Source organism: Salinispora sp. CH2A1_6 (assembly GCF_056820975.1).
The window spans coordinates 1-114,060 of record NZ_JBXEDG010000012.1; the positions used below are offsets into that span (position 1 = coordinate 1).

General features: G+C 69.7%; 102 protein-coding genes, 1 tRNA gene and 8 pseudogenes. 52 read left to right on the top strand and 59 right to left on the bottom strand.

Translation table 11 applies throughout. The features are described 5' to 3' along the window. The first annotated feature begins 402 nt into the window (after positions 1-402). Entirely contained in the window at positions 403-1,215 is an 813-nt protein-coding gene (locus AC1UKG_RS15590; RefSeq protein WP_018743750.1) for a nucleoside-diphosphate kinase, read from the top strand. 87 nt (positions 1,216-1,302) lie between these two features. Continuing rightward, positions 1,303-2,022: pseudogene (locus tag AC1UKG_RS15595) on the top strand (amidohydrolase family protein); the annotation flags it as partial. An 80-nt stretch (positions 2,023-2,102) separates the two neighbouring features. Here the strand turns inward: AC1UKG_RS15595 and AC1UKG_RS15600 are convergent. Continuing rightward, complete coding sequence (locus AC1UKG_RS15600; RefSeq protein ID WP_475890067.1) at positions 2,103-2,660, bottom strand: NUDIX domain-containing protein; 558 nt, start codon at positions 2,658-2,660, stop codon at positions 2,103-2,105. Positions 2,661-2,663: 3 nt separating this feature from the next. Further along, entirely contained in the window at positions 2,664-5,582 is a 2,919-nt protein-coding gene (locus AC1UKG_RS15605; RefSeq protein WP_482643154.1) for an ATP-binding protein, read from the bottom strand. 185 nt (positions 5,583-5,767) lie between these two features. Here AC1UKG_RS15605 and AC1UKG_RS15610 point away from each other — a divergent pair, with 185 nt between their 5' ends. From AC1UKG_RS15610 to AC1UKG_RS15620, 3 genes are all read left to right on the top strand, one after another. Next, a complete protein-coding gene (locus AC1UKG_RS15610; RefSeq protein WP_026271702.1) occupies positions 5,768-6,472 on the top strand; it encodes a DUF4386 domain-containing protein in 705 nt (234 codons plus the stop codon). A 91-nt stretch (positions 6,473-6,563) separates the two neighbouring features. Continuing rightward, positions 6,564-6,890 (top strand): MTH1187 family thiamine-binding protein, encoded by a 327-nt coding sequence (locus tag AC1UKG_RS15615; protein WP_018743746.1) that lies wholly within the window; start codon positions 6,564-6,566, stop codon positions 6,888-6,890. A gap of 528 nt (positions 6,891-7,418) precedes the next feature. After that, a complete protein-coding gene (locus AC1UKG_RS15620; protein WP_018815241.1) occupies positions 7,419-8,027 on the top strand; it encodes a mycothiol-dependent nitroreductase Rv2466c family protein in 609 nt (202 codons plus the stop codon). Between the two features lie 34 nt (positions 8,028-8,061). On the opposite strand, the gene AC1UKG_RS15625 is transcribed toward AC1UKG_RS15620, so the two are convergent. From AC1UKG_RS15625 to AC1UKG_RS15645, 5 genes are all read right to left on the bottom strand, one after another. Beyond that, a complete protein-coding gene (locus tag AC1UKG_RS15625; protein ID WP_018815242.1) occupies positions 8,062-8,916 on the bottom strand; it encodes an ABC transporter permease in 855 nt (284 codons plus the stop codon). Further along, on the bottom strand, positions 8,913-9,098 hold the full coding sequence (locus AC1UKG_RS15630) for a hypothetical protein (protein ID WP_029124334.1): 186 nt from the start codon (positions 9,096-9,098) through the stop codon (positions 8,913-8,915). Before AC1UKG_RS15630 ends, AC1UKG_RS15625 begins: the two co-directional genes overlap by 4 nt. Positions 9,099-9,536: 438 nt before the next feature. Beyond that, complete coding sequence (locus tag AC1UKG_RS15635; RefSeq protein ID WP_018743742.1) at positions 9,537-10,784, bottom strand: MFS transporter; 1,248 nt, start codon at positions 10,782-10,784, stop codon at positions 9,537-9,539. Between the two features lie 136 nt (positions 10,785-10,920). Next, positions 10,921-12,231 (bottom strand): aspartate--tRNA(Asn) ligase, encoded by a 1,311-nt coding sequence (gene aspS, locus AC1UKG_RS15640; RefSeq protein ID WP_482643155.1) that lies wholly within the window; start codon positions 12,229-12,231, stop codon positions 10,921-10,923. Between the two features lie 206 nt (positions 12,232-12,437). Then, the gene (locus AC1UKG_RS15645) at positions 12,438-13,955 is read right to left on the bottom strand and encodes an MFS transporter (protein ID WP_018815245.1); all 1,518 of its coding nucleotides are present in this window, start codon (positions 13,953-13,955) and stop codon (positions 12,438-12,440) included. A gap of 143 nt (positions 13,956-14,098) precedes the next feature. On the opposite strand from AC1UKG_RS15645, the gene AC1UKG_RS15650 reads away from it, so the two are divergent. Continuing rightward, positions 14,099-14,626, top strand: coding sequence for a SigE family RNA polymerase sigma factor (locus AC1UKG_RS15650; protein WP_018815246.1), 528 nt, complete (start codon positions 14,099-14,101; stop codon positions 14,624-14,626). Further along, positions 14,623-15,753, top strand: coding sequence for a hypothetical protein (locus AC1UKG_RS15655; RefSeq protein ID WP_482643156.1), 1,131 nt, complete (start codon positions 14,623-14,625; stop codon positions 15,751-15,753). Before AC1UKG_RS15650 ends, AC1UKG_RS15655 begins: the two co-directional genes overlap by 4 nt. A gap of 601 nt (positions 15,754-16,354) precedes the next feature. Here the strand turns inward: AC1UKG_RS15655 and AC1UKG_RS15660 are convergent. Further along, the gene (locus tag AC1UKG_RS15660; RefSeq protein WP_018743737.1) at positions 16,355-17,275 is read right to left on the bottom strand and encodes a phosphotransferase; all 921 of its coding nucleotides are present in this window, start codon (positions 17,273-17,275) and stop codon (positions 16,355-16,357) included. Positions 17,276-17,498: 223 nt separating this feature from the next. Between AC1UKG_RS15660 and AC1UKG_RS15665 the strand changes: the two genes are divergently transcribed. Further along, on the top strand, positions 17,499-17,699 hold the full coding sequence (locus tag AC1UKG_RS15665; RefSeq protein WP_482643171.1) for a response regulator transcription factor: 201 nt from the start codon (positions 17,499-17,501) through the stop codon (positions 17,697-17,699). Between the two features lie 77 nt (positions 17,700-17,776). Here the strand turns inward: AC1UKG_RS15665 and AC1UKG_RS15670 are convergent, their stop codons facing one another. Continuing rightward, positions 17,777-18,598 (bottom strand): aldo/keto reductase, encoded by an 822-nt coding sequence (locus tag AC1UKG_RS15670; RefSeq protein WP_050565289.1) that lies wholly within the window; start codon positions 18,596-18,598, stop codon positions 17,777-17,779. Positions 18,599-18,645: 47 nt separating this feature from the next. Then, entirely contained in the window at positions 18,646-19,296 is a 651-nt protein-coding gene (locus AC1UKG_RS15675; protein WP_018743734.1) for a TetR/AcrR family transcriptional regulator, read from the bottom strand. Positions 19,297-19,369: 73 nt separating this feature from the next. Here AC1UKG_RS15675 and AC1UKG_RS15680 point away from each other — a divergent pair, with 73 nt between their 5' ends. Then, entirely contained in the window at positions 19,370-19,978 is a 609-nt protein-coding gene (locus AC1UKG_RS15680) for an NADPH-dependent FMN reductase (RefSeq protein ID WP_018743733.1), read from the top strand. A gap of 404 nt (positions 19,979-20,382) precedes the next feature. Here AC1UKG_RS15680 and AC1UKG_RS15685 read toward each other — a convergent pair whose 3' ends face one another. Further along, a complete protein-coding gene (locus AC1UKG_RS15685) occupies positions 20,383-21,669 on the bottom strand; it encodes an IS256 family transposase (RefSeq protein WP_482641803.1) in 1,287 nt (428 codons plus the stop codon). 145 nt (positions 21,670-21,814) lie between these two features. On the opposite strand from AC1UKG_RS15685, the gene AC1UKG_RS15690 reads away from it, so the two are divergent. Continuing rightward, positions 21,815-22,474 carry a class I SAM-dependent methyltransferase gene (locus AC1UKG_RS15690; protein WP_482642476.1) on the top strand — a complete coding sequence of 220 codons (660 nt, stop codon included), beginning with the start codon at positions 21,815-21,817 and terminating at the stop codon, positions 22,472-22,474. A 79-nt stretch (positions 22,475-22,553) separates the two neighbouring features. Here AC1UKG_RS15690 and AC1UKG_RS15695 read toward each other — a convergent pair. From AC1UKG_RS15695 to AC1UKG_RS15715, 5 genes and pseudogenes are all read right to left on the bottom strand, one after another. Then, positions 22,554-23,563 (bottom strand): annotated as a pseudogene (locus tag AC1UKG_RS15695) (proprotein convertase P-domain-containing protein). Between the two features lie 101 nt (positions 23,564-23,664). After that, positions 23,665-24,663: an alpha/beta hydrolase-fold protein gene (locus AC1UKG_RS15700; protein ID WP_029124325.1), complete on the bottom strand. Its 999-nt coding sequence runs from the start codon at positions 24,661-24,663 to the stop codon at positions 23,665-23,667. A 61-nt stretch (positions 24,664-24,724) separates the two neighbouring features. Continuing rightward, positions 24,725-25,750 carry a hypothetical protein gene (locus AC1UKG_RS15705; protein WP_026325277.1) on the bottom strand — a complete coding sequence of 342 codons (1,026 nt, stop codon included), beginning with the start codon at positions 25,748-25,750 and terminating at the stop codon, positions 24,725-24,727. Positions 25,751-25,911: 161 nt separating this feature from the next. Beyond that, the gene (locus tag AC1UKG_RS15710; protein ID WP_482642475.1) at positions 25,912-27,000 is read right to left on the bottom strand and encodes an alpha/beta hydrolase; all 1,089 of its coding nucleotides are present in this window, start codon (positions 26,998-27,000) and stop codon (positions 25,912-25,914) included. A gap of 244 nt (positions 27,001-27,244) precedes the next feature. Then, positions 27,245-28,360 carry a DUF4185 domain-containing protein gene (locus AC1UKG_RS15715; RefSeq protein WP_018743727.1) on the bottom strand — a complete coding sequence of 372 codons (1,116 nt, stop codon included), beginning with the start codon at positions 28,358-28,360 and terminating at the stop codon, positions 27,245-27,247. Positions 28,361-28,543: 183 nt separating this feature from the next. On the opposite strand from AC1UKG_RS15715, the gene AC1UKG_RS15720 reads away from it, so the two are divergent. From AC1UKG_RS15720 to AC1UKG_RS15745, 6 genes and pseudogenes are all read left to right on the top strand, one after another. Further along, positions 28,544-30,067 carry a M23 family metallopeptidase gene (locus tag AC1UKG_RS15720; protein WP_026325276.1) on the top strand — a complete coding sequence of 508 codons (1,524 nt, stop codon included), beginning with the start codon at positions 28,544-28,546 and terminating at the stop codon, positions 30,065-30,067. A gap of 162 nt (positions 30,068-30,229) precedes the next feature. Continuing rightward, positions 30,230-31,114 (top strand): fructosamine kinase family protein, encoded by an 885-nt coding sequence (locus tag AC1UKG_RS15725; protein WP_018743725.1) that lies wholly within the window; start codon positions 30,230-30,232, stop codon positions 31,112-31,114. 131 nt (positions 31,115-31,245) lie between these two features. After that, complete coding sequence (locus AC1UKG_RS15730) at positions 31,246-31,785, top strand: hypothetical protein (protein ID WP_018743724.1); 540 nt, start codon at positions 31,246-31,248, stop codon at positions 31,783-31,785. Positions 31,786-31,872: 87 nt separating this feature from the next. Further along, positions 31,873-32,324 (top strand): annotated as a pseudogene (locus AC1UKG_RS15735) (alpha/beta hydrolase); the annotation flags it as partial. 134 nt (positions 32,325-32,458) lie between these two features. After that, a complete protein-coding gene (locus AC1UKG_RS15740; protein ID WP_029124320.1) occupies positions 32,459-33,238 on the top strand; it encodes a VOC family protein in 780 nt (259 codons plus the stop codon). 137 nt (positions 33,239-33,375) lie between these two features. After that, positions 33,376-33,759, top strand: a complete 384-nt coding sequence (locus AC1UKG_RS15745; protein WP_482642474.1) for a VOC family protein — start codon at positions 33,376-33,378, stop codon at positions 33,757-33,759. A gap of 120 nt (positions 33,760-33,879) precedes the next feature. Here the strand turns inward: AC1UKG_RS15745 and AC1UKG_RS15750 are convergent, their stop codons facing one another. From AC1UKG_RS15750 to AC1UKG_RS15765, 4 genes and pseudogenes are all read right to left on the bottom strand, one after another. Next, entirely contained in the window at positions 33,880-34,350 is a 471-nt protein-coding gene (locus AC1UKG_RS15750) for a hypothetical protein (RefSeq protein ID WP_026325273.1), read from the bottom strand. 481 nt (positions 34,351-34,831) lie between these two features. Continuing rightward, positions 34,832-35,824, bottom strand: coding sequence for a ribosome small subunit-dependent GTPase A (gene rsgA / locus AC1UKG_RS15755; RefSeq protein ID WP_018743720.1), 993 nt, complete (start codon positions 35,822-35,824; stop codon positions 34,832-34,834). 324 nt (positions 35,825-36,148) lie between these two features. Then, complete coding sequence (locus AC1UKG_RS15760) at positions 36,149-37,429, bottom strand: GTP-binding protein (protein ID WP_475890088.1); 1,281 nt, start codon at positions 37,427-37,429, stop codon at positions 36,149-36,151. 200 nt (positions 37,430-37,629) lie between these two features. Further along, positions 37,630-37,760 (bottom strand): annotated as a pseudogene (locus AC1UKG_RS15765) (GNAT family N-acetyltransferase); the annotation flags it as partial. Between the two features lie 138 nt (positions 37,761-37,898). Between AC1UKG_RS15765 and AC1UKG_RS15770 the strand changes: the two are divergent. The 5 genes from AC1UKG_RS15770 to AC1UKG_RS15790 all read left to right on the top strand — a co-directional run bounded on the left by AC1UKG_RS15770 (position 37,899) and on the right by AC1UKG_RS15790 (position 42,146). Continuing rightward, on the top strand, positions 37,899-38,738 hold the full coding sequence (locus AC1UKG_RS15770; protein ID WP_475890090.1) for an SAM-dependent methyltransferase: 840 nt from the start codon (positions 37,899-37,901) through the stop codon (positions 38,736-38,738). Between the two features lie 209 nt (positions 38,739-38,947). Next, the gene (locus AC1UKG_RS15775; RefSeq protein WP_026271706.1) at positions 38,948-39,442 is read left to right on the top strand and encodes a hypothetical protein; all 495 of its coding nucleotides are present in this window, start codon (positions 38,948-38,950) and stop codon (positions 39,440-39,442) included. A gap of 215 nt (positions 39,443-39,657) precedes the next feature. Beyond that, complete coding sequence (locus tag AC1UKG_RS15780) at positions 39,658-40,023, top strand: hypothetical protein (RefSeq protein WP_026271707.1); 366 nt, start codon at positions 39,658-39,660, stop codon at positions 40,021-40,023. Between the two features lie 6 nt (positions 40,024-40,029). Next, positions 40,030-41,268 (top strand): MAB_1171c family putative transporter, encoded by a 1,239-nt coding sequence (locus AC1UKG_RS15785; protein ID WP_018743715.1) that lies wholly within the window; start codon positions 40,030-40,032, stop codon positions 41,266-41,268. Continuing rightward, positions 41,265-42,146 carry an oxygenase MpaB family protein gene (locus tag AC1UKG_RS15790; protein ID WP_482642473.1) on the top strand — a complete coding sequence of 294 codons (882 nt, stop codon included), beginning with the start codon at positions 41,265-41,267 and terminating at the stop codon, positions 42,144-42,146. Before AC1UKG_RS15785 ends, AC1UKG_RS15790 begins: the two co-directional genes overlap by 4 nt. Positions 42,147-42,172: 26 nt before the next feature. Here the strand turns inward: AC1UKG_RS15790 and AC1UKG_RS15795 are convergent, their stop codons facing one another. Further along, a complete protein-coding gene (locus AC1UKG_RS15795) occupies positions 42,173-43,576 on the bottom strand; it encodes a DEAD/DEAH box helicase (RefSeq protein ID WP_018743713.1) in 1,404 nt (467 codons plus the stop codon). Between the two features lie 247 nt (positions 43,577-43,823). Between AC1UKG_RS15795 and AC1UKG_RS15800 the strand changes: the two genes are divergently transcribed. From AC1UKG_RS15800 to AC1UKG_RS15810, 3 genes are all read left to right on the top strand, one after another. Further along, positions 43,824-44,669 (top strand): hypothetical protein, encoded by an 846-nt coding sequence (locus tag AC1UKG_RS15800; RefSeq protein WP_482642472.1) that lies wholly within the window; start codon positions 43,824-43,826, stop codon positions 44,667-44,669. A 387-nt stretch (positions 44,670-45,056) separates the two neighbouring features. Continuing rightward, positions 45,057-45,887, top strand: coding sequence for a DUF4397 domain-containing protein (locus AC1UKG_RS15805; RefSeq protein ID WP_018815264.1), 831 nt, complete (start codon positions 45,057-45,059; stop codon positions 45,885-45,887). Further along, positions 45,884-46,558, top strand: a complete 675-nt coding sequence (locus AC1UKG_RS15810; protein ID WP_026325271.1) for a class F sortase — start codon at positions 45,884-45,886, stop codon at positions 46,556-46,558. Before AC1UKG_RS15805 ends, AC1UKG_RS15810 begins: the two co-directional genes overlap by 4 nt. Before the next feature lie 31 nt (positions 46,559-46,589). On the opposite strand, the gene AC1UKG_RS15815 is transcribed toward AC1UKG_RS15810, so the two are convergent. The 5 genes from AC1UKG_RS15815 to AC1UKG_RS15835 form a co-directional block, all read right to left on the bottom strand. After that, on the bottom strand, positions 46,590-46,994 hold the full coding sequence (locus AC1UKG_RS15815) for a M23 family metallopeptidase (protein ID WP_482643205.1): 405 nt from the start codon (positions 46,992-46,994) through the stop codon (positions 46,590-46,592). A gap of 521 nt (positions 46,995-47,515) precedes the next feature. Continuing rightward, entirely contained in the window at positions 47,516-48,052 is a 537-nt protein-coding gene (locus AC1UKG_RS15820; protein WP_029124182.1) for a NifU family protein, read from the bottom strand. A 5-nt stretch (positions 48,053-48,057) separates the two neighbouring features. Beyond that, a complete protein-coding gene (feoB, locus tag AC1UKG_RS15825; RefSeq protein WP_482642470.1) occupies positions 48,058-50,001 on the bottom strand; it encodes a ferrous iron transporter B in 1,944 nt (647 codons plus the stop codon). Then, a complete protein-coding gene (locus AC1UKG_RS15830; protein WP_026271709.1) occupies positions 49,998-50,300 on the bottom strand; it encodes a FeoA family protein in 303 nt (100 codons plus the stop codon). The genes feoB and AC1UKG_RS15830 overlap by 4 nt, the downstream gene beginning before the upstream one ends. Positions 50,301-50,485: 185 nt before the next feature. Beyond that, positions 50,486-51,085: a biotin transporter BioY gene (locus tag AC1UKG_RS15835; RefSeq protein WP_018743705.1), complete on the bottom strand. Its 600-nt coding sequence runs from the start codon at positions 51,083-51,085 to the stop codon at positions 50,486-50,488. A gap of 373 nt (positions 51,086-51,458) precedes the next feature. Between AC1UKG_RS15835 and AC1UKG_RS15840 the strand changes: the two genes are divergently transcribed. After that, positions 51,459-51,998, top strand: a complete 540-nt coding sequence (locus AC1UKG_RS15840; protein WP_018815268.1) for a GNAT family N-acetyltransferase — start codon at positions 51,459-51,461, stop codon at positions 51,996-51,998. A gap of 35 nt (positions 51,999-52,033) precedes the next feature. Here AC1UKG_RS15840 and AC1UKG_RS15845 read toward each other — a convergent pair whose 3' ends face one another. After that, positions 52,034-52,291 (bottom strand): DUF5999 family protein, encoded by a 258-nt coding sequence (locus tag AC1UKG_RS15845; RefSeq protein ID WP_018743702.1) that lies wholly within the window; start codon positions 52,289-52,291, stop codon positions 52,034-52,036. Between the two features lie 219 nt (positions 52,292-52,510). Next, positions 52,511-53,518 carry an ADP-ribosylglycohydrolase family protein gene (locus tag AC1UKG_RS15850; protein ID WP_026325268.1) on the bottom strand — a complete coding sequence of 336 codons (1,008 nt, stop codon included), beginning with the start codon at positions 53,516-53,518 and terminating at the stop codon, positions 52,511-52,513. 85 nt (positions 53,519-53,603) lie between these two features. Here AC1UKG_RS15850 and AC1UKG_RS15855 point away from each other — a divergent pair, with 85 nt between their 5' ends. From AC1UKG_RS15855 to AC1UKG_RS15870, 4 genes are all read left to right on the top strand, one after another. Further along, a complete protein-coding gene (locus tag AC1UKG_RS15855) occupies positions 53,604-54,011 on the top strand; it encodes a nitroreductase family deazaflavin-dependent oxidoreductase (RefSeq protein WP_018743700.1) in 408 nt (135 codons plus the stop codon). A gap of 53 nt (positions 54,012-54,064) precedes the next feature. Next, on the top strand, positions 54,065-54,721 hold the full coding sequence (locus AC1UKG_RS15860) for an MOSC domain-containing protein (protein ID WP_018815271.1): 657 nt from the start codon (positions 54,065-54,067) through the stop codon (positions 54,719-54,721). Between the two features lie 126 nt (positions 54,722-54,847). Further along, on the top strand, positions 54,848-56,164 hold the full coding sequence (locus AC1UKG_RS15865) for an MFS transporter (protein WP_029124175.1): 1,317 nt from the start codon (positions 54,848-54,850) through the stop codon (positions 56,162-56,164). Between the two features lie 517 nt (positions 56,165-56,681). Continuing rightward, entirely contained in the window at positions 56,682-57,128 is a 447-nt protein-coding gene (locus AC1UKG_RS15870; RefSeq protein WP_482642480.1) for a GNAT family N-acetyltransferase, read from the top strand. An 80-nt stretch (positions 57,129-57,208) separates the two neighbouring features. On the opposite strand, the gene AC1UKG_RS15875 is transcribed toward AC1UKG_RS15870, so the two are convergent. After that, positions 57,209-57,772: a GNAT family N-acetyltransferase gene (locus AC1UKG_RS15875; RefSeq protein ID WP_018815273.1), complete on the bottom strand. Its 564-nt coding sequence runs from the start codon at positions 57,770-57,772 to the stop codon at positions 57,209-57,211. A 38-nt stretch (positions 57,773-57,810) separates the two neighbouring features. Further along, positions 57,811-58,080: pseudogene (locus tag AC1UKG_RS15880) on the bottom strand (HAD family hydrolase); the annotation flags it as partial. Between the two features lie 205 nt (positions 58,081-58,285). Here AC1UKG_RS15880 and AC1UKG_RS15885 point away from each other — a divergent pair. Then, on the top strand, positions 58,286-59,278 hold the full coding sequence (locus tag AC1UKG_RS15885; RefSeq protein WP_018743695.1) for a calcium/sodium antiporter: 993 nt from the start codon (positions 58,286-58,288) through the stop codon (positions 59,276-59,278). A 59-nt stretch (positions 59,279-59,337) separates the two neighbouring features. On the opposite strand, the pseudogene AC1UKG_RS15890 reads toward AC1UKG_RS15885, so the two are convergent. Then, positions 59,338-59,877: pseudogene (locus AC1UKG_RS15890) on the bottom strand (DUF6596 domain-containing protein); the annotation flags it as partial. A 393-nt stretch (positions 59,878-60,270) separates the two neighbouring features. Here AC1UKG_RS15890 and AC1UKG_RS15895 point away from each other — a divergent pair. Next, the gene (locus AC1UKG_RS15895) at positions 60,271-61,740 is read left to right on the top strand and encodes an RCC1 domain-containing protein (protein WP_482642479.1); all 1,470 of its coding nucleotides are present in this window, start codon (positions 60,271-60,273) and stop codon (positions 61,738-61,740) included. A gap of 255 nt (positions 61,741-61,995) precedes the next feature. Here the strand turns inward: AC1UKG_RS15895 and AC1UKG_RS15900 are convergent. Then, positions 61,996-62,072: transfer RNA gene (locus AC1UKG_RS15900), tRNA-Thr, on the bottom strand. Positions 62,073-62,379: 307 nt separating this feature from the next. Here AC1UKG_RS15900 and AC1UKG_RS15905 point away from each other — a divergent pair. Then, positions 62,380-63,477 (top strand): sn-glycerol-3-phosphate ABC transporter ATP-binding protein UgpC, encoded by a 1,098-nt coding sequence (locus AC1UKG_RS15905; protein ID WP_018743870.1) that lies wholly within the window; start codon positions 62,380-62,382, stop codon positions 63,475-63,477. A gap of 63 nt (positions 63,478-63,540) precedes the next feature. Here AC1UKG_RS15905 and rlmB read toward each other — a convergent pair whose 3' ends face one another. Together rlmB and cysS are read right to left on the bottom strand one after the other, a co-directional pair. After that, positions 63,541-64,689 (bottom strand): 23S rRNA (guanosine(2251)-2'-O)-methyltransferase RlmB, encoded by a 1,149-nt coding sequence (gene rlmB / locus AC1UKG_RS15910; RefSeq protein ID WP_482642469.1) that lies wholly within the window; start codon positions 64,687-64,689, stop codon positions 63,541-63,543. Continuing rightward, the gene (gene cysS, locus AC1UKG_RS15915; protein ID WP_018743872.1) at positions 64,689-66,104 is read right to left on the bottom strand and encodes a cysteine--tRNA ligase; all 1,416 of its coding nucleotides are present in this window, start codon (positions 66,102-66,104) and stop codon (positions 64,689-64,691) included. The genes rlmB and cysS overlap by 1 nt, the downstream gene beginning before the upstream one ends. Positions 66,105-66,166: 62 nt before the next feature. Between cysS and AC1UKG_RS15920 the strand changes: the two genes are divergently transcribed. After that, entirely contained in the window at positions 66,167-66,838 is a 672-nt protein-coding gene (locus AC1UKG_RS15920; RefSeq protein WP_018743873.1) for a helix-turn-helix domain-containing protein, read from the top strand. Between the two features lie 169 nt (positions 66,839-67,007). Here the strand turns inward: AC1UKG_RS15920 and AC1UKG_RS15925 are convergent, their stop codons facing one another. The 3 genes from AC1UKG_RS15925 to AC1UKG_RS15935 are packed head-to-tail and all read right to left on the bottom strand — an operon-like array spanning position 67,008 to position 70,478. Then, positions 67,008-68,723 (bottom strand): S8 family serine peptidase, encoded by a 1,716-nt coding sequence (locus tag AC1UKG_RS15925; protein ID WP_018743874.1) that lies wholly within the window; start codon positions 68,721-68,723, stop codon positions 67,008-67,010. 53 nt (positions 68,724-68,776) lie between these two features. After that, on the bottom strand, positions 68,777-69,496 hold the full coding sequence (locus tag AC1UKG_RS15930; RefSeq protein WP_018743875.1) for an HAD family hydrolase: 720 nt from the start codon (positions 69,494-69,496) through the stop codon (positions 68,777-68,779). Positions 69,497-69,515: 19 nt separating this feature from the next. Continuing rightward, the gene (locus AC1UKG_RS15935; protein ID WP_018813854.1) at positions 69,516-70,478 is read right to left on the bottom strand and encodes a DMT family transporter; all 963 of its coding nucleotides are present in this window, start codon (positions 70,476-70,478) and stop codon (positions 69,516-69,518) included. 84 nt (positions 70,479-70,562) lie between these two features. On the opposite strand from AC1UKG_RS15935, the gene AC1UKG_RS15940 reads away from it, so the two are divergent. The 9 genes from AC1UKG_RS15940 (at position 70,563) to AC1UKG_RS15980 (ending at position 80,339) form a co-directional block, all read left to right on the top strand. Beyond that, positions 70,563-71,108 carry a CGNR zinc finger domain-containing protein gene (locus tag AC1UKG_RS15940; protein ID WP_026271284.1) on the top strand — a complete coding sequence of 182 codons (546 nt, stop codon included), beginning with the start codon at positions 70,563-70,565 and terminating at the stop codon, positions 71,106-71,108. A gap of 123 nt (positions 71,109-71,231) precedes the next feature. Next, positions 71,232-72,680: a dihydrolipoyl dehydrogenase family protein gene (locus tag AC1UKG_RS15945; RefSeq protein WP_482642468.1), complete on the top strand. Its 1,449-nt coding sequence runs from the start codon at positions 71,232-71,234 to the stop codon at positions 72,678-72,680. Next, positions 72,677-73,396 (top strand): TVP38/TMEM64 family protein, encoded by a 720-nt coding sequence (locus tag AC1UKG_RS15950; protein WP_018743879.1) that lies wholly within the window; start codon positions 72,677-72,679, stop codon positions 73,394-73,396. Before AC1UKG_RS15945 ends, AC1UKG_RS15950 begins: the two co-directional genes overlap by 4 nt. Beyond that, a complete protein-coding gene (locus AC1UKG_RS15955) occupies positions 73,396-74,019 on the top strand; it encodes a CDP-alcohol phosphatidyltransferase family protein (protein WP_475891219.1) in 624 nt (207 codons plus the stop codon). Before AC1UKG_RS15950 ends, AC1UKG_RS15955 begins: the two co-directional genes overlap by 1 nt. Before the next feature lie 17 nt (positions 74,020-74,036). Further along, positions 74,037-75,248 carry an ABC transporter substrate-binding protein gene (locus AC1UKG_RS15960; protein ID WP_018813858.1) on the top strand — a complete coding sequence of 404 codons (1,212 nt, stop codon included), beginning with the start codon at positions 74,037-74,039 and terminating at the stop codon, positions 75,246-75,248. Further along, positions 75,245-76,102: an ABC transporter permease subunit gene (locus AC1UKG_RS15965; RefSeq protein WP_018743882.1), complete on the top strand. Its 858-nt coding sequence runs from the start codon at positions 75,245-75,247 to the stop codon at positions 76,100-76,102. The genes AC1UKG_RS15960 and AC1UKG_RS15965 overlap by 4 nt, the downstream gene beginning before the upstream one ends. Continuing rightward, on the top strand, positions 76,099-76,935 hold the full coding sequence (locus AC1UKG_RS15970; protein ID WP_018743883.1) for an ABC transporter permease subunit: 837 nt from the start codon (positions 76,099-76,101) through the stop codon (positions 76,933-76,935). The genes AC1UKG_RS15965 and AC1UKG_RS15970 overlap by 4 nt, the downstream gene beginning before the upstream one ends. Next, positions 76,932-77,969 carry an ATP-binding cassette domain-containing protein gene (locus AC1UKG_RS15975; protein WP_475891223.1) on the top strand — a complete coding sequence of 346 codons (1,038 nt, stop codon included), beginning with the start codon at positions 76,932-76,934 and terminating at the stop codon, positions 77,967-77,969. The genes AC1UKG_RS15970 and AC1UKG_RS15975 overlap by 4 nt, the downstream gene beginning before the upstream one ends. A gap of 291 nt (positions 77,970-78,260) precedes the next feature. Beyond that, on the top strand, positions 78,261-80,339 hold the full coding sequence (locus AC1UKG_RS15980) for a trypsin-like serine protease (RefSeq protein WP_482642467.1): 2,079 nt from the start codon (positions 78,261-78,263) through the stop codon (positions 80,337-80,339). Between the two features lie 479 nt (positions 80,340-80,818). Here AC1UKG_RS15980 and AC1UKG_RS15985 read toward each other — a convergent pair whose 3' ends face one another. Continuing rightward, complete coding sequence (locus AC1UKG_RS15985) at positions 80,819-81,001, bottom strand: DUF397 domain-containing protein (protein WP_482642466.1); 183 nt, start codon at positions 80,999-81,001, stop codon at positions 80,819-80,821. After that, a pseudogene (locus tag AC1UKG_RS15990) lies at positions 80,992-81,776 on the bottom strand (helix-turn-helix domain-containing protein). The gene AC1UKG_RS15985 and the pseudogene AC1UKG_RS15990 overlap by 10 nt, the downstream one beginning before the upstream one ends. 263 nt (positions 81,777-82,039) lie before the next feature. On the opposite strand from AC1UKG_RS15990, the gene AC1UKG_RS15995 reads away from it, so the two are divergent. The 4 genes and pseudogenes from AC1UKG_RS15995 (at position 82,040) to AC1UKG_RS16010 (ending at position 84,380) form a co-directional block, all read left to right on the top strand. Continuing rightward, the gene (locus AC1UKG_RS15995; RefSeq protein ID WP_155244540.1) at positions 82,040-82,180 is read left to right on the top strand and encodes a hypothetical protein; all 141 of its coding nucleotides are present in this window, start codon (positions 82,040-82,042) and stop codon (positions 82,178-82,180) included. After that, positions 82,174-82,477: pseudogene (locus tag AC1UKG_RS16000) on the top strand (hypothetical protein). Before AC1UKG_RS15995 ends, AC1UKG_RS16000 begins: the two are co-directional and overlap by 7 nt. Before the next feature lie 859 nt (positions 82,478-83,336). Continuing rightward, on the top strand, positions 83,337-83,879 hold the full coding sequence (locus AC1UKG_RS16005) for a dihydrofolate reductase family protein (protein ID WP_482642465.1): 543 nt from the start codon (positions 83,337-83,339) through the stop codon (positions 83,877-83,879). Between the two features lie 210 nt (positions 83,880-84,089). Beyond that, complete coding sequence (locus AC1UKG_RS16010) at positions 84,090-84,380, top strand: putative quinol monooxygenase (protein WP_018743888.1); 291 nt, start codon at positions 84,090-84,092, stop codon at positions 84,378-84,380. A gap of 45 nt (positions 84,381-84,425) precedes the next feature. Here AC1UKG_RS16010 and AC1UKG_RS16015 read toward each other — a convergent pair whose 3' ends face one another. Beyond that, entirely contained in the window at positions 84,426-84,836 is a 411-nt protein-coding gene (locus AC1UKG_RS16015) for a RidA family protein (protein ID WP_018743889.1), read from the bottom strand. 74 nt (positions 84,837-84,910) lie between these two features. Between AC1UKG_RS16015 and AC1UKG_RS16020 the strand changes: the two genes are divergently transcribed. Beyond that, positions 84,911-85,531, top strand: a complete 621-nt coding sequence (locus tag AC1UKG_RS16020; RefSeq protein WP_026325536.1) for a TetR/AcrR family transcriptional regulator — start codon at positions 84,911-84,913, stop codon at positions 85,529-85,531. Positions 85,532-86,006: 475 nt separating this feature from the next. Here AC1UKG_RS16020 and AC1UKG_RS16025 read toward each other — a convergent pair whose 3' ends face one another. From AC1UKG_RS16025 to AC1UKG_RS16050, 6 genes are all read right to left on the bottom strand, one after another. Then, positions 86,007-87,443 carry a CAP domain-containing protein gene (locus tag AC1UKG_RS16025; RefSeq protein ID WP_482642464.1) on the bottom strand — a complete coding sequence of 479 codons (1,437 nt, stop codon included), beginning with the start codon at positions 87,441-87,443 and terminating at the stop codon, positions 86,007-86,009. 562 nt (positions 87,444-88,005) lie between these two features. Beyond that, a complete protein-coding gene (locus tag AC1UKG_RS16030) occupies positions 88,006-89,406 on the bottom strand; it encodes a class II fumarate hydratase (RefSeq protein WP_482642463.1) in 1,401 nt (466 codons plus the stop codon). Positions 89,407-89,459: 53 nt separating this feature from the next. Beyond that, positions 89,460-92,432: an AfsR/SARP family transcriptional regulator gene (locus tag AC1UKG_RS16035; protein ID WP_482642462.1), complete on the bottom strand. Its 2,973-nt coding sequence runs from the start codon at positions 92,430-92,432 to the stop codon at positions 89,460-89,462. 190 nt (positions 92,433-92,622) lie between these two features. After that, positions 92,623-94,290: a fumarate hydratase gene (locus tag AC1UKG_RS16040; RefSeq protein WP_018746046.1), complete on the bottom strand. Its 1,668-nt coding sequence runs from the start codon at positions 94,288-94,290 to the stop codon at positions 92,623-92,625. A gap of 67 nt (positions 94,291-94,357) precedes the next feature. Then, the gene (locus AC1UKG_RS16045) at positions 94,358-95,677 is read right to left on the bottom strand and encodes an outer membrane protein assembly factor BamB family protein (protein ID WP_026271763.1); all 1,320 of its coding nucleotides are present in this window, start codon (positions 95,675-95,677) and stop codon (positions 94,358-94,360) included. Beyond that, complete coding sequence (locus AC1UKG_RS16050; protein ID WP_018746048.1) at positions 95,655-96,929, bottom strand: MFS transporter; 1,275 nt, start codon at positions 96,927-96,929, stop codon at positions 95,655-95,657. Before AC1UKG_RS16050 ends, AC1UKG_RS16045 begins: the two co-directional genes overlap by 23 nt. 65 nt (positions 96,930-96,994) lie before the next feature. Between AC1UKG_RS16050 and AC1UKG_RS16055 the strand changes: the two genes are divergently transcribed. Further along, entirely contained in the window at positions 96,995-97,984 is a 990-nt protein-coding gene (locus AC1UKG_RS16055; RefSeq protein ID WP_482642461.1) for an ArsR/SmtB family transcription factor, read from the top strand. Here AC1UKG_RS16055 and AC1UKG_RS16060 read toward each other — a convergent pair. Continuing rightward, positions 97,939-98,505 carry an Lrp/AsnC family transcriptional regulator gene (locus AC1UKG_RS16060; protein ID WP_018815473.1) on the bottom strand — a complete coding sequence of 189 codons (567 nt, stop codon included), beginning with the start codon at positions 98,503-98,505 and terminating at the stop codon, positions 97,939-97,941. The genes AC1UKG_RS16055 and AC1UKG_RS16060 overlap by 46 nt on opposite strands. A gap of 153 nt (positions 98,506-98,658) precedes the next feature. On the opposite strand from AC1UKG_RS16060, the gene hppD reads away from it, so the two are divergent. The 3 genes from hppD (at position 98,659) to hisC (ending at position 102,050) form a co-directional block, all read left to right on the top strand. After that, complete coding sequence (hppD, locus tag AC1UKG_RS16065; protein WP_018746051.1) at positions 98,659-99,864, top strand: 4-hydroxyphenylpyruvate dioxygenase; 1,206 nt, start codon at positions 98,659-98,661, stop codon at positions 99,862-99,864. Positions 99,865-99,963: 99 nt separating this feature from the next. Then, positions 99,964-100,950 (top strand): RDD family protein, encoded by a 987-nt coding sequence (locus AC1UKG_RS16070; protein WP_482642460.1) that lies wholly within the window; start codon positions 99,964-99,966, stop codon positions 100,948-100,950. After that, positions 100,947-102,050: a histidinol-phosphate transaminase gene (hisC, locus tag AC1UKG_RS16075; RefSeq protein ID WP_482642459.1), complete on the top strand. Its 1,104-nt coding sequence runs from the start codon at positions 100,947-100,949 to the stop codon at positions 102,048-102,050. Before AC1UKG_RS16070 ends, hisC begins: the two co-directional genes overlap by 4 nt. Before the next feature lie 38 nt (positions 102,051-102,088). Here hisC and AC1UKG_RS16080 read toward each other — a convergent pair whose 3' ends face one another. The 5 genes from AC1UKG_RS16080 to AC1UKG_RS16100 all read right to left on the bottom strand — a co-directional run bounded on the left by AC1UKG_RS16080 (position 102,089) and on the right by AC1UKG_RS16100 (position 106,519). Next, entirely contained in the window at positions 102,089-103,339 is a 1,251-nt protein-coding gene (locus tag AC1UKG_RS16080; RefSeq protein WP_018815475.1) for an outer membrane protein assembly factor BamB family protein, read from the bottom strand. Between the two features lie 152 nt (positions 103,340-103,491). Then, positions 103,492-103,962 (bottom strand): SRPBCC family protein, encoded by a 471-nt coding sequence (locus AC1UKG_RS16085; protein ID WP_018815476.1) that lies wholly within the window; start codon positions 103,960-103,962, stop codon positions 103,492-103,494. A gap of 98 nt (positions 103,963-104,060) precedes the next feature. Next, positions 104,061-104,270, bottom strand: coding sequence for a DUF397 domain-containing protein (locus tag AC1UKG_RS16090; protein ID WP_018746056.1), 210 nt, complete (start codon positions 104,268-104,270; stop codon positions 104,061-104,063). Positions 104,271-104,462: 192 nt separating this feature from the next. Further along, a complete protein-coding gene (gene fahA / locus AC1UKG_RS16095; RefSeq protein WP_018746057.1) occupies positions 104,463-105,659 on the bottom strand; it encodes a fumarylacetoacetase in 1,197 nt (398 codons plus the stop codon). Next, positions 105,656-106,519: a hypothetical protein gene (locus AC1UKG_RS16100; RefSeq protein ID WP_018746058.1), complete on the bottom strand. Its 864-nt coding sequence runs from the start codon at positions 106,517-106,519 to the stop codon at positions 105,656-105,658. Before AC1UKG_RS16100 ends, fahA begins: the two co-directional genes overlap by 4 nt. A gap of 86 nt (positions 106,520-106,605) precedes the next feature. On the opposite strand from AC1UKG_RS16100, the gene AC1UKG_RS16105 reads away from it, so the two are divergent. After that, positions 106,606-107,772 carry a cupin domain-containing protein gene (locus AC1UKG_RS16105; RefSeq protein WP_018746059.1) on the top strand — a complete coding sequence of 389 codons (1,167 nt, stop codon included), beginning with the start codon at positions 106,606-106,608 and terminating at the stop codon, positions 107,770-107,772. 3 nt (positions 107,773-107,775) lie between these two features. On the opposite strand, the gene AC1UKG_RS16110 is transcribed toward AC1UKG_RS16105, so the two are convergent. The 7 genes from AC1UKG_RS16110 to AC1UKG_RS16140 all read right to left on the bottom strand — a co-directional run bounded on the left by AC1UKG_RS16110 (position 107,776) and on the right by AC1UKG_RS16140 (position 114,021). After that, on the bottom strand, positions 107,776-108,801 hold the full coding sequence (locus tag AC1UKG_RS16110; protein ID WP_018746060.1) for a tetratricopeptide repeat protein: 1,026 nt from the start codon (positions 108,799-108,801) through the stop codon (positions 107,776-107,778). Positions 108,802-108,811: 10 nt separating this feature from the next. Further along, entirely contained in the window at positions 108,812-109,297 is a 486-nt protein-coding gene (gene ispF / locus AC1UKG_RS16115) for a 2-C-methyl-D-erythritol 2,4-cyclodiphosphate synthase (RefSeq protein WP_018746061.1), read from the bottom strand. A 13-nt stretch (positions 109,298-109,310) separates the two neighbouring features. After that, positions 109,311-110,006, bottom strand: a complete 696-nt coding sequence (gene ispD / locus AC1UKG_RS16120; RefSeq protein ID WP_018746062.1) for a 2-C-methyl-D-erythritol 4-phosphate cytidylyltransferase — start codon at positions 110,004-110,006, stop codon at positions 109,311-109,313. Positions 110,007-110,062: 56 nt separating this feature from the next. After that, the gene (locus AC1UKG_RS16125; RefSeq protein WP_012015454.1) at positions 110,063-110,548 is read right to left on the bottom strand and encodes a CarD family transcriptional regulator; all 486 of its coding nucleotides are present in this window, start codon (positions 110,546-110,548) and stop codon (positions 110,063-110,065) included. Between the two features lie 434 nt (positions 110,549-110,982). Further along, positions 110,983-112,056, bottom strand: a complete 1,074-nt coding sequence (locus tag AC1UKG_RS16130) for a 3-oxoacyl-[acyl-carrier-protein] synthase III C-terminal domain-containing protein (protein ID WP_018746063.1) — start codon at positions 112,054-112,056, stop codon at positions 110,983-110,985. 34 nt (positions 112,057-112,090) lie between these two features. After that, the gene (locus tag AC1UKG_RS16135; protein WP_482642458.1) at positions 112,091-113,254 is read right to left on the bottom strand and encodes an acyl-CoA dehydrogenase family protein; all 1,164 of its coding nucleotides are present in this window, start codon (positions 113,252-113,254) and stop codon (positions 112,091-112,093) included. Beyond that, positions 113,251-114,021 carry a methyltransferase domain-containing protein gene (locus AC1UKG_RS16140; protein ID WP_018746065.1) on the bottom strand — a complete coding sequence of 257 codons (771 nt, stop codon included), beginning with the start codon at positions 114,019-114,021 and terminating at the stop codon, positions 113,251-113,253. Before AC1UKG_RS16140 ends, AC1UKG_RS16135 begins: the two co-directional genes overlap by 4 nt. Between the last annotated feature and the right edge of the window lie 39 nt (positions 114,022-114,060).

A 114,060-nucleotide genomic window follows, 5' to 3' on the forward strand; every position in this document is an offset into this window, starting at 1 on the left:
CCTCACCGCGGGCGAGGAGGATCTCTTCGAATCCCAGCCCGATCCCGGACTCGTCGGGTTCGCCGCGTTCCGCGACACTCACGCCGACATGGCCGCAGTCAGCCGGTACCGCCCGGAGTGGACCTGGTTTGCCCCTGCGCGATAACACCGTGGTGGCCCGTGCCGCCTGGTGGGCCGGCACCCACGCCTCAACGGCCCGTCTTCGGAAATGCACCACCCAATGAGGATCGATCACCATTCCGTGCGAATCAGATTTGCCACTTAGCACGTATTACTTTGCGAAACACAATCCCTTGCCCTAATGTCTCACTCCTTGGAGGAGCATGCAGCGGCACAACCCCCCGTTTCCTGCACGACGGTGCGGGCCACGATTGAGAGTGGACAAGGTTCAGGAGTAGGTGCGTGGACGGCGACCGGCTAGCACTGGTCATGCTGAAGCCTGACGCGGTCCGGCAGCAGCTGACCGGCCCGATACTGCGCTGGCTGACCGACAGGGGGTTCGAGCTGGTCGGATTCCGACAATTCCTGCTCTCCGCGGAGCGCCGGGCCAACCTCTACCGCACAACCCGCAGGGGTGGTCGGCTCGACTGGCAGCTCAACGCCGTCCTGTACACCCTGGGGCCGGTGCAGAGCCTCCTCCTGCACGGTCCGGTCGGAGACCTGCCGGCGGCGAGCGTCGTGTCCGGGCGCCTCAAGGGCGACTTCCGTCCGTCCCGGGCGCAGCCCGGCACGATGCGGGCAGATCTCGGTGCGTTGAACCCCATCTTCAATCTGGTGCACTCCGCGGACGACCCGGCGAGCGTCCGGAGGGAGTCCCGCGTCCTCTTCGACGACGGTCCTGTCTTCGATGAGGCTGGGCTGTCGGCTACTGCCGCTCGGCCACCCACTCCCTTCCCCCTGTGGAGCATCGTCGCCGGTGTTCTCCATCGGTGGGCGGCGGAAGCAGGCGTGGCTGAGGCGACGCTGGCCGGGGTGGACTGGCCGGCGGACTCGGATGGCCCGCGACACGATGCGCTGCGGGTGGCGACCCGGGCGATCGAGGAGGTCGCGGCTGTGGCGTCGCCGGGCACGGCCCGGTTCCTGGCTGGGATCCGCACGGGCGAGACGACGTGGGACGGATGGCGAGACCGGACCAGAATCGACGACGACCCCTGGCCCTCCTACCTCACATACACCACCCTGCGCTACCTCGATCTTTGTCTGGAGACCCCGTGATGCATGCCCGTCCTGGTGGACAGCCCACAATCCCGGTCCCGGAACGGGATCCGTTCGCCGGCATCCGAGCCGATCGGACTGACCGATGGGCTTGACGACGACGCCACGGATCAACTGGTCGCGGCTGCTCACGCCCGCGCCGGCCACGGCACCGATCTCCTCAAGATCATGGCGACGGGTGGGATGAGTACCAGCGGCTCGCACGCCGCCGCGGCGCAGTACACCCTCGACGAACTACGCGCGGTCACTCGGTCCGGCCACGACCGGGGCCTGCCGGTAAGCGCCCATGCCCACGCGACCAGGGGATCACCGACGCCGTCGCGGTCGGGGTTGACGGCATCGAGCACTGCACGTTCAAGACCGCCGACGGGGTGAGACTCGATCCGGTGACGGTCGACGCGATCGCCGCGGCCGGGATCTTCGTCGGGTGCACGGTCGTGCGGCCCAGAGACGGGATGCCCGAGGAGGTGCTCCGGACCGTCGCGCCCGACTGGGAGAATCAGGCGTACCTGCGTCGCCGTGGCGTTCGCGTCGTCTGCTGCACCGACGCGGGGAATCAACCCGCACAAGCCCCACGACATCCTTCCGAGCGACGTCGGATACTTCGCCAGCCAGGTCGGCACCAACGCCGAGGCCTTGGCTTCAGTGACCTCGCTGGCCGCACAGGCATGCCGCCTCGGCCACCGCAAAGGGCGGGTGGCGGTCGGCTACGATGCCGATCTGCTGGCCGTGGCCGGAAATCCGGTCACGGCCATAACGGCGATGGTCCAGGCTCGCGCGGTCTTCCGGGCGGGACAGTGCTTACGTGACTGTCTTTCAGGCATAAAGTGGTGGATGGATCGATCCGGCCCCGGACACCGCACCCGCCAGTTTCGCCGCTGGCGGCCTTACTGGTCGAAGAGTTCCGCCACCCGAGCGAGCAAGTCGCGCAGGTTCGGCTCGGTGGTCTTGGCATGTGCCTCGGGCAGGCTCAGCCAACGCAGCGTGGCGGTCGGGCTCTCCGGCCGGGCCCGCTCAGGTGTCTCGGTAGCCAGCACGAAACGCAGGTCGGCGTGCTCGTGAGCGGTTTCGTTCGGGCTGGCTGGCACCGGCAGGACCGCGACCTGGCGTACCACGGCATCCGGCCAGCACACCAGGTCGTCGAGGTGGGTCTCCTCCCGTCCCTCGCGCAGCACGACTGCGATCGGGTCGTACTCACCGGGGTCGCCGTGCCCGCCGATCTGCAGCCACGACTGCATGCGGGCATGCCAGCGCAGCAGGACCCGCCGCGTCGGCGGGTGGACCACCAGCGCTGAGGCGGTGACATGCAGCGGGAGGTCGCGCGACCACGGGTCACCAGAGGTCAGGAGCTCGGTAAGCCGCACCACATCGGAGGCCTCCGTGGCGTTCCGGGGCCGATACCCGGCGAGGAGCGCCGCGATCGGCGCGGTCGTGGAGTGGCGCACCTATTACTCCCCCGATGAAATTAGTGTGTCGGAGGGCCGACTGGGCCCCGGAAAGTGGTCCACCTGTTGTGGAGCCCTCAGCACCTGGCGAGGCTGGTCTGTGCGACAAAGTAGGTCGTCAAGGGTGTTGCCGATCGTGGCGAGGGCTTGCCGGTAATCGGCGATCGCGGTCGTGTTCGGGATGGGGGCGACGGTGGCGAGTTTGTCCCGGGCGTCGGCGACCATGGCCGCCCAGGCGGCGTTGTCGAGCGCGCCGGTGGTGTCGAGGAAGGCCAGGATGCGGGCCCCGTCGGCGAAGCGTGCCACTGCCGTCATCATCGTGACGAAGCCGACCATGACCACGCAGGCGGCGTGCATGTTGTCGGCCTCGAGCAGTTCTTCGACGTGGGCACGGAGTAGCTGATAGGCGGCTCTGTGGTCCCCGCGCCGGAACAGCGCCTGGGTGCGCACCGGCTGGTTCGGCGAGTGGGTGCGTGCCGGCAGCGGCACGTCGAGCGCCTGGTCGAACAACGTGTCCGCGGCCGTCCGTCGGCCTTGGAAGGCGGCGGAGAAGCCGAGCAGCATCAGCGTCCAGTGCAGCAGGGTCGGCGGGCCGTGGCTACGGAACCGGTCCACGAGCGGGGTGAGCTGGGCCTCTCCGCGTGCGTACTGTCCCTGAAAGACCAGGGCTACGCCGAGGTCGACCTCGACCTGCGCGGCGAGATCGTCGGCCCCGAGCCGGCGCAGCTCGGCCAACGCCGGCGGCGCTGTGTGTATCTGCGCGGCGTAGTCGTCGTGGACGTTGGCCCGCAGGTGCCGGGCTACCGGGTCGTCCGGTTCGCAGTGCTGCCTGACCAGGGTGTCGAACCCGGCCGGGTCCTGACGGACGTGATAGCGGGACGCGGCGGCGATCAGGCCGGCCACGATCCGCGGCCGGTCCTCGACCCGCGGCCGGTCCTCGGGCGGTGCCTGTTCGAGGAGGCGTTGGGCCCACTGCCCGATCTCGTGCCGGTGCCGCCGGGCGGCCTCGGTGCAGATCGGGCGGAACAGGTCATGGGCGAGGCGGTAGTCGCCGCAGGCAAAAGCCCGATCAACCGCCACGCGCAGGTTGGGCCACAGCTCGTCCAGCCGGGCGACCCCCTGGACTTCGGCGGCTCCGGTGAGCTGGCCGTGCAGCGAGGTCACCCGTTCCCGCACGTATCGGGTGTGCGCGGCCCGGGCGGGTGCGGCCGCCGGTCCTGCGGCGAGGTGTTCGGCGGCGAACTGGCGGACTGGTTCCAGCAACCTGAACCGCTGGCCGAACGGGCCGGGTTCGGCGGCCACCATCGAGCGCTGCACGAGGCGGTGCAGCACGTCGTTGACATCCAGGCCGCTGCCGGCGGCGACGGCCGCAGCTCCGGCCCGGTCGACGGGGCCGATGCACACCGACAGCCGTTGCAGCAGGTCCCGTTCGGCCGCAGTGAGCAGCCGGTAGGACCATTGGATCGTGGCGCGCATGGTGCGGTGCCGGTCCGCCCCGGTCCGCCGCCCGCCGACCAGCAGACCGAGCTGATCGTCGAGACGCTCGCGGATCTCCTGCGGGGTGTGACTGACGGTGTGGGCGGCGGCCAGCTCGATGGCGAGGGGAAGCCCGTCGAGGCAGCCGCAGATCTCCTCAATCACCTCCCGCGCGGCATCCATCGTGCCCGCGGCGGTCAGCGCGTTCGCACGGTCGGTGAACAGGTCGGCGCCGGCCCCGGCCGCGGGCAACGGTGGCACGGCGACCAGCCGTTCGTGACCATGGCGGAGACCGAGCGGCTCCCGCGCCGTGGCCAGCACCCGCACCTGCGGGCAGCCGTCAGCGACGGCCTGGGCCAGACGGGCCGCACCGTCCACGACGTGTTCGCAGTTGTCGAGCACCAGCAGCGCCCGGAGTGACCTCAAGGCCAGCACAATGGACTCAACCAGCGACCGGCCCGGGCCCTCCTCGACGGGTACCGCCGCGGCGACGGCTTGGGGGACATCCTGGTCGGCCGTGATCTCGGTCAGGTCGACCAGCCAGGCGCCGTGCTCCAGCCGGACGCGTTGGGCGGCCGCGACGGCGAGCGCGGTCTTGCCGATGCCGCCCGGCCCGACCAGGGTGACCACCGGGCTCTCGGCCAACGCCTGGCCGATGAGGTCGAGGTCACCGTCGCGGCCAAGCAGTCGCACGGCGCGCCGGGGCAACCGGTCGATCGACTCGGGCCGCCGCTCGCCGCCGATGCGGTGGTCCTGGCCAAGAATCGCCACCTCCAGGCGGCGCAAGCGCGGCCCGGGCTCCACACCCAGGTGCTCAACCAGCCGTTGACGGGCAGTGCGGTACGCGGCCAGCGCGTCGCCCTGCCGGCCCACCCGGTACAGCGCCGTCATCAGCAGCGCCCAGATGCCCTCCCGGAACGGATACCGCGCGCTCAGCTCAGTCAACGGCCCCACGGTCGCTGCCGCGTCCGCGTCCACCCGGGCGGCGAGATCGGCCTCGACCGCGCCGAGCCACCGCTCGACCAGGCCGTCCACGGCCGCAGCCAGGCCGGGCACCGGCACCCCGGCCAGTGGCTCGCCGGTCCACTCGGCGAGCGCCCCGGCGAGGTCGCCGGCCTCGACCCGCCGGCCGAACCGGATCACATCGACTGCATCGGCGGGCACATCGAGACGGTACGCGGCACCCGAGCGCACAATCCTCGTCGCGCCCAGACCTCCCCGCAGCCGAGCGATGTACGACTGCAGGGTTCGGACGGCGGTCCGGGGTGGTTGCTCGCCCCACAGCAGATCGATCAGCCGCCAGTCCGGAACCGCCACGCCGGGCTGCAACGCCAGGGCCGCCAGCAGCGCACGGCACTTCCCCGCCCCGATGTCGACGGCGGCGCCGTTCCCGTCCACCACCTCGACCCCGCCGAGCAACCGTATGCGTACCGCCGGCCCTGCCATAGCCACTCCCGCGTCCGATACCCGCCCCGACCCGCAGCTCAACATTTTCGCCACGCCCGCACAACGCCGGCCCAACGTCTGCCCGGCACGATCGGTCCACCTCGATCGCGGGACGCAGGTCGCCGCCCGCCGCTCGAACCTGCCGCAGCCCGACCCGGGGTTGCCACGATACTGCTGGAGGAATGATGTCCGAACGGTCCGCCGCCCGCCTCGCCGGTGCCCTTTTCCTACTGGTTATCGCGGTCGTCCTGGCCAGTTCGGCTGCCGGCAGCGGCGCCGGCGGCATCGCGGAACGGCTCGACGACATCGCCACAAACCCGTCCGGGCTACGGCTCAGCATCGTGCTGCTGGCCGTCGCCGGCGTCGCCACGCTGGGTCTGGCCGCCATGCTGCACGCCATCACCCGGCGACAGGACCCGTCCCTGGCCGCTTTCGCCCTGGCCTGTCGGGCGGTGGAGTCGGGACTCTACGCGGTGCAGATCCTCGGTGCCATGCTGCTCCTGTCGCTCAGCCGGCAACAAACAGACACTGCCCGGGAGCTGGGCGCGGCGACGGTCGACATCGCCGCGTGGAGCACGAACGTCGGCGCCTGCTTCTTCGCCGTCGGCAGTGCCGTGTTCGCCTACCTACTGCTGCGGTCCCGCGCGATCCCCCGACCGCTGGCCAGCCTCGGCCTGCTCGCATCGCTGCTGCTCGCCGTCAGCGTCCCCGTGCAAAGCGCCGCCGGCGCCGTCACCGCCGACGGCGCCGGAATACTGCTGTGGCTGCCGATGCTCGCCTTCGAAATCACCGCTGGCGGCTGGCTCCTCATCAAGGGCCTGCAGTCCACGGACCCCGTCGTCTCACCTCTCGCTGGCGCGCAGGAGAACGACGAGGTGAGAACAGCATGACGAAGCATTCAGTCTGCGCTTCAGCTTCCCCACCGGCTCCCTGCAGATAGGCTGAGCAGGCCAGCTTCGCCAGGTCTTGGAGGGTGCAGCTATGCCCGTTCTGGTCGCGTTCTCGGTCACTCCACTCGGCGTCGGCGAAGACATCGGTGAGCTTGTGGCTGAAGCCGTACGAGTGGTCCGTGAGTCGGGTCTACCGAACCACACCGATGCGATGTTTACCCTGATCGAGGGCGAAACCTGGGATCAGGTGTTCGAGGTGATCAAAAACGCAGTCGATGCGGTAGCAGTGCGATCGCCGCGGGTCAGCACAGTCATTAAAATGGACTACCACCAATATAAATCGAGCGCCATAACGGCCAGGATGGACGCCGTCGAGCGATATCTTGCATCTGGTCACGAGGAGAAGTCATCAGCGTGATGTGGAGTTTCCGACTCGGCTGCGCACCCGTCCCTTCTCGCCGGGCAGCCGGTGCAGACCTGCACACCGCCATCCAGCCCACCCGCCTGCCCAGACACACACCGACCGAAACGGGTGGGCGGGCCCGCTCCCACACCCCAATCGATCGCGGGGGCAGTCGGTAGCACCGACCGGGCACCTACCCGGGCCGGGGAGTTGAGCAGCCGACGCAATGCCGGCAGGCCCCGTCTCGCGTTGAACGTGCCCGGGCCACCGGCTCAACCGGGCAGGGTTTCGATCGGCTGGTCGGTGCGCGTGGCGATGAGGTCGAGGTCCTTGTCGACGGCCAGAGCAGTCAATCCGGCCTCTTCGGCGGTTGCGCCGATCAGCAGCTCAGGGATTGACAGGGCCCGGTGTTGGCCGCGACCGGTCAGCTACGAGACAACGAACCGGTGATCGAACCTCCGTGCTCGAGCCCTGGTCCATACCGCGTCGCGCGTACGGTGGCTGAGGGTGCGGTACAGCGACGCGAAGGAGGGGTGCCTGGCGATGGATCGGTCGGTGGACTTCTGGTTCGACCCGAGCTGCCCGTACACCTGGATCACGTCGCGATGGATCGTCGAGGCGGCGACGGTACGGCCGCTGGAGATCCGCTGGCACGTGATGAGCCTCTCCGTACTCAACGAACACCGAGAGGTCGACCCGGAGGGTGATCCCGAGGGCTACCTGTGGGGCCCGGTGCGCGTCTGCGTGGCCGTCGAGCAGCGGCACGGCCCGGACGGACTGGCCCGCTTCTTCACCGCATACGGAAAGCGGGTCCACGTGGGCGGCGAGTGGGCCGAGTTCGGCGACGTCCTGGCCGACGCCGGCCTCCCGGCGGACCTGGCCGCAGCGGCCGGGACGAGCGAGTTCGACGAGGCGGTCCGGGCGTCGCACGCGGCGGGCATCGCCCTGGCCGGCGACCATATCGGAACCCCGATCATCGCCGCCGACGATACGGACGGGAACCGGGTCACCTTCTTCGGACCCGTAATCTCGCGGATCCCGCGGGGCGAGGAGGCGGGCCGGCTCTTCGACGGCGCGGTGCTGGTCGCCGGAGTGGCGGGCTTCCACGAGCTGAAGGGGCGACCGCACGCGGAGCCGCAGTTCGGCGGGTAGTGCCGCCACCGCGGCCCGCTAGCGTCACCGGTGCTCAGCCGACGCGTTTCATGGCTTCCAGCTTGCGGTCCTGCATCTTCGAACCTGACTCACGGCGTGCGGCGCGGCTTAACACGATCGGCGCCAGCAAGAGGCCGATGAAGGCCCAGGCAGTCAGCACCCCCGCCGTTTCCCACTGTCGCCAACTGCCCGTGATCTCCACCGCGGCGGCCGAGTCGGGCAGGAAGACCGACCGGGTGCCGAGCCCGAGCCAATAGACCGGAAACACCTGAGCGATGTGCTGCACCCAGACCGGCAGGCTCTGGATCGGATAGAGGATGCCGGAGATGCCGGCCAGGGCCATCGTGGGGAAGGTGACCCAGGTGTTCGCCGCCCGGGGCCCCTTCACCAGCGACCCGACGATGATGCCCAGCGGCATGGTGGCCAGCAGCCCGAGCACGAACACCCAGAGCAGGGTGAGCCAGCTGCTGACGTGCAGAGATGCCAGCCCATCCACCAGCAGCAGGCTGGGCACCAGGATGAGGACGAGCAGGGGCAGCGTGCCCACCGACAGGCCGAGCACCCGTCCGCTCAGGTAGCCGAGGACACCCTGCGGGATGGTCTTGGCCCGGAGCAGCGTGCCGTCCTCCCGGTCGGCCGCCAAGGAGTACGCGGCACCGCCCACCGCCTGGAAGGCGAGCAGGCCGCCGAGCAGGCTCGGCATCACGACGGTGGCCAACGACAGATCAGTCCCCTCGACCGTCGAGTCGCGTTGGAAGAACAGGACCGTCAGGAATACGGCCGCCAGTAGCAACCAATAGACAACGTCACCCACGTTCGTCAGGCTCTGCCGGAACTCGATCCCACCTCGGCGTAGCCCGAGGCGTACGGCGTAGGTCGTCGGATTCACGCCCGAGCCTCCTCGCAGGACGCTGCCGCCCCGGTCAGCACCTCGGAGCGCCCGACGACAACCCCGGCGAGGGCATCATCCTGCCCGTACCACGTACACAGGTCGTGGGCTTCGACCGGGACCGTCCCATCGGGTTGACCGACGGTCGGCGCTGCCTCCTCCAGTTTCTGCACGCTCGCCATAAGCTACGCCCTCCGCGAGGTTTCCTTGTACGGTTGATAGTACATCTACTATATCCCGTGGTCACCCTAGTATTGGGACAGCACGACGAGTTACTACTCTTCGACAGCACCGGCCCTGCCCAACTCGCCAACGGACCCTGTCCCTGCGGTGACGGCACCCTCCACGGCAACCCGTCCGCATGTGAGTCAGGCGGCGACCCCGATCACCGCAGTGGCTCCCGGGACAGTGATACGAACGGCCATCTGAATGCCGTCTTGACCGCCATGCCTCCGGAAGCTCCACGCCAGCGCCACCTCGACGGCGGCCTCTCCCTCGGCCAGCCGGGGGTTGCGCCCGTCAGGTCTCCCAGAAAGACCGGGGCGTGCGATCGGCAATGGCCACCTTCTCGATGTAGTGCCTTCGTGACCTGCTCGGTGCGGGGTCCGCGTCAGCACCCATCACGGATGGTCGGGACTGTGGAGTGAAGTCGATGCGGCAGCGGCCACGACCGGGCCGGCGCCGGGGATCGGAGCGGACCGGGGCCGGAGGCGACGGCGCCCGAGAACCGCCGCGACTGCCCCGATGACGCCACCGACCACCGCGAGCAGGAACGCGGCGGTGCTGTCGATCACGTCCACCGCCTGGCCGCCGACGGCAGCTCCGGCGGCCAGGCCGACCGCCACCGCGCTGGACAGCCAGGCGAACCCCTCGGTCACCGTGGCGCGCGGCACCAGTGACGCGGCCAGCGAACTTCCGGAGATAAGGATCGGTGACACGGCGACACCCGCGAGCGCGACGCCGACGGCCAATACCGGCACGGTGTCCGCGAACACCATCGGCACGGCGACCACGCACAGCGCGGCGGCCGACCCCACGAGGCGTTGCCGGGAGGTGATCCGGTCGATCGGCACCGACCCGTACACCAGCCCGGCGACGAGGCTGCCGACCGCGAACAGCGCGAGCAGTACGCCCGCGGCACCGGTGGCGCCACGCTCGGAACTGAACGACACCACAGCGATGTCGACCGCACCGAGAAACACCCCGAGGCCGACGTAGATGGTGAGCAGGACCCCCATGCCCCGGGCCCGGACCGCACTCGCCCGCCGTTGCTGGGGCGCCCGCGGCGGTTCGGTGCGCCGCTGGACGGCGAGCGCGAGCGAGCCGACCACGGTGAGCGCCAGGGCGCACAGCAGCCCGGCCGTCGGGAACCAGCCCACCGCCAGGGCGGTGACCAGCACCGGACCGGCCACGTAGATGACCTCGTCGAGGATGGATTCGACGGCGTACGCCGTCGGCACCCGGGCCGAATCGACGAGCACCGTCCACCGGGCCCGGACCAGCGAGCCGATTGGCAGGGCCGACGCCCCCACGAGCGCGGCGGAACAGATCAACGTCCATGCCGGGGCGGATCGGCTGGCCAGGGCCACGAGCGCCACCAGCCCGAAGGCGTGTACGAGCACCGAGACGGCGATGACGATCCGCTGCCCGAACTGGTCGGCGGCCCGCCCCAACACCGGGGCGGCAACCGCCTGCGCCAGCGTGAGCGCCGCGGTGACCACGCCGGCGAGGCCGTACGAGTCGGTGTGAATGGAGATCATGAGCAGGCAGCCGAGGCTGCGCATCGATATCGGCAGCCGACCGACGAAGCCGGCGGACACGAAGAGGACAGCACCAGGCGTGCCGAGCAGCTCGCGGTACGCGCGCAAAGCCAATTACCCTCTCCTCAGTATCGTCGGCGACCCCGTCGAGTTTCGTCGTCGCTCGCAAGCTCGGGCAGGCCTGGGTGACGAGCCGTGGCGCCGGCAAGCCGGCTCAGCCGGTCGTCCCGGCACCCGCGCAGATTCAGGGCGTGAGCCGATTCGGTCCCCGGAACAGGAACATAGCGTCACGGATGCTTTCCAGCCCAAGCAGCACCATCAGGATCCGGTTGATCCCGGCGCCGAAACCGCCGTGTGGCGGAGTGCCGAACCGGAAGCAGTCGGTGTACGACGTGAGCGCTTCGAGTCCCAGCCCTTTCTCCTCGGCCTGCGTGAGCAGCACATCGTGCCGGTGCTCGCGCTGGGCACCCGTGGTGATCTCCAGCCCCTTCCAGAGCAGGTCGAAGCTGGCCGTCACGTCGGGGTTGTCCGCGGGGCGCAGGTGGTAGAACGGACGTACCTCCACCGGGAACTCGGTGACGAAAACGAACTCGCTACCGTGCTCCTCGGCCGCGATCGCCGAGATCATCCGCTCGCCCTCGGGGTCCAGGTCCGCCTTGATGCCCTCTGGATCCCACCCCTGGGACCGCAGCAGGCTGATCGCCTCCGCCATGGTGTACCGGGGAAACGGGTTTGCCGGCACGGTGACCTCGACGCCAAAGACATCCCGGATCGCCACGCCGTGCCGCTCCCTGATGCGGCGCAGCATGTGGGTGAGCATCCTCTCCTCGAAGCTCATCACGTCATCGACGTCATCGATCCAGGCGATCTCGACGTCCAGCCCGGTGAACTCGGTGGCGTGCCGAGAGGTGAAGGACGGCTCAGCGCGAAATACCGGACCGATCTCGAACACCTTGTCGATGCCGCCGGCGATCGCCATCTGCTTATAGAACTGCGGGGACTGCGCAAGGTATGCGGTGTGCTCGAAGTACTTCACCGCGAACACCTCGGAGCCGGACTCGGACGCCGTGCCCATCAGCTTCGGGGTGTGCAGCTCGGTGCAGCCCTCGGCGTACGCGAACTCCCGCAGCGCCTCCTCCAGCGTCGTCTGCGCTGCGAAGGTGAGCTGGCGCTCCGGCTGGCGCACGTCCAGGAACCGCCAGTCGAGCCGCTGGTCGATGCCGGTTTGCCGGTCAATCGGGAGCGCCTCGGAGCGGGACACCACCTCGATCGCGGTGGGCAGGATCTCCAGGCCGCCCAGCGTGACGTTGGGCGCCGAAATCACCATGCCGGTGACTTTGATGGCGGACTCCGGGGGCATCCCGTGCTCAATCAGCTGCTCCAGCTCACCCGGCTCCTCGGTGCGCTTGTTCGTGATCTGCACCAGCCCGGTGTGGTCGCGCAGGATCACAAACTGGATCTTGCGCTGTAGCCGCAGGGCGTTCACCCAGCCGTAGACGGTCACCTCCCGACCGGCGGCTGCGGCGAGTTCACGGATCAGCGTCCTGGAAACCACAGGTCCCTCACCTCTCAGCAGGTACTCGAAGGTGGCCGCCCAGGAGTCTAGGTATCCAATGTCTACCGTCGAACGTATTTTCGCCGCCGAGGGAGGAGCCACATCCGCCCTTGGCAGGGACGGAGGCCTGTTCCTGGTGCGGCGATTACGGCAGGTGGGTTCGGCGCTCGATGCCGGCCCGCACCCCGCCGGCATCGGTGGCACTTTCACACCGGCTGTGACTCACGCCCGGACCGCCGGCGGCGGAGCAGGCGGGTCCAGGTCCAGATCGAGTCGACCAGAAAGATGATCAGCCAGATCCTACTGGCGCCCAGCTGCCACGGCGCGTCGCCAAGGTCGCCGTTGAGTGCCTCCAGCAGGGTGTACCGGCCGCTCGCGACCGCGGCGAGCCAGGATTGGCCGAGTGCCGCGAAGGCCACCTGCCCGGCGATGAACACGGCCGCCCGGACGGTCCAGCGACGCCGCAGCTCGACCGGCGAGTGGCGGCGCTGCGGTGGTGGCGCCGGTGGCACCGTCTCCGCCGCCGGCGTCGCCACCGGGTCCGCAGCACCCGGCGGCTGGGGCGGCGGCCGGTCCGGTACACCAACGCGACGCAGTGCGGCGGGGACGAGCGCCGCTCCCGCCACAAGTACGGCGGCCGCGCCGACGCAGGCCCCGCGCCAGCCGCCGCTCTGGTAGAGCGCGCCGGCACTCAGCGGACCGAGGACCGCGCCGAGCAGGGTTGCGCTCTGGTAGATGCCCATGCCACGCCCGAGGCTGCCGTCGGAGGCCTCCGCCGCGACGGTCTGCTCCACCGGGATCGCCGCAGCCAGGCAGGCAGCGGAGACCGCCCACAGCGCCCCGATGACCACCGGGTTGGCCGCGAAGGCCAGCCCGACGGCGACGATGGCGCTCGCCACCAGCGAGGAGGTCAGGGTTGCCGCACGTCCAATGCGCCGTACGACTGCGTACAGGCGCAGCGGCAGCACGGTGAGGATGACGAAACCGGGCAGAAACACCAGTGCTATCTGACCGACGGTGAGTCCAAAGCCCCGCTGTAGGTGCAGCAAGAGCAGCAAGGAGACTCCGAACTCGACGGTGGCGGTGACCGCCACCACGACGAGCAGTGGGCGCAGCCGGCGGGTGACCTGCCGCAGGTCGGCCTGGGCGCGCGACCGCCCGCCAGTCTGCGTCGGGCTGGACAGGAGCAGCACCGCGGCCAGTAGGCAGGCGACCCCGGCGGTGGCGAAGACCAGTTGGTACCGGTCGTTGTCGAGGAGTGTCAGTGCGACGAGGAAGCCGATCCAGATGCCGGTTCCCTCGGCGGACAACAGCCGGCTGAAAATCGCCGCGTCGTCGCGCAGGTGCTCACCGACGCTCGCTCGCAGCGCCACCCAGAACAGCGCCCCACCGATTCCGCCGCAGACAGCAGCGACGAACGCCACGCCAAGGTTGTTGGCAAGCGCGTACGCGAAGAGTGAAAGCCCGAAGAGGATCGCACCGACCGCGGCCACCCGCGCCCGGTCGAAGCGATCGGCCAGGATCCCGGCAGCCGGCCGACCCAGCAGGGACAGCAGCGCCTCGGTCGCGGCCAACGCGCCGACCTGGCCGGCGGTCGCGCCAATCGCCGCGCCGGCCCACAGCGGCAGCAGGAAGTCCAGCACCTCGGCCGGGCCTCGGGCCAATCCCGCCGCAGCCAGCACCCGCGGACTGCGACGGTGGCCTGCGGTCTGGGCCGGGGACATGAACGCTTCTTATCATGATGCGACGACGGCCGGGGGCCCAGGACACGTGCCCACGCCGAATTCCATTCGTGAAGTCGAACGACTCAACCCTCCCCCCGCCGACCGGCGTTAGACAGGTAGCGGATGCGGGTCAGGGGGCAGAGATGTCGGGTCAGGACCAGTACGCGGGATTTCGGGAGTTCGTTCTGTCGCGGGGACAGGCTCTCTCCCGGGCCGCCTACCTACTGACCGGTGACCACCAGGCAGCCGAGGACCTCCTGCAGGAGGCCCTGGCCAGGACCGCGCGGCACTGGCGCCGAATCGAGCGGGACGGCCACCCCGAGGCCTACGTCCGGACGGCGATGGTGAACCAGCTCCGTTCGTGGTATCGACGGCGACGCCCGATCGAGCTACCAAGCGCCAGCGTGCCGGAACGGTCGGGCGGGGCCGACGTCGCCGACCACGTGACCCAACAGGCCACGCTCGCTCGCCTGCTGGCGTGGCTTCCGCCCCGTCAACGGGCAGTGCTGTACCTGCGGTACTACGAAGACCTGTCGGAGGTCGACACCGCGCAGCTACTGCGGTGTTCGGTGGGCACGGTCAAGCGACACGCGCACGACGCACTCGTACGCCTCCGGAAACAGCCGGCGCACCTGTTGGATTCGCACCCCTCATCGGAGGCGAGGAGATGACCGAGGACTTCCGTAACGCCTACCGTGAGCTCGCCGAGGAGGCCGGTAGCTACGCCGACCCGGAACGGGCGATCGCCGTCGCGCGTCGCCGTCGGCGAAACAGCATCCTGGTGCTGCCGGCAGTGCTGACGGTCGCGATCACCATCGGCACCGTCCTCGCGGTACGCCCAGATTCGGGCCCAGCGCCCACGCAGCCCCTCGGACCCGGTGTCACCGCGTCAGCCCAAGCCCCGGCGTCCGCAACGCCCCTACCCTCGACCCCGGTCGGTGCGGCCACATTGGTGTACGCGCCGTGTCGGGACTGCGCGACCCAGATCGTGCTTGCCACCGGCGCCCACCACCTCGTGCCCTCGGAGGAGGTCGGCAGAACCGCGATCGGCACATCGCTCTCCCCAGACGGCCGGTGGCTCAGCTACCCGGTGGGCCGAGACATGAAGATCCGCGACCTGACGGGCGACCACGTCTGGACGGTCGCTTCGTCCGGGCCGCAGCGTCGGGTTGGTGTCCGGGCCTGGTCGGTGGACTCGTCCCGGCTACTGCTCGGCGACTACCACGACGGGCAGGACAACACGTACACGGTGCTGCGACTCGACACCGGCGCCCGCACCACGGCAGACGTCGCCGCGGAGGACCTCATCGTCGGGTTGCGGCCGACCGGTGAGGTGCTCACAACGCCGGACCTGCTCGGCCCAGACCGGCAACGCAGCACTCGAATCACCCTCACTGCCGGCGCCGGAACGGCAGCACGCACGATTGACGTCGACGCGACCCGATGGCTCGACACGACCGAGACGTTGGTGTGGAGCAACGCCGTGCACCCCGCCGTTGACGGCGGATACTCGCTGGTCGTCGCCACCTATCCCGGCGACGGGCCTATCCCCACGGCAGTGCTGCGGGTCAACGCCGCCGGAAAGATCACCGACCGCCAGGACATCCCGTCCCGGGACGAGGGGTTCCAATACTGGTACGTGGTTGGATCGAATGGGTCCGATGTCCTATTCGGCAAGGTGGAGACCCTGATAGGTCAGCAGGCAACCACGCTCATAGCCGTCCAGCCGGACGGACACCTCCGGGAGATCACCACGCTACCCCAAGAGGCGGTCATCAGGTCACCCGGCGCCACCTAAGGCTGCCCATTCCCACACCTGACTGACGGCAGTACGGGTGCCTTCTACCGGTCATTGTCCGACGCTAATCTCAGCGTATTATTGTCGGGTGGCTGCACTTTCGCCAACTGAAGAGCTGGCATTACTTGCCTTGTGCGAAGGCAGCACATTTCGAAGAACTGCGAGCCTCTGTGCGCTGGTTAGCGCCCTGGGCTGGAGCTCGGTCCTGGTGCCTGATCTACCCGCTCAAGACGTGGACCGCCAGTTCACCGCGATGCGCCGTTCATGCTGGTCAGCTAGTACATTGTCGGAACTGATCAGCGAAAGTCGGGCCGGGCCATGGGGCACGACCGTTGCCAAGATTGTCACGAACCTCAATGACTAGCCCACCAGAAGCGGTAAAATACGGTCCACCGCTGGCCTGCCCGGTCCATCAACCGCGTAAGGCAGCCAGGAGCGGCCAAGGTCCACCGCCAGCCTCACAAGGTCCGGTACCCGATCAACGGTCGCGTGATGGCAGGCAGCCACTCGTACACCGACCAGAGGCGCGGGAAGCGCGAACCGGGCTCTCCGCGGCCGAGCGGCCGGGGAATGTCGACCGGTAGGTGCCCATCGGCCCGACTCAGGCCGAGGCGGCCGCAAGGTTGCGGGTGAGATACTTCAGCGCGGCGGCGGCGTCCGCACCGTCGCCGTGCGGACGGCGAAGGTCGTCGAGGAAGGCGGCCACGTCGGCGAGGGGCCACCAGAGCCGGTAGAGGGCGATCCCGACCGGCGACACGGAGCGACCGCTGATTCGGCGGTACCGGGAGCGCACCTGCGCGTCCACGCCCGTGGGCTCCTCCCGGAGCATTCCGGTGAACGCGTCGGTGAGCATCCAGACGTCCCGCTCCGGGGGTGCCAGTTGCACGGTGGCCCAGTCGATCAACCAGGCACCCGTGGGTGAACGCAGGACATTGCCGGGATGCGGCTCGCCGTGGGTGACCACCCAGTCGGACCCGTCACCGCGTACCTCGGTCACGAGCTGGTCGAACCTCTCCAGCCACTGCCGTACCCGCCTTTCGTGTAGGAGCAACAGATCCCGGGCAGCCTCGGAGTACGGGCCACCGCTCCAGGGTCGCCCCAGGTCGGCGAGGGCGGCGTTCAGCCCGCCCCTGCCGGGCAGCAGCAGGTCGGCACGGGGCGCCAGGTGCGCGACCGCGGGGGTGGCCCGGTGCACCTCGGCGACGAGTTCGGTCACCTCGGCGAGTTCCTCGCGCCGGTGGGGGCCGAACTGCCCGGCGGCGCCGGCGATCATCGGAAACACCGACAGGGCGTACCGGGGCGATAGTCGCCACACCGGCGCTCCGTTCTCGGCCGGAACGGGCGCGAGCACGAATCCGAGCCCCGCGTCGCGGTGCAGGGTCAGTGCGGTCTCCTGGGAGCGGCTGAGCCGGCCGAACTCCTCCTCCCGCCCGTCCACCCCGAAGCCGAGGTCGTCAACCTTGACGAACCACTTCGAGCCGCGCTGATCGGTTGCTGACCAGTGGTGACTGCCGAAGCCCACGGGAAGGTGGGTCAGTGCGTCGGCGCGGATGCACCATCCTGCGCGTAGCGCCGCACGCAGTTCATTCTCAGCGAGGCTTTCTGGCCTGTCCCGCATACGTGTCATCCTTCGCGGAGCGGGCTGCCCGGTCGACGTGCGCCCGGTTCTTGGCCCTCTTGGGTTTCGGTGCCTAACGAAGCTTAGTCCTGTGTAGAGCTACGCCATCGCAACGTGGATACTGCCCCTGAGCCGCCACTATGAGGCGCTGGCGCATATCAGTGCCGGGCTGTCCAACCGAGAAATTGCCTGCGTGCTCGGCATGGCCAGCACGACTACCAAGACCCACGTGAGCCGGGTCCAGACCAAGCTGAACCTGCGCAGCCCGGTGGAGGCCGCCGTACTGGCCCGTGAGCTGCGTCTCCGCACCGACCAGCCGGAACCGTGAAAGGGCGGCGCAGGTGTGTGGCACGGTTGCGGCGCCCTCCCCGTCCTGGGCAGGTCGACGGCCGGACCTGCCCAGAGCTACGGGATCGGTACGGCGTCGAGCTGGTGCAGCACCGCTTCCGGTAGCTGCAGGTCGGCTGCGGCGAGGTTCGTCCGGGCGTGGCTGACCCGCGTGGTGCCGGGCAGCGGAAGGACGTTGAGGCCGTGGACGCGTTCGCGGTGGTGGACCCACGCCAGCGCAACCTGTCCGGGGGAGGCGCCGAGTTGTTGGGCGAGACGTGTCAGGACCGCGCCGGGGTGGTGCGGCGGCGTGTCGTCGCCAACCGGCCGCTGGTGGAGCAGGCCGTGGGACGTCGGCGAGTGCGCCACGATGGTGACGCGGTGGTCGGTGGCAGCGGCCAGCAGGCTGTCCTCGATGCCGCGCTCGGTCAGGGACCAGCGCTCCTGCAGTGCGGTGATCGGGTGCACGGTCTGGGCCCGGTGCAGGTCCTCGGCGGTGACGTTGGAGAGTCCGATCGCCCGCACCAACCCGCGGGCGATCAGGTCTGCCAGAGCACCGACGGTCTCCTCAATGGGCACGGTGTCGCTGCGGTGATGCAGGTAGTACAGGTCGATGACGTCGGTGCCCAGTCGTCGGAGGCTGCTCTCGCAGGCGTTCCGCACGTATGCGGGATCGGCGCAAACCTCGAAGCCGCGTGGGAGGTCGGGGCGGAGCCGGAGGCCGCACTTGCTGGCCAGAGTGACCTGCCCACGCCGGGAGCGGATGGCGCGGCCGACGAGTTCCTCGTTGCCGTATGCATCGGCGGTGTCAATCATGCGCACCCCGTGGTCGAGGGCGCGGTGAATGACAGCGACGGGATCGCGGTCCGGGTCGGCGGCTGCGCTGTCCCGGAGGCGCATGGCACCGAAGCCCTGCCGCCCGAACGCTTCCGCCGTCAATGGTGGCGTCATGCGTGGTAACCGTGCAGGAAGGCCCGCACACCCGCGGTTATCCAGTCTTTCCGTCCGCGCTCGGTGGTGAGGGTACGTGGCGGGTCGGGTGTCGCCGAGACCAAGCGCGCGAAGTGCACGGCGGCCCGCTCGGCATCGTCTACGCGCAGCAGGTCAGCCTCGGCCCAACGATGCAGGCGGGCGGCGAGTTCGGCGCGAACGCATGCGGGACCCGCCTGCCACCAGGCGGCGACCGCCTCGGCGCTGAGGTGGTCGGCCTCGGTGTCGACCTGCCGGACCAGCGCTCGGTGCGCGTCCGGCTGCCCGGTGTCGGAGAGCCATGCGTGGGCGAAGGCCGCGAGCGCCGGTTCGACCTGGTCGCGGGAGGCGACGGCGTCGAGGTGGAGTGCGATCAGCGCGATCTCCTGCGCGGCGACGGTGGCCGCGGACTCGGTGATCACCGTGGCGAAGAGCGACGTCTTGTCCGTGAAGTGCTTGTAGATGGTCCGGGTGGACACGCCGGCCTCGTTCGCGATCGTGTCGATGCTGGCGCGGGTGAATCCCTCGCGGGCGAACGCCTGTAACGCGCCACTGAGGATCGCGACTCGCTTGTCCCCGCGCAGCCGTTGCCCAGTCGCGGCGGCTGATGCGCTCGTCGTCGTAGTCATGGCGTCCTCTCGTCGCTTGCGCCACCCACGCTACCATGTAAAGTAGCTGGTGTACTTTACATGTGGAGGCATCATGACCCGCATCGCCGTCATCGTCGGCAGCACCCGCCGGTACCGCCGTGGCAAGGCTGTCGCCGACTGGACGCTGCAGACCGCACGGTCTCGCGGCCCGGCAGAGACGGTGTTCGAGCTGGTCGACCTGGCCAAGTTCCACCTTCCCGTGCTCGACGAGTCGGCTCCGGCGCTTTACCACACCTACGAGCACGAGCACACCAAGCGCTGGGCCGCAGCGATCGACGCCTTCGACGGCTACGTCATCGTCACGCCGGAGTACAACCACGGCGTCCCGGGCAGTGTGAAGAACGCGATCGACTACCTGTTCTACGAATGGAACGACAAGGCCGTGGGCTTCGTCAGCTACGGCGTCCACGGCGGGGTGCGGGCGGTGGAACAACTCCGCCAGGTCGCCGCCGAGCTCAAGCTCGCCGACGTCCGCACCCAGGTGGCCTTCAGCACCTTCACCGACTTCGACTACACCGGACTCGATCCGGCCGACCCCGCCACCACCGGCGTGTTCACACCGGCCGAACGCCACGCCGACGACCTTGCCGGGCTGCTCGACGAGACAGTCGCCTGGAGCCGCGCACTCGCCGCACTGCGCACCGTCGCCGCGGGCAGCTGAAACGGCGGCTCGAGGCAGTGTCACCACCGACCGCGCTTACGACACCGTCGGTACCCACCTCCCGCGGGCATGCTCAACACCGTGCGCGGCGCCGCCAACGCGGGGATCCTCGCCCTTTCGGCGGCGTCCTCATCACCCTCGTCACCGGCAGACTGGATCGGCGGACCTCGCGGGACGCGTCGTCGCCGGCAACATCGGCGCCACCCCCAACGCCGGCCGGCTCGCGGCCCCCTGACCGACCGCCTGGCGGATCACCCTGCTCGGCGTCGCTGTCCTGGGTGCGGCCCTGGCCCTCATCGCTGGTCTGCTCGTCCGTTCGGCCATCACGCACGGTACCGAGCACTAACCGCCAACCGGCGCGATGGTGGGGGCTGTCTCGCTAGCGGTGTTTCCGGCGATCTTGGTTAGTAGGTTTCAGCGGCTGGGAAGCGGTCGCTGAAGGTGATGGCGAAGGCGTTCAACGCGGGTTTCCAGCGCATCGTCCATCGGGTTCTGCCTGCTCCGGTGGGGTCCAGGGAGCGAGTCACCAGGTACAGACACTTCAACGCGGCCTGCTCGTTGGGGAAGTGGCCGCGGGCCTTGACCGCCCGCCGGTAGCGGGCGTTGAGCGACTCGATCGCGTTGGTCGAGCAGATGACCTTGCGGATCTCCAGGTCGTAGTCGAGGAACGGGATGAACTCCGCCCAGGCGTTGTCCCACAAGCGGATCACCGCCGGATACCGGCCGCGCCACTTGTCGGCCAGGTCGTCGAACGCCGCTCGGGCGGCGTCGGCGTTGACGGCGGTGTAGATCGGCTTGATGTCGCGTTTGATCTCGTCCCAGTACTTGCGGGAGGTGAGCCGGAAGGTGTTGCGGATCAGATGGATCACGCAGGTCTGCACCACCGTGCGGGGCCACACGTTCGTCACGACCTCGGGCAGGCCCTTCAACCCGTCGCAGACGAGGAAGAACACGTCCTTGACGCCGCGGTTGCGTAGGTCGGTGAGCACGCTCATCCAGAACTTCGCGCCCTCACCACCTGCGCCGGCCCACAGACCGAGGATGTCCTTGTCGCCGTCGAGGGTGACGCCGATCGCGGCATAGAACGGCCGGTTGGCGACCTGCCCGTCACGGACCTTGACCACGATGGCGTCGATGAACACCGCGGCGTACATCTCGTCCAGGGGCCGGTGCGACCAATCCGCCATCTCCTCGAGCACCTTGTCGGTGATCCGGGAGATCGTCTCCTTCGACACCGAAGCCCCGTAAATCTCGGCGAAGTGCGCGCTGATCTCCCCGGTCGTGAGGCCTTTGGCATACAGCGACAACACGACCTCGTCGACCCCCGACAAGCGCCGCTGCCGCTTACGGACGATCTGCGGCTCGAACGTGCCCGCCCGGTCCCGCGGCACATCGATCTGCACCGGGCCGTTGCCGTCGGTCAACACCGTCTTCGACCGAGTGCCGTTACGGATGTTGCCCGACCCGACACCGGCCTGGTCGTGCTTTTCGTAGCCGAGGTGCTCGGTCATCTCCTCGTTCAGTGCGGTCTCCAGGACCGTCTTGGTCAGCTGCTTGAGCAGCCCGTCCGGGCCCGTCAACGACAGCCCTTGTTCCTTGGCGGCTCGGACCAACTCGACGGCGGCTTTCGCCTCCGCGGTCGACTCGGGCCGCTTCTTACGTCCGGTCTGATCGTTCAGTGTCGCGGTCATCACGGCACCCTCCTCACCAGGCACAACGCCTGGCAGGTCAGGCCGGAAACACCGTTAGATCCACACTCCCCGATGGTGGCGTTGCGGGGCGTGGGTCTGGAGTAGGTTCGTGCCTCAACGGCCGACGACGGGGAGGGTCAGCGGGATGGACACCAGCACTCAGGAGCTACGGGACGCACACGATGTGTTGTCGGAGTGGTATGCGAAGAACCTGGTCGGGGTACTGGAGAGCATGCCGGTCGAGCGGGCGATGCTCGACCTGTTCGCCGAGCTGACCTTGTCCCTAGGTACGGAGGTCGTGGACGTCGGTTGTGGTACCGGACGACTTCTGCCGTACCTCGCGGGTCGGGGCCTGTCGCCGTCTGGGGTGGACCTGTCGCCGGGAATGGTGGAGGTGGCGCGGCGGGAGCATCCGGGCTTCGGGCACGAGGTCGCCGATCTGCGGGAACTACCGTTCGCCGACGCGTCGCTGGCCGGGGTGGTGTGCTGGTACTCATTGATCTTCCTGGCACCGGACTCCCGGGCGAAGGCGTTCACCGAACTCGCCCGGGTCGTACGGCCGGGCGGATACCTGGTGGCGGCGTTCCAGTGCGGGGACGGGACCGGGCATCGTAATGCTCCTGGTAGCCGCGTCGCACGCCTCGGAGTCGACTTCGACCGGTACTGGCTCTCGACCCAGGAAATGGCAGAGCGCTTCAGCACCGCCGGATTCACCCTGGTGTTCCAGGGCAGCTCTCCGGCCGAAGAGGCGGAGCCCGCTTACGGATACATGTTGGTCCGCAAGGCCAGTTCCGCGAACACGTAGGGCGCGGAGCGCAGACCTCCGGACACCTCCGCCCGCGAGGCCCCCTCCGGGTGGTGCGGAAGGGGCCTCGGCTGTGGGCTCAGAGGTTCAGCGTCCAGGTGTTGATGTAGCCGATGTCGTTGATCCAGATGTCGCCTACCCGCAGTAGCCAGGTGCCGTCCGCGGCCTCGCCGGAGAGGTCGACCGTATAGGTCTCGTTGATGTGGTCAACCCGGTCGAAGAAGTCCCAGTTCTTCAGCCGGTAGGCGGAGCCGTCCGGAGCGACCAGGTCGATCTCCACGTCGCCGCGGAAGGTGTGCCGGATGTTCACCGCGACGGTCGAGGTGGCCGAGGCGGCCCGGCCGCAGTCCGAGAGGGTGCCACCGCCGGCTTGACCGCGTTCGCGGTGACCCAGTCGACGCCGGCGATCATCGCTGCCGTGGTGCCCGCGCCGTCGCAGCCGAGCACCTTGACCGCGACCAGTTTGGTCGCTTTGGCCACGCCGTGCACGGTACCGCCGACGGTGCCGGCGACATGCGTGCCGTGACCGTTGCAGTCGGTGTCGGTGTTGTCCACCGTGTTGGTGCCCCAGGTTGCCCGCCCACCGAAGTCGGTGTGCGTCGTACGGACACCAGTGTCGAGGATGTACGCCGTCACACCACCAGCCGTGTTCGGGTACGTATACGAGCCGTCCCGCGGCCGGTACCGCTGGTCGATGCGGTCCAGACCCCAGGACGGTGGGTCCGGTTGGATGCCCGCGATCGACACGGTGTGGTTCTGTTCGACGTACGCCACCGCCGGGTCGGCGGCGACCCGGGCCGCCCCCGCGGAGCTGAGCCGCAGCTCACCACCGCGCAGGGCCGTGGTGTACGTACGCGCCACCGTGCCACCGTGCCGGCTGCGTAGTCGGGTCAGCGACGACCCGACGGCTGACCGGCTGACCTCGCTGTCCTTGAAGACCACGAGGTAGCTTCCCGGTATGGCCGTGGCCCCGCCGGTGTTGCGGACCGGAGCGGCCGGCTCGGCGCCCTGGGCCTGGGCCGGGGCCGCCGTGGCGACCATGGCCAGGGCTACGACGCCGACCAGGACGGATCTGCGTTGCCTACCCATCTCCTACCTCCCCGTGGACGGCAGCCGGCCGTCCACCCCCGTTCGTAGCGGTTAGCTCGTTCGATGAGTTCGACGTGGTGGACGCGGGGTTCTCGTCCGGGTCAGCCGGCTCGGCGGAGACGGCCCAACATGCCGTCAAGATCACGCCTGAAAATCTCGTGCCGGAAGATGTGCCCGCCTGGCTCTTCGAGTCCCTCGTGGGGAATACCGGCCTGACTGAGAGCGGCGCGGAACTCGCGTTGTCCGGCGAGCACCTGGGTCTCGTTGATGACGTCCCACCAGTTGACCGGCTCTGGTGAGGTGCCGGCGACCAGGAATACCCGTTTGTGGTGGTAGCTCGGAATGCGTTCCATAGGGTTGTCCGCGGTAACCCGAGCCTGGTCGAAGGCCGGCGCGCCGTAGATGGTGCCGCCACCCAGTTCCACCGCGGCGGAACTGAGGTTGGCCCAGTGCGCGACGAGGTGACCGTCGCGACGCAGGCTGGCGGGCCCGGAGTGGGAACTCACCGAGCAAAAATGTCCGAAATACTTGGCGGCGTACTTCAGCGCACCGAAGCCGCCCATCGAGAAGCCGGCCACCGCGCGTCCGTCGTACTCGGCGAAGGTGCGAAAGTTCGCCTCGATCCACGGCAACAGTTGGCCCATGTGGAAGGTTTCCCAGTTACGCGGTCCCACGAAGCTGCTGACCGGGTTGCAGTACCAACCAGCGGCGCCGCCGTCGGGCATGACCACGATGATGTCCCGGCCGGCGGTCAGATTAATGATGTTCTCGCGCATGTGGAAGTGACGGAAGTCCTGCTGGCCACCGTGCAGCAGGTACAGCACGGGGTAGCGTTTGCCGCTGGTGTGGTAACCGTCGGGCAGCAGGACATTGACGGCGGGGTCCCACTCGATCTCGTTGGTGGAGAAGCGGTAGTACTGCAGCCGGTCGGTGTGAATGGTGGGCGGACTGACGACGCGGAGGCCGAACCCGTCACCGACGGCGTGGGCCGGACCCGGTATGAGGGCGGGGCCGCCGAACGCTCCGACGGTGGCTGCGGCTGCCGCGCCGGTGAGGAGGCGGCGGCGACTCAGCGGGGTCGGCTGCGTATGCGGGGTCATGGTTGCTCCCTGAGGTAGGTGGCTTGCAATGAGAGTGGGGAATGGGAACTGGCTACGACGCTCAGGTAGGGGTGATCCAGGTGCCCTGGTCCGGGTGCCAGTGAATGGTGGCCTGTTGGAAGCGTTGGTACTTGCCGTCACCGTCGTCGAGCTCATCGGTGCGGGGGTAGCCCAACACGGCTTCGCTGCCGGCCTCGTGGAAGGCGTCGTAGATAGCGCCGTGAACGGTGTGGGTACCGGTTTCTGGTGACCAGAGAAACAGACCGTGTTCAAAGAACTGGAAACGCCCGCGAGTGCCGTCGGGTGCTTCGGCGGCCTCCGCCTCATCCATCGTGGGGAAGCCCCAGCGTCGCTCGGCGTCGGTGGCCCAGAAGGTGGTGAGAATGTCGCCGTAGATCGCATGGGCGATGTCAGGCCGCCACAGGATGATTCCGTTGTGGAACTGCTGGAACCGCCCACCCAGCGAGGCGTCCTCTTCGGCACGGATCGGCCAACCGAGCGGACTGCCCGGCCCACCCATGCTGTGGTATTTCGCCCCGATCGTGCCGTACGGCTGGAACGCCTCCTCCCGCAGCGCTCGGGCGATGTCCTCCGCCTCGTCGTACCGCGACGGGAACGCGGAACGCTGCACGGCCTGAGCGAGTTGACCGGCGGTACTGCCCTCCATCCCAGGCTCCATCTGCTGGGCCACCTCGAAGAACTTGTTCGCCGCGTAGTCGACGTCGAGACACTGGGCGGGCTGGCACCAGCCCTGGGAGGGGCGCTGCTGGAACACCCCGAGCGAGTCCCGGTCCCCACAGTTCAGGTTGTTCATCCGGGACTCGACCCAGCCCGCCTCGAAGCCCGCCAGCATGACCTTGTCCGACACACCTCGACGTTGGCCCACCTCATAGACCTTGCGGGTGACGACGATGTCCCGCTCTGGGGGAATGAAACAGAATGTCGAGACCAGGTCCGGCTCCGAGTTCCCAGATCTCTGGGCCTGGGCATGGGCCGGGCTGCTCAGGGCGATGACGGCGGTCAGGGTCGTCACCACCAGCAACACCATCGTTGCCGGTCTCGTCGGAGATGAGCCGGTGCCGCGCATGGGAACTCCTCTGCTCGGGCTCGTCGGGAACGGATCGCATCACTGCGGGTGAGGCTGGTTGCCACGACACCAACAGCTGGCGTTCCGGCCCCAATGGCTGACCTTCCGGCCTCAGTGGCCGACGTTCTGGCTTCAGTGGCCGACGTTCCAGCTGGCCAGCGTCAGCTGGCCGAGTCGAACGACGCCTCGAGCCGCGGGAGGTAGTCGGCGATCGCCGGGGCCCAGCAGCCATAGTTGTGACCGCCGTCGCACGTGGGGGACAAGGTGGAGCCGTCTTCGTAGTTGACGGTGTGGTGGGGGATACCGAGGTCGTCGAGGCGGTCCCCAACCGTCGCGGTGGCGATGGCGGTGAAAAAGTCCACGACGTCCTGGTCGCCGGTGTAGAGCGCGATGGTGGTGTCAGCCAACTTGGCGAGGTTGGCCGGTGCGGCCGGGTCGACCTCATTCCAGATCCGGTCGGCGTTGAAGATGGGATACGGGGAGCCGAAGATAGCGTCACTGTCGACGTACGGGCCTACGTCGGCGCAGGTGCCCTCCGGCACGGAGCTACACAACAGGCCGGGGAGGTTGATTTCCGAGGCCACGACGACCGCGCGGATCTCCGCCATACCGAAGTCGATCCCGCCGGACAACGAGGCGACGTGACCGAACAGGTCGGGGCGGGCCTGCGCGTAGTGCAGCGATCCGAAGCCCCCCATCGACAGACCGATGAGGGCCCGGTGATTCCGGTCGGTGCGGGTACGCAGGTTGGCATCGATGAAGGGGACGACCTGTTCGGTGTGGAAGGTCTCCCAGTTGGCCGCGCCGAGGGCGGTGTCCTGCATGACCCAGTCGGCGTACCAACCCTTGAGCCCGCCGTTCGGAGCCACCGTGATCATCGAGTTCGAGCGCAGGGCCGGGACGGCCGCCACGTCGTGCGGGCCGCCGGCCCCACCGTGCAGGAAGTACGCGACCGGCCAGCGCTTGTCGGGTTCGGTGGCGTAGTCGGCGGGAAGAAGCACACGGATCTTGTGTTGGCCGGACAACTGCGCGGTGGTCACGGTGAGAGTCAGGTCGGTGCTGGAGTGGGCCTCGCTGTCGACGAGGGTCAGACCGTGGCCATCGGTAAAGCTCGGGATCTCGACGGGTTGGGCCTGTGCCGCCGATCCGGCGACAGCGACCGCCGCCACCGCCGCCACGGTGGCGGCCGCGGTAGCGGCAGCGGGGAGCCGCAGGAACGACCGGGTTCGGTCGGAGAACCGGGTTCTCATCGGGTGTAGTCCCTTTCTCGGGACGGTCACCGACCTCGGTTGCTGGCAGTCGGCTACCAGCCACGCCGAGCGATCGGTGGACGCGTCGATTCCTCGTTCGGACACCGCTGATGGTGGTATTCGGGCAGGTGCGGAGGACAGGCCACCACACCGGCCATCCGTGACCGGCCAGCGGTGACCGGCCAGCGGTGACCGGCTGGAACCGCGACAACACCCGCCCTCGCGACGACGGAGCCGGTGCGGTTCAGACGGTGCCGACGAACTGGCTGACGTGGTAGGCGGTGGTCCTGCGGTCGGGTGTCTTGGTCCAGGTCGAGACCAGGAGGTGCAGGTCGTTGAGGCGCCGGCTGGACCACGGGTGGATGAACCCGCCGTAGAGCCCGGGCTCCTGCCACGGGAAGATCTGCACCTTCTCCGCCGTCCAGGCCCGGTCCGGCCCGGCAGCCGTACGGGTGACGATGCAGCCGGTGACGCAGTTGAGGTACGACATGACCCAGGTGCCGTCGGCGAGCCGCCGGACCGATGGCTCCCCGAACGAGCCGGTCAGGATCGGCGTACAGGGCCGTCCCCAGCCCCAGTCGCTGCCGTTCCAACCCCAGCCCTCGTACGACTCGGGGTAGAAGAGCTGGTCCCAGAAGACCCGACGAAGCATCATCGGGCCGTCCTGGCGCCCCGGGCGCACGGAGAAGACGTACACCCAGTCGCCGTCACGCTGCATCGTCCACATCTGGTACGGGTCGGTGTTGGTGCCGTCGTTCCACCACTTCAGCGGAGTGCGGACGAACTCGTTGCCGTTGTCGCTGAAGGCCAGTCCGGCGTAGCGCGATCGCCAGTGGGGTCCGGGTTGCCCGGGTTCCGTCCAGTACTCGATGCTCATGTACGAGATCACCTGCCGGCCGGTCTCCGGGAAGCTGATGCCGTCGTTGGGGATGACGGTCACCTCCCAGAGGCCGTCGATGCCGATTCCCCGGTGGCCGTTGTGCATCAGCTCCGGGGCCCGTCCGTCGCCGGCGACTCCCGCCGCGCTGTCGAAGATCACACCATCGGGAGCACCCGGGTGGGCGTGGGAGCGCAGCATCACCGGCGAGCGCCAGTCGTTCGACAGCGGCGGGCCCTCCGGCCACGGGGTGTTGAAGGTGTCTCCGAAGAGATATCCGATGGAACCGTTCTCCAACACGTAGGGGATGCCGAGGTCAGTCCCGGCGACCTGCCACCGGTGGTTGGTGTCCAGGTCGGCGCCGGTGAGGCGTTTCTTCCAGGAGGCGGCCCGGGCTGAGTCGGGGGCAAGCAGCCCACCGGCCGCGACAGCGGTGCCGACCAGGGCGACCCGACCAAGCAGGGTGCGACGATTGATAGTCATCCTGGTATGGAAAACGGCAGCCACGACAGTGGTCAAGCGGGCATCGGGTGACGCGGAATCCTCCCGGTTACACAACAGCGAAATACTCACATCACTATTGACAGGCGTCATGACAGGTCGTCAAAATCACGACGTCGAAGCGCAACACCAGCATCACCGGCAGCCCGGCAGGAGCGTCGCGTCATGACCAGAGCTGCACCTCGGGCAGGACTCGCCGCGATTCTCGCGGTGTGCCTGGTGGCCGCGGGCCTTTCCCTGAACGCGTCGCCCGCACAGGCCGCCCCCGCTTTCAAGGCCCCTTTTCCCTGTGGTCAGCAGTGGACCTACAGCCACCACAGCAGTGAGGTCCGCCAGGCACTCGATTTCATCCGTGCCGACGGCGGCGCCACTGACGGCGCCCCCGTGCTCGCCTCCGCCGCCGGCACCGCCTACCGGCACTCACAGTCGGGTGGCGCCGGCAACTACATTGTCATCGATCACGGTGGCGGGTGGCAGACCTACTACTTTCATCTCTCCGCGTTCTCGGTGGCAGATGGCACGGGCGTCATTCAGGGGCAGCAGATCGGGCTGACCGGAAACACCGGCAACTCCTTCGGCGCGCACATCCACTACGAGCAGCTCTACAACGGGGTGGGGCAGACCATCGTCATCAACGGTGGGTCGCTGGCGCCATATCCGGGCTCATACCACCAGCGCTACCTCACCAGCGACAACTGCGGTCGTCCCACCGCACCGGTCGCGGGGCGGGCGTTCGCGTTCGGCGGCGGTCAGCACTATGTGGCCGTCGGATCAGCGGGGACTCTGCAGCACCTGTCGTGGTCGCCGGAGTCGGGGGTAATGCAGGCGGACTGGGGCGGCGGATCGTTGACCGGTAAGGCGGTGGGGTACGCGCACGCCAACCAGCAGCACGTGTTCGCCCGGGGAAGCGACAACACGTTGCGACACTGGTGGTTTGCCCCGGACATGGACGCCCCGGGGGTGGACAACTGGGACACAGAGGGACGGGTCTATTCGAATCCCACCGGTTTTGCGTACGGCAATCAGCAGCATGTCTTCTACCGAAACCCCGACGGGCAGTTGGAGCATCGGTTCTACGACCTCGACACGGGTCAGGTCACGGGTGGGGTGTGGCCCGGTGGATCGTTCGTCGGGAACCCCTACGCGTTCGTGCACCGCGACCAGCAGCACATCTTCGGCCGCACCGCCTCCGGCGGGCTGATCCACTGGTACTGGTGGCCGGGGATCAGCCCCGGTACCGACGACTGGGGTGTCACCTCGGGTGTGGCCTCAGACCCGACGGGATTCTCCTACGGCGGAAACCAGCACCATGTGTTCTTCCGCAACAGTGACGGCGACCTCGCCCACCGGTTCTTCGACGACCCGTCGGGCACCTTTGGGGGCGATGTCTGGCCGGGCGGAGCCTTCGTCGGCAACCCGCACGCCTTCGTGCACCGCGACCAGCAGCACATCTTCGGCCGCACCGCGTCGGGAGACCTGGTGCACTGGTACTGGTGGCCCGGAATCGACCCCGGCGTGGACAACTGGGGTGCGCGTGGAGTCGTGACCGGCGACCCGGCTGGCCTGTCCGCTCCTGGACAGCACCACGTGTTCTATCGGCTCGGCAACGGCACCCTCGAACATCGCTTCGTCAGCGACGCCACCGGCCAGCTCGTCACCGACAACTGGGGCGGATCACTCGCACCGTGACGAGCCGGAAGAGGGACTCCACCTGGTAGTCGCAAAAGCCGCTGATGCCGTTGCTCACCGCGGTGGCGAGCAGGGCGACTCCGTTCGCTCGCCCCACCACCGACCGACAGCGAGCAGGCTGGATACTGCATCCTGCAGGTAGGTGCGCGAGAGGAGTTGGTCGTGAGTTCGGACGAGGTGAGCGCGGCCGACCCGCGTACCGGGACGATAGCGTCGATACTGGATGGTGCTATCGGCTGGGAACCCCTCTCCGGCGGGCTCGCCCACCACGTGCAGCGGGTCCGGCTCGCCGATGGCCGGCCAGCCGTGGTCAAGCAGACCCCGACGTCCTCGCAGAACCCGCCCGGCATGTTCGCCCTGGAAGCCGCGGGGTTGTGCGCCCTGCGCGATCGCGGTGGCGTCCAGACCCCCGAGGTCTACGAGGTGACCGAGCGCCATCTCGTCCTCGCCGCTCTGGCTCCCCGCCCCGACACCGACCGGTACTGGGAAGAAGCCGGCCGTACGATCGCCCGGCTGCACTCCGTCCAGGGCAACACCTTCGGCTGGCCCGAGGACGGCTGGCTCGGCCTACTCCCCCAGCACAACAAGCAGTCCAGCGACGGCCACGAGTTCTTCGCCACCCGCCGGCTACTGCGTTACGCGACCGAGCCGAAGGTCCAACAGGTCCTGGAGCCGACCGACCTGACCCGGCTGGAACGCATCTGCGAACGGCTACCCGAACTGCTCCCCACCGCACCCGCCGTGCTCACCCACGGCGACCTCTGGCGCAACAACCTCATCGCCACCGACCAGGGCACTCCCGTACTCATCGACCCCGCGGTGCACTGGAACTGGGCCGAGGCCGACCTCAGCATGATCTACAGCGTCGACCGCCCGCCCGAGCCCTTCTTCGCCGCCTACGAGGAAGCCGCCGCTCCCCAACCGGGCTGGCGGGACCGCATGGACCTGCTCAACCTCCGCGAACAGCTCAGCGTCCTCGCCCACTTCGGCTCCGACCTCCCGGACTGGATCCGCGACACCAAAGCCGTGCTACGCAAATACAGCTGAACAGCGGACTTCGGCCGGCACCGGGCGCCGCGGTGGAAGCCAGAAGAAGCTAGCTGGCACCTTGTCCGAGCCCGGAGGCTGGAGGAGTGCCCCGAACTGCCGTAGCTTGTCCTCAGCGGGCAGGAGGCGCCATGTTTGCCGAGCACGTGCGGGACTTTGCGGCAACTGCCGTGATCTTCGGTTTCTTCGCTTCGAGCTGGTTCGGCTGGGCGCAGGAGGCGCCTCCGGGCAAGTGGCGCGGGCTCCTCGCCGCCGGCTCGGTGACCGGCCTCCTCACCGCGATCGCCGGTGCTCTGCTGACCTGGCGACTCTGGCACAACGACACCGCCTTCGACGAGGCCACCAGCCGCGCGTTCGGAGTCGTGGTCGCCATCGAGTTCGGGGCTGCCGCCCTCGGGGCGGTCCTGCTCGCGCTCCGCGGCCGACGGGACCTGATCTCGATGTGGGTCGCCTTCGTCGTCGGTGTTCACCTCTTCCCGGTCGCCACGCTGATCGGCTATCCGATGATCTACCTGGTCGCCGCTCTCATCACGGTCGTCTCGGTCGCCGCGATCCCGGTCGCCCGGGCTCGAAAGCTGTCGGTGAGCGCAGTCGTCGGTGCGCCAACCGGGCTGGTCCTGCTCACCGCCGCCCTCTTCTCCGTGGTCTCCGCAGCCATCCTCGGCTTCTGAATCCCCGCTCCGCTGGACGGGCCTAATCTCGCTTGCCGCGGTCATGCGGTTGTCCTCTACGTTGCCCAGGTGACTGTCGAGATCCCCTACCACGGCGAAATTCCGGTCACCATTGGCCTGTTCGTGGATCCGGGAACAATCGATGGGGCCGCGCAGCCGAAAAACCGTAACCTCGAATACGACGCCTTCAATGACCGGTACGCCAACTTCCTCCTGGACGAGATCATCCCTCAGGTCACCGACCGCTACTCCATCACCAGCTTTACGAAGATGCCGGGGGTAATCCATACCCCGAACTGACTCCCCGCGTTCCCCGCAAGCCGCTACGCGTCTTCTTGCAGGCGGGCCACCGAGATCTACGCTGGAACGAGCCCGAGCAAAACTGGCTGGCCGACAACCTCCGGGTCACGGCCGCTCTGGCCGAAGCCGGCTATGACTTCCGTCTTGTGCTGGGCGACGGTGGCCACAGTCCGAATCATGGCGGCACCCTTATCCCCGACGCTCTGCGGTGGCTGTGGCGACCGGCCGACAGCCCATGAGCGAAGTTTTTCCTCTCACCGGACAGCCACGGGTTGTCTCGCTGGCTGCACCGCGAGTGTTGCTACTCTCCGCGCAAGCGCGCTGGTCGTACGGTGTCCGATGGAGAACTGGACCCAGAGAACGGGAAGATCCCATGAGTGACGTTGACGGCGCGTACGCCTCCGGCACGCCGTGCTGGTTCGACATGACGGTGCCCAGCCGGGACACCGCAATGGACTTCTACGGACCGGTGCTGGGCTGGACCTTCGAGGGCGACTTCTACACGATGTGCCAGGTTCGCGGAAGACCGGTAGCGGCGATCGCCGAACCACATCAGGGCGAACCGCCGCCTGCCCAGTCGAACTGGACGATCTACCTCGCGACGGCGGACTGCGCGGCGGCGCTGCGACGGGTCACCGATGCCGGTGGCAAGGTGGTGAAGCCGCGGCAGGACGCCATGGTCGGCTGGCTGGCGATCGCTCAGGACACCACCGGTGGCGTCTTCGCCCTGTGGCAGGGCCGCGAGTTGAGCGGGTCGCAAGTGGTTGACGAGGGCGGAGCGCCGTGTTGGAGCGAGGTGACCAGCGCCGACCTGCCCGCCACTGTCGAGTTCTACCGGCGGGTCTTCGGCTACGACACCGCACCGCGCGAGGACGCGCCCCACGTGACGCTCCACTCCGGTGGTCGCCCGGTGGCGGGAGTCTTCGCCGGCGCGGAGCAGCGCCCACATGAAGGGCACGCGGCGTGGCTGGCGTACTTCCAGGTCCCCGACGCGGAGAAGGCCGCGGAGCAGGCGGTGTCGCACGGTGGTCGGGTGGTGACGGCTCTGCAGGAATCGCCGCATGGGCGCACCGTCGTCCTGGCCGACCCGTTCGGAGCCACCTTCGTGGCCACCGAACGCGGCGGCCCGTTCCGCCTCCGGCACACGAGATAAGCCATGGCGCCGTTCCGCCCGCACCTCGCGGCCCCAGTCCTGTCCTTCGATGCTTCCCTACCGATAGGATGCGATTAAGGAATGCGTCGATCTTTAACCAGCACGCTCGGGATTGAACGCGAAGGGACCGACACCAGATGAGTCACACCAAGGTAGGCACAATCGCGGGCTTCGACCTGACCGTCCAGAACGCAGACGGCATACGCGACTTCTACGCAGACGTGGCCGGCTGGAAGCCGGAGCCGCTAAGCATGGGCGACTACGACGACTATATGATGCTCGCACAGGACGGTAACCCGGTCGCGGGCATCTGCCATGCCAGGAATGGCAACGCCGATCTGCCACCGCAGTGGATCACCTACATCGCGGTCGGCAACCTTTCCGCGAGCCTGGCGCGGGTGACCGACAAGGGCGGTGCGGTGGTGCGGCAGCCCAGCGGCACCGGTCCGGGCGATTTCGCGCTGATCAAGGACCCCGCGGGCGCGGTCGTCGCGCTGATGCAGGACCCCCACCCAAGCTGAGCCGCACACGGCCTCAGCTATCGGGAACCCGACCGAGCCCGATGGAGCGCTTCCCACGTTCCGCGCAAGCGCCGATCGAGTCGTTATACCTCCCACAGCGCCCCTGGCCAGGGAGCACCTTCAGCTCGGGCTGATCGCTGCACGAATCCCGACAGCGACAGCAAACAAGAGGAGGTACGAGACGGCGCTGACGCCAACCATGGCCATTGCCTTGGCAGCCGATCCGGCCTGGATCCGGGCGACATGCAGGTTCGCCCACAAGCCCAACGCTCCGACAAGTCCACCGAGGGCACCCCCGATCGTTACGAGCAGGAGCGGCAGCGGAGCCAACACCCGCAGCATGACTGGTATCGAAGGACCGGTCCGGTGCCGCACGCCGCTGATCTCCACCGTCGGGTAGGGATCGGCAAACGCGATGCGTACGGTGGCGTCGACCGCACTACCGTCTGTGGCCGGCAACGTGTACTGGCGCCTGCCCGACCGGGGGGCGGATACTCCGCCCACGGTGACTTTCGGGTTCCCCAGAAGGGCGTTGGTCGTGACAACAATCGGGCCGGCCACGCCGTCGATGCTGATGGGTTCCGTGTTCACCGACGTGATCTTAGAGAAGCCCATTCAGCTTCGTCCAATCCGTTCAGTCTCACTTCCCCTTAATACCGGACGAGAGTGGCGAAACGATCGACACAAAGCGAAACAGCCGCGGTCGACCACGAGGCCATTAACAGCTGACACTACGCTCCGCATCGCTGACGCAACAGACAAACCCGCGCCACACCACCAGAGACTACGACTAGCCCATGGCCCCCTATTCAGGTGAGCTGGTCCGCGTCAAGGTTGGCTCACCCGCTGCGCAACGGGTCCGCCGGACGGGTTCACCGGTTCGCCCGGCGGACCCGTCCGGCGCACCCCAGCACCCTGGGCCTACGCCTCGGCGTCGTGACGATTCACGGACCCCCACGGTCAACCCGAGAGCTGCAGGGCCTGGGGCGCGGGATCACCACGGCCTTCTTCAGTCGCCGCAATCTCGCCGTCCGCGCCCGAGGTAGGGCCCGCGGGCGCGGCTCCGATCGGGTCAACGCCGCTTTACCCGCTGGGCATCCTTGATGACCCGGGCGAGTCTCCGACCCGCGCGGCGCTGGGCCGCAGGATCCGCGCGGAGTTCTGCCCACGCGGCCTCCCGGCACAGCTGGTTCCAGGCCCGCATTCGTTGCTCGCTCAGCCTCCCGTCGGCGACGGCCGCGAGCACCTCGCAGCCAGGCTCGTTGGCGTGACTGCAGTCGCCGAAGCGACAGCCGAGCGCCAACTCCGCGATGTCGTCGAACCCCGCGTCAACGGTGGCAACGTCGGCATGGACGCCGACCTCGCGCATGCCGGGGGTGTCAATCAGGCAGCAGCCGCCCTCCAGCGCGAAGAGCTGCCGGGCAGTGGTGGTGTGCCGGCCCTTCGCATCCGAGCTGCGGACCTTTCCGGTGGCACCCAACTCCCGACCGGCAAGGGCGTTGAGGAGCGTCGACTTTCCTGCCCCGGACTCGCCGACGAGCACCAGCGTGCGCTCCGCGCACCGGCCGAGGAGGTCGGATACCCCGGTGGCGGTCACCGCCGCCACAGAGGTGATGTCGACGCCGGGATGCTGCTGGAGCAGACCGTCTTCGATGGCGGCGGTGGAGCTCACGAGGTCGGCCTTGGCGAGGATCACCAGGGGTACCGCTCCAGCGTCCCAGGCCAGCGAGGTGAACCGTTGCAGCCGGCCGTGGACGACCGGCCGGTCCACGCCGCAGACAATGCCCACCACGTCGACGTTCGCGGCGATGAGCTGACTCCCTCCGGTGGAGGGGTCACGACGGCGCAGTAGCGAGGCCCGTGGCAGCAGGTCGAGGACGCGATCGTCATCGACGACGACCCAGTCACCGACCGCAAGCGCGGGCGCCGAGGACCGTACGGGGAAGTGGCGGGTGCCACCTTCGGTGCTGATCAGGACGGCTGAGCCGTCGTGGCGGACAACCCGCCCCGGACGGCCAGCACCGTGTGCGGCAAGCGCCGCCTGCCATCGGTTCGACCAGCCCAAGGCGGTAAGAGACAAGGATGATTCTGGGGTCACCGATGGACCCCGATGGGGAAAAGACAACTGAGGAACCCTCTGTGTGAAGGAGTGAGATCCGATCGGGTGAACCGATCGTCACCTGATGTCGCTCAGGCGCACGAAGCGTGGCGGTTCTCAGCAGTCACATGCATGAAAACGCCACCTCCTCCTTCAGGTCCCGCAGCCTCGAGGCGAGGCCCCCGACCACACTACGCCATCCGTTCGCCCGCGTCACGGCCGAAGGACTTCCGCTCGACCGGGATCGACGGCCGGTGGTCAACGGGTTGCAACGGAGCGCGGCGGCCTGACTCAGGTGGCGCTTCCTTCGGTGGGGGGAACGTCGACGGCCGGGAAGCACCCGGCCAGTGGGTCGTCGTAGTGCCGCCAGGCGTCGCTGCCGTCGGCGAGTTCGTCATCGGTGAGCAGACAACCGGTGAGGGTGTGGCACAGCGAGACGGGGTCGAGGCCCAGGCCGATGAAGACCAGGTGCTGGTGGCGATCGCCGTAGTAGGGGTCCCAGTCGAGTGCGGCGGCGAGCCGGCGGTGGTCGGACACGTCGTCCCAGCAGGAGTCGGGAAGGGCGACCAGCCAGTGGCCGAGGGAGCCGAGGCGGAGTCCACCCCCAGCGAAGTTCCAGGCAATCACGGTGTCGGGCTGGCTGGCGAGCCAGAGGTGCCCGCGAGAGCGTAGGACCTGGTCGTTGAGATCCTCAAACACGTCGTGGATGCGCCGCGGGTGGAACGGCCGACGGGCCCGGAAGACGACCGAGACGATGCCGCAGTCCGGGTCCGGCTCGTGCACCCCGAGGACGTACCCCTCAAGGCCACGGGTCAGGATGCCGGGGGTCTCGGGCCGGTGCCGGAGGGTGCCGCGCAGTTGGCGGGTCAGCGCGGCGGCGTCGAGCTGATCATCGTTGACGGTCACCTGCATCGCCCACGGCGCCATCCGCTCGAGCAGCACCGACAGGCGACTGATGCCGTAGGCGCCGGCTCGGGACCGGCCCCAGAGAACGAGAGTGTCGGCGTACTCGATCTGTCGGACGATGACGTCGGCCAGCGCCCGGTCGTCGTAGTCCGCCGCCGCGATGCCGAGGTGTTTCAGGTCGTCGGTGCTGACGAGCCCGTCGAGCAGATGTTCGGCATCGACGACCGTGACATAGGAATCGATCCGGATCAGATCGGTGATCGGAGCGCCGGCAACGGGGCGGTGCGCGCAGACGGCGGCGACCGCCTCGGGCTCGACCACCTCGGGCAGCATCAGCAGCAGATCGCGGTTGGGCTGCGTGCGGGCCAGCCGGGCGAGGGTGGGCAGCACATCTTCCCGCAGCGTGCAGGGGACGCATCCGTGTGCGAGCGTGATCCGCTCGTCCTCGAGTACGCCCGCGCTGTCGCGCACGACCCGTCGTACGGTGCCGACGCTCAGGTCGGCGAGGTCGTGCTGGACCAACAGCAGGGTCGGATCCGCCACCAGCAGCGTACGGGCGACGGCGTACGTCGCGGACGGCCAGGAGCCGCTGAGCACGGTCAGGGACGGCCGGGTGCCGGCTAGGGCAGCACCGGGATCGGTGGGCGCGAGTGGAGACGTTGCCATCACAGTCCTCTCAACTCTTAATGAAAACGATTGTCAGTCTAAGCCCATCGGGCGCGCTGGGTGGACAGGGCGTCGACATCCAGTCCACGAAACCCGTTACACCGGTCGCACTCACACCGGCGCACCTGACGCCGATCGGTCCCGACCGACCCGGACCGTCTGGCGCCACCCGAGAGCGACCCGGTCGCGCGCCCAGTCCCTCAGGAGAGGCTGCGGACACCTACTGGCTGTCCGCCGCTCTCCTCACCGGTCGGCCGAAAGCCCAACCTGAGGTCGAAGTCCGCTGCTCCCCCACCCCCGGCTCCCAGGTGACGTAATCATGGTCGGGCCCCCACGGAGTGCGGTTTTGCCTGCGCGCGAGAGGCGCACCCCAATCTGGGCACCCACAGCAGACAGACGACAGCCGGTTTCGTTACCCCTGCTACGGTGTGGGAGAAGTCACCCATCGCGAGTCGAGATGAGATTCCCAGTGACAAACACCCCTTCGGAAACCAAGCCACCGGCCGCCAAACCGAACGGGTCACTCTCCTCGAAGATCGACACTACGATCGCGCACCCGGCGCGGATCTGGAACTACTGGCTGGGCGGCAAGGACAACTTCGAGGTGGATCGCGAGGTCGGCGACCACACGATCGCTGCCTACCCACACATCCTCGAACTGGCCCGCAACCAGCGATCCTTCCTGGTACGCGCGGTCACTCACCTGGCCAGAGAGACCGGCATTCGCCAGTTTCTGGACATCGGCACCGGCCTGCCGACAGCGAACAACACCCACGAGGTCGCCCAGTCGATTGCACCCGAGTCGCGCATCGTCTACGCCGACAACGACCCGCTGGTCCTGGTGCACGCGCGGGCGCTACTGACCAGCCACCCCGAGGGTGCCACCGACTACATCGACGCCGACCTGCGGGACCCGGACAAGATCCTCGCTGCGGCGGCCAAGACACTCGATTTCACCAAGCCGATCGCCATCACCATGCTCGGCATTGTGATCTTCCTGGCTGACGACAATGAGGCCTACCGAGTAGTCGACCGCCTGGTTGAGGCGCTTCCGTCGGGGAGTTACCTGGCGATGACACACACCACCAACGCCATCCACGGAGCCGCGACCGACGAGGCGGTCCGGATCTGGAACGAGGGCGGTTCAGACCCGATGGTGGTGCGTAGTCTCGACGGCATCGGCCGATTCTTCCGCGGCCTTGAGCTGGTCGAGCCGGGCATCGTCTCACTGACCCGATGGCGACCCGACGCCGACACCGCCGCCGGGCCCGAGGTCGACGAGTTCTGCGGAGTGGGCCGCAAGCCGTAACCGGCAGGCAGGACACCGCAGACGAGCTACTTCCGGTTTCCGGCGGGCTACTTTCCGGCTTCCGGCGGCGCGGCCTGCGGCACCAGCGGAGTGACTCGCGGCAAGAGGGTCGTAGGCGTCATAGATAACGGTCATGTGTCGACACCTGTCGCACCGGGCATCGGCGGTGTAACACTGCTGCGGATCGGTCGCGGGGAGGGTGAGGACCATTGGTTGCGGAACACCAAGGCCGGCAGGGATTGCCGCCCCTCGACACACTCGCCGACCGCTTGGAGTACCTGTTCGAGACCATCCGCCCCACGCCGGAAGAGCTTGGCGGGTCCGAGGAGTCCGGCCGGAGGTACACGAACAAGGAAATCGCTGACAAAATCAACGGTCAGCAGGCGGAGACGGGGGTATCCATCAGCGCCGCCTACGTCGGAGAGCTACGCCGAGGCGTGGCGAGTGATCCGCGTACCTCGCACGTGCGCGCGCTGGCCCGCGCCTTCGGTGTCCACTCGGGATATTTCGTGGATGACGCTGCCGCGCATCGAGTTCAGGACCAGATCCGGCTCCTCAGCGAGCTGCGACGAATGGGAGTCAAGCAGGTAGCACTGCGGCAGGTTCTTGCGGACACCGGGTTGTCCTCAGCCGATTCTCGGCTGGTGGAACAGATGGTCGCCCGCCTGAAAGCCCTCGGTGACAGCCACCGGAACGGCCCTTGACAGCCCTGCTTGTCCTGCGGTGGAGGCATGCGGATTACCGGGGGGAAGCTGACATGACACCGCGCCAACTACGTAAGCGCTGCGAACGGTTGGTCGCCGGGCTCGCCATGCCCGATTCATTTGATATGCCAGATCTATGCCGTTTCCTAGGGGGGCGCCGGGGACGACCTATCCACCTGGTGCCGATCAGCCTGCCAGTGCACACCGTCTGCGGTATGTGGGTGCCGACGGGCACCTTCGACGCGGTCTTCTATGAGCAGGACACCTCGCCGATACACCAGCTGCTGATCATCGGGCACGAGCTGGGTCACCTGCTCGCCGGACATCGGCCCGCTGCCGTCCTGGACCCTGATGCCGCCAAGCTGCTCCTGCCGGACCTCGACCCCCAGACCGTGCAACGCTTCCTCGGCCGCAGCACCTACGCCGCCGAGGAGGAGCGGGAGGCGGAGATGATCGGCTCTCTCCTGCTACGCCGGATCCGCGACAGTTCGCACCCTGCTGAGCCGGAGACCCCTCGCGACGATCCCGAGGCCGACCTGTGCGACCGGCTACGGCAGTCGCTGGAACACCCCGGCCGGTAGCAGCCGATGGACACCGTGCTCTACGGCCTCTGCGCCGGCGCTGGCTGGACGACCTTCGCCTACGCCCTAACGCTGCTGCGACGACACCCCACCCCGGCGCGCCGCGCGCTCTGCATCTCGTTCGGCGCCTTCGCCGTCGGCGTCACCCTGGCCATCCCACCGCTCGCCATCGGCATCGAGACCGGCTTGGGGCTACCAAATCTGGCCAAGGTACTCGCCCACGGCTGCGCCATGACCATCGCCGCCTCCGCCGAGCACATGCTGCTCTACCTCGCGCTGCCCGCCGCGCAGGCGGCCACCCGCACCCGACGGTGGGTCTGGATCACGGCCGGCGCGTACCTCGTCATGGTCGCCCTGTATGCCCACACCCTCGGCTACGACCAGCCGATTCAGTTGACCGTTGAGTACGCCACCGACCCGGCGGTCTCGGCATATCTCCTGATTCTCATGGTGGCGGGCTTCTTCGCCTACTGCATCGACATCGCCCGGCTGTGCGGGAGGTTCGCCCGCGTCTGCGACCGACCCTGGCTCCGGCGTGGCCTACGTATCACCGCCGCCGGCGCCGCGGTCGCCGTGCTCTACAGCACGAACAAGGTCATCTACTTGGTCGCCTACTGGGGTGGGCTACAGCCACCCGGCGAACGCGAGATCGCCGCGGTCCTGGTCACCATCAGCGCACTACTCATGATGATCGGCCTGACGATGCCCGCCTGGGGTCCACTGATACCCCTTCCCCGGTGCTGGGACGACCTGCGCGCCTACCGCCGCCTCGGACCGCTGTGGCACGACCTCACCGCGGCGCTGCCCGAGCTCGAGCTGGACCCACAACTCCGCCGGCCGTTCGTCGCCCTACGTGATCTCGACTACGCGCTGACCCGTCGCGTAGCCGAGATCCGCGACGGACGACTGGCGCTGCGCCCCTTCCTGGACGCCCGAGTCACCCAGGCCGCAGACGCCCTCGCCGAGCAGGCGGGCCTCGATGGCGACGACCGGCTCGCCGCCATCGAGGCCGCCCAGTTGGCCTTCGGCCGGCGAGCGCACCGAGCCGGCGTCACCGCCACCCAGCCGCATCCAGCCGAGGCACCACCCCGACCGGCCGACGGCTACACCGGCGAGATCACCTGGCTCACCCGAGTCGCGACCGCCTACCACCAGTCCCCGGTGGTGGCCGCCACCCTCGACGCCACCGCGCACCTCACCGCCACCGGCCCTCGGCCGCAGTCTGTTGGAGGCCCACACCCGTGAGAGCCCGCCTCGTTCACCTGCACCGGATCCGCTCGCTCGACCCCGACGACGACCACCTGACGATCTACCAGACCATGCTGCGGTACGAGTTCCCGTGGGACATGAAGCTCGGACTCAACCTCGCCTTCAACCGCTCGTTCTCGATCCCGGAGATCGCCGCGGTGCACACCGCCACCGGCGAACTCACCGAACGCACCCAGCAGCGAATCGACGACACCGGCCTGCTCATGTACGAGCTCGTGCTCAACGGCTTCGCGCAGCCCCGCGGACGCGACGCCCTCCGCCGGATCAACCAGATCCACCGCTCTCACCGCATCAGCAACGACCACTACCGCTACGTCCTCGCCTGCCTGATCGTGATCCCCACCCGCTGGCTGGAACGCTACGGCTGGCGCCGCCCCTGCTGCCACGAGCGGCGCGCGACCTGGCGGTTCTACCTGGAGTTGGGCCGCCGGATGGGTATCACCGACATCCCCGACTCCTACCAGGCGGTCGAGGCCTGGTTCGACGAGTACGACCGGGCCCAGCTGCGCCCCAACGACGACGCGGCCGCGATCGAGCGCGCCACCCGGATGCTGATGCTGAAACGGCTACCCGCTGCCCTCGCCCCGGTGGGCAACGCACTGGTCAGCGCCATCTACGACCCGCCCCTACGCGCCGCGACCCAGGTGGCGAACCCACCCTGGCCGGCGCGCGTCGGACTGCACCTGGCCCTCCGCGCCCGCGCGCACACGAAACGCTGGCTCGGGCGACCGCCGGCGGTCCCCCTGTTCGCCGACGGCATCAAGACCAAGACCTACCCCCACGGGTACGACATCAGCCAGCTCGGGCCCGACCCACCCACCGCGGCCGGCGACACCCCGGACCAACGTCGATGACGTTGATGCGGACTGAGCCACAGCGGTTAGCGTCCGCTGCGGCGAGTACCCGGACGGGACCGGCTGGAGAAGGCCGCCGCCCCGGACCGGGTCGATGCGGACCGCGTCGAGGTCGACGCCGATTTGCCGCCCCGCTGCCTCCGGCCACTGTGAGCGGGCCGCGCCTCCGGCCGTGGGCCATCAGCGGACGGCACGGGCTGGGGGACTAACCGCCGTTCGCCCGGGGCGATTTCGCGGAGCAACGCGTCCCCCGGGCGTAGTCGGCTCGTGGTCGCGGTGATGCCGGCCTTGCGCGTCAAGGCCCGCACCTCGGTCACCTGCGCGTCGGTCATCAGGGTCACGACGGTCCCGTCCGCACCAGCCCGAGCGGTACGACCCGAGCGGTGCAGGTACGCCTTGTGCTCCACCGGCGGGTCGGCGTGTACGACCAGCGCCACGTCGTCGATGTGGATGCCCCGGGCGGCGATGTCGGTGGCGACCAGCGTGTGCGCCTCCCCGGTGGCGAATGCCCGCAGATTCCGGGTGCGGGCGCCCTGGGCCAGGTTGCCATGCAGCTCGACCGCGCTGACCCCAGCTGCGGCCAGCCGCCGAGCCAGGGTCTTCGCACCCCGTTTGGTACGGGTGAACACCACGGTGCGGTGTGACGTGGCAGTCAAGTCGACCAGTACGGCGAACCGGTCCTCGGCCTGAACGTGCAGCACGTGGTGGGTCATCGCGGCGACCGGCGACAGCGTGGAGTCGACGCTGTGCACGACCGGTGTGGTGAGGAACCGCCGCACCAGGACGTCGACGCCGGAGTCCAGGGTCGCGGAGAACAACAGCCGCTGCCCGCCGCGCGGGGTGCGCTCCATCAGCCGCCGTACGCCGGGCAGGAAGCCGAGGTCGGCCATGTGATCGGCCTCGTCGAGGACGGTGATCTCGACGGCGTCCAGGTGCGCGTGTCCGGCTTCGACGTGGTCGGTCAGCCGCCCCGGGCAGGCCACCAGGACGTCGACCCCGGCTTTGAGACCGGCGATCTGGGGCCGGGCGGCGACGCCGCCGAAAATGGCCATCGTGCGAAGCGACAGCGCCTGGGCCAGGGGCGCCATCACGCGGTCAATCTGCGTGGCCAACTCGCGAGTCGGCGCGAGGATCAACGCCCGGGGCCGCTTGGCCCGACGGGGCGTCGCGGTCGCGGCCAGGCGGGTCAGCACCGCCAGCACGAAGGCATAGGTCTTACCCGAACCGGTACGACCCCGGCCGAGCACGTCCCGCCCGGCGAGCGCGTCCGGCAGGGTCGCGGCCTGGATCGGGAACGGCCGTTCCACCCCGGCCGCGGCCAGTTGGCGGTTGAGCAGGTCAGGGACGCCGAGGTCGGTGAAGGTCAGCGAGTCGGACAAGGTGTCCGGGGAGTCAGGCGAGGTGTTCTGGCGCGGGCGGCTTGCCGCCATGGAGGCTCCGAAGGTTGAAGGGGGGCCGTCCCGCCCGGCGCTGACCGTTTCGGTCGCGGCGTGGGAACTGGGCATCGAACCCGGTCGTCCTGCTGGAAGGGCCGCGCGCCAAGTCTAACCGAAGCCGTTTCCGGCGCGCGTTGCCCACCGTGGTCCTGCCGTCAGCACCATCCGCACACTTCCAGCGAGGTGAATAGCTTACTGAGCGGGCCTGCGGGGTTCGATAGACGCTGATAACGTGCCGCACGTGACTGATCGAGCGGCCTCCGGACGGGGATACTGGCCCGACGACGAGCATGCGAGGGGCTCCGGCGGCCACGACCAGTACGGTCTGAGCACACAGCCGGTCTCGGGTGGTTTCGCCGCACCGCCGCTCTCCGGTGACTTCGCCGCCTCCGCACCGCAACGCCGGATCGTGCCATCTCCGCCCCCACAGCGGGGGAAGCTGCTGCTCGGTGTGATCGTCGGGGTGCTCGCTGGTGCGTTGGTGGCCGGGGTCGGCGCGTTCGTCCTCGGCCGAGCCACTGCCCCTGACAGCACCCCAGTCGCCGCCCCGCAGTCGGACGCACCCGCCGAAGAACCGGCTCCGGCTGAGGCACTGCCCGAAGAGCCAGCCGAAGAACCCATCCTCGCCGCCAACCGCGCGACGTTCCCCGATGACCTGATCCCGTTGGCGGAGCCATGGCTCGCCGACATGAGTAGCTGCGCCGCAAACACCGATGACGGCGGCCCGGCCCTCGGCCCCGGCGAGCGCGCCCACGTGCTGTGCCGGGACGGCGGCATGTATCTCCACTTCGTCGCGTACCAGTCGGCCGAGGGGCGAGCTGCCGACCTGAGCTTCCGGCAGCGGATCGCCCGCAGTTCGGCGAGCGACCGCCCCGACGCGGAGGAGCCCGGCGACAAACGGGGTGGCGTCACCGGCACTCCGGGCATGTACGTCGAATACACCACCCCGACCGGCGAAATCCCGGCGCTCTGCGGCATCTGGTGGAACCCGGACGGCACCGATACTGCTGTCTTCGTGGACGTACTCTGCGACAGCCTCGGTGGCAACTGGGACTCACTGCGGTCCGTCTGGCAACGACACAGTTAATCGCAGCCCAGTTCGCCGTCGACAACCAGCGCGGCGGGGCCAACAGGGCAACCGGCGACGCAGGCACCCCAACCGAGAACTTTTCCATGGTCCGGGGTCGATCAGCCACACCTCGTAGTAACCCGACACATCGGGAAGATTCACCACATGCAGGTGAATTTCCCCTGGTCGCCGCCGGCGCCGCCGCCCGCACCGTCGCCACGCCGGCCGCCTACACCTTCCGGCCCGCGACGGATTCGCCAGGGTGGCTCATCGGCTGAGGCCCGCGTGAATGCGGCGACGCCGAAAGACAAAGCTTTTTTCGGCCGCATCCCGCTTGTGTGGAGCGAGCGTAACGCTCTTTACCAGCTAGCCTGACCAATCAGGACTAATCACCAGGAGGCAGGCATGCAGCTCTCGTACTCCCGCCGGGTGGCCACAGGTGGCGTGCTCGCCACGCTGACGTTCGCTGGAGTCGCTACGCTCACCGCGACCCCGGCTTACGCGGCCACAGCCGAGGTCTCTGCGATCCATGGCATCCCGGGCACCCCGGTCGACGTCTACCTCAATGGGGCGAAGACGCTGGACACCTTTGCGCCGGGCGAGGTGGCGGGCCCGCTGAGCCTGGCGGCGGGCGTGTACGACATCGCGCTGACCGAGCCGGGCGAGCCGGTGGCCAACGCGATCCTCACGGTTGACGACGCAGAGGTGCTGGGCGGCACCAACATCAGCATGGCCGCCCACCTGGACGCGAGCGGCCAGCCGAAGATCACCTCGTTCGTCAACGACACCTCGAAGGTGGAGGCCGGCAAGTCCCGGCTGATCGCCCGGCACATCGCTGCCGCTCCGGCGATGGACGTACGGGCCGGCGGCGCCCCAGTCTTCACCAACCTGACCAACTCGAACGAGGCCAAGGTCGATATGGAAGCCGGAACGATCAAGGCGGATGCGGTGCTCGCCGGCACGGAGACCGTCACGATCGGCCCCGCCGACCTGGAATTGAGCGAGGGTACCGCGACGATCGTCTACGCGTTCGGCTCGGCCGATGCGGGCACCCTTGAGGTCGTGGCACAGACCATCACCGGCCTGCACTCCACCCCGGCCGGGGTGCCCAGCGGCGACGGCGGCCAGGCTGCCACCAGGGCGAACACCTGGTGGTACCTCCTGGCCGGTGCCGGCGCCCTCCTGCTGGTCGGTGGGGGAGCTCGGGTCGCCACCGCCCGGAGGAGCAACCGGTGACAGTGCGCAACCGCGGGGCGCTGGCGGCGATCGCCGCCGGCGCCGCCGCCCTCACCGTCGCCGCTGTGGTCGCCGTTGCCGCTCGGCCCGCGGCGGATGTCGGCGCAGACGCGGTGACCGCCCTCGCCAACACCGCCCCCTCCGCAGCAGGAAGCCGATCGCCGGTGCCGGTGCGCAAGGGTGAACTGCCGGCCGGCGCCGAGGTTGTTCCGCCGGTCGGCCTGCGGATCCCGGCAATCGGGGTGACCGCCACGGTGAACGCTGTCGGCATCAACCCACAGACCGGTGAGTTCGAGGTACCGCCCAGCGTGGACCAGGTCGGCTGGTACCGCTACGGCCCTGGGCTGGCGGCACCGGCGGGCTCCGTGGTGATAGCTGGTCACGTGGACAGCTCCACTCAGGGCGAAGGCGCGTTCTTCCGGCTCCGGGAGTTGGCGCAGGGCGACAGAATGACCGTGACCGGCAGCGACGGTCAGGAACGCGCCTACCGAGTGATCGCCCGGGAGAAGCACCAGAAGACAAGAATTCCGCTGGACCGCTACTTCGCCCGCGATGGCGGCCAACGCCTGACCCTCATCACCTGCGGCGGGCCCTTCGACGCCGACACTCGCCGATACCGCGACAACCTCGTGGTCACCGCGGTGCCGGTAGGAGCGGCAGCGACGCCCTGATCCGGGCACGGGCGCCCACCGGGAATGCGCGCTACTTCGGCTGGAAGTAGGCACCGTTCTTGGGCACTCCGCGATGCTCGACCCCGTCATCGTCGCGATAGCACCACTCGAAGGGTAGGCCGTGCGCGAGCTGCGGATCCGGACCGCTCATGAGTTGGAAGTGCAGGTGCGGTTCGGATGAATCACCGGAATTGCCGCAGTCAGCCAGCTGCTGACCAGCCATGACCTGGTCACCGGCGGTAACTCGAATTGATCCACGCCGCAGGTGCGCAAAGGCCGCATAGACGCCCTCACCAAGGTCGAGGATGAGGTGATTGCCCAGCAGGTGCCGAGGCTGGCCCAGGCTACGCACGACGCCTTCCACCACTAACAGGTAAACCAAGCCCGGCAGCGACGTACGGGAGAGGTGATCGCGCTGGCCGTCAACGGTCGCCACCACCACACCAGCTCCGGGCGCGAGGATCGGGCTGCCGAAAGCCGGGTACTGGCCGGGGCGTCGGCCGAGCGGCCAAAGCCACCGGAAGGCGGGAGCGTCAGCGGGGTGACAAGTCAGATCGATGGCGTATGTCTGGGCGAAGCGGTGAGTCTGGTGGCTCGGCACCTTCGTGCCCGGGCGTTCAAGGCCAGCCACCGGCCCGCGACGGGAACGTCAACCAGAACCGGAACCTGCCCCTGCGGCGGGCGCTGTTGGCGCCGCACGGACCAGCCAGCCAACAGAACAACAGCCCCAAGCGCTATCCCCGACCACCACAGGGGACCGAGACCACGATGATTGACCAACAAGGTGACCAGGCTGACCCCGAAGAACACGACCCTGTGCTTCCATAGGAAGCTCCACAAACTCACGCCTTGCTCCGATGTGTACGGTCGGCCATGGGGCGGAGGATAGCCGAGCGGTGCCACCACATCGCCTGCCGTAGTGGTAGAAGCCGAGCCGTCGCCGAGGACGGACCGAGTTCACCGGGCCGGGTGGTCGACGACCGCGCGCAGCGCCGGATAGCGCTGACGGAGGCGACGTTCCAGCTGGCCGTGCAGGGTGCTGCGGGCGGCCGGGCAGCCGTTGCAGGCACCGGCGAGCCGGACGGTGACCACGTCGTCCCGCGCGTCCACCAGGTCGATCCGGCCGCCGTGCGCGGCGGCGAACTGCCCAACCGGCCCATCGAGGAGCTGCTGGGCCAGCGTACGCAGTGCCGCGTCCCCCACCCGCGCACCAGAATCGGGTACGACGTGCCAGCCGCCGGTCTGCCCGAGCGCGGCGTGCAGCGCGCCGCGTACCCGTGCCCCCTGGTCTCCCCAGCTGTGCCGCGGACCAAGGCGGGTGACCACGGCGGCGGGTTCCAGCCGGAGCTCGGCGAGGATCCCGTCGGCGAGCAACCCGGCCAGCGGTGGCGGGGCCGCGGCGACAACGCCGACCGAGTCGAACAGGTCGGCGGGGATGACCCAGCGCAGCAGATCCGGTTCGACGGCGCAGCGCTGCGGGTGCAGGGGAACCATCGAAGTCACCCCACGAAGAGGGCGGTGACGGTCCGGGCGAGGTAGGCCATCAGCCAGGCCGTCACGGTGAGGTAGCCGAAGGCCACCAGCGGCCACCGCCAGGTGCCGGTCTCCCGCCGGATGACCCCGACGGTCGCCATACACTGCAGGGCGAAGGCGAAGTACACCAGCAGCGCGGCGATCGTCGGTGCGGTGAAGATCGGTTGCCCGGCGCGCGGGCCGTCCGAGTAGGTCATCCCACGGAGCGCGTCGCCCGGGTCTTCGGGATCTTCGGCCGCCGCGACCTGGCCGAGGGTGGCCACGAACGTCTCCCGGGCCGACTGGGCGGACAGCACGCCGACATTGATCCGCCAGTCGAACCCCAGGGGCTCGAAGACCGGCGCCACCAGCCGGCCGATCCCGGCGGCGTAGCTGTGGTCGACGACGTAGGCCGAGACCGCTGCCGAATCAGCGGTGTCGACGCCCGCCGCCTGCATCCGCTCGGTCGAGTGCAGCGGCAGGTTCAGCAGCAGCCACAGCACCATCGTGGTGGCCACAATGATGGTCGAGCACTTGCGGAGGAACGAACTCGCCGCACCCCACACCGCCAGTAGGACCGCCCGGGGCGAGGGCAGGCGGTACGGCGGCATCTCGAGATAGAACGGCGTCGGCTGGCCGCGACGGTCACCGAACTTCTTGAACGCCCACGCGGCCAGCATCGCCGAGACCGCCCCGAGCAGGTACAGCCCAAACATGACCAGACCCTGCAGACCGAACGGGCCGAACGTGGCGGCGGGGTCGACCAGCAGCCCGATCAGGACCACGTAGACGGGAAGCCGCGCGGCGCAGGTCATCAGTGGCGCCGCCATCATCGTGGCGATCCGGTCCCTGGCCGAGGGCAGGGTGCGGGTGGCCATGATGCCGGGGATCGCGCAGGCGAACGAGGACAGTAGCGCCACGAAGGCGCGTCCCTCCAGCCCAGCTCGGCCCATCACACGGTCCATCAGGAACGCCGCGCGGGACATGTAGCCGACCCCCTCGAGGAGGGAGATCAGCAGAAACAGCAGCATGATCTGGGGCAGGAAGACCAGGACGCCGCCGACGCCGCCGATCAGGGCGTCCCCGAGCAGGCCCGACAGCCACGGATTGGTGACGTGCACCGACACCCAGCCCGACAGTACGCCGAAGAACGCCTCGACCCCTTCCTGGAGCGGAGCGGCCAGGGTGAAGACCGTCTGGAAGAACAGCACCATCACGGTGAAGAAGACCACGGTGCCCAAGATCGGGTGCAGCAGCACCGCGTCGAGCCGTCGGGTGCGGCCAGGTGGTTGGGCCGCCCGGTACCCGGCGTACGACAGGACGGACTCCGCCCAGGCGTCCCGCTCACCCGGGTCCACCGGTGGTGGTATCACCGGCGTCGGCCAGTCTCTCCAGTCGAGTAGCTGTTCCCGCAGCTCAGCGATGCCGTGGCGCCGGTGGCCGACCACCGCGACCACCGGCACTCCGAGGGCCTGGCTCAGCGCGTCGACATCCACCCTGCCCTGGCGGCGGAGCAACTCGTCGGTGAAGGTCAGCACCACGCAGCTGGGAAGACCTCGGGCCAGCACCTGCGCGACGAAACCCAACGAGCGCCGCAGGGTCGTCGCGTCAACCACGATCAGCAACGCGTCCGGTGCCCGCATGCCGTTGCCGTCCAGGACGTCGACCAGAACCTGCTCGTCCAGACTGACCGGGTCCAGCCCGTACGAACCGGGGAGATCTTCGACGGCGAACCTACGGCCGCCAACCCGGCAGGTCCCGGCGAAGCGGGACACGGTCACTCCGGGATAGTTTCCGGTTTTGGCGTGCAAACCGGTGAGGGCGTTGAACACGCTCGTCTTACCCGCGTTGGGGGCACCGACCAGGGCCACCTGCGGCAGCTGGGTCATCGGGGCCGCAGGCTGACGGCGCTCGTGGCAGGCGCTGCTCACCGGTCCACCTCGACCACGTTCACGCACGATGCCTGCGCCCGACGTAGGCAGATCTCGTAGTCTTTGACCAGGTAGATCATCGGGTCGCGCAGCGGTGCCCGGCGCAGCATTCGGACCTCCGTGCCGGGCGTGAAGCCGAGGTCGGCCAGGCGCCGCGCGACAGCCGGTGAATCGGGCACCGAGACGCTCACCACCTGCGCCGTGGCGCTCGGCGTCAGGTCGGCCAGCGTCCTTTCGCCGCACCGGCCCTCCGACCGGGGCCGCCCGTCGGTCCCCAGTTCGCGCGTCCTGCTCGTCATGCACGCCCCCAGCCAGCCCTGCCTGTAGATTAGGTAAGGCTAACCTCAGAAAAACTCCCTGGGGATGTGCCCTTCGACCCCTGTTCTCGGGACAATCACGGACCAGCGCACCGGGCAGAGACTCCCCGCCGCAGATCCGGGCCACGCACGAGGGCAGCGGAACGCCACCCGGTACACGAGCTCACTCACGCACTGCCGGACAGCCGACGCACCAGGCGCCACGAGCCCGGCAGCAGACCAGCGGCGAGCAGGGCCTTGAGCAGGTCGCCCGCCAGGAACGGAACGAGGCCCAGGAGGAGCGCGGTCGGCACGTCCACTCCGGTGGCAACCATCAGCCAGGGAACACCGACCCCATAGATCACGACGTTCCCGAGCACCATCAGCCCGAACATCCGCCCTGGCCGCCGGTCCGCGCCGACGGCGGCCAACCGGCCGACAACCGCCGCGGCCAACACGAAGCCCAGCAGGTAGCCCATGGTCGCAGCCGGCCAGCCGTGCGCACCGTCGGCAAACCACGGCACCCCCAACACTCCCGCCACCACGTAGAACAGCATGCTCGCCACCCCACGGGCCGGCCCAAGCGCCGTCCCGGCCAGGAGGACCGCGAAGGTCTGCCCGGTGACGGGAACCGGAGAACCGGGAATCGTCACCGACACCTGCGCGGCGGCACCGACGACAGCGGCACCACCGACAACCAGGGCGACCTCCCGCGCCACGGAACCACCCCACGCGTCGGCCAGCACGCCGATACGGGGGCCGGAGGCCATCACCAAACCGTCTGCCATCTCATCCTCCTGTTGTCGCCACCGACGTCGGTGGCGCCCCTACAGATCATGTCGATCTTCCCAGCACTGCTGCCGGCCCGGGCGTCCGCCCACGGGCGCGAGCCCACATCGGAGCACACACGTAGTCCGGCTCCGACCGACGGTGACGGGGTCGACCAGTAAGCCGACCGCGGCGGCGCCCCGGATTCCGGTCAGGTCAGCGACGCACTCCCCCACCAGTCATACGGCGCGGTGGGGTTGATCACTCACGCACGGGACGGTAGGCCACGAAAACACCGTCGACCCGGGCCGTCCGGCCTGCTCAACACCCACCCCCACACCACGACCGATATACCGGGTGCGCCGAAGCGGCCGATTCGATACTGATATCGCCATGCCAGAGCTGAGCCGGCCCACCGTACGGGTACATCAATCGTTCATTGCCGCCATGGCCGAGTTCCGCGCCGAGGGACGCGGCAGCACGGAAGACGGCAGCATGATCGGGTCCGAGCTGCGCACATTCTCGCGCCACTGGTCGACTCCCGCCGGGTTCGCGGCGTACGTCGATTGGCTACGAAAGCAATGTCTCGAGGACTCCCCGCGCCCGGACGGGCACGTGCCGTCAACCACGTTGTGGTGGATCCAGGACGACGCCTATCTCGGCCGCCTCGCGATCCGGCATCGCCTGACCCCGCACCTGCGGGACTTCGGCGGGCACATCGGCTATGACGTACGACCAACCGCACGGCGGCGGGGCCACGCGACCGCGATGCTGACCACCGCGCTGCCCGTGGCGCACCACCTGGACATCACGTCCGCCCTGGTGACGTGCGACGTGGACAACGTCGCCTCCCGGAAGGTGATCGAGCGCAACGGCGGGATCTTCGCCGACCAACGCAGCGAGAAGCTTCGGTTCTGGGTTCCGACCGGCTGACCCGGCCTTGCTGACGGCGGATCAGCGGCGTCGGGTCACTCTCGACTGCAGTTTTCCCCGTGCGGAGCCGGGCCACGGTGCGGGGCGACCGGGCTGTTGTCGGGCATCAACTCGCCGGTGTCGTCGAACACGATCACGCCGTTACAGCGCAGACTCCAGCCCTGCTCCGGATGGGACGCGATGATGCGGGCCGCCTCGTGGTCGACCGCACTCGCGGTGGGACACGTCGGCTGGTGGTTGCACGGGGTGTTGGCGTTGGGTCGGGCTTGGAGGGCGAGGTCGACGGTGTGCATGCCGGTTCTCCTCTCAACGGGGCGACTGAGCCGCGCTGGCACTCGGAACGGACGGCAGCGGCCGCCTCCTACCAGTTCGCTACGTCATCGCTGAACAGATGAGGCGGCCCACCCCCGGGCTGATACACGCAAGGCAGAATGCTGACGTACATATTGATAGATCATAAAAAATAGGGTACGTGAGGTAGGGGAAATGAGCCCGATCACGAACTGAAGGGATCAGTCCCAGGCTTCGCCCATCGTGGCGAGTTCGCCCGCGTACTCGATCTGATCGCGCCAGGGCTCCGGCCACGCGGCCACACCGAGGGCAGCACCGAGGAACGCGCCGGTCAGACAGGCGATGGAGTCGGAGTCGCCGGAGGTGGTGGCGGCGCGGGCAAGGGCGGACACCGGGTCGTCGACATGCCGGATCGCGCAGAACAGTGCGGTGGCCAGGGCCTCCTCAGCAATCCAACCGGCGCCGGTGACCCGGCAGGCGTCCGCGCCGTCGTCGGCCGAGGCTAGCGCGAGCTCGAGCCGATCGAGTACGTGCCGGCACTCGTCCCAGCCACGGGCGAGGTAGTCGGCGGGGCTCGCGGCGCCGGCTTGCTGCCACAGCACACCCAGCCACTCGTCGCGGTAGATGGTCCGCTGTTCGTGGGCGCGGACTCGCAGCAGCGTGGGCAGGGATGGCAGCTCCACGCCGTCGCGCAGCAGCCGCACGGCGTACGCGGTCAGCTCACTGGCCGCGAGCGCGGTGGGGTGCCCATGGGTCATCGCGGCCTGCAGCTGCGCCACCCCGGCGAGGGTGTCCAGGTCGTAGCCGGCGACGAGCCCGACTGGCGCTACCCGCATGTTCGCGCCACAGCCCTTCGAGCCAATCATCGTGGCGTGGATCCATGGCTGGCCGAGGGCGAGGTTCCCGCAGGCACGCAGGCAGGTCACTCCCGGCGCGCGGTTGTTGTCGGGGCTGGCCGCCCACCGCACGAACCGCTCCCGCAACAGCGGTTCCAACACCTCGGCCGTCGGCGTGGGCGCACTCAACAGCGCCGTCCCGACCGCCAGGGTCAGTTGGGTGTCGTCCGTGACCGGGGCGGGGTCGCCCGCCAGCTCACGCGGGCCGCCGGGCCCATAGCGGGCCCGGATGTCGGAGACCGTCATGAACTCGGTCGGTCCGCCCAACGCGTCGCCGTAGGCCAACCCGAACAGACACCCGGACGCCGCATTCGACGTATTCGGCTCTCGCATATCGGGGGGATGGTAGCCCAACGGATGGCACTGCGGGGGTACCAGGTTGACGATAATGGGGCCGGCACACGAGCGAGGAGAGATCATGGACGACTGGAACGCCAAGATCATAAAAGAGTTTCGCGAGAACGACGGACGGGTCGGCGGCCAGTTCGCTGGCGCGCCACTCCTGCTGTTGCACACCGTGGGCGCCAAAAGTGGGCAGCCTCGTCTGAACCCGATGATGTACCAGAAGTTGGACCGTGGCTACGCCGTGTTCGCCTCCAAGGCGGGCGCCCCCAGCCACCCCGACTGGTACCACAACCTACGGGCCCATCCGCAGGTCAGGGCAGAGATCGGCACGGACACGTTCGACCTGGTGGCCAGAGTCGCCGCGGGGGACGAACGGGAGCGCATCTGGAGCGCGCAGAAGGAGGCCTATCCAGGCTTCGCGGAGTACGAAGCCAAGACCGACCGGGTAATCCCCGTCGTCGTACTGGAAGCCGCCTCGTAAACCGCGCCCGAACGCTTTTGCTCCACGTCAGACGAATCGATAGGTTGCTGCCCATGGGCAGCATCCTCTCGGTCAACCTGGCGGTCCCAGAACGCAGCACCGTGAGGCGAGTCGGGATCACCGGCATCAACAAGCAGCCCGTTGACGGACCCGTGACGGTCCGAGCCCCCGGGCCGAGGACCACCGGCCTACACAGCGGCCTGGTCGGCGACCAGATCTTCGACATCGAGCACCACGGCGGCGACGACCAAGCCGTGTACGCGTACGCCCGGGAGGACTACGACTGGTGGGAAGCCCACCTTGGTCGGACGCTACCGGGTGGGATCTTCGGCGAGAACCTGACCACGGCCGGCGTTGACGTCAACGGTGCGGTGATCGGCGAGACCTGGCGCATCGGCGACCACCTCGAACTTCAACCGACCTTCGGCCGCATTCCGTGTGCAACTTTCCAGGCCAAGATGGCGGAGCCGCAGTGGGTGAAGCGGTTCACCCGGGAAAATCGCCCTGGCGCCTACCTTCGGGTCGTCACGCCGGGCGAGGTGCGAGCCGGAGATCCGGTTTCGGTGCTCCACCGGCCGACCCACGGCGTAACAATCGCGGCGGCTTTCCACGCCTACCTGACCGAGCCGGAGTTGCTACCCGCGCTGGCGGAGGTCGAGGGCCTCCCCGACGATCTCCGGCAAACGCTACGGGAACGAGCGCCCAGCTGAGGTGAAGCGCCAAATCGTCGGCGAGGTGCAGCGGCACCCGGCCCAACCCAAGGTCTGTCACCGACACTGACCCCCTGGTAAGTTCAGCGGCCGGTCATTATTCCTCCAAATAGAAGAGTCGTTCACGTGACGAGGCTGCGGGGTGGTGGGCTGTCACTGCTCATTGACCACCGTGGCTTCCGGACGCTATGGCTCGCCCGCACCACCTCCTACCTCGGTGACGTCATCACCGCCACCGCCGTGGTGCTCTACCTCTACGAAATCGGGGCAACCCCAACCGAGCTTGGGTTGGCGCTCGCGGCGAAGGCACTACCCCAAGGGCTCGGCCCGGTGACCGGCACCCTGGCCGACCGGTGGGACCCCCGCCGCATCATGATCGCTGCTGACCTGATTCGGTTCGGGACAGTCGGCCTGATCGCGGTGACCCTGCCGCCCTTTCCGGTGCTCCTCGCCCTGATCCTGCTCACCAGCACGCTGACCACCTGCTTCCTGCCAGCGGGCAAGAGCTGCGTGCCACGGCTGGTGGAACGGTCCAGCCTGGTGCGGGCCAACTCGCTGCTCGGGCTATCGCACAATGTGGCGCTGGCTGTCGGGCCGGTCGTCGGTGCGGTACTCATCCAGGCTGCCGGAGCGCGAGCCGCCTTCGCCCTGGACGCGGCCTCCTACCTGCTCTCCGCCCTGGTGCTGTTCTCTCTGCCGCCGGTCGGCAGCCATCGCGGTGCTTCCCGGCGGACCACACGGTTCGTCGCAGACCTCACGACCGGCCTGCGTTACGTTGCCGGGCACGCCGTTGCCCGGGCGGTGGCGCTCTCCCTCTTTCTCGGTGTCTTCTTCGCGGCTTGGGACAGCGTGGGACTGGTCTTCCTGATCAGGGACGACCACGGCGGCACCGACACCTGGGTCGGGGTGGCGACCGGGGGTTACGGACTGGCGATGGTGCTCGTGCCGTTGCTGCTCGCGCTGACCCGCTGGCAGCCGTCCGGCCCGCGGCTGCTCCTCATCGGCCTGGGCTGCTCGGCCCTGGGCCTCATCGCCGTGGGCGTCGCCGGCCAGCTGATCCTGATCGTGCTGCTCTACACGATCGCCGGTGCCGGCAACGGCCTGGAGAACATCGCCACCGACACCGCCATCGGCCAGAACGTGGACAGCGACAAGCTGGGCCGGGTCTTCGGCGCGATCTACGGCCCAGTCTTCCTCGCGGAGACCGCGGCCTACCTGATCAGCGGCCCGCTACTCGAGGCGACCTCGCCGGCAGGCGTGTTCCTCATCGCCGGCACGGGCCTGCTTGGGGTGGCCGCTGTCGCCTGGTGGCTGCTCCGCCGGGCCGAAGGGCCGCCACCGCACCCACACCCCAGGACGCCACGGCGAACCAACCCTCCGGCCGGAGTCGTCACTGCTCAATCCGGAGGGCCCAGCTCACCTCCGCCGACGTCTCCACCGTGACCGGCTGCTGCTGCGCGTGCATGGCGGTATCAATCTTGTTGAGCCCACGGTGCACGGCCGGGCCACACAGCACAGTGAACGTGGAGGCTGAGCCCACCGTGAGCACGAGCGGGTCGTCGCCCTGGCACTCGAGACTGATCCACAGTGCGCCCGGACCGGCGGCGACGCGCCCGGCTACCGCCGCGCCAGACTGGGGCCCAGCAGCCAGGAGCGTGGTTCGTCCTGGCGTGGCGAAGGGTAGTCGCACTGTGTCGGCGACAGACGGGGGCACTGAGAGCGGGCTTGCGGCGGAGCCTGCGTTCGGGGGTGCGGTGGAGTCCACGGTCGGGGTTGCGGCGAGACCCGAACGGGCATTGGATCCGGCTGTGCAACCGGATAGAGCAAGGGCACCGACCACAAGCAGCGCCGGCAAAGTCCGAGACCGCGACACAGTAGCTCCATTTCCAGCACGGCCATACTGGTCGGGCCGGGTAGGTCAACGACAGGGGGAAACATGACTACGGCGAAGACGGGTCCCATGGTGACGATCAACCGGCTGGACGAGGCCAACGTCAACGACGTTGTCGAGCTGTTCCTCGGCTACCTCGACTTCTACCAGCGGCCGAACACCCGCCCAGCGGCAGCGGAGTTCCTGCGCGCGCGACAGGCGCGCCAGGAGTCAATCCTCTACCTTGCGCGGGGCGAGGAGGGCCCGATCGGATTCGTTCAGGTGTACCCGACCTTCTCGTCCGCCTCCTTGGCATCCGTATGGATCCTCAACGACCTCTTCGTCGCGCCCCAGGCTCGCGGCTCAGGGGTAGGGCGCACCCTGGTCAACCGGGTCATCTCGGATGCGGAGGCCGCCGGCGTGATCGGGGTCAAACTCGCGACGGCAGAAGACAACACGTCGGCGCAGGCCCTGTACGAAGCTGCGGGATTCACCACCGGCCACCCCGTGCGCCACTACCTGAAGCGGACGCGATGAGCGGATGACGTAATCGCCTACCGGCCGGCATAGTCACGACGGCTCGTCTCGAATGACATCAAGACCGAACCCTGCCACCGTCACCCGAGACCGCCGACGCCGCCCGAGACGGCGGCACCCGCACGCCCGCCGGACCAGTTGGCACCCTCGATCCGGTAGCAGACGTGGGGCGTCCCACCCCGATCCTCGCCCGGCCCGGTCAGGACCCCACCGAGCTTCTCCACCGCCCGCCGAGAACGGAAGTTTTCAATACCGACAAGAAAGACAACGGTATCGACGAACTGGAAAGCATGATCCAGCATGAGCTGCTTGAGTGTCGTGTTGTAAACCCCACCCCAGTGGGAACGCGCAAGGAAGGTCCAGCCGATTTCGACCTCGCGACGATCCGCGTCGTAGCCGTGATACCGAGACGAACCGATCAGGCGAGACTCCCTGGTGTCGACCACCGCAAACGCGCCGCCGGAGGCGAGCGCATCCCGGAAGAAGGCGCGAAAAACCTCCTCGCGGCACCGGTCCGACTGCGGATGCTGTTCCCACAGCAGCGGGTCAGCGGCGACAGCGAACAGCTCATCGAAATCCGCTGGCCGGAGGGGCCTTACCGTCAACAGCTCGCTGGTCAGGACGGGCTGGAGTTCGAACGGCATCGCGAGGGCTCCAATCGTAGACGGGACAACCCGTGGCCTCATTCACCCAGCGCGGCGAGCAGCCGGGGAAGATCGGCGAGATTCGGGATCTGGTGCACACCGACCGGCACCGGCACGGTCGACCTCGACGTCGCCGTGACTGTTGATCATGCACGATCAAGCCAGATTCCGACAAGACCCGCGTCCCGAGCCGCCGCCGCGTCCGGGTCCAACTGGTCGCCCGCGTAGGCGACCGCCTCCGGCGGCAACCCAGGTGCTTCGCAGCCGGCCAGGAACGCCGAGGGATCCGACCTCGCCCGGGCAAGCCGGTGTCGAAAGGGTGTCGTCACCCTCCCACAACACCGCCTTGATCACAGGGTGGAGGTCAGCCCGCTCCGCGGCCGGCCGGAGTGGGTCGCGTCGCCGCCGTACCCGCCCCCACCCCACACGAGGCGATCAGGCAGTAGGTTGGGCTCCGGTACGCCCGGCGCCGGTCAACGGGATAGCGAGGACAACGCCGCACATGAGCCCGTCATGATCTTCCGAATTCTCCTCGCCGTCGCCGGTCTGCTGCTGCTCACCGTGGCCGCCGACCACCTTGTGCTCGGTGCCTCCCGGCTCGCCCACCGGCTACGGATCAGGCCCGTCGTCGTCGGCGTCGTGGTGATCGGTCTCGGCACCTCGGCACCGGAGCTGCTGGTCTCCGGAGTGGCTGCGGCCCGAGGGGACACGAGTATCGCCCTGGGCAACATCGCGGGCTCCAACATTCTCAACCTGACCATGGTCCTCGGCGTCGCCGCACTGGTCGCCAAGGTCACCGTTAAGTCGACGGTGATCTACCGCGAGGCACGGCTCGCGGTCGGCGCCGTGCTGCTCTTCGGACTCCTGGCCTGGACCGGACTGACGGTCATGACCGGTGCGGTGCTGCTGGTCGCCGCCGCTGGCGCGCTGTGGCTGCTGATCCGGTGGGCGGGCGAGGGTGAAGCGACCCCGCTGGCCCGCGACGTGGTGGAGCACGTGGAGAACGAGAACATCACCGTGGTGGCGCCGGCTGGTCGAGCCGAGCCGACACAGCGGCAACGGCTGGCCCGGTGGGAGCCGGTCCGCACCGTACTCGGCCTCGTCGGGGTCCTGGCCGGGGCGCAGCTGCTGGTCGTCAACGCCGCCGCCATCGCCACCGACCTGGGGGTCCCCCAGTTGGTCATCGGGATGACCCTGGTCGCGGTGGGCACCTCACTGCCGGAGCTGGTCACCACGATTCAAGCCCAGCGACAGGGTGAGTCAGACCTGCTCGTGGGCAACCTGTTCGGCTCCAACCTGTTCAACAGCCTCGTCGGCGGCGCCGTGATCGCCCTGGCCGCCCCGAGCGGTGTCCCCGGCACCAATGTCGCGCTCGTCCTGGTGATGGGCCTGGCCGCGGTGGCGGCGTGGATACTGCTCCGCCGGAGCTATTCACTCACCCGCCCGGAAGGCTCGGTGCTGCTCGCGGCGTATGTGCTGACGATACCGCTGCTGTTGTCCACGTAACCGGCAAGACCGCCACGCACCGAAGAGCGCCGGCCACCCAGCCGGCGTTGGACGGACTCCTACGAGGTGGGTGCCGACACCTCGCGCAGGCGTCGGCGTAGGTACCGGTGCTCGGCGTCGGTCCCGCACAGCTTAAGCGCGCGATGGTAGGCCGCGGCTGCCTCAGCGGGTCGCCCCAGCCGGCGCAGCAGGTCGGCCCGGGTCGCCGGCAGCAGGTAGTAGTCATTGAGCTCTCCGGTGGCGGCCAGGCGATCCACCAATGCCAGTCCAGCTCCGGGTCCGTCGGCCATCGCCACCGCCACCGCCCGGTTGAGCTCGACGACCGGGCTGGGTGCCAGACGGGCAAGTTGCGCGTACAGGCCGACGATCTGCGGCCAGTCGGTCGCCGCCGCCACGGGTGCCTCGGCGTGGACCGCGGCGATCGCCGCCTGCACCTGGTAGGCACCGGGGCGGCGCCGCGCCAGTGCCTGCTCGAGCAGGGCGACTGCCTCGGCGATCTGGGTGTGGTCCCAGGCCGCACGGTCCTGGTCGGCCAGGGTGACCAGGTCGCCGTGCTGGTCAACCCGGGACGGGCGGCGGGCGTCGTGCAGCAGCATGAGCTCCCTCCTCGGCCGGCCCGTTGACACACACCAGCATCAGGTACTTCATCCGCCTACCTTCTTCGCCTCGTCAGCCACCCGCGCCGGGTGGCTGACCCCTGCGACGAACGGCCCGCCCTGATTTCTACCGCGCGCCGCTACGTATTTCAGCCCGGGCAGTCGGGGACGTTGCCACCGGTCCCCATCGCCCATCGTTTCCTGTCGGTTGTCAACCGGCGGCATAACTGGATGTCCCGTTAAGGGCGTTTCTCCGCATCTATACGGGATAGCTGGTTGACACTGGCGGCTGTCCTATTGGCGATGTTTGCCGACGTGGAGGTCGGAGTGATGCGGAGAAGCTGCCAGGGGCCAGGCCGGAGCGCCGGAGCGGGCCGGGTGGGTCGGGTGGGTCGGGTGGGTCGGGCCATCGTCGGCTTGTTCTTTCTGGTGTTGGCGGTGACAGCCACGCAGGCAGTCGCCGGCGTGTGGCCGGCGGCCGCACGGAACACGCCCGCACCGTCTGGCACCGCGTCGGACACCCTCCTGGGTTGGGGGGAAAACAATGACGGCGAGTTGGGCGACGGAACCACCACCAACCGCAACACACCCGTCAACGCCACCCTGTCCCCGGGCACCGAGGTCACGGCCATCGCCGCCACCGGCGACCACAGCGTGGCGCTGACCTCCACCGGCACCGTCCTCGCCTGGGGCGACAACTTCGACGGTCAGCTGGGCGACGGAACCACCACCAACCGCAACACACCCGTCACCGTCGACCTGCCGCCGGGAATCACCATCACGGCCATCGCCGCCGGCGACGACCACAGTCTGGCGCTGACCTCCACCGGCACTGTCCTCGCCTGGGGCGACAACTCCCAGGGTCAGCTGGGGGACGGAACCACCACCAACCGCAGCACACCCGTCACCGTCACCCTGCCGCCGGGAATCACCATCACGGCCATCGCCGCCGGCGACGACCACAGCCTGGCGCTGACCTCCACAGACACCCTCCTCGCCTGGGGCGAAAACAACGACGGCGAGTTGGGCGACGGAACCACCACCGACAGAAGCACACCCGTCACCGTCGACCTGCCGCCGGGAATCGCCATCAGTGCTGTCGCCGCCCACGGCGACCACAGCCTGGCGTTGACCTCCGCCGACACCATCCTCGCCTGGGGCGCCAACTTCGGGGGGCAGCTGGGTGACGGGACCACCACCAGCCGCAGCACACCCGTCACCGTCACCCTGCCCGCCGGCGTCACCATCACGGCCATCGCCGCCGGCGACGAACACAGCCTGGCGCTGACTCCTACCGGCACCGTCCTCTCCTGGGGCGACAACTCCGAAGGGCAGCTAGGCGACGGAACCACCACCAACCGCAACACACCCGTCACCGTCGACCTACCGCCGGCAACCATCATCACGGCCATCGCCGCCGGCGATGCCCACAGCCTGGCCCTGACCGCACCACCGACATCCACCACCACCCTGCAGGTCACCCCCGCCAACCCGGCAGCAGATCAGGACACCACCCTCACCGCCACCGTCACCTGCAACGTCGACACCCCCACCGGAACCATCACCTTCCGCACCAACACCACCACCCTCACCACCACACCCCTCACCACCACCACCGCCACCCACACCACCACCCTCCCACCCGGCACCCACACCCTCACCGCCCACTACACCAGCACCAACACCTGCCCCGACAGCCAATCCCCACCCACCACCATCACCATCGCCCCACCACCCGACGAGCCCGACCTACCCATCACCGGCCCCAACCTGACCACCACCACCGGCGCCGCCGCCCTCTCCATCCTGGCCGGCGTCATCCTCAGCTACGCCGCACGCCGACGCCCACCACACCGGACCACGTAGAAACAAGGTGCCACCAGCCCACCCTCACCACCCTCCCGCCCGACCTACCGGAGCCGATCGAGGCCATTCACCCGGGGTGGCGGCCCCAGCGGTCGGACGGTCGGAGGGCCGGGCCGCGTGGCACCTGCGACACCCGCATCCGAATGGCGACGCCCCGCCGTTGGCCTCACGGCCGGGCGGGGCGTCGTTACCTGGGGCAGGTCAGAAGTCGTCGGCGGTGCAGGTCACGATCGTGAACTCGCCGGTGGAGCCAGGTGGAGCCCCCGGCCGGGATCGAACCGGCGACATCTCGCTTACAAGGCGAGTGCTCTGTCCAGCTGAGCTACAGGGGCGTGTTGCCGACGCCAGCATAGCGACTGACGTCCAGTTTCCCCGCGCGGCAGGCCCGGTCAGCACGACCAACGTCGGCAGCCCCCAGCGATCGGTGGCGTTTCCTGCCCGGCACTGCCTGCCTGACCGTTATGCGCATGGCCCCGATCCCACCAGCTGCTCCCGTTCTTGGCACGCGGAGGAAACCGATCTACCGTTCAGGGACGCGGTCGACGCCCGTCGTCCGTGGGCCGGGTCGCAGCTGCGGGCCGGTCCGCTCTTTCACTCGGATCGTCCGGCACGTTCCTGCCGGTGAAAGGAAGCACCCCCATGGCCACGGTTACCTACGCCAAGGCGTCCCGGATCTACCCGGGCACCGAGCGGCCCGCCGTCAACCAGCTTGACCTGGAGATCGGCGACGGCGAGTTCCTGGTCCTGGTCGGCCCCTCCGGTTGCGGTAAGTCCACCAGCCTGCGCATGCTCGCCGGCCTCGAGGACGTTGACCAGGGTTCGATCTCCATCGACGGCCGGGACGTCACCCACCTACCGCCGAAGTCCCGCGACATCGCGATGGTCTTCCAGAACTACGCCCTCTACCCGCACATGTCGGTGTACGAGAACATGGCGTTCGCCCTCAAGCTGCGCAAGACCCCGAAGGCGGAGATTGACCGGCGGGTCAAGGAGGCGGCGACGCTGCTCCAGCTGGAGGAGTACCTCGGCCGCAAGCCGAAGGCGCTCTCCGGCGGCCAGCGCCAGCGGGTGGCGATGGGGCGGGCGATCGTCCGCGAGCCGCAGGTCTTCCTGATGGACGAGCCCCTGTCGAACCTCGACGCCAAGCTGCGGGTGCAGACCCGTACGCAGATCGCGTCCCTGCAGTCCAAGCTCGGTGTGACCACGGTCTACGTCACCCACGACCAGGTCGAGGCGATGACGATGGGGCACCGGGTGGCGGTTCTGCTCGACGGCGAGCTCCAGCAGGTCGACACCCCACGGGCGCTCTACGACACCCCGGCCAACGTCTTCGTCGCCGGCTTCATGGGCTCGCCGGCGATGAACATCAAGACCGTGCCGCTGACCGACAAGGGCGCCGAGTTCGCCGAGATGCACATTCCGCTGACCCGCGAGCAGGTCGAGGCGGCCCGCGCCGAGGGAGCCGGCGACAGCGTCGTGGTGGGCTTCCGTCCGGAGGACTGCGAGCTGGTCAGCCCGACCGAGGGCGGCCTGCCGGTCACCGTTGAGCTGGTCGAGGACCTCGGGTCGGACGCGAACATCTACGGTCACGCCGCGCTGGAGGGCACCAACGAGCGGTTCGTGGTCCGCACCGACCGGCGCACCATGCCGACCATGGGCGGCACCGTGTTCGTCCGGCCGCAGCCCGGCCGCAGCCACCTCTTCAACTCGAAGACCGGCCTCCGCATCTCGTCCTGACCTTCTGAAAGAGGGGGGCGGTCCGCTGCTGCGGACCGCCCCCCTCTATGTCGTGTGCGGCAACTAGGCCTCGACGGCCCGGCGGCGAGCCACCTCGGCCAGCGTCACGGCCGCCGCGACGCTGGCGTTCAGCGACTCGACGTCGGAGACCATCGGGATCTGGACGGTCAGGTCACAGGTCTGGCCGACCAGCCGCGACAGGCCGCGGCCTTCGGAGCCCACCACCACAACGAGCGGGCCGACAGCGGCTTCCAGGTGGTACAGGTCGGTCTCCCCGTCGGCGTCCAGGCCGACCACGAGGAAGCCGGCGTCCTTGCACGCCTTCAGCGCCCGGGTCAGGTTGGTGACCTGGGCGACCGGAACCCGCGCGGCGGCACCGGCGCTGGTGCGCCAGGCGGTCGCGGTGATCCCGGCGGCCCGCCGTTCGGGGACGAAGACCCCCTGCGCGCCGAACGCGGCGGCCGATCGGATCACCGCACCCAGGTTCCGCGGGTCGGTGACGCCGTCCAGCGCCACCAGCAGCGGGGCGGGTTGTTCCAGCGCCGCCGCCGTCAGCTCCTCGAACGGCTCATACCGGAACGGCGGCACCTGAAGGCCGACGCCCTGGTGCAACACGCCGCCGGTCATCCGGTCCAGCTCGGCGCGGCTGACCTCCAGCATCGCGATGCCCCGGTCCGCCGCGGTCCGGACGATCTCGCTGATCCGGTCGTCGGTGTTGATTCCCTGCGCCACGTAGAGGGCGGTGGTCGGCACGTTCGCACGTAGTGACTCGAGCACGGGGTTGCGGCCGACCAACAGCTCGGGAGTGTCCTTCGCCGGGTTCGTCCGGCGCCCGGGGGCAACCCGCGGGCCACCGCTATGGCTGTCTGGCCGGCCCCGGCCGCCGCTCTTGGCGGGGGCGCCCCGGCCGCTCTTGTTGGTGGGAACACCCCGACCGCCACCCCTGCCCCAGGTGGTGTCCTTCGTGCCGGGCTTACCGATCTTCGGAGCGCGCCCCTCCTCGGCCGCGCTCCGCCGCTCCTTCTCCTGCTTCCAGGCGGTGCGCTGGGGCAGCTTCTCGGTGCCCGAGTACGCCTTGTGCCACGGCCGCTCGTCGGCGGGCAGGGTACGGCCCCGGCCGACGAGGGCGTCCCGCCCCTTGCCGCCGGTGCCCTTCGGGGCGCCTGCCTTCGATGTCAGCCGTCGGCCACGGCGCTGCGAGTTGCCGGCCATCAGTCCTGCTCTCCAATAGTCCAACGGGGGCCCTGGGGGGTGTCCTCGACCACCACGCCGGCCTGCTTGAGCTGGTCGCGGACCGCGTCGGCGGCGGCCCAGTCCTTGCGGCTGCGGGCCTGCGCCCGCTGCTCCAGGGCCAGCTGCACCAGCGAGTCGACCACGGTGCAGAGGTCGTCGGTGCCCCCGCCGGCGCTCCACGCCGGGTCGAGTGGATCGACCCCGAGGATATCCAGCATCGCCCGCACCTGGCCGAGCGTGGTGCGGACGGTCACATCGTCGCCGCCGGTCAGCGCGGTGTTGCCGTCCCGAACCGTCTCGTGCAGCACGGCGAGTGCCGCTGAGGTGTTCAGGTCGTCGTCCATGGCGGCGGCGAACGCCGCGGGCACCACGGCGGGTTGGCCGGCGCCGACCCGCTCGGCGGAGCGCTGCACGAAGCCCTCGATCCGCCGGTACGCGACGGCCGCCTCCCGCAGTGCGTCCTCCGAGTAGTCGATCACCGACCGGTAGTGGGCGGCGGCGTAGTAGTAGCGCAGCTCCACCGGACGCACCCCGAGCGCGTCCACGTACCTCAGGTCGAGGGTGTTGCCGCAGGACTTGCCCATCTTCGTGCCACCGATGTTGAGCAGGCCGTGATGCACCCAGTAGCGGGCGAACGGCAGCCCGGCCGCCTGCGACTGGGCGAGTTCGTTCTCGTGGTGCGGGAAGGTCAGGTCCAGCCCGCCGCCGTGGATGTCGAACTCGCCGCCGAGGTAGCGCCAGCACATCGCCGAGCACTCGATATGCCAGCCGGGCCGACCCCGACCCCACGGCGACGGCCAGTACGCGTCGGTGGGCTCGCCGGGCTTGGCGCCCTTCCAGAGGGCGAAGTCGCGCGGGTCACGTTTGCACCGCTCGGGGGCGTCGCCGGCGGACTGCATGTCGCTCGGGGACTGGTTGGACAACGCCCCGTACGCGGGCCAGGAGTGCACGTCGAAGTACACGTCGCCGGAGCCGTCGGGGGCCGGGTAGGCGTGCCCGGCGTCGATCAGTTTCGCGATCAGCTGCTGCATCTCCGGGATGTGCCCGGTGGCCCGCGGCTCGTAGGTCGGGGGCAGCACGTTCAACGCCCGGTACGCGGCGGTCAGCTTCAGCTCGTTGGCGTAGGCGATCGACCAGTACGGTCGGTCCTGCTCCACCGCCTTAACCAGGATCTTGTCGTCGATATCGGTAAGATTGCGAATGAAGCGGACCTCGAAACCGCGGGCCAGCAGCCACCGGCGAAGCACGTCATAGTTGACGCCGGAGCGAAGGTGACCGATGTGCGGCGGCGCCTGGAGGGTGAGACCACACAGGTAGATCCCCACCTTGCCGGCTTCCCGCGGGACGAAGTCCCGCACCGAACGGGTGGCGGTGTCATACAGGCGTAGGGTCACCGGACAAGGGTATCCGTCCCCGCTTCCTCGGGCCGCCGGGAGCCGGGTCGTACGCTGCTGGCGTGGACACGACCCCCCGACGCAGCGACCCGCCGGCCCCGCGGGGCGGCGAGAGCGCACAGACGCTGGACCGGGGGTTGCGCCTGCTGCACCTGGTCGCCGACGCGCCCGGCGGGTTGACCGTCACCGAGCTGGCGGGCCAGTTGCGGATCGGGCGCGCCGCCGTGTATCGGCTGGTCGCGCCGTTGAGCGCGCACGGCTTGCTGCGCCGGGACGCCGACGGCCGGCTCCGCCTCGGCGTGGGGGTGCTGAATCTGGCCCGACGGGCCCAGCCGCTGCTGGCCGAGGGGGCGCTACCGGCGCTGCGCCAACTCGCCGAGCAGACCGGCGCGACCGCCCACCTGACCGTGGTCGAGGGCGGTGAGGGCGTCGCGCTGGCGGTGGTCGAGCCGAGTTGGACCGCCCTGCACGTGGCGTACCGGACCGGGGCGCGGCATCCGTTGGAGCGTGGGGCGGCAGGGCGGGCGATTCTCGCCGGCCGGGCCGGCGTGGCCGGTCCGGTGGACACGGCTGGGGAGTTGCAGTCCGGGGCGCACGGGGTGGCGGCGCCCGTGCTGGGCGTACCAGGACTGGAGGCGAGCGTCGGTGTGGTCTCCCTGACGCCGCTGGACACCGAGACGATCGGCGGCCAGGTCCGCACGGCCGCCGTCACCGTCGCCGACGCGCTGCGCTGAAGCCGACGTGCCGCGCGGAAGCCGACGTGCCGCACGGAAGGGCGGTGGGCGACGTGGACCCGGCGTTACCGAGCCGACGTGCCGCGCTGACAGTTAAGGCCGATGTGCCGCGCGGAAGCGGAAGGCCCGGCCGACCTGTCGGGTCGGCCGGGCCGGTGCTCGGTCCGCCCTACGGCCGGCCGTGCGACTTGAGCGGGGTGGTTACCGCCGTGTACGCGTCGATGACGCCGTGCCCGTAGAAGCCGTTGAAGCTACGTCCACCAGCGCAGTACGCGTCGTAGGTCTCGTCGCGGCCCTCGTCGCGGTACTGCTGCAGCCGCGGGTTGGGGCAGGCCTGCTCGGTGGCGGTGCGGTAGAGGTGCTGCTCGACCAGGTCCGGGGCCAGGCCGTAGCCGCCGCGGCCCTGCTTCTTCCCGTGCTTGCTGACGATCAGCGCGGCCACACCGGAGGCGTGCGGCGACGCCATCGAGGTGCCCTGGAGGTAGCGGTAGTAGCCGCACTCACCGTTGCTCTTGCAGTCCTTGAAGACGAGCCCTTCCGCGCTCGGGTCGATGTTGCCGTCCGCGTCCACCAGGCCGTCTTCCTTGAGCACCTTCTCCGGGTAGGTGGAGAGGATCAGGTTGGGGTAGGTGCTGAAGGTGTCGGTGCCGAAACCGTCGCGGTACCAGCCGCCGGGCGCGGCGATGCTGATCTGCTCGGTGCCGTAGTTGGAGTAGGCGGCCTTCTTGCCCGAGGGGCCGACGGCGGAGACGCCGATCACGTGCGGCCCTTCGACCGGCAGATCCCAGCAGCTGTCGTTGTCGATCTCACGCGGGTACGGCGGGGTGTCACCGAAGTCCGGGCTGGACGTGTCCATTCGCGGGTTGCCCAGGTCCTCGTGGTTGTTGCCGAGGGAGCCGACCAGGGTGACGCCCTGTTCGTGGGCGAAGTTCAGCGCCCGGTTCATCGCCTTGATGATGGCCCGCTGCTCGGCCTGGTGTTCGGGCGAGTCGGCCGGGTTGGCGGTGCAGTTGTAGAGCCACGGGTCGACGTAGAAGGACATGTTCACCACGTCGAGCCCGGCCCGGCCGGCGTGCAGCAACGACTGCACCACCGGCTCCAGGAAGAAGTAGCCGGAGTCCTGGCCGCCCTTCAGCTCCACCAGCGAGACGTTCGGTGCGACACCGGAGAGGCCGAAGCCGTTGGCGGCGGCGCCGATGGTGCCCCCCACGTGGGTGCCGTGGCCACCGTCATCGGTGCCGACCGGGTCGAGACAGCTCGCCACCTCGCACTCGCCGTCGATCTCGGGCAGGTCCGGCGCGAAGTTGCGGGACAACGCCCAGTTGAAGTTCGGCGCGATGTCGGGGTGGCTGGCGTCGAGTCCGGTGTCCAGCACGCCGACGGTGACGCGCTGGTCGCCGGGCTCCTTCTTGCGGGCCTTGTCGGCGCGGATCATGTCCAGGCCCCACAGCTTGTCGTCCAGCGGGTCCATCTTCTTGCCCTTGCCGCCGGACCCCTTGCCGGAGTCGGAGCCCTTACCGGAGCTCCTGCCGTTGATGGCGGTCAGCAGCGCCTCCTGCTCGACCGGGTCCAGCTTCGGCTTCCGGCCGATGGCCTTCTGCTCGACGGCACCGATCAGGGTGTCGGCCTCGGCGATCCGATCGGTGAAGTCCACCCGGTCGCTGGTCACCTGGAACACGCCGACATCGTCGATCCGGGTTACGACGGCGCCCCCGGCTGCCTTGATCTCTGCCAGGGCCGCCTCGGCGCTGACGCCGTCCTCTGCGACCACAGTGAAGGTTTCGCTGCTGCTCGGTGCGGCGCCAGCGGGGACGCTGAGCCCCGTGACCGTCAACGCCAGGCCGGTCACGGTAGCGACGGCGCCAGCGGTGATGCGTCTGCTCACATCGGATCCTCTCGTTGCGGGACGTGGCAGTCATCGAACAGCACCATCGACGTTTACACCAGGGGTCGTTCCGATTGCGCCCGAAGATCTTCTTCGTCCGCAAGAGCAGCCAGAACGGCAGGAAGGTCCGTCAAAGTGGACAGCTCCGCGTCCGGCCGCACCCCCGGCGGGCAGGTTCGACCATCGCGGTTGAGCCAGACTCCCCGCAGCCCGGCGGCCTGCGCCCCGACCACGTCGTGGGCGATCGAATCGCCGACGTACACCACCTGCTCGGCCGGCACCCCGGCCGCCTGGACCACCGCCGCGTAGAACTCCGGCGCCGGCTTCTTCGGCAGCCCGTTGTCGTGCGCGTACACCTCGAAGGCGAACCTCCCGGCGAGCCCGCACCGCTGCGCGCGACTGTTGCCGTTGGTGGCATAACCCACCGCCCACCTCTGCGCCAGGGCGGCGAGCGCGGGCAGCGCATCCGGGAAGGGGCGGGTCAGCGCGAACCGCCGGGCGAAGTAGTGCGCCAGCAGGTCGTCCAGGTGCGCGTCGAGCCCGACCCGGGACACCGACCGGGACAGCGCCGTCCGTCGCAGCTCCGGCGTCGGCCAAGCAGGGTTCGCGGCGAAGGTCACGGACCAGTCGGTCTCCAGGTCGGCGAGCGACACCGCAGCCGCCGCCGGGGTCAACCGGCGCATCTCGTCGAGGACGGCCAGCAGCCCGCCGGTCACCGCTGGGCGCAGGGCGAGCAGGGTTTCGTCGGCGTCGAACACCACCGTACTCAGCATGGCGTCGAGCTTGCCAGGGTCAACCGCGGGTGGCGAGTGCCGGTTTCTGGTCCTGCTCCACCGTTGGGGTCTCGCGTGGCTCGTCGAGGCGGACCAGGGCCACCCCGGCGACGATCAGGGCCCCACCGACGAGCTGAACCACGGTGGGCAGCTCGGCCAGCGCCAGCCAGGCGATGAGCACGGCGAACATCACCTCGGTCAGGCCGACGAAGGAGGCCAGCCGGGCACCGAGGAGACGGGTCGAGACGACCCCGGTGAGGTACGCGAGCACGGCCGCCACCAGCACCAGCCCCGCCACCGGCACCAGCCAGCTGGTGCGCTGCCCGGCGAAGTCCACCGCGCCGGTGTACGTCCGCAGCGGCAACAGCCCGACCAGCCCGAGGAGGAGCAGCACACCGGCGCCGACCGCCATTCCACCGGAGGCCAGCACCACCGACGGGAGGTTCGCGTCCATCCGGCCGGCGAGCACGAAGTACCCGGCCAGCCCGACGGCCGCGCCGAGCCCCCAGAGCACCCCCACCGGGTCGAGCCGCCCGGCCCCGGCGAGGTCGAGCACGAGGCCGAGCCCGGCCAGGGCGACGATCGACCCGGCGACGGTGAGCCGGCGGGGTCGTTGCCCGTGGGCCAGCCACATCCAGCCGACCACCACCACGACGGCCAGGTACTCCAGCATCAGCGCGACGCCGACCGGCAGGTAACGCACCGCGTTGAAGAAGCACACCTGGGCGAGGGCGACGCCGAGCAGCCCGAACGCGGTGATCGAGACGGCGTTGCGCCGGAGCAGCGACCAGCGACCGCGCAGCGCCAGCACCGCGGGCGCCAGCAGCACCAGGGCGGCGAGGCCGACCCGGACGACCACCGCCGCCTCGGCGGACCAGCCGGCGTCGATCAACGAGCGGGCGAACGTCCCGGAGGTCGCGAAGGTCAGCGCCGAGAGCACCGCCAGCAGGAGGCCGGCGCTGCCGCGCGGGGGTTGACGCATGGGTTTCTCCTTGGCAACAACACCATGTAATGGGCAAGATGCGCTTACGTCGATGACGGTAGCGTTACCAGGATAGGAGTCAAATTGCTTTTTGCCCATGACACCGAGCATTCATTGATCGCCTCCGCAGCCCTGGTGAACACCGACAGCAGAGCCGGCGACAGCCTGCCCGACACGACCGCGCTGGACAACTTCTTCGTCGCCCACGCGTACAGCGGACGACACGAGCACACCGACAGCGAACTCCGGGCGGTACGCGAGCTGCGCCCCCGGCTGCGCCGCCTCTGGCACGGCGACACCGACGAGATCGTGTCCATCATCAACGGACTGCTCCGGGAGAACGCCGCCCTGCCCCAGCTCATCACGCACGACGACGAGCCGTACCACCTGCACGCGGTACCCCGGGACGCGCCGCTGGCGACCCGGATGGCCGTGGAGGCCGCGATGGCGATGGCCGATCTCGTCCGCAGCGGCGAACTGGGCCGGCTACGAAGCTGCGACCACCCCGGGTGCGGCAACGTGTTGGTCGACCTGTCGCGGAACCGATCTCGCCGCTTCTGCGACGCCGGCTGCGGCAACCGGGCCGCCGTCACCGCCTACCGCGCGCGCAAGACCGCCAGCCGGCCCTGACCGGCCGTGGTACCGCGACCCAAGTTCTGACCGTTGCATTACGGAGTTCGGTACCCCCGGCCCCGACCGGGCATCCTGGACAGGCACGGTCGCACGGGCGGCGCGGCGAGGAGGGCTGGTGGGGTGGAAGAGTGGGATCTGGTGGTCCTCGGTGGCGGCACCGCGGGGCTCGTGGCGGCCAAGACCGCCGGCCGGTTCGGTGCCCGGGTGCTGCTGGTCGAATCCGCCCGCACCGGGGGTGACTGTCTCTGGACCGGCTGCGTGCCGAGCAAGTCGCTGATCGCGGCCGCGCACGCCGCGCACGCTGTCCGCACCGCCGACCGGTACGGGGTGCAGACCGGCCCGCCGAAGGTCGACGACGCCGCCGTGCTCGCCCACGTACGGTCGGCGATCACCCGGATCGAACCGGTGGACTCCCCCGCCGCGATCGGCGCGACGGGGGCGACGGTGGTGGCCGGCCGGGCGGAGTTCACCGGCCCGGCGACGCTGCGGATCACCGATGACGCGGGCACCCGACCGGCGCGGTTCCGCTGGGCGCTGATCGCCACCGGTGCCGCGCCGGCCCTGCCCACCGTGCCCGGCCTGGCCGAGGCCGACCCGCTGACCACCGACACGCTCTGGGACCTCACCGAGCTGCCGCGACGGCTGGCTATCCTCGGCGGCGGCCCGATCGGCTGCGAGCTGGGCCAGGCCCTCGCCCGGCTCGGCGTCGAGGTCACCGTCGTGGAGGTGGCCGACCGGCTGCTGGGCAAGGAGGAGCCGGAGGTCGGCGCGCTGATCGCCGAGCGGCTCCGGGCTGAGGGCGTGACCGTGGTGACCGGGACCGCCGTCGACCGGGTCGCCGCCGGCACGCTCCACCTCAGCAGCGGCGAGACGGTCGAGGTCGACCGGATCCTGGTCGCCACCGGACGCCGGCCGCGCAGCACCGACCTGGGCCTGGCCGCCGCCGGAGTGCGCTGCGCCGAGCCGGGGCACGTCGTGATCGACGGCCTGATGCGGACCAGCAACCGGCGGATCTACGCCGCCGGTGACGTCACCGGCACCCTCCCGTTCACCCACGTCGCCGGGGTGCAGGGCGGGTACGCCGCCACGAACGCGCTGCTCGGGCTGCGCCGCCGCATCGACTACGCCGCCGTACCGTGGGTGACCTTCACCGACCCGGAGGTGGCGCGCGTCGGGGCGACCCTCGCCCAGGCCCGCCAGCGGCACGGCACCCGCGCCCGCGCGGAGCGGCTCTCCCACGACCACGTCGACCGGGCGATCACCGACCGTCGTACCGACGGATTCACCCAGCTGGTGAGCGGGCCGGGCGGCCGGCTCCTCGGCGCCACCGTCGTCTCGCCCCGGGCCGGTGAGTCGATCGCCGAGCTCGCCGCCGCGATCCGGCGCGGCGCGAAGGTACGCGACGTCGCCAGCACCGTGCACCCCTACCCGACGTACGCGGACGGGCCGTGGAACGCCAGTCTCGCCCAGCTCCGCGCCGACCTGTCCGCGCCGCTGCCGGCCCGGGCGATGACCGCGCTCCGCACCCTGCGCCGTGCCCTGCACCCGATCCGGGGTGGAAACCGATGACCGACGAAGCACACCAGCCCACGGCGGCGTCCCGGCTCGTCCGGATCGTCGGCTCACCGTGGCCGAGGCTGGCCTTCCTGGTGGTGCTGCTGGCCGGTGCGGCGACCCTGCTGGCCACCCAGGGCACCCCGGACGTGGCGGTGCTGCGGGACCGCGTCGCCGCCACCGGGCCCTGGGCACCGCTGCTGTACATCGCCGGGTACGCGTTGGGCACCGTGCTGCTGGTCCCCGGGGTGCTGCTCACCGCGGCCGCCGGGGCGCTGTTCGGAGTGGTCGGCGGGTCAGTGGTGGTGCTGGTGGGGGCGACCACCGGGGCGGTGGCGTCGTTCCTGCTCGGTCGGCTGCTGGGCCGCCCGGCCGTGGAGCGGCTCGTCGGCGGCCGGCTGCACCGCCTGGACCGGTTCCTGGCGCGGCGCGGGCTGATCGCGGTGATCGGGCTGCGACTCGTGCCGCTGGTCCCGTTCGCGCTGCTCAACTACGGCTCCGGAGTGACCGCCGTGCGGCTACGCGACTACGCCCTCGGTTCGGCGATCGGCATGACGCCGGGAATCGTCGCCTACACCGCGGTCGGTGGGTCGCTGACCGACCCCACCTCGCCGCAGTTCCTCGCCGCCGTGGCCGGTCTGGCCGCACTGACCCTGGCCGGCGCGGCAGCGGCCCGCCGGGCCCGCCGCCGGGAGTCCCGCCCGGCGTCGACCGCCGAGGGCACCACCTGATGATCGACGCACGCCTGCGGCCGGTCCTGGCCCGAACCCTGGACCAGTGCGCCGCCGCCGTGGACCGGCCCTGGGTGACGCCCGGCCGGTTGACCGCCGCCGGCCTGACCCTGGGCCTGGCGGCGAGCGCCGCCGCGGCCGCCGGCTGGTGGTGGCCGGCGCTGGTCGCGTGGCTGGTGTCCCGGCTCGCCGACGGCCTCGACGGCCCCCTCGCCCGCCGCCGCGGCACCGCCACCCCGTTGGGCGGGTTCCTCGACATCGTCGCGGACTTCACCGTGTACGGGGCGTTCGTCGCCGGGGTCGCCGTCGGCGTTGCCGGACCCGCCACCCCGTTCCTGGTCCTGCTGGTGACCTACTACGTCAACGGGGCGACGCTGCTGGCGTACTCGTCGATCGCCGAACGGGTGGGCCGGGAACGCGGTGACGAGCGGTCGCTGCACTTCCTCGGTGGACTGGCCGAGGGCGCCGAGACCATCGCCGTCCACGCCCTCTTCTGCCTGCTGCCCGGCTTCGCCGGGCAGCTCGCCTGGGGGTGGGCCGCCGTGGTGGCCATCACCGCCGGGCAGCGCGTCGTGCACGCCGTCCGTACCCTGTCCGAACCCGCCGGGAGGCCCACCCGATGAACCGACGATGGCGCGCGGTGGCGACGCTGACCGCGGCCGGTCTACTCGCCGCCGGCTGCACCACCGGCACCGACGACGCCGACCCCGCCCCCCGCGACTTCGCCCAGGTGCTGCGGGAGGCCCGCGGGCAGACGGTCAACCTCTTCATGTACGGCGGCGACGACGGCGCCAACCGCTACCTCGACGAGGTCGTCGCCCCGGCCGCCCGCGAGCGCCTCGACGTCCGGATCAACCGGGTACCGATCACCGACACCGCCCTTGCGGTCAACAAGGTCCTCGGCGAGCAGCAGGCCGGCCGCGGCTCGGGCGGATCGGTGGATCTGGTGTGGATCAACGGGGAGAACTTCCGCACCGGTAAGCAGGCCGGGCTGTGGCAGTGCGGGCTGGTCGAGCTGCTGCCGAACATGCGCTACGTCGACTGGTCCGCGCCGACCGTCGCCAACGACTTCGGCACCCCGGTCGAGGGGTGTGAGGTGCCGTGGAGCCGCGCCCAGTTCGCGTTCAGCTACGACTCCGCCCGGGTCAGCGACCCGCCGACCAGTTTCGCCGGGCTACTGGACTGGATCCGCGCCCACCCGGGCCGGTTCACCTACCCGGCCCCGCCGGACTTCACCGGCTCGGTCTTCGTCCGGCACGCCCTCTACCACCAGGCCGGCGGGGTCGACCAGATCCCGGACGACTTCGACCAGGCCACCTACGACCGGCTCACCCCGCCACTGTGGCAGACCCTGCGCGCGCTGCGGCCCGCCCTGTGGCGCGCGGGTGAGACGTACCCGGCCAACGAAAAGGAGCTCAACGACCTGTACGCCAACGGGCAGGTCGACTTCACCATGACCTACGGGCCGGCACAGGTGACCAGCCTGGTCGAACGGGGACAGTTCCCGGCCACCACGCGTACCCTGCTCCTGGACGAGGGCACCATCGGCAACACCAACTACCTCGCCGTACCGGCCAACGCCGCCAACCGCTCCGCCGCCCTCGCCCTGGCCGACCTGATGCTCTCCCCCGAGTTGCAGTACGAGAAGGCCCGCCCCGACGGGTGGGGCCAGTATCCGGCCGTGGACCTCGACAAGCTCGACGTCGAGTGGCGGGACCGCTTCGCCGCCCTGCCCGCCTCGGCCCAGGTGCCAAGCTACGACCAGCTGTCGCGCAACAGTCAACCGGAGCTGCGCGCGGAGTGGCTGCCGCCGTTGGAGGAGGGCTGGCGGCGCGAGGTACTGCAACAGTGAACCACCGCCGCACCGGGCTCCTGCTGATCCTGCCGGCGCTGGCCACCGTGGTGCTGCTCTTCGGCGGTGGCCTCGGCTACGGGTTCGCGCAGAGCCTCGGCCTGGCCGGGTTCACCGACACACCGCCCGGCCTGGCCGCCTACCAGCGGGTGACCGACGGTCCGGCGTTCACCGACGGGCTGCTGCTGAGCCTCTGGATCTCCACCGTCGCCACCGGGCTCGCCGTCGCCATCGGTGTCGCCGCCGCCCTGGCCCTGCGCCGCACCGCCGTGGGCCGACGCACGGCCACCTTCCTGGCCCAGCTCGGGCTGCCGGTGCCGCACCTGATCGGCGCGGTCGCGATCGGGCTGCTGCTGGCCGACTCCGGCCTGCTGGCCCGCGCCGCCCGTACCGTCGGCGTCGCGCTGCCCGCCCTGGTCGCCGACCCGCACGCGGTCGCCGTGATCGCCGAGTACGTGTGGAAGGAGGCGCCGTTCGTGCTGATCGTCGTCCTCGCCGCGCTCGGCGGGCCGGTCGCCGAGCACGAACGGGTCGCCGCCACCCTCGGCGCCCGCCCCCGCCAGGTGCTGCGGCACGTGACCCTGCCCCTGCTCGCCCCGTCGATCCTGGCCGTGGCGGTGCTGATCTTCGCCTTCACCCTCGGCGCCTACGAGGTGCCCGCCCTGCTCGGCCGCGCCTACCCGCAGCCGCTACCGGTCCTGGCGTATCAGCGGTTCACCGCCGCCGAACTCTCCGGCCGGGCCGAGGGGGTCGCCATCGCCCTGCTGATCGCGGTCATCGCCGTTGCGGCGGCGCTCGCGTACACCGGGGCCAGCCGGCGGGCCGTCGGCCGGGTGACGGGAGCGCGGCGATGACCGAAACGCGGCGGACCCGTCGGCCGCTCGGCGCGGCGCTGACCCGCCCCACGGTGCTGATCCTCACCGGACTCTGGGTGGCGGGGCCGCTGCTGCCGCTGGCCGTGCAGGCCTTCACCGACCAGTGGTTCTACCCCGACCTGTGGCCGAACCGCTGGTCGCTGGCCGGCTGGGAGCAGGCCCTCGGCCCGCAGTCCCGCCTCGCCGAGGCCGTCGCCACCTCCATCGGCATCGGCGCCGCCGTCGCCGCCCTCGCCACCGTGCTCGGGGCCGCCGCCGGCCGCGCGCTGGCCTGGCACCGGCTGCCGGGGAGACGGCTGATCGAGCTGGTCCTGCTCGCCCCGGTACTGGTGCCCCCGTTCGCCGTCGCCATGGGCGCACAGATCGTCTACCTGCGCGCCGGGCTCGCCGACTCGCTCACCGGCGTGGTCCTGGCCCAGCTACCGGCGGCCACCGCGTACGCCACGCTGCTGATGTCCGGGGTGTGGGCCGGTGTCGACCCCGCTCTGGAACGGCAGGCCCGCACCCTCGGCGCCGGGGCGTGGCGGGCGTTCCACGAGGTCAGCCTCCCCCAACTGCGCGGCGGGCTGGTCGTCGCCGCCATGTTCGCCTTCCTCATCTCCTGGAGCGACTACTTGTTGACCCTGCTCATCGGTGGTGGCGTCGTCACCACCGTGCCGCTGCTGCTCTTCGCCACCGCCGCCGGCAGCGGCAATCAGGCCGCCACCGCCGCCATCGCGCTGGTCGCCGTCGCCCCGCCCCTGCTGCTCACCGCCCTCGCCGCCCGGCAACTCGCCGGCCGCGACACCGCCCTGCTCGGAGTCGGCCGATGACCACCGACATCACCATCGCCGACCTGGACCACACCTACCCCGGCGCGACCACGCCGACGCTGCACCGGGTCACGCTGGAGGTGCCGGCGGGCACCCGTACCGCCGTCCTCGGGCCCTCCGGCAGCGGCAAGTCCACCCTCCTGTCGATCGTCGCCGGGCTGAGCGCCCCCACCGGCGGCGAGGTCCGGCTCGCCGGCCGCAGCGTCCTGCGCCAGCCCCCGCACCAGCGCGACCTCGGCGTCGTCTTCCAACGCCCGCTGCTCTTCCCGCACCTCACCGTGGCCGAGAACGTCGCCTTCGGCCTGCGCATGCGCGGCACTGACCGCGCTGCCATCCGGCGGCGGGTAGCCGAGCTACTCGACGCCGTCGCGCTACCGGGCTACGGTGAGCGGCGCAGCGGCGAACTCTCCGGCGGCCAGCAGCAGCGCGTCGCCCTCGCCCGCGCCCTGGCTGCCCGCCCCGGTGTCCTGCTGCTCGACGAGCCGTTCAGCGCCCTCGACCCGCAGCTACGCGGCGACATGCGGGTGCTCCTCACCGAGCTGCACCGGCGGGAGGGCAGCACCACCCTCTTCGTCACCCACGACCGCGACGAGGCCACCGACGTGGCCGACACGGTCACCGTGCTCCTCGGCGGCCGGGTCGCGCAGCACGCCCCGCCCGCCGATCTGTTTCGCCGGCCCGCGACCCTGGCCGTCGCCCGATTCCTGGGCGGCGCCGGCAACGCCGTCCCCGGCACCGCTTCCGCCGGCCACTTCGACTGCCCCCTCGGCCGACTCCGCCTCGACACCGACCACCGAGGACCAGGCCTGCTCCTCATCCGCCCGGCCGCCATCGTGGTCGGCGACCATCGGGGAGACAACGTGGTGCCGGCGACCATCACCGCCGTCACCGACCGCGGCACCCACCTCGACATCCAGGCCACCAGCGGTGGAGTCACCCTGCAGCTCGCCACCGGACCGGCGGCACCGCTGCGCCCCGGCGACGACACCCCCCTCTGGCTGCCCCCGGCCCACCTCAGCGTGGTAACTCCTTAGTCCACGCATGGCTGCCCGCGACGCCCACTCACTGGTGCGCTGACGAGCGCGCTCAACCATCCCCCAGATGTCCAGGACGTACACAGCGTGTTCCCACCACATCCGACAGATTCGACGGCACCTAGCCATATTTCGCACCAAAACCACCACGACTGAATTACCGCATTTACCCTATCTTCTCTCTATTGTCAGAACAGTTAATGATAAATATTAGGCCGACCCCACATCTTTCACGGACGCAACTTCCTGCTAATTTCGACCCCCAACGATCAGCAAGAAAAGAGGGGATAGATGGTGTCTAATATATCGACATGGGGCAGAAGATTCGGAGGTCTACTGGCCCTCACCTTAGCCGCCAGTAGCTTGGCCGGCGCACCCGCGTACGGCATAGCCGGTGGAACACCGTCCGAAGCTGAGGAATACCCGTTCTTAGCGCACCTGGACATCGGCGGGCAGCGAGCCTGCTCCGGCGCCCTCGTCGCCGCGTCGTGGATTGTGACCGCGGGCGGATGTTTCGCGGACAGCGGCAACTTCGGTCCACCCGCCCAGAACACAACAGCCACCGTCGGCCGTAGTGACCTAACCGAAGGCGCCAATGGCCGAGTGCGTACCGTAGTCGAACTTGTTCGGCACCCGCAACGCGACGTCATCCTCGCTCGGCTGGACACTCCGGTCCTCGACATCACCCCGGCTGCGATCTCCGAATCCGATCCGGTCGCCGGGACCACCCTGCGCGGTGCCGGCTACGGCCGTACGGCCACCGAGTGGGTGCCCCAACGGCTGAGCAGCGCCGATTTCTTTATAAATTCGATCACGGAGACGTCGATTGGAATTGTCGGAGCCAACGAGTCCGGCGCGGCCACTTGCAAAGGGGACGCCGGCGGCCCGCTCTTCGAAACCGACGGTGACACCGTTCGACTTGCCGCACTCAGCACCGCTTCCTGGCAGAACGGCTGTCTCGGTTCCACCGAGACTCGGCAGGGCGGTACGGCAGCCCGCCTAGACACGATCACCGGCTGGATCAGCCGCAACACAATCGATCCCCAGGTCTCCACGATCCGCCCACCCAACCGCAGCTTCGAGGCTGGTCTGGCCGAGTGGAGCCAGTATGCTGCCGGTGGGAACACGGCCTCGGCCGACCGGGCCTATGCAGGCGTCACCTCGGCGAAAATCGTGGACACCAGCACCGCGGCGGCAACCGGCCTCGAGAGCACTCGCATGCCGGCCGCCTCCGGCGTCGAGTACACCGCCACAGCCTGGGCCAACGTGACAAGCGGCACGCCATCCCTCTATCTGCGCTTTTTCGACGCCGCCGGCGACGTACTGCTCAGCGCTTCTACGAATTTCTCCGGCGTCGCCCACCAGTGGACCCGGATGGAAATCGTCGCCATCGCACCCGCCGGCACAGCCCGCGCCAGTGTCTTGACCTACATGAATCAAGCACAAACGGGAACTGCCTACTTCGACCAGGTCGATATCGTACGCGCGGCGGCCCTACCGGTGATCAACAGCGGTTTTGAGAACGGACTCACCGGGTGGAGCCAGTACGGCAGTGGTGGGAGCACCGCGTCGACCGACCGGTCCTATGAGGGAGTAGCATCGGCGAAAATCGTGGATACAAGTTCCTCGACCGGGACCGGGCTGGAGAGTACGCGTTTTCCCGCCGTTGTCGGCGTCGCCTACACGGCGACTGCCCGAATGTTCAGACCGACGAACACATCCGCGGCGCCCGTCCTGTACATGAGGTTCTACAACGATGCAGGTGACCTGGTGGGCAACGCTTCCACTTCGGCCCCGGACGCCAGTGGTCAGTGGACAAAGGCCCGCGCGACCAGCATCGCTCCGGCCGGTGCGACACAGGTGGCGCTGCTATTCTACAGCCTCCAATCGAGCATCGGTACCACCTACTTCGACCAGGTAGGCCTCCACCGGGCAGCCGACGTGAAGGTTCCCGACCACGGTTTCGAAAACGGAATGGCCGGCTGGAGCCAATATGGCGAAGGTGGCAACACGACCTCGACCGACTGGGCATACGAGGGAACCACCTCGGCGAAGATCATAGACAACAGCACCACGACTCCGACCGGACTCGAGAGTCCCCAGATGCCAGCCATCGAAGGCGTGTCGTACACCGCGACGGCATTCATGTATGTAGAATCGGCGACTCCGAGCATATATATTCGCTACTTCGATGCAGCTGGAGAACTCCTCGCCAGCTCCTCGGCCGATTTTTCGGGTGCTCCGAAGAAATGGACCCCGCTACAAGTAACCGCAGCGGCTCCAGCCGATACCGAGTCCATGTCGGTGCTCCTCTACTCGAAACTGAAGAACACCGGCAACACCTACGCCGACCAGGTTGTGATCCACTAGCTGGGACTTCGCGATGCGATTGACGCCCGCTGAACGTGTGCGCCTCCATCCCAACTGACTTGGGCGGCACGATCCCGCTGCTGGGTCGTGTCGCCCAACTCCGAGACGAGCGAGCGGCTAGTCACGATCAGGCGCGGCTACCCGTCCTGTCGCCAATTCAAGGCTCGATTCCAACCTTGTGAGCCGCACCTACCCGGCGCGTTGCGTTGCGATGAACTCGGCAACCGCCTTCCTCGTCATCGCCCGCCAAGGCGAAGAGCGCACCCTTGGCACCGAGGACGTGGCCCTAGCTCCCGCCTCCCCACTGACCGCAGCGCCGGGACCCACCCTCGCCGACTCGGCGATGAACAGGGCGCGCATCCCAGCCAGTCCGGGTCGCATGCCTGCCCGCTGCCCCGGCGAGCATGCTTCCCAGGTGGCGCGTTTGGACCAGGCGATGCCTGCGACGCAAGACGTTCGTGACGATGGAGGCTATCGCCCTAACGGCGTAGCGCGGCGGTGAAGGACCGCCAGGAGCCCGGGTCGATGGAGAGCGCCGGACCCATCGGATCCTTACTGTCCCGCACCCCCACCACACCCGGCACGTTCATTGCCACCTCAACACACTGGTCGTTGGAACCACTGCGACTGCTCTTGCGCCACCGCGCACCGGCTATTTCCATGACTCCACCAGTTCCTTGATCCGCTCGATGGACTCCTGCCGGGGCAGGGCCACGGCGAGAGTAGCTTCCCAGGTCCGCTGCAAGCGCGTGGAACGGCCGGCCGGTCGAACTCCTGACCCCCGGTCTGGCCGCCGAGGAATGCGAGTTTGCCTCCACCAGCCATGCTGGCGAGAATGAACGGGCCGTTGAGGCCTGGATACTCTTCCGCAGAACAGGGCACGACTTGGACCCGTACGTGCGGGTGCTCGACGGCTAAACGGGTGAGGTGGGACAACTGGTCGCACATGACCTTGCGACCACCTACCCTCCGCCGCAACACCGCCTCGTCCATCACCCCCACGAGCCGGGACGGATGCTCGGCATAGAGAACTGCCTGACCGTCCAGTCGGTCGGCAAGCCGGCGCTCCACCTCCTCTGGCTCAAGTAGCGGATCCGACTCGAAGACCGCCCGCGCATACGCCTCGGTCTGCAACAACCCTGGAACGTGCAGTGGATCGAACCAGCGTAGGGCCCACGACTCCGCCTGGATTCTGCGCCAACCACGGGACCATGCCTGGTTCTTATCGAGGACGACCAAGTCGGTCAGCATGCGGGTGTAGAGACCGCCGGTGTCAAGAAGCTTGTCGAACTGCTCGAGATACTTGCTGGTCGGTGGCGCCTGCCCCAACTCCACCGCACTGACCATCGACGGCGAATAGTTGATGGCCTTGGCCAACTCCTCCTGACTCCAGCCCCGCCGAACCCGCGCCCGCCGCAACTCGACGCCCGCTTCCACTCCCGAACGCGGCGTCGCGGCGGGTCGTCCGGTCCCCCGGCCGGGCGACCCCCACCGCCGGGGGCGGTGACACTCACAGTGGATTCAAGAAGGGCCGCGTCATGTCTCGATCTATCCGAAACTGGTTTCCGCGCGCATTCCGGTGGCCCCACAACCAACGCCCCATACCGCTCGCACCCCGACACCGCCGGATCTGGCGCGGGCCCCGCCCCCGGTGTTCCTGCGGCCTACGCTGGCGGAACTGCCCGGACCGACACGCGACCGTGCCAACCGAACCAACCACCGCCGCACCCCCACCGAACCGCCCCGCGTGGAACGCCCCCACCGTCGCCAACCCCCAGGTAGGCCGGGTCGGCTGGCTCACCCCCGCCCAAACCTGGCGCGCCAACGGCGGCAAGTGGTGACCCCTCCCGCCGCCCGACCGCATCTGCCGCTACGCCCACTCTGGATCTGCTGCACCTGCGCTGCACCCTGGCCCTGCGCCACCGCCCGACTCGCCCTGCGCCACGAGTACGCCAACGATCTCGTCGCACTCCGGATCTACCTCTGCAACCAACTCCACGACGCCGCAGCCGACCTGCACAAACTCCACCCCACAGAAGGGTCCGGACCCAAGAGCCCTCTTCGACCGCTTCCTCGCCTGGACGCCCCGAACCAACCCGCCAGCAATGGACTCAAATCAGGATGACGGGGGTGGTTAGCACCGCCACTCGGTGGGGCACGCCAGTGAGCCATTCCGGGCAACGAGGCCAGTGCGATAGGTGACGGTCCGGCCTGTCCGGATCGGCTCGGGACGTCGCGGCAGTGAAATGCCGCAGGACCTTGATCTGAGGGTGGCCCTACCAGAGATCGACTTCATCGAGCACCTGCGGCACCAGGATTTCCACAAACACCGCGGTGCCGTCGGTACGCGAGGAGGCCGTGCGGTACCTGGCCGACCCGCTCAGCCGTGAACGGGCACGACGGGGCGCCCGAGCGGGCACGCGGGAATCCGGGCGAGCGACCGAGCGTCGTTCTGCCGTGGCCAGGTGGTGCTGTGCCGCCCGCTGTCGAGCTGCCCTCATAGCTGGGGCGCAGGAATACCCGCGCCCGCCCAGCAGCCCGCCGCCCCTGGCCTACGCCGAAGGACCGCGCCGACCGTGTTTGCGTCGGCGGAGCCGGCGCGTCCAAGTTGGTCGACTCGTGGCGGCGCACCCACCTCGATCGACACCTCGGTCTGTTACGGCTGATAACACCTGCTCGCGGCAGCCCTGGGTCGAGCCTTGGCGTCGGTCCCGCCGGTGGGGCAGCTCGACAGCGAAACTAACGCTGGTGCGCTGGTGCCCAGCAGCATTGGTACCTCCACACCGACCACCAACAAGCCAACTGATCATCCAACGTCACGACCCGCTACGCGGAAAGGCTCAGTGAGTCAGCGGGGCACCGGAATGTCGGTGGGTGATGATGACATTGATGGAGGCGAGCTTTCCGTGATCATGACACCTCAGCGACCCCGGAGAGGTGGGCAGGACGGCTGTTCCCGGCTCGCGAAGCGCGATGGCAGCAACCGGTGGAGGTTTCATGGGAAAAGTAGTGTTGGATATGACGATGTCGGTAGATGGTTGCATCGCCGCTGCGGACGGCGGGCCCGCCGGGCTGCATGACTGGTTTTTCGCACCCTCGCCGGAGAGCCAGGCGATCGTCGAGGAGCTGCAGCGCGGCATGGGCGCGATGGTCATGGGGCGACGCACCTACGACCAGGGTGCCAGCCAGGACGGATTCGTGGACAACCCGTTCCCGGTCGAGCACTTCGTCGTGTCGCACAGCGCGCCCGAGCAGGTGGCCAAAGGGGACACCGCCTTCCACTTCATCCCGGACGTGGCCGAAGCCGTACGGCACGCGCAGGCCGCCGCGGGGGAGCGCGAGGTCATCATCGGTGGCGGCGCCCAGCTCGCCCAGCAGTGCCTGGCCGCGGAGCTCGTTGACGAGATACGGCTGGCGGTACGGCCCCTGGTGATCGACGGCGGGATCAAGCTGTTCGACGCTACCGCCCTGCGGTTGGAGAACATCGGTGTGATCGATACGCCCCAGGCGACCCACCTACGGTTCCGGATCCTGCACTGAGCTGGGTGTTCCCTGGGGCGCGGCCTCCGCGCCCCAGGGAACAGCAGACGGCGAGGATGACGCCCGACCCCGCCACCGCCCGCACCCCGGCCCGTGCCCCCTGACCCCCACCCTCGATGCCCCAGTTGATGGCTTGCCGGGACTCCGGGTGATCTCAGCCGCTAGCTTGAGGAGGTTAAGCGCATCTGACGAGGAAACCTGGAGCGCCGAATGCCACACCTGACCATTGTTGTCGACGTTCGCGCCAAGCCGGACCAGGTGGAGCCGCTCAAGGCCGAGCTCAGGCGGGTTGTCCCGCTCATCCGCCAGGAGAACGGGTGCATCGACTACTACCTCCATCAGGACAACAGCGACCCCACCCGTTTTCTCGTTTACGAGAACTGGGAGTCCCATGAGCTCTGGCAGGTGCACATGAACCGCTCACACGTGCAAGATCATGGGGAAGCCACCGCCGACAAGATCGCTGAATGCACGCGGTACGAGATGACCCAGATTGATTGAGTCCGGCGCCGTACGGCGCCGGCGGACCCCTGCTCCTCCGCAGCCCTAGCCGCCGAGGACTGCGGTGGCCTCCACCTCGACCAGCAGGTCGGGGCCGGCGAGGGCGCTGATGCCCAGGCCCGTCAACGGGGCAGCCAGGGTGACGCCCAGCTTCGCCGCCGCCCGCGCGATCCCCTCCCCCAGCAGCGCCATCTTGTCGGGCGTCCAGTCGACGACGTACACGGTCACCTTCGCCACGTCATCGAAGGAGCCGCCGACCTCGGCCAGGGCGGTGGCGACGTTGAGGTAGCACTGCTCGACCTGGGTGGCGAGGTCACCCACGCCGACCGTGTTCCCGTCAGGGTCCACGGATACCTGGCCGGCGAGGAAGACCAGCCGAGACCCGGTGGCGACCGCCACCTGGGAATAGAGGTCGACCTTCGGAAGCCCTTCGGGGTTCACCAGGGTGATGGTCATGCTGACTCCCTTTCCTGGAGCTGTCGGTTCAACCACCTAAACATAGCACAGCTATGTTATGTATCCTGGGGGTTGTGGCCAGGAGGAAAGACCCAGCGGTCCGTACCCAACTCATCGAGCGGGCCGCGCAGATGCTCCGCACCCGCGAGCCCATCACCCTCCGCTCGCTGGTGGCCGGCACGAGCGTGTCGACCATGGCCGTCTACACCCACTTCGGCGGGATGGACGGCATGTGGAAGGCCCTCCGGCAGGAGGGCTTCACCCGCCTCGCCACCCGCCTCGCCCAGGTAGCCCCCTCGGCGGACCCGGTCCGAGATCTGACCGCCCTCATCGCCGCCTATCTGGGTAATGCCCTGGACCACCCCGACCTGTACCGGGTCATGTTCGACGCCAACTTCGACCTGGAAGACGCCCAGGCAGCGGACGACACCCTGGAATACCTGGTCCAAGCCGCCGAGCGAGGCCGGCAGGCCGGGCGCTACCGCCCCGACACCAACCCACTGGAACTGGCCACCCAGAGCTGGGCCGTCGCCCACGGCCTGGTCTCCCTCGTCGCCACCGGCCCCCTACCCCGACCGACCCTCGCCCACGGCCCCCTCCTGCTGACCGCACTGTTCACCGCCACCGGAGACGACCCCGACCGGTGTGCCCGGTCGGTGGAGAGCGGCTGGCAGCCGCGCTTGGCCGGCGAATGACCGATCAGGCGCACGCCCGATGCGGGGGGTACGCCCGATGCGGGGGGGGGTACGCCGTCCGCAGCAGGCCAGGGACACGCGTGAGTATCACCAGCGAGGATCCACACTCCGGAGGGTTCTCGGCCTCACCACAGCGGTGGGCGGGGGTTGACGGCTCTGCGGACCTTCCCGCTGGCCTTCTCGAGAAGCGCGGCAAAGCCGGCCGCGGTGAGCGCGACCGGCTGGCGAGCGAGGGTTCTGTTTCCCGGATGGAGACCCAGCCCGTTCGACGAAGATGCCGGCGAGCAAGGGTGGGCGCGAGCGGGCGGTGACGGTGGGTTTTGGGGTGCGATCCCCGGTCCGGGCGCCCGACACCTCGTAACGCTGTCGGGCACCCGGGCGACGTCAGGTCTGCGTCAACACGCACCCAGCCGAGCGGCCATGGGCAAAAACCAGGGTTCGTTGTGGACGACTTGACAAACGATACCGATCGCGGTCATCGAGGCGTGGCGAAGACCTGTGTCCAGTACGGTCCGTTGCTACTCGCGACGCCGACCCCGATCTCGGTGAAGGAGCAGTTCAGGATATTCGCCCGGTGGCCGGGGCTGTTCATCCACGCGGTCATCACGGCTTCGGGGGACTGCTGGTTCCAGGCGACGTTTTCCCCGTAGGCGCGCCACTGGTAGCCGACAGCGTCGATCCGGTCGCCGGGGCTACTGCCGTTGCTGCCCGTGTGCGACATCTTCTGCTGGTCGGCCTGGTCCTGGCTGTGCCGCTGGGCGGCGGTCATCAGCTTCTCGTCGATACTCAGTGCCGCACAGCCAGCCTTCGCACGCTCGGCGTTGGCCAGCCGGACCACCTCGCTGGCCTCGGTGCTCACCCCGCCGTTGGAGGGTGGGGTGGTGGGTACCTGAGTCGGGCTGGGTGGGGTGGTGGGTACCTGAGTGGGGCTGGGTGGGGTGGTGGGCACCCGAGTCGGGCTGGGCGCGGTGGTGGGCACCCGAGTCGGACTGGGTGGGGTGGTGGGCACCCGAGTCGGGCTGGGCGCGGTGGTGGGCACCCGAGTCGGACTGGGCGCGGTGGTGGGCACCCGAGTCGGGCTGGGCGCGGTGGTGGTATGTGACGGCTTGGAGCGGTAGCTGCCCCTGTGGCGTTCCTGGTCGAAGCGGGACCTGGTGGAATGACGCGACGATGCGGCTGACTTCCGGCGCGCGTCTTCCGAGCGCGACTGTGCGGCGTTGCTCCACGCGGTGCTGGGACTGGTCGAGGACGACGTCACGCCCCCCTCATACGAGGTCGGATTCGTGGCCACAATGTCCTTGTGTGCCGAGGTGGGGACGGCGTCGCCACCGCCGGACAGTGCGGCGGCGCCGGCTCCGAGGCTCACGACCAGCGTGGCCGCCGCCGCGGCCCCGATGAGCACGGGCCGGCGGTTCCGGTGACCGGCCCGAGGGCCCTTGTTGGCGGATCTAGCGTCGGCCGGAGCGGCGCCAGCGACCGGCCGCATGCTGGTCATGTCGTCTGCGTACTTAGCGGTCGGCCTGGTGGCCGTCTTTTCAGGCCGCCAACCGCCGGTGACCTCGGGTCCTCCGGTGGCACCAGCCGCGTGACGCCCGCCTCCGGAGGGCTCGTCTCGCCAGCCCGTGGGCTGCCGGCGCCGGCCGCCCGCTGATTCCTGCTGCCAGCCATCGGTGTGCTGCCAGGTGGGGGCGGCTTGCCCACCCCGCGAGGGTTGGTCATGGTACGAGCTACCCGCGGCTGCCCAGCCTTGTGGGGTCTCGGACTCCGCCCGCCGGTGCGCGGTCTGTTGCCGCCGGTCCCACTCGTCGGCAGGGCGGTCCCATTCGTCGGCAGGCCGGTCCCAGCCGTCGGCCGCCGGTTTGGATCGCCGGCGATTATCATCCGGTTCCATCGATTCGCTCCAGCCGTACACGCCGGTAGCCTCCTCGGGTTAAAACTGCGGGGTCGAGGCGACGCTACGTGCCAGATATTTCCTGCGGCAACGTGTCTAAGAAATGACTAAGAAGGAGTTAAAGGAAGCGGTTCCTCGAGACGCGGATACTGATGTTGGTCACTGACGTTTACCGCGTCGTGGCAAGGTTCCGGCGACGGTGGCCTGCTCACTGCACCAGGCCCGGCCTGGGCAGCGGCCATGACACGTACGCTCCCGCACACGTCAACCGGCAGCGGGCGACGCTACGCCCGCCACTTGCCAAACGCGCCAACGACACCGACTCACAGTCGACTGAGACCAGACATCACGCACAGTCGGGCACCCGTCGCTCCCATTCCGGCCCGATCCAGTCACACAGTAATAACTAATCGCTACCTACCGGCACCGATATCCCGCCTTTCTGATCACGAACCGCACGCGCCACCCGGCCAACACCCGTTGGATGCGGCCCGCCATGGTCAGGCGGGCGGACAGGCCACGACGACGTATACGCCAGACCCTGGTGCGTCCCACTGCTCAGTGCCGCAGCACCCCACACCTGTCAGGGGTGCGTCATCCGGAGCAGGTCGAGCGCCTCGTCAAGCTGCTCCCCGGTGAGCTTGCCGGAATCCAGGTGCCCCCGGGAGACCACCACCTCCCGGATCGACACCTGCTTCGCGAGGGCCTCCTTCGCGATCGACGCGGCCTCGTCGTACCCGAGATGCCGGTTGAGCGGGGTGACGATGGACGGCGAGCCCTCCGCGTACGCCAAACAGACCTCGGCGTCCGCGACCAGACCGACCACGCACCGGTCCGCCAACAGCCGCCCCGACGCGGCCAGCAATTTGATCGACTCCAGCAGGTTGCGGGCCATCACCGGGAGCATGACGTTCAACTCGAAGTCTCCCTGGGAACCGGCGAAGGCGACCGCCGCGTCGTTGCCGATCACCTGCGCACAGACCTGACGGACCGCCTCACAGACCACCGGGTTCACCTTGCCGGGCATGATCGACGAACCGGGCTGGAGATCCGGGATACGCAACTCCCGCAGGCCGGCGCGGGGGCCGGAGCCCATCCAGCGGATGTCGTTGGCCATCTTGTAGAGACCAACCGCGATCGTCCGCAACTGCCCGGAGGTCTCCACCAGCGCGTCCCGTGCGCCCTGCGCCTCGAAGTGATTCCGCGCCTCGGTCAGCGGCAACCCCGTCGAGTCGCGCAACTGCTCGACCACCCGCGCCGCGAAGCCCAGCGGAGTGTTGATGCCGGTGCCGACCGCGGTCCCACCCAACGGCAGCTCAGCCAGGCGGGGCAGGGCCGACTCCAGCCGCTCGATGCCGTAACGGACCTGCGCGGCGTACCCGCCGAACTCCTGACCGAGCGTGACCGGCGTGGCGTCCATCAGGTGGGTACGCCCCGCCTTGACCACATCCCCGAACTCGGCGGCCTTGCTCTCCAACGCCTCCGCCAGATGCACCAGGGAGGGCAGCAGGTCCCGGGTCACGAACTCGGTGGCGGCCAGGTGGATCGAGGACGGAAAGACGTCGTTGCTCGACTGCGACGCGTTCACGTCGTCATTGGGATGCACGTCGGCGCCGAGCTCGCGGCTGGCCAGGGTGGCGATCACCTCGTTGGTGTTCATGTTCGACGACGTGCCAGAGCCGGTCTGGAAGACATCGACGGGGAACTGGTCGTCGTACCCGCCGTCGGCCACGTGTGCCGCGGCGGCCACGATCGCGGCGGACACATTCGCGTCGATCACCCCCAGCTCACCGTTGACCTCGGCCGCGGCTCCCTTGATCTGGGCCAGCGCCCGGATCTGGGCCGGCTCCATCCCCCGCCCAGAGATCGGAAAGTTCTGCACCGCGCGCTGGGTCTGCGCCCGCCACAGCGCCGCGGCCGGCACCTCCACGTCGCCCATCGAGTCGCGTTCGATCCGGTAGCCCGTCGCCTCAGGATTCGTCACCCCACCATCCTGCCGCGCCCGACCGCCCCGCGCGGATATTCACCCCGAGCCGCTCAACCAAGCTCGGTCAGCAGCCGCCGCACCTCGTGCCGCTCCGGCACGTCGACCTGGTCGAACAGGGCGAGCGCCTGGGTCCAGTACGCTCGCGCCGCCCTCACGTCCGTCGACCGCAGGCAGCGGGCCATGCCGTCCAGGGCCCGCGCCTGCTCGTACCGATGGTTGATTTTCTGGGCATCCTGCAGCACCCGGCGGAAGAGATCCAACGCGCTGGGCCGGTCCCCCTGCTCGGCGATCGCCCGAGCCAGCAGGTTGCGGGAGGCACACGCGCCAACCCGGTCGCCGGACTTGTTGATCGCGATCAGCGCCTCCCGGTGCAGCCGTGCGGCTTCTCCGGGCCGCCCAGCCTCCCGCGCCAACACACCAAACTCGTTGAGGACCTCGCCCTCGCCGTAGCTGCTACCGACCCGCCGCGTGATCCGCAGTGCCGTCCGGAGCAACCGCCGGGCCGGCGCGACGTCCCCCATCCGGTGCCGGATCATGCCGGTGTGCGCGAATGCCCGGCCCAGTGCCCACAGATCACCGAGCTCCCGGGCCAGCACCATGTGCAGCCGGGTCGTGCGCAGGGCTTCCTCGTACCGGCCCCAGTAGGCGAGCGCGCAGCCCCTGTTGTTCGTCAGCTCGGCAAGCCTAGCCCGCCCGGTACTGGCATCGGCGAACTTGACCGCCTCGTCAAGAAACTCCAAGCCACGCCGGTAGTCGCCATTGCTGGCGTAGGCGGCTCCAAGGTTCATCAGTCCGCTCATTATCTGTTGCCGCAGCCCGAGCCGGCGGCGCACCTGGAGACTTCGCGACATCAGGGTGATCGCCTCGGGGAACTGCGCCAGCCGATAGTGCGCCGAGGCCAGGTAGTTCAGGGTCAGCGCCACCGCAGCCTGATCGTCGAGGCGCTCCGCCGCACGGAGCCCCACGGTGTGCATCTCGATCAGCTCGCTGAGCTGGCCACCCTGGTAGGTCGCCCACCAGCAGGCACGGGCGAGCCGCCAACAGTGCTGGAGCAGGCCCTCCGCCTCAGCGATTCGGGGCAGCGCGGTCAACACCACGCGGTTGTTGTCGAACCAGGTTGTCCCCAGCGGTAGGCATGCCTCGACCAGGTCGGCCCGCGGCGGATCCGGCAGTACGAAGGCGACCTGGCTGGTTCCTTCGAGGACACGGGCGATCGCCGCCGCCACGTACAGATGATGATCGAGGAGCCGTTCCAGGGCGGCGGAGCGCTCGGCCGCTCGACCGGGTTCGGCCAACAGGCGGCGGGCGTACTTCTGGACCAGGTCGTGGAGGCGGAACCGGCCCGGTCTCGGCTCCTCGACCAGGTTGGCGTCGATCAACTCGTCGAGCAGGTCCCGGGTGTCGGGTAGGGCCGACTCAGCCAAGGCGGCGGCGACCATGTTGTCGAAGTTGCTGTCCGGATGCACGCCGAGCAGTCGAAAGAGCCGCCGCGAGGGCGGTGAGACCTGCGCGTACGACAGGGCGAAAGCCCCGCCGACCGAACGCGTCCCGGCTGCGAACTCGGCCAACGGGTCACGGGCTCCGGCCAGCCGCTCGACAAGGTCGACAATCCGCCAGCTCGGCCGGTGCGCCAGCCGGGCACCCGCCAGCCGGATCGCCAACGGCAGGAAGCCACAGCGACGAGTCACCTCCGCCGCCGCCTTCGGTTCGGCGGCCACCCGCTCCGGACCGGCCACCCGCCCCAGCAGCGTGACAGCCTCGTCCAGATCGAGAACGGGCAGCGACACCGGGTGGCCCGCATCCAACCCGACCAACCGCCATCGACTGGTCACCAGCGTGAGGCAGGACCGCCCGGTGGACAGCAGGGGTGCGACCTGATCGACGCTCGCCGCATTGTCCAGTAACACCAGCACCCGCCGGTCGGCGAGTTCGGTGCGCCACCGGGCGAGACGATCCTCCAGGTCCACCGGAATCTGCTCCGCCGGGATACCGAGCTGCCGCAGCAGGGTCGCCACCGCCGCCGCCGGGGTCAACGGGGTGCGTTCGCTGTGGCCGTGCAGGTCGAGGTAGAGCTGCGCGTCCGGGTAGCGGTCGGCGAGGCGGGTGGCGAGGTGCACCGCGAGGGTGGTCTTGCCGCTGCCCGCCATTCCGTCGATCAGTTGAACCTGGGTGTCTTCCTCCTGGAGCCGCTGGAACAGGTTCGCGACGATCTCCTGCCGGCCGGTGAAGTCACTGATCGCCCTCGGCAGCCCCCGAACCGGGGTCGTGCTGGGTCGCGGTCCAATGGCGACCAGGTCCCCGGCCAGCACCCGCTGGTGCAGCTCCTGCAGCTCCAGGCCGGGCTCGATGCCCAGCTCGTCGGCGTAGTGCCGGCGCCCGTCCCGGTAGACGGCGAGGGCATCGGCCTGGCGACCGATGGCGGAGAGGGCCAGCATCAGCTGGCCTCGCAGGCGATCCCGCAGCGGGTGTCGCGCGACCGCCTCGATCAGTTCGTCGATCAGGTCGACCGCGTTGCCGAGCCGCAGCTCGACGTCAACGCACTCCTCCAGCACCGTCACCCGTTGCTCGTCGAGCGTCCGGGCCCGGCCGCGTACGCTCCGCCCGGCGACGCCACCCAGCGCCGGCCCCCGCCAGAGCGCGAGCGCGGTACGGAAGCGCCGGCGGGCGTCAGCCAGGTCGTCAGCGGCGACCGCCGCCCGAGCGGCGACAAGCTCGTCGCCGAACACCTCGGCGTCGAGGTCACCAGGGGCGGTACGGATGCCGTAGCCACCCGGGTCGGTGACGATGAGGTCCGGGGGTAGCCCGAGGGTGACGAACCGGCGCCGCAGCCGGGACACACAGGTCTGCAGCTGGGCCCGGGCAGTAGCCGGTGGCTGTTCCTCCCAGACCGCGTCGACCAGTTCCGCCACCGGCACGATCCGACCAGCCTGCAGTAGCAGCATCGCGAGGATGGTCCGATCCCGACCCGCGGTAACGGTGGCCTCGCCACCGACCCGCAGCGGGCCCAGGATCCCAAACCGCATACTTCCACCCCTGCCGTACCTGCAACTTCCAGCAGGGTAGCTGTCAGCCTAAAACCCTTTTCGGATATGGCGATAGCGCGGTGAGAGTGGATCAAGAGAGCGGCGGCTGACAATCAGGGCCGCATAGTCGAAGACACATTCGACGGGGGCGGTGCGCCCGTCCGGCCGTAGCCGGGCGGGCGCACCGATGTCAGCGGCGGCCCACGGTGAGGACCGGCTTGGTCACCTCGGCGAAGAAGTCGTTGCCCTTGTCGTCGACCACGATGAAGGCCGGGAAGTCCTCCACCTCGATCCGCCAGACCGCCTCCATGCCGAGCTCGGCGTACTCGAGCACCTCGACGTGCTTGATGCAGTCCTGGGCGAGCCGGGCCGCCGGGCCGCCGATCGAGCCGAGGTAGAAGCCGCCATGCTCCTGGCAGGAGCGGGTGACCTGGGTGGAGCGGTTCCCCTTGGCCAGCATCACCATCGAGCCACCGGCGGCCTGGAACTTCTCCACGTACGCGTCCATCCGGCCCGCCGTGGTCGGGCCGAACGAGCCGGAGGCGTAGCCCTCGGGGGTCTTCGCCGGGCCGGCGTAGTAGACCGCGTGGTCCCGCAGGTAGGCCGGCATCGACTCGCCGGCGTCCAACCGCTCGGCGATCTTGGCGTGAGCGATGTCCCGGGCGACGACCAGCGGACCACTGAGCGACAGCCGGGTCTTGACCGGGTACTCGCTCAACTCGGCGCGGATCTCGGCCATCGGCCGGTTGAGGTCGACCCGGACCACCTCCGACGACTCCAGCTGGGACTCCGTCACGTCGGGCAGGTAGCGGGCCGGGTCCGTCTCCAGTCGCTCCAGCCACACCCCCGACGGGGTGATCTTCGCGACCGCCTGCCGGTCCGCCGAGCAGGACACGGCGATCGCCACCGGGCACGACGCGCCGTGCCGGGGCAGCCGGACCACCCGCACGTCGTGGCAGAAGTACCGGCCACCGAACTGCGCGCCGATGCCGAAGCCCCGCGTCAGCTCCAGCACCTCCGCCTCCAGCTCCAGGTCACGGAAGCCGTGCGCGGTCATCGACCCCGCGGTCGGCAGCCCGTCGAGGTACTTCGCGGAGGCCAGCTTCGCGGTCTTCAGCGCGTACTCGGCACTGGTGCCACCGATGACGACGGCCAGATGGTACGGCGGGCAGGCCGCCGTACCGATCAACCGCAGCTTCTCCTCCAGGAACTGCATCATCCGAGTCGGATTCAGCAACGCCTTGGTCTCCTGGTACAGGTACGACTTGTTGGCCGAACCGCCGCCCTTGGCCATGAAGAGGAACTTGTACGCGTCCGGCTGTCCGTCCGGATCCTCGGCGTAGAGCTCCACCTGCGCCGGCAGGTTGCTGCCGGTGTTGCGCTCCTCCCACATGGTCAGTGGGGCGAGCTGCGAGTAGCGCAGGTTCAGCCGGGTGTACGCCTGCCAGACCCCGCGGGAGATCGCTTCGGCGTCCGTCCCGTCGGTGAGCACGTGCCGGCCCCGCTTGCCCGACACGATCGCCGTGCCGGTGTCCTGGCACATCGGGAGCACCCCACCGGCGGCGATGTTGGCGTTGCGCAGCAGGTCCAGCGCGACGAAGCGGTCGTTGGGCGAGGCCGCCGGGTCATCGATGATCGACCGGAGCTGCGCCAGGTGCGCGGGGCGCAGAAAATGCGCGATGTCGTGCATCGCCTCGGCGGTCAACGCGGTGAGCGCGGCCGGCTCCACAGTCAGGAATCGGCGACCACCGGGGCCGTTGACGACGTCAACGCCCTCGTCGGTGATCAGGCGGTACTCCGTCTGGTCCGAACCGGTCGGCAGCAGGGGTGCGTACGAGAAGGAGGCGGCACTGCTCATGAGCGGAAAGCCTAGGGCAGAAGAGCCGTCCGGTCCCACCCACCGGGTAGGTCCTGGGACAGCGCTCTCACCCCGTCGGGCCCGTTGGCTGGAAGGAGACGTACCCGATCTGGCGGCCCTCGCCGATGACCATGCCGTTCGTCCCGGCCGCGAGCGCGTTCGCCGCGGTGCGGAGGTTCGCCAGCTCAGCGCCGGTACGCGGATCGAGCGCGACGAGCCGGGACGGATCCTGTTCGGCGAAGATCGCCGCGGACGGGGTGAGCGCCACCCGCGGCTCCCCCTCGGCGGGGCGAGTCCACCGGGTCTCGCCGCCGCCCAGTTCGCGGGCGGAGACCGAGCGCTTGTCCGCCGCGCGGACCAGGGCGTATCGATCGTCCACGGCGACGATCTTCGTGTCCGGGTCGGTGACCAGCAGCAGCCGGCCGTCGTAGGCGTCGAGGACCGCCTGCTTGCCGTCCGGCGACATCCCGATCAGCACGCTGCGGGCACCCAGCGGGTCCCGGCGCTGGGCGCAGCCGATGGCGTCGGCGGTGCCGAAGTTGACGCCCGCCCGGCGCCAGGTCTCCTGCCCGGACAACGGGTCCCATCCCGAAACGGCGTAGCGACAGTTGCCCTCCTCGGCGGTGGCGGTGAGCCGCAGCATCCGGCCACCGACCACGGACAGCCGCTCGTCCCGGCCGGGCTCGATGTCGACGAGCACTCCTCCGGTCGCCGTGTCCAACACGTGCACGCGACCGTCGACCGGAAACCCGAGCAGCCCGGGTACCGGCTCCGGGCCGGCGACCCCGTCGTCGATCCGGACGGCCTCGATTCGGCGGGTGTCGCGCAGCCCCGGGTTGTCGCCGAGTAGGCCACTGTGGACGCCCGGTAGGTAGGCCGTCCACAGCGGGGTGTCCCCACGCGGATCCCAGGCGTGCAACGTGCAGTCGGTCGGGGCCGGGCAACGCGCGTCAATGAGCAGGTTCCGCCAGGTCCAGACCGCGACCGCGGCGTCGTCGCGCCGCCGGGTGGCACCGGTGACCGGGTCGAGCACCTCGTAGCCTCGGGTGAGGAGCTTGCCCACCACGACGACGGCGTCCTGCCCCGCACCGGCGACCGCCGACCAGTCGGCCTTGCGCTTCCAGAGCGGGGTCCCGTCGCCGAGCCGTACCGCCTCCACCCGGGTGCGCTGCTCGACCACGACGGCCTCCCCGGCGATGGTGACGCTGCGCGGGGTGCCACCGACGCGTTGCTGCCAGACCACGCCCGGCCCGCCAATCGGGGCACTGCGGTTCACCCAGTCCCACACGCCGGGGAACGGGTTCCAGACACCGCTCACCGAGAGCACGACGACCGTCACGAGCCCGAGCAGCAACCAACCAGGCTTACCCAGGCCGCGCCCCTTCACCACCGGGACACGGTAGCCGCCCGCCCGGACCGCCGCATCCCGCCGCGCCCGCGTCCGGCGGGGCCAGCGTCCGCCAGAGCACCACCGTCGCGGTGAGCGACGCCACCCCGGCGAGCGCTATCACGGTGCCGGGGGCGACCACCTCGCTCAACGCCCCGCCGGCCGCGGCGGCCAATCCCTGCCCCGCCATCATGCCGGTGCCCAGCAGCCCGAACGCCTGCCCCCGGCGGGCTTCCGGCACCGCGTCGAGAAACCGCCGGGCCAGCCCGAGGTGGTAGGCGAAACCGGCGGTCGCGACCGTGAGCAGCACCACCGCCGGCCACTGGCTCGGCTCGGCCACGAAAGCCAGCAACGGCACGCCGAGCAGCAGCGCCAGCCACGGAGTCAACGCCTCCCGGCGGGCGGGCCCGACGAACCGTCCGACCAGCAGGTCACCGAGGAGCATCCCGAAGGCACCGGCCATCAGCAGCAGGCCGGCACTGGCCGCCGGTTCGAGCTCGGCCGCGTACGGCACGAGCACGCCATCGGCCCCGACCAGCAGCGAGCCGGGAATCCACTGTGCCAGGAGCAGGCCGCGAACCCGCCGGTCGGCGAGGAGCATCCGGTTGACCCGCCAGGTCTCCCCGACGGCGCTTCCGGTCCCCGTCGCCACCCGGGGCGCTCGGGACGTCAGCCCGACCCGGGCCAGCAGGGCGGCGAGGAGGCAGGTGGCCGCCGTGAGCCAGAGCGCCCCGTACGGGCCGACCAGCCCGAGCAGCAGGCCACCGAGGGCGAACCCGGCCACCTGGGTGCCCCCGGCCGCCACGGTGAGCACCGACCGCCCCAACACGTACGCGTCGCCGTGCAGTATCTCCGGCAGCAGCGCGCTGCGGGCGGCGCTGCTGACCGGGGCGAGGAGACCGACGACCGCGACCAGGCCGAGCATGGCCGGCGGGGAGAGCACGCCGAGCGCGAGCACCACGACCATGGCGAGCCGGAAGAGGTCGTAGCCGACGATGAGCCGCCGCGGCGGCCACCGGTCGGCGAGGGCGAGCAGGAACACCCCGCCCACCGCGTGCGGCAGGAACCCGGTCACGTACGCCAACGCGGCGAGCAGCCCGGAGCCGGTGCGCTCGTAGATCAGCACGGACAGGGCGAGCATCTTCACCGTCTCGCCGATCACGAACACGCTGTAGCCGCCGAAGAGCGCCCGGAACTCGGCGACGGCGAAGACGTCCCGGAAGGTGACGGGACGGGAGTCGGTAACGATCATTCGAGTAAGTGTGGGGAGTGACCCGGTGACGACCTATCCTTTCGTTCACCAGCGAAAGGAGCGGCATGCGGATCGAGGTGACCTCGGCAGACGTGGCGGTGAGCCGCTACGCCATCTCACCGCTCGGGGAGGCGATGTCGGCGCTGCGGCTCTGCGCCGGGCAGAACGAGGTCACCGGGCTGACCCCGTGGGTGACCCGGGCCCGCCCCGCCTTCGAGCAGCTGCGGCGACGCATGCCGGCGATCGACGCGCTGTTGGCGTTGCAACGCCAGGGCGCGTACAACGCGGACTTCTACCAACCACCACCGGACGGCACGGCGCGGGGCTTCACCGACGAACTCGCCATCGTCCGGTCGACTCCACTGGCGCAGGCCCGCGCCGAGTTGGCCCGCAACCTCGCCGGCCACCGAACCCCACCGACGAACGCCCGTCGGATCTACGAATCGCCGGACGTGGTGGACCAACTCGCCGACGGGCTCGAGGCGGCCTGGGTCACGCTGGTCGAGCCGGAGTGGCCGCGACTGCGGGCCGTCCTGGAGCGGGACCTGCTGCACCGGGCGGGGCGGCTGCTCGCGTACGGCTGGGGCGCGGCGGTCGCGGACCTGGACCCCCGGCTGCACTGGGTGCCCGGCCCGGGCGTCGGCTATCTCGACATCGACGACCCGGACCCGCGGACGTACCCGCTGAGCGGGCGCGGAATGCTCTTCGTGCCCACCGTCTTCGGCACCCTGATGTACTACGTCGAGCAGCCCGGGCCGTACGCGATCGTCTACCGGGCCGCCGGGGTCGCCGAACTACTCGGTCCCCCGGACCCGGCGCGGCCGGTGGACGCGCTGGACCGGCTGGTCGGTCGGGGCCGCGCCACGGTGCTGCGCGCCCTGACGGCCCCCGCGACGACCAGTCAGCTCGTCGCCCAACTCGGTCTGAGCCTGGGCGGCACCGGCGACCATCTGGCAGTGCTGCGCGAGGCGGGCCTGGTGACCCGCGCCCGCGTCGGCCGGACGGTCCGCTACCGCCGCACCTCGCTGGGGGACGCGCTCGCCGAGAACGGCTGACCGGACCTGGCGGCCTCCGCACCCGGCGGTGACGTTGTCCGCAGCGCGGAGCGGAGCAGGGGAAGAACCCGGTGCGGGATCTGCTCGGCCAGGGCGATGATCGTCGAGGTCCGTCGGATGCTCTCGTGCGACACGATCTGGTCGATCACCCGCTGCAGGTCGGCGTTGGAACGGGCCACGATTCGGCAGAGCAGGTCACCGGAGCCGGTGATGGTGTGCGCCTCGAGCACCTCCGGGATCGCCGCCAGGTGGGCGACGACCGGATCGCGTCCGTGTCGTTGGCTGATCTCCAGGGTGACGAAGCTGGTCACCCCGAACCCGACGGCGGCCGGGGACACGGCGGGGCCGAACCCGTCGATCACCCCGCGGGCCACCAACTTGTCCAACCGCGCCTGCACGGTGCCCCGGGCCACCCCGAGGCGACGAGAGCACTCCAGCACTCCAATCCGCGGCTCCTCGGCGAAGAGCTCGATCAGGCCAACGTCGAGGCTGTCCAGCTGGACAGAATGACCAGTGCTCATAGGTAAGGACCCTACTGCTTGTGCAACCTGACCAGGCTGATCAACAACAGTTGCCCAGTGCCGGGAGCACAGCGATATTCACGGGAAGAACACGGCACTAACGGAACACGGCTGCGGCCCACCAGGCCGGCCGGTACGCGAGGGAGGGCCACCATGACCCAGGCGATCGACCGACCCCAGTCGAACGACGAGGTCAACGCCGACCTGCTGGTCGGCGCCGTTGACCACGACATCAGCCGCGACCCGTTCCCGGTCCGGGGCCTGGACCACGTGCAGTTCCTGGTCGGTAACGCCAAACAGGCCGCGCACTACTACTCCACCGCGTTCGGCATGACCTGCGTGGCCTACCGGGGGCCGGAGCAGGGCTACCGGGACCACGCCCAGTACGTGCTGACCAGCGGTTCGGCGCGGTTCGTCCTCACCGGCGCGGTCCGCCCGGACGCGCCCGGCGCGGACCAGGTCGCCCGGCACAGCGACGGGGTCTGCGACATCGCGCTGGAGGTCCCCGACGTGGACGCGGCCCATGCGCACGCCGTCGCCCAGGGCGCGACCAGCCTGGCTGAGCCGCACGAGGTCAGCGACGAACACGGCACGGTCCGGCTCGCCGCCATCGCCACGTACGGCGACACCCGCCACACCCTGCTGGACCGCTCCCGCTACCACGGTCCGTTCCTGCCCGGCTATGTCGCCCGCCGACCGATCGTCGACCGCCAGCCAATGATCGACGCCGGCGTCCAGCCGAAGCGCTTCTTCCAAGCGATCGACCACGTCGTCGGCAACGTCGAGCTGGGCCGCATGGACGAGTGGGTCGAGTTCTACCAGCGGGTCATGGGCTTCACCAACATGGCGGAGTTCGTCGGCGACGACATCGCCACCGACTACTCGGCGCTGATGAGCAAGGTGGTCGCCAACGGCACCCGGAAGGTGAAGTTCCCGCTCAACGAGCCGGCGGTCGCCCGAAAGAAGTCGCAGATCGACGAGTACCTGGACTTCTACCAGGGCCCCGGGGCCCAGCACATCGCGGTGGCCACCAACGACATCCTGGCCAGCGTGGACGCGATGCGTGCGGCGGGCGTGGACTTCCTGGAGACCCCGGACTCGTACTACGACGACCCGGAGTTGCGGGCCCGGATCGGCGAGGTCCGGGTGCCGATCGAGGAGTTGAAGGCCCGCCGGATCCTGGTCGACCGGGACGAGGACGGCTACCTGCTCCAGATCTTCACCAACCCGGTGCAGGACCGCCCGACCGTCTTCTTCGAGCTGATCGAGCGACACGGCTCGCTCGGCTTCGGCAAGGGCAACTTCAAGGCACTCTTCGAGGCCATCGAGCGGGAACAGGAAAAGCGCGGCAACCTGTGACAGACCGGTGGTTGGCGGCCCGTCCGGCGGCCACCACAGCTGGGCTGCCAACCACCGTCGTTAAGGTATCCAGGTGAGCGAGCAGAACGAGGTGGCGCGGTGAGCGTCGCACCTGGCTGGTATCTGGACCCCGCCGACCCGGAAACCCGGAGATACTGGGACGGCGAGGGTTGGCTCGGTGCACCCATCCCGGCCGAGGCCACACCCCCGGCGGGCCCGCCGCCGCCCGAGCCCGAGCCGGCCACCCGGCCCGCCGAGCCCGAGTCAGAGTCGGCTACCCGGCCCGGCGAGCCCGGACCAACCGCTGGCCAGCCGGGCGCCGTGCCGGGACAGCACGCCCCGCCCGGGAACGGCGCCCCGTCCCCGGGGTACGGCCCCCCACCGGGCGCGCCGTACCCGGGAACCGCCGGCGGGCCCCCACCAGGCGCGCCGTACCCGGGAACCGCCGGCGGGCCCCCACCAGGCGCGCCGTACCCGACGTGGCCGGGCCAGCAGCCCGAGCCTCGTCCGCACGGGCTGCCGCTGGCCGGGTTGGGAGCCCGACTGGTAGCCCGCCTCATCGACATCACCGTCGTCCTCGCGCTGAACGTGGTGGTGAACTTCTGGTTCGTGTGGCAGTACATCCAGCAGATGTCCCCGCCCATCACCGAGGCCTGGCGCCGGATCGTTGACCAGGACACCACCACCGAGCAGCTACCGGCGGCAGGTGACCAGGCCGGCAGCCTCCAGATCGCGATTCTGTTGATCGCCACGGCGCTCTGGATGGCCTACGAGGTACCGTCGATGGCCAGCCGCGGACAGACCTTCGGCAAACGGGTGATGGGCCTGCAGGTGCTACCGGTGAGCGCCGCCGCCCCGCTGGGCTTCGGGCGGGCGCTGCGCCGCTGGAACACGCTCGGCCTGCCCACCCTGCTCTGGTTCTGCTGCATTGGCTTCCTGTTGCAGCTCATCGACTCCCTCTCACCGCTGTTCGACCGCCCGCTCCGGCAGGCCCTGCACGACAAGCGGGCACAGACCGTGGTGGTTCAGCTACCCCGCACCCCCGTCCCGCACGACCGCCCCGCACCCCCGGGAGACACCTCATGACCGATACCGGAAAAAGCCGGCCGGCACCCCGGCTCACCCGCGCCGACCTCGACGTACTGCCCAGCTACGTGCCGGGGCGCAGCCCGGCCGACCTGGCCCGCGAACTGGGCCTACCCGAGGCGATCAAACTGGCCAGCAACGAGGTGCCGTACGGCCCGCTGCCCGGCGTGGTGGCGGCGGTCACCGAGGCCACCGCGGGCGCCCACCGATACCCGGACATGGGCGTGGTGGCGCTGCGCGCGGCCCTCGCCGAGCAGTACGGGGTGGACGCCGAGCGGATCGCCACCGGCTGCGGGTCGGTGGCGCTCGCCGATCACCTGGTCCGGGCCACCTGCATGCCCGGTGACGAGCTGATCTACTCCTGGCGCTCGTTCGAGGCGTACCCGATCATCGCGGCGACCAACGGGGCGACCAGCGTACGGGTCAGCAACGACGCCGGGCACGGGCACGACCTGACCGCGATGGCCGCCGCGATCACCGACCGCACCCGAATGGTCCTGGTCTGCAACCCGAACAACCCCACCGGCACCGCGGTACGCCGAGCCGAGCTGGAACGCTTCCTGGATCAGGTCCCGGACGACGTGCTGGTGGTCATCGACGAGGCCTACCGGGAGTTCGTCACCGACCCGGAGGTGCCGGACGGCCTCAGCTATCTGGACCGACCGAACGTGGCGGTGCTGCGGACCCTGTCGAAGGCCTGGGGCCTGGCCGGGCTCCGGATCGGCTTCCTGGTCGCCCAGCCGGAGGTGGCCGCGGCCATCCGAAAGGTGGTCACGCCCTTCTCCGCCAGCGTGGCCGCACAGGCCGGCGCGCTGGCGGCCCTCGCCCAGGCCGACGAGGTCCGGCGGCGCTGCGCCCTGGTCGTGGCCGAGCGGGGCCGGGTCACCGAGGCGGTCCGCAAGCTGGTCCCGGACGTACCGACCAGCCAGGCCAACTTCGTCTGGCTACCCCTGGGCGACCAGGCGGTGGAGTTCGGCCGGGCGTGCGAGTCGCGCGGCGTGATCGTACGCCCCTTCCCCGGCGACGGAGTCCGGGTCACCATCGGCACCCCGGCCGAGAACGACGTCTTCCTCGCCGCGGCGGAGGCCGCGCTCGGCTGAGCCACGGCGGTCCTGCTCGCCGCGAGCTGACGGTCTGCTCAGGTCGCGGCGAGCAGGACCGGACGTGAGGTGAGGAAGTAGCGCTGGTCGTCCGCCGCCGAGTCGACCGGGAGGCGAAGGCACTCCACCGCCAGGAGGCCACCGACCGCGTACACCGCGCCCGGGGCCCACGATGTGCTGTCGGTGCCGAGCAAAAGCGTGAACCGGGATCGCTGATCCCCACTGACCGAATCGTACGTGATCAGGCCATTGCCATCGGTGATCAGATGTACCCGGTCCGGCTCCACCGCGAGTACCCGAGCCCCGCCCACATCCTCGTGCCGCCACTGCTCGCTCCCGGTCCGCGCGTCGCGCGCCACCAGGGCGCCGTCCCGTACGCCCACGGCGATGTCACCGGCGAGCCGGGTGTCGGGCGCGTTCAGCACCGGTGCTGGCACCGGCTCTCCCGCGCCGAACAGCCAGCCCCGAGCCGCGTCGTCCCCCGGGCCGACAGCCGTACGGAGGCCGGCGCAGCCGGATCGGCCCGAGCGGCAGCCGAGCGGCGTCACGGTCAGCGCCTCCCCATCGCCGGGCGGGCTCCAGCGGGTAACGGCACCGGTGGCCGCGTCCCGGAAATCGACGGTCGCCGCGGAGCCGCAGGAGTCCACGCTCACCACTTCGCCCACCGTGGTGGTGCCGACGGCCTGCTGACACCCGGGCCGGACGTCGGACTGCCAGAGTTGCTGCCCGTCGGCCAGATTCCAGCCGGCCATCGAATCCCGGCCGACCGAGAGCACCACCGCGGTGTCGGCAGCCGAAGCGACGAAGAGCCCCGCCGGGTTCCACACGGCTTCCGCACCGGTTCGCCGGGCCGCCGTGTCCTCCTCCGGCACCGGCCCCTCCGCCCGCCAGGAGATCTGGCCGGTACGCCCGTCCAGCGCCACCACCTGACCGTCCGACCAGCGGGTCACCACGATGTGGCCACTCGCCACCACACCGGTCAGCTTGGCGGGCCAGCGGCGGTACGACCAGTACGGGGTACTTCGATGCGTGAACTCGACCGGCTCGTCGGCGTAGACCTGACGCTCGGCCGCGTACACCCGGATTCGGCCATCCACCACCAGCGGCGCCACCGGCAGCCGCGCGACAAGGCCGGGAGCCGGAGCCGCGGCGGTGGGGTATGCGCCGGCCGCCAGGCTGCTGACCTCGGCCGGGGCGAGCACCCGGAAAACCGTGGCCGCCACCGCCACCAGCACCACCACGACCGCCGCCACCACCACGAACAGCCGGCGGCCCGTCGGGAAAACCATGCGCACCTCCGCCCGGAACCCTACCCAGGGCACAGCGCCCGGCTGCGGCGTGGTTGCCGGACCGACATCCCGGCCAGCACACACGGCCCGGCAGCGACGAAGCCGGCCGTGGTCGCACCGCCGGCGCCACCGGGTCGGCACCCGGCCGTGGCCTACCGTAAAGCCGCAGTGTCGGCGCGGGCGGCAGCGGCGAGCTCGGCGAGATCACGGCACAGTGCACCGGCGACCGCCCGAGCAGCCAGCCCACCGAGGAGGAACGCGACGATCCGGCCGCGGACCCCGGCGGGGGTCGCCTCCTGGGTGACCGTGACCACCGTGGTGCGCTCGCCTCGGCACCGGGCCGGACGCAGGGTCCAGGTCACCCGATAGTCCACCTCCGTGCCGGGCGAGGCGAGCACCAGCCGGTGTGGCGGCTCGGCCTCGACCACGACGAACTCCTCGATCAGCGCCGACCCGTCCGGTTGGGAGCGGACCTCCCGCCAGGCGGCGCCGGGGCCAAACTCGCCGCGGGTCAGGACCACGCGACCGAGGGTGGCGTGGGTCTGCACGGTCAGGTCGGTGAGCAGGCGCCACACGTCGTTCGACTGCGCCTGGATGGACCGCATGACCGTCACCCGCGACATGCCACCTCCCGTGGCGTCGACAATACGTGCCGTCACCGTCGCGTGGGGTCCCACCGCGGTCTTTTGCCGGACAGCTGCCCTACACCGCCCAGCGCCGCTCAGCTACCGAGTTCGCCGACCCGGACCGCCCGGATGAACCTTGACCATCCCGGACCACCCACCGCGAGGGCCGGACCGGATCTGTCCTTCGAGTCACGTACGGCCACCACGCCGAGCGCCTCGACCAGGTTGTCGGCCACCTCCACACAGAGCCCCTGGTCATTGGAGCGGCTGCTGGACCGCCACACCGCACCTGGGAAATCGTTCATTCTTCACCCTCCTGTCGCCGTGCCGCCAACCGGTCACCGATCCGACCCGGGGAGCAGGCTCGTACCGCGTGGCGGCGGATCCGAACGATCAACGGGACAGCAGGGCGGCCCGGTCGGACGACCTGTGCGATCCGCCCGTACCGAGCGAGGAAACCTCCGTCGGTACGGGCGGGGATGGAAGGGTTTCGCCGGTCAGCGGGGGGCGACGATGGTGCCGGTGACCTCGCCGAGGCCCACGGTCGTGCCGCCCGGGCCCGGCGCGGTACCGGTGATGGTGATGGTGTCGCCGTCGGCCAGGAAAGTGCGCTCGCTGCCACCGACCCGGACCGGTTCCGCCCCACCCCAGGTCAGCTCGAGGAACGAGCCGACCTGACCGCGCTCGGCGCCGGAGACGGTGCCGGAGGCGTAGAGGTCGCCGGTGCGCAGCGCGGCTCCGTTGACGGTCAGGTGGGCCAGCTGCTGCGCCGGCGTCCAGTACATGGTGGCGAACGGCGGCTCACTCACCCGTTCGCCGTTCCACTCCACCGACAGCCGCAGATCCAGCCCGAGGTGGGGCTCGTCGCGCAGGTAGTCAGCGACCGGTGGATCCTGCTCCGGTGCTGACACGAACGCCGCACCAAGCGCCTCCAGCGGCGTCACCCAGGCCGCGACCGAGGTGGCGAAGGACTTACCGAGGAACGGTCCGAGGGGTTGGTACTCCCAGGCCTGGATGTCCCGGGCGGACCAGTCGTTGACCAGTACCACGCCGAATACGTGGTCGGCGAAGTCACCGACCGGGACGCGGCTACCCAGCGGACTGGGCACACCCACCACAAAACCGACCTCCGCCTCGATGTCGAGACGAACCGAGGGCCCGGTGACCGGGCCCTGCGGGGTAGCCCGCTGGCCGCACGGCCGGACGATCGGGGTGCCGGAGACCACGACGGTGCCGGCTCGGCCGTGGTAGCCGATCGGCAGGTGCTTCCAGTTGGGCAGCAGCGGCGGCTGGCCCGGCCGGAAGATCTGACCAACGTTACTGGCGTGCTGTTCGGAGGAGTAGAAGTCGACGTAGTCCGCCACGTCGAAGGGGAGCAGGAGCTCCACGCCCGACAGTGGCAGGAGCAGCGGCTCGACCGCCGCCCGGTGGGTGCTGTCGGTGAGCAGCTCGACAATCCGCTGCCGCACCAAGGTCCACTGCGGACGGCCAAGCGCCATGAAGTCGTTCAGCCGCGGGCGACTCAGCGCACCGGCGGCCAGCACCAGGCCGGCCTGCTCGGCACCGCCGAGGTCCAGCACACCGGTGCCGACGCGTACGCCCACCCGCGGCTCGCGGTCGGCGGTGCGGAACACCCCGTACGGCAGGTTGTGCAGCCCGTACGGCGAGCCCTCCAGGCCGGTCACCCAGGTCATGCGTCAGTACCCCCGTTCACCAGCCCCAGCTGGATCAGATCGGTCAGTGGTTCCAGAATGCTGCACGAGCCGTAGCCGACCCAGAGCGGACGCGCCGCGTCCAGCCGTTGCTCGATCGGCGCGAGCAACGGCTGCGGGTCGGTGGCGCGGAGCAACTCGGTGACCCGCTCCACCTCGGCACCCCCCGCCGCGACGAGCGCGGCGGCGAGCACGTTCGCGAAGCCGTGGTGGGTGAAGCCGGTCTCCCGGTCCAGGTGTCGCACCGCGTGGTGCAGCCCGGCGGTCAGCTTGAACGGCAGCCCCCGCTGCTGGCACCCGTGGATTACCGCGGCCAGCTCGGCGGGGGTGGGGAAGAGCTCGGCGGCGAGCCCACCGGTCCGGAACTTCGCGGCCACCGCCACCCCGGCGGCGCGCGCCTCGACGAGCCGGTCCAGCGCCTCCATCAAACCGAAGGTCAGCGGAATCTCGGCGTAGACGGTGCGGCCGGCGAGCTGCTCCGCCAACGGTAAGAGCGTGGCCAGGCCCGGCTGCGGGTCCGCGCCGCGGGCGGCGACGGCGACCTCGACCTGCTGGATCGTGACGCCGGGAGGCACTGCGGCGAGGGCGGCCGGGAGGCCGTCTGGTCCGGTGTCTCCGATCAGTCCGACCACGAGCTCCTCGGCCGGATCGACCAGGCCCTGCAGCTCCCGGTTAAGCACTGTGGAGGCAGGGACCAGGAGCGGGCCGACGAGTTCGGCATACCAGGACGAGCGGTGCTGCCGGTGCGCCGGCACGGCATCGGGCAGCGACGCGCTGCCGGGCGGAAAGACGGCGGCGTCGTCGACGAGGCCGGCGAGGAGTCGGGGCAGCTTCGTTGACACGAGACAACAATCTACGGGACGCTAAAGGAGCGGACAATAGCGTCCGATTTCCGGACACCCTGGATGATCTGCTCGGGGAGGGCGAGATGCCGTTCTACCGCCGCGTCGGCGAGGTGCCGCGCAAGCGCCACACCCAGTTCCGTCAGCCCGACGGCCGCCTCTACGCCGAGGAGCTGGTGGGCCAGGAAGGCTTCTCCGACGACTCCTCGCTGCTCTACCACCGGCACGCACCGACCGCGATCGTCGCCGCCGAGGTGTTCACCCCACTCCCGGTCACCTGCACGCCGAATCTCCCACTCAAGCCCCGCCACCTGCGCACCCACCAACTCGAGGCGGCCGGCGCCGACCCGGTGCTCGGCCGGCGCTACCTGCTCGGCAACGACGACGTCCGGATCGCGTACGTGCTGGCCGACCAGCCCTCCCCGCTGTTCCGCGACGCCACCGGTGACCACTGCCTCTACGTCGAATCCGGCACCCTGCGGGTCGAGTCACCCTTCGGCCCCCTCGACGCCGTCGCCGGCGACTACGTGATCATCCCGACCTCGACCATCCACCGGCTCGTTCCCACCGGCACCGAGCCCGTCCGGCTGCTGGCGGTCGAGGCGGCCGGCCACATCGGCCCGCCCAAGCGCTACCTGTCGGTACGCGGCCAGTTCCTGGAACACTCGCCGTACTGCGAGCGGGACGTCCGCGGACCGGACACACCGCTACTCGTTGCCGGCGAGGACGTCGAGGTCCTGGTCCGGCACCGACGCGGCTGGACCCGGCACGTCTACGCCAACCACCCGTTCGATGTGGTCGGCTGGGACGGGCACCTCTACCCGTGGGCGTTCTCCATCCACGACTTTGAGCCGATCACCGGCCGGATCCACCAGCCCCCACCGGTCCACCAGACGTTCCAGGGCCCGAACTTCGTGATCTGCTCGTTCGTCCCCCGCAAGGTGGACTACCACCCCGACGCGATCCCGGTGCCGTACCACCACCACAACGTCGACTCCGACGAGGTGCTCTTCTATACCGGGGGCAACTACGAGGCGCGGCGCGGCTCCGGCATCGGCCAGGGGTCGATCTCACTACACCCGTCGGGCTTCACCCACGGGCCGCAGCCCGGGGCCGCCGAACGGTCGATCGGCGTTGACTACTTCGACGAGCTCGCCGTCATGGTCGACACCTTCCGCCCGCTGGAGCTCTGCGACGCCGCCGCGGCCTGCGAGGACGACACGTACGCCTGGACCTGGGCGCGCCGCGGGTAGCCCTCAGCGCACCGAGCGGGCGAGCGCGGTGACGACGGCGAAGGCCGCCACCGCGATCGCCAGGACCAGCGGCCAGACCGTGCCGACGAGGGTGTAGAGCAGTAGCAGCACCGGGGCCGCAGCAGTCGCGTACCCGGCCAGCGCCAACGGCCGGTCGGAACGCAGCAGCTCCGGCAGGATCGTGCGGGCCACGCCGGGCAACTTCGCCGCGTACCGCCACACCATCAGCGCGCCGCCGAGGGCCGCCGCCGCCGCAACGGCCCGGGACAGCCCCGGGCTACCCACCGCGAAGCAGGCGATCACCACCGCGGCGACCATGGACCAACCGGCACCAAACACGACGAGCTGCCGAAGGCCGACCGAGATCGTCCGCACCGAGTTGATCCGACCAGGGCTGATCGCCGCTGCGTCGGCGAGGTGCTCCAGCGCCTCGCTCCACCGGCGCTGCTCCAGCCGCAGCACCCCGATGTCGTGCCGCGCCTCGGCGAGCTGCGGGTCGAGCCGCAGCGCTTCGGTGTACGCCCGCTCGGCCAGGTCATACAGCTGTAGGTTGGCTGCGACCAACCCGAGCACCAGATGCCCCGCCGGATCCTGCGGGGCCAACTCCACCCCCCGCCACGCCGCGTTCAGCGCGGGCTGACCATTACGCGAACCGGCCAGGATCGCCGCGCCGCTGCGCTGGGCGTACGCGTCCGCCGGCCCCAACGCGAGAATCCGGTCCGCGGTCTGAGCCGCCTCCCTGTGCTCGGCCAGGTCAGCCAGGGCCATCCCCCGAGCGACCAGGGCGGGGACCGAGTCCGGCGCGACCGCCAACGCGCGGTCGGCAGCGGCGAGCGCCTCGCCGGGCCGCCCCGCGGCGAGCTGCACCCGGGAGAGCTCGGTCGACACCGCCGCGTGGGCGGGGTCAAGGGCGAGGGCGAACCCAAGCTCGGTGATGGCCTCGTCGTAGCGGCCGAGCTCGGCGAGGAGCTGGGCGCGCTGCCGATATCCGTCGGCGGCGGAGCGGTCAGAGGTGGGTTCGCTGGACATCGCTGCGAGCCTAGGCGGCCGGGGCTGCGTAAACCAAGGCCACCGCGATGCCGGTCAGGCCCTCGTCCCGACCGGGGAAACCGAGCCCGTCGGTGGTGGCGGCGGAGACACTCACCGGGGCACCCACGGCCGCCGAGAGCACCTGCTGCGCCTCGGCCCGACGCGGCCCGATCTTGGGACGGTTCCCGATCACCTGCACCGACACGTTGCCGATCGTGTAGCCGGCCGCCCGCACCCGGCGGGCGCTCTCGGTGAGTAGGGCCACACCGGAGGCCCCGGACCACTCCGGCTGTCCCACCCCGAAGTTGGCGCCAAGATCGCCCAGGTCGGCGGCGGAGAGCAACGCGTTGCACGCGGCGTGGGCGGCGACATCCGCATCCGAATGCCCGGCCAGGCCGTCCTGCCCGGGCCAGTGCAGGCCAGCGACCCAACATGGCCGACCGGACTCGAAAGCATGCATGTCAACGCCGATGGCAACCCGCGGAACGATCACCATCCGAGGGTACGTGTCAGCGGTCAATCGCCAGCAGGTGCTCAGCCAACGCCAGGTCGAACGGGCGGGTGACCTTCAGGGCATATTCGGAGCCGGGTACGCAGACCACCGGCACCCCGAGCTTCTCGACCAGGCCGGCATCGTCGGTGAGTGGGTCGGAAGCGGCGGCGTGTGCGGTGGTCAGCACCGCCCGCCGGAACCCCTGCGGCGTCTGCACCGCCCGCAGCACGGAGCGATCGACCGTGCCGAGGACCTCTTCGCTGACGCCGACCTCCTTGATGGTGTCGACCACCGGCAGCACCGGGATCACCGCGTCGTGACCGGAGCGGACCGCCGCGGCGACCGACTCGACCAGCTCGGGCGGGGTGAGCGCTCGGGCCGCGTCGTGCACCAGCACGATCTCCGGACCGGCGGGGACCGCGGCGAGCGCGGCAGCGACCGAGGCCTGCCGTTGCGCACCGCCCGGCACCACGGTGACCGGCGCCACCGGGGCCAACAGTTCGCGGACCGCACCCACCTGCGCCGCCGGGGCGGCCACCACCACCGTGTGCACCGACGGGGCGGCGGCGAGCCGACGAACCGCGTGCACCAGGAGCGGCTCCCCGCCCAGCAGCCGAAGGGCCTTCGGCTGGCCGGGGCCCAGCCGTACGCCGGCACCGGCTGCAGGCACGAGGACCGCGACGTCACCGCGCGGATCAAGCTGCGCGGTCACGTCGCGGTCCTCGGTGATTTCCTCATGGCAGATCGGGTACGACGATCAGGTGCGGATCAGGCTTCGGTCAGCACCTTGTCGAGCAGCGTCTCCGCCTCGTCCTTGGTGCTCTTCTCGGCCAATGCGACCTCACCAACGAGAATGTCCCGGGCCTTGGCGAGCATGCGCTTCTCGCCTGCGGAGAGCCCCCGCTCCCGCTCCCGACGCCACAGGTCGCGAACGACCTCGGCCACCTTCAGCGGATTACCGGAGGCCAACTTCTCCAGATTCGCCTTGTAACGCCGTGACCAGTTGGTCGGCTCCTCGGTGTGCGGAGCCCGGAGAACATCAAAGACCTTGCCGAGGCCCTCTTCGCCGACCACCTCGCGCACACCCACGATCTCGGCATTCTCCGCGGGAACCCGGACCGTGAGGTCACCCTGCGCGACCCTGAGAACGAGGTACTGCTTCTCCTCGCCCTTGATGACCCGAGTCTCGATTGCCTCGATGAGTGCGGCCCCGTGGTGGGGGTAAACAACGGTCTCGCCGACACTGAAAACCATAGGTTCGAAACCCCTTTCGCTGTGTCTAGGGTAACACGCTCAGACACCGGTGTCTCACCGCTGCCCTGACTGTTGGCGCAGCTCAGGGGCCCTGTGAGAGGGATTTCTTCAGCTTGACAGGCGGCCAGACCGAAGCAATGAACACGCTCCGTAACGGCAATATGCCGTTACGGCTGGGTGGCGGAACCCGGGATCCAAGGCGATGCGCTCGACTCATGGTAGCCCGCACCACGGGCACCCGCCCATGCCTGGCGGGAGCGGTCCCGGTACGGCAGGCGGAACGAGAGCCGGCCACCGACTCCCCACCAATCCAAGCATTTGGATGGAACGGTCCGCCGGGAACTGAACCGGCCGGCCCCGTCCGGTTCGGTCGTGCCGGCGCCGCTGGCGCTCCTGGTGTCCATGGCGCCGCCCGCCGTGATCCTCCTCACTGGCTACGACCCGGACTGACCCGCCTCGCCAGCTGACCGTTCGAGGAGGCCCGCATACAGGGTCAGGCCCGGGCCGAAGGCCAACATCACCACCCGTCCCGGCGGCGCGACCGCGCGGTGCAGTCGGTCCAGGACCAACAGCACCGTCGGCGACGAACAGTTGCCGTGCTCGGCCAGCGTCTCCCGGGACGCCGCCAGGGCGGCCGACGGCAGGGCGAGTTCCCGCTCCACCACGTTGAGGATCCGGGGGCCGCCCGGATGCACCGCCCAGCCGTCCACCTCCGACCGGCGCGTGCCGTGTCGGGCGAGCAGGCCGTCCACCAATGCCCGTACCTGCGTGGAAAGCACCTGCGGCACCTTCGGCGACAACCCCATCCGAAACCCGACATCGGTGACGTCCCAGGTCATGTGATCGGCGGTGGAGGTGTCGGTCACCGAGGCGACCTCACGCACCCCGTACCCAGGGCCGCCGGGCACGACCACGGCGGCCACCGCGGCGTCGGAGAAGAGCGCGTGCGAGACGATCTGCTGGGTGTCCACCCGGGCGGTGGAGGGCTGAATGTGCAGGCTGGTCAGCTCGGCGCAGAGCAGCAGGGCGGGCCGCCCCCGGGCGGTCACGAAGTCGCTCGCCACGCCCAGCCCCGGCAACGCGGCGTAGCAACCCATGTGGCCGACGAAGACCCGCTGCGTGCCCGGCGCCATGCCGAGGTCCCGGGCAAGAAGAATGTCCAGCCCCGGGGTCGCGTAGCCGGTGCAGGAACACACCACGAAGAGCCCGATGTCGCCGGCGGCCAGACCGGCGGCGGTAAGCGCCCGTCCCACCGCCTCCTTGCCCAGTGGCAGCGCCTCCACCTGATAGCGCCGCATCCGCCGCTCCGTCGACCAGTCGGAGACATCCTCCAGCACCGGATTGACCGCGGCCTGTCGGCGATTCACCCCCGAGTTGGCGAAGATCCGTTGGGCCAGGGCCCGGGTGGTTCCGGAGAAGTGTCGGGCGAAGAAACCCTCCCACAGCTCACCCTGGTCGGCCGACGGCGGATGCGCCGTGCCGATCCCCGCGATCACCGGCACGGCCATGACGCCCACCCTTCGTTCTGATCTCCCAGCACGTTCACCAACGAGGGGCCGACCCGTCGCGGTCCGGGTCACCACCGAGCACGGCGATGCCGAGCCAGTCCGCGCAGACGTCGGAGGTGGCGGGGTGCAGCGAACCGCAACGCGCATCCCGGTAGAGCCGCTCCAACGGATGCCCCCGCCGAGTGGCCGCGGTGCCGGCCGCCTCCAGCACCGACGCCGCGACATCGGCCGCGGTGGTGCCCGCCAACAGCTTCGCCCGCCAGACCCAACGGTTCGTCTCGGCGTCACCCGGCGCCTCATCCACCCGCCGGGCCGCCTCCGCCACCACCAGGTCCGCCGCGGCCACCGCCGCGTCGGCGCGACCGAGCCGGGCCCGGACCGCCGGCAGACCGCCCAGGTCACGGGCGTTCAGGTGCGCGGCCGCGGCGTCGATCGCGGCCCGCGCGACCCCGACGTAGACCGCGGCGTAGCTCGCAACCAGCCAGTGCGGCATCAACTGCGCGACAACCAGAGCCAGTCCCTCGACCCCGCCGAGCAGCCGGTCTGCCGGCGCCGTCACCTCCAGGTGCAGGTCGTGCGAGGAGGTGGACCGCATGCCCAGCGAGTCCCAGGTCTCCTCCACGGTCAGCCCTTCCCCCGCCGGGACGAGAAACTGGGAAACCACCGAAGGATCAGCCGCACTGCGGGCGGCCACCAGATATCCGTCCGCGTGGCCGGCACCGGAGCAGAAAGTCTTGCTCCCCTTGATCCGCCAGCCGCCGGCAACCGGCTCGTAGACGGTGCTGAGCCGCGAGAGCCGGGCCCCCGCCCCACGCTCGCTCATCGCCACCGCATACCAGGAGCCATCCGCGGCGGCCCGCAGCAGCCGGTCCCGCGCCGCCAACGCCTCGTCCGGCAGGCCAAGCGTCTCGGCCAGTTCCTCGGTCACCGCGCCCAGCGCACCAGTGACGGAAGCGTGCATGTTGAACACCAGCGCGGTGGCGCCGTTTCCCCGGGCCAGTTCGGTCGCGACTGCCGCGTACTCCCCGAAGGTGGCCCCGAGGCCGCCAAGCTCCAGCGGCACCATCAGGCCGAACAGGCCCGCCTCGCGGAGGTCGTGGAAATCGGCGGCCGGGAAGGTGCCGTTCCGGTCGTGGTCGGCCGCCCGAGCGGCGAATCGCGGCGCCAACCGGCGGGCCACCTGCACAGCCTGCGTCATAGGGCCGTCCCCTCCTCGGATACATCCGTCCGCGTCTGATCGCGCTCGCGCCGACCCCAGCCCTGGTAGAGCACCGCCGTTGACCAGGTCGGCACGATGCGTGGGGGCACCCCGCCCACGCCTCTCGCCCGCCGGGCCAGCCAGCCGAGCACCCGGGTCAGCTGCGGTCTAATCCCGCGCAGCCGCAGGTCAACGCCGTACCGGGCACACTCGGCGGCCAGTGCGCGAGCGTCCACGAACAACCGTGGGTCGTGGATTCCCCGCGGGACCGTGGGCAGCCGCTCGCCGATGTGGACGGCGAGCAGGCGACTCAGCGCAGTGTCATTGAGCGTGTCGAGGACGAGCAACCCGCCGGGGCGGAGTAGCCGGCAGGCCTCGGCCACCACCGCTCGCCAGTCGGGAACGTGCTCCAACAGCTCGCCCGCCGCCACCACGTCGGCACAGCCGGAGGCGAGCGGCACGGCGGTCGCATCGGCCTGGACCACCGTCACGCCATGCCCGGCGGCTTGGCGCAGCGCCGAACCGGTGAGGTCGACCCCCACGTGTCGATAGCCCTTGCCGGCGAGGTGCGGGGCGAGCAGCCCGGCACCGCAGCCGAGGTCGACCAGGAGCGCGGTGGGACGCGACGCCGCAGGAACCAACGCCGCCCGGGACTCCGCCAGCCAGTGCAACATGGCGAAGGCGCCATCCGGCCGCCACCACTCTCCGGCCAGGTCGTCATACTGGCGCGGATCATTGCGCGGCAGGGTGCGGCCCGCGTCTGGCATGGACCGAGCGTGGCACGACTGCCCGGTAACGACCAGACT

Excerpts from the sequence above, each read along its gene's own strand:
- AC1UKG_RS15610 (WP_026271702.1), top strand. The coding sequence starts at position 5,768 with ATGTCCGAACGGTCCGCCGCCCGCCTCGCCGGTGCCCTTTTCCTACTG.
- AC1UKG_RS15655 (WP_482643156.1), top strand. The coding sequence starts at position 14,623 with ATGACCGAGGACTTCCGTAACGCCTACCGTGAGCTCGCCGAGGAGGCC.
- AC1UKG_RS15685 (WP_482641803.1), bottom strand. The coding sequence starts at position 21,669 with ATGACCGCGACACTGAACGATCAGACCGGACGTAAGAAGCGGCCCGAG.
- AC1UKG_RS15680 (WP_018743733.1), top strand. The coding sequence starts at position 19,370 with ATGACCCGCATCGCCGTCATCGTCGGCAGCACCCGCCGGTACCGCCGT.
- hisC (WP_482642459.1), top strand. The coding sequence starts at position 100,947 with ATGACCGATACCGGAAAAAGCCGGCCGGCACCCCGGCTCACCCGCGCC.
- AC1UKG_RS15955 (WP_475891219.1), top strand. The coding sequence starts at position 73,396 with ATGATCGACGCACGCCTGCGGCCGGTCCTGGCCCGAACCCTGGACCAG.
- AC1UKG_RS15745 (WP_482642474.1), top strand. The coding sequence starts at position 33,376 with ATGAGTCACACCAAGGTAGGCACAATCGCGGGCTTCGACCTGACCGTC.
- AC1UKG_RS15885 (WP_018743695.1), top strand. The coding sequence starts at position 58,286 with ATGATCTTCCGAATTCTCCTCGCCGTCGCCGGTCTGCTGCTGCTCACC.
- AC1UKG_RS16090 (WP_018746056.1), bottom strand. The coding sequence starts at position 104,270 with ATGAACGATTTCCCAGGTGCGGTGTGGCGGTCCAGCAGCCGCTCCAAT.
- AC1UKG_RS16085 (WP_018815476.1), bottom strand. The coding sequence starts at position 103,962 with ATGTCGCGGGTGACGGTCATGCGGTCCATCCAGGCGCAGTCGAACGAC.
- AC1UKG_RS16055 (WP_482642461.1), top strand. The coding sequence starts at position 96,995 with ATGCGGATCGAGGTGACCTCGGCAGACGTGGCGGTGAGCCGCTACGCC.
- AC1UKG_RS15645 (WP_018815245.1), bottom strand. The coding sequence starts at position 13,955 with ATGTCCCCGGCCCAGACCGCAGGCCACCGTCGCAGTCCGCGGGTGCTG.
- AC1UKG_RS15905 (WP_018743870.1), top strand. The coding sequence starts at position 62,380 with ATGGCCACGGTTACCTACGCCAAGGCGTCCCGGATCTACCCGGGCACC.
- AC1UKG_RS15715 (WP_018743727.1), bottom strand. The coding sequence starts at position 28,360 with ATGACTATCAATCGTCGCACCCTGCTTGGTCGGGTCGCCCTGGTCGGC.
- AC1UKG_RS15970 (WP_018743883.1), top strand. The coding sequence starts at position 76,099 with ATGACCGAAACGCGGCGGACCCGTCGGCCGCTCGGCGCGGCGCTGACC.
- AC1UKG_RS16130 (WP_018746063.1), bottom strand. The coding sequence starts at position 112,056 with ATGGCCGTGCCGGTGATCGCGGGGATCGGCACGGCGCATCCGCCGTCG.
- AC1UKG_RS15835 (WP_018743705.1), bottom strand. The coding sequence starts at position 51,085 with ATGGCAGACGGTTTGGTGATGGCCTCCGGCCCCCGTATCGGCGTGCTG.
- AC1UKG_RS15630 (WP_029124334.1), bottom strand. The coding sequence starts at position 9,098 with ATGGCGAGCGTGCAGAAACTGGAGGAGGCAGCGCCGACCGTCGGTCAA.
- AC1UKG_RS15845 (WP_018743702.1), bottom strand. The coding sequence starts at position 52,291 with ATGCACACCGTCGACCTCGCCCTCCAAGCCCGACCCAACGCCAACACC.
- AC1UKG_RS15860 (WP_018815271.1), top strand. The coding sequence starts at position 54,065 with ATGGGCAGCATCCTCTCGGTCAACCTGGCGGTCCCAGAACGCAGCACC.
- AC1UKG_RS16140 (WP_018746065.1), bottom strand. The coding sequence starts at position 114,021 with ATGCCAGACGCGGGCCGCACCCTGCCGCGCAATGATCCGCGCCAGTAT.
- AC1UKG_RS15950 (WP_018743879.1), top strand. The coding sequence starts at position 72,677 with ATGACCGACGAAGCACACCAGCCCACGGCGGCGTCCCGGCTCGTCCGG.
- AC1UKG_RS16135 (WP_482642458.1), bottom strand. The coding sequence starts at position 113,254 with ATGACGCAGGCTGTGCAGGTGGCCCGCCGGTTGGCGCCGCGATTCGCC.
- AC1UKG_RS15650 (WP_018815246.1), top strand. The coding sequence starts at position 14,099 with ATGTCGGGTCAGGACCAGTACGCGGGATTTCGGGAGTTCGTTCTGTCG.
- AC1UKG_RS15605 (WP_482643154.1), bottom strand. The coding sequence starts at position 5,582 with ATGGCAGGGCCGGCGGTACGCATACGGTTGCTCGGCGGGGTCGAGGTG.
- AC1UKG_RS15740 (WP_029124320.1), top strand. The coding sequence starts at position 32,459 with ATGAGTGACGTTGACGGCGCGTACGCCTCCGGCACGCCGTGCTGGTTC.
- AC1UKG_RS15615 (WP_018743746.1), top strand. The coding sequence starts at position 6,564 with ATGCCCGTTCTGGTCGCGTTCTCGGTCACTCCACTCGGCGTCGGCGAA.
- AC1UKG_RS15980 (WP_482642467.1), top strand. The coding sequence starts at position 78,261 with ATGGTGTCTAATATATCGACATGGGGCAGAAGATTCGGAGGTCTACTG.
- AC1UKG_RS15675 (WP_018743734.1), bottom strand. The coding sequence starts at position 19,296 with ATGACTACGACGACGAGCGCATCAGCCGCCGCGACTGGGCAACGGCTG.
- AC1UKG_RS15670 (WP_050565289.1), bottom strand. The coding sequence starts at position 18,598 with ATGCGCCTCCGGGACAGCGCAGCCGCCGACCCGGACCGCGATCCCGTC.
- AC1UKG_RS16060 (WP_018815473.1), bottom strand. The coding sequence starts at position 98,505 with ATGAGCACTGGTCATTCTGTCCAGCTGGACAGCCTCGACGTTGGCCTG.
- AC1UKG_RS15805 (WP_018815264.1), top strand. The coding sequence starts at position 45,057 with ATGCAGCTCTCGTACTCCCGCCGGGTGGCCACAGGTGGCGTGCTCGCC.
- AC1UKG_RS15875 (WP_018815273.1), bottom strand. The coding sequence starts at position 57,772 with ATGCCGTTCGAACTCCAGCCCGTCCTGACCAGCGAGCTGTTGACGGTA.
- AC1UKG_RS16035 (WP_482642462.1), bottom strand. The coding sequence starts at position 92,432 with ATGCGGTTTGGGATCCTGGGCCCGCTGCGGGTCGGTGGCGAGGCCACC.
- AC1UKG_RS15830 (WP_026271709.1), bottom strand. The coding sequence starts at position 50,300 with ATGACGAGCAGGACGCGCGAACTGGGGACCGACGGGCGGCCCCGGTCG.
- AC1UKG_RS16125 (WP_012015454.1), bottom strand. The coding sequence starts at position 110,548 with ATGGTTTTCAGTGTCGGCGAGACCGTTGTTTACCCCCACCACGGGGCC.
- AC1UKG_RS16005 (WP_482642465.1), top strand. The coding sequence starts at position 83,337 with ATGGGAAAAGTAGTGTTGGATATGACGATGTCGGTAGATGGTTGCATC.
- AC1UKG_RS15730 (WP_018743724.1), top strand. The coding sequence starts at position 31,246 with ATGTTTGCCGAGCACGTGCGGGACTTTGCGGCAACTGCCGTGATCTTC.
- rlmB (WP_482642469.1), bottom strand. The coding sequence starts at position 64,689 with ATGGCCGGCAACTCGCAGCGCCGTGGCCGACGGCTGACATCGAAGGCA.
- ispF (WP_018746061.1), bottom strand. The coding sequence starts at position 109,297 with ATGGTGATCGTTCCGCGGGTTGCCATCGGCGTTGACATGCATGCTTTC.
- AC1UKG_RS16015 (WP_018743889.1), bottom strand. The coding sequence starts at position 84,836 with ATGACCATCACCCTGGTGAACCCCGAAGGGCTTCCGAAGGTCGACCTC.
- AC1UKG_RS15820 (WP_029124182.1), bottom strand. The coding sequence starts at position 48,052 with ATGGTTCCCCTGCACCCGCAGCGCTGCGCCGTCGAACCGGATCTGCTG.
- AC1UKG_RS15935 (WP_018813854.1), bottom strand. The coding sequence starts at position 70,478 with ATGCGTCAACCCCCGCGCGGCAGCGCCGGCCTCCTGCTGGCGGTGCTC.
- AC1UKG_RS15620 (WP_018815241.1), top strand. The coding sequence starts at position 7,419 with ATGGATCGGTCGGTGGACTTCTGGTTCGACCCGAGCTGCCCGTACACC.
- AC1UKG_RS15850 (WP_026325268.1), bottom strand. The coding sequence starts at position 53,518 with ATGCGAGAGCCGAATACGTCGAATGCGGCGTCCGGGTGTCTGTTCGGG.
- AC1UKG_RS15690 (WP_482642476.1), top strand. The coding sequence starts at position 21,815 with ATGGACACCAGCACTCAGGAGCTACGGGACGCACACGATGTGTTGTCG.
- AC1UKG_RS15795 (WP_018743713.1), bottom strand. The coding sequence starts at position 43,576 with ATGGCGGCAAGCCGCCCGCGCCAGAACACCTCGCCTGACTCCCCGGAC.
- AC1UKG_RS16040 (WP_018746046.1), bottom strand. The coding sequence starts at position 94,290 with ATGAGCAGTGCCGCCTCCTTCTCGTACGCACCCCTGCTGCCGACCGGT.
- AC1UKG_RS16010 (WP_018743888.1), top strand. The coding sequence starts at position 84,090 with ATGCCACACCTGACCATTGTTGTCGACGTTCGCGCCAAGCCGGACCAG.
- AC1UKG_RS15705 (WP_026325277.1), bottom strand. The coding sequence starts at position 25,750 with ATGCGCGGCACCGGCTCATCTCCGACGAGACCGGCAACGATGGTGTTG.
- AC1UKG_RS16105 (WP_018746059.1), top strand. The coding sequence starts at position 106,606 with ATGCCGTTCTACCGCCGCGTCGGCGAGGTGCCGCGCAAGCGCCACACC.
- AC1UKG_RS15930 (WP_018743875.1), bottom strand. The coding sequence starts at position 69,496 with ATGCTGAGTACGGTGGTGTTCGACGCCGACGAAACCCTGCTCGCCCTG.
- AC1UKG_RS16050 (WP_018746048.1), bottom strand. The coding sequence starts at position 96,929 with ATGATCGTTACCGACTCCCGTCCCGTCACCTTCCGGGACGTCTTCGCC.
- AC1UKG_RS15710 (WP_482642475.1), bottom strand. The coding sequence starts at position 27,000 with ATGAGAACCCGGTTCTCCGACCGAACCCGGTCGTTCCTGCGGCTCCCC.
- AC1UKG_RS15700 (WP_029124325.1), bottom strand. The coding sequence starts at position 24,663 with ATGACCCCGCATACGCAGCCGACCCCGCTGAGTCGCCGCCGCCTCCTC.
- AC1UKG_RS16110 (WP_018746060.1), bottom strand. The coding sequence starts at position 108,801 with ATGTCCAGCGAACCCACCTCTGACCGCTCCGCCGCCGACGGATATCGG.
- AC1UKG_RS15785 (WP_018743715.1), top strand. The coding sequence starts at position 40,030 with ATGGACACCGTGCTCTACGGCCTCTGCGCCGGCGCTGGCTGGACGACC.
- fahA (WP_018746057.1), bottom strand. The coding sequence starts at position 105,659 with ATGACCTGGGTGACCGGCCTGGAGGGCTCGCCGTACGGGCTGCACAAC.
- hppD (WP_018746051.1), top strand. The coding sequence starts at position 98,659 with ATGACCCAGGCGATCGACCGACCCCAGTCGAACGACGAGGTCAACGCC.
- AC1UKG_RS15855 (WP_018743700.1), top strand. The coding sequence starts at position 53,604 with ATGGACGACTGGAACGCCAAGATCATAAAAGAGTTTCGCGAGAACGAC.
- AC1UKG_RS15720 (WP_026325276.1), top strand. The coding sequence starts at position 28,544 with ATGACCAGAGCTGCACCTCGGGCAGGACTCGCCGCGATTCTCGCGGTG.
- AC1UKG_RS15870 (WP_482642480.1), top strand. The coding sequence starts at position 56,682 with ATGGTGACGATCAACCGGCTGGACGAGGCCAACGTCAACGACGTTGTC.
- AC1UKG_RS15975 (WP_475891223.1), top strand. The coding sequence starts at position 76,932 with ATGACCACCGACATCACCATCGCCGACCTGGACCACACCTACCCCGGC.
- AC1UKG_RS16080 (WP_018815475.1), bottom strand. The coding sequence starts at position 103,339 with ATGGTTTTCCCGACGGGCCGCCGGCTGTTCGTGGTGGTGGCGGCGGTC.
- AC1UKG_RS15840 (WP_018815268.1), top strand. The coding sequence starts at position 51,459 with ATGCCAGAGCTGAGCCGGCCCACCGTACGGGTACATCAATCGTTCATT.
- AC1UKG_RS15985 (WP_482642466.1), bottom strand. The coding sequence starts at position 81,001 with ATGGAAATAGCCGGTGCGCGGTGGCGCAAGAGCAGTCGCAGTGGTTCC.
- AC1UKG_RS15760 (WP_475890088.1), bottom strand. The coding sequence starts at position 37,429 with ATGGCAACGTCTCCACTCGCGCCCACCGATCCCGGTGCTGCCCTAGCC.
- AC1UKG_RS15780 (WP_026271707.1), top strand. The coding sequence starts at position 39,658 with ATGTGGGTGCCGACGGGCACCTTCGACGCGGTCTTCTATGAGCAGGAC.